A 115,343-nucleotide genomic window follows, 5' to 3' on the forward strand; every position below is an offset into this window, starting at 1 on the left:
ATATTCACGTTTTGGTGACAGATACATTTGCATTAAATAAGCGTGCACAAGTTCTGTTTAATAAATTTGGTTTTAAAAAAGTAGGCGAGACAGAAATTGATTATCCTCCTTTTAATAAAGGGGAACCCTTTTATGCCTATTATAAAAAATTAGAAGAATAGAGGTTATAATATGACTAAAATCGCATTTACTGGGGGAGGCACTGTTGGACATGTCTCAGTCAATTTAAGTTTAATACCCACTGCCTTAGAAGAAGGTTATGAAGCCTTTTACATTGGTTCAAAAAAAGGGATTGAACGCGAGATGATTGAATCTCAATTACCTGAAATCAAATATCATTCAATTTCTAGTGGTAAATTAAGACGTTATATTTCTTGGGACAATATAAAAGACGTATTCAAAGTACTAAAAGGTATATTAGATGCGAGAAAAGTATTAAAGAAAGAAAAACCTGATTTATTATTTTCAAAAGGTGGTTTTGTATCGGTCCCAGTAGTTATGGCTGCAAAATCTTTAAAAATTCCTACAATAATTCATGAATCAGATTTAACTCCTGGCTTAGCTAACAAGATTTCACTCAAATTTGCTAAGAAAATCTACACTACTTTTGAAGATACATTACAGTATCTTCCTAAAGATAAAGCAGATTTCGTTGGTGCAACAGTACGTGAAGATTTGAAAACTGGTGATAAAAACCGAGGTTATCAACTTACTAAATTTACTAAAAATAAAAAAGTATTGCTCGTTATGGGAGGCAGTCTAGGCAGTAAAAAATTAAATGAAATCATACGACAAAATTTAGATGCACTTAATGAAAACTATCAAGTTGTACATTTAACTGGTAAAGGATTGTTAGAAAAACAATATTCAAATAAAGAGGGGTATACTCAATTTGAATTTGTGAAAGATGATTTAACAGACTTATTAGCAATTACTGATACAGTTATTAGTCGTGCTGGCTCAAATGCGATTTATGAATTTTTAGCACTTAGAATTCCTATGCTATTAATTCCACTTGGTTTAGATCAGTCCCGTGGTGATCAAATTGATAACGCTAAGAATTTTGAATCTAAAGGTTTTGGTAAAACATTACCAGAAGATACGTTAACTGAAACACAATTAATAACACAGCTCAGTGAAATTGAAGCTAACCGTGAATCAATAGTTAAACAAATGCAAACATATAAAGAAAGCTATACGCGTCAAGATTTATTCAACAAAATTATTAATGACGCACTAAACTAATGGGAGGTCATATGCAATGAGTCGATGGAAACGAATATCATTACTAATCATTTTCACTTTAATATTTGGCATCATTGCATTTTTTCATGAATCTAGATTAGGAAAATGGATTGATAATGAAGTATATGAATTTATCTATTCTTCTGAAAGTTTTATTACGACTACTTTCTTCTTAGGCGTTACTAAGATTGGTGAAGTATGGGCGATGGTCTGTTTATCACTATTATTAATTGCTTATTTAATGCTAAAACGATTAAATATTGAAGCTTTATTTTTTACTATTGCAATGAGTTTATCTGGCACTTTAAACCCTTTGCTAAAAAACCTCTTTGATAGAGAACGTCCAACATTGCTAAGGCTCATCGATATTTCTGGGTTTAGTTTCCCAAGTGGTCATGCTATGGGCTCCGCCACATTCTTTGGCAGTACAATGTATATCGCTAATAGAGTACTACAAGGTAAATCTAGAGCATTTATGATAGGATTATCTGCATTATTTATCATCCTAATATCATCATCTCGTGTATACCTTGGTGTACACTATCCAACTGATATCATTGCTGGTGTAATTGGTGGCGCGTTCTGTGTCGTACTACCAACGCTTATTTTAAGACATAAACTACAAGTCTAGTGTTTATTGATAGTTATTAACAATAAGACAGGGAATGAGACAGAAATCTATCGTTTCTAACAAGTTTCTTGTCGTCGCACCCCACAGCACACCTGACTAAAAAATGAAATACAAGAGCCGAAGCGCTTGTATAATAACTACTTGTCTTCATAAACGAAGTAGTAGTACTTTAAAAGCTTGCTATAAGTACACTTTCAAATTAGTCAGCCACTGTCAATATAATGATTGAGGCTGAGACATGTATTTATGCCCGATCCTCTAAATAGCTGCCGAAAAGTTAGTGACTTTTCGGCAGCTATTTATTTATGATTCTGTAAAGATCTTGTCTTAATTTAATCGAAAAAAACAAGCCAAACGTCAATATTAACGTTTGGCTTGCCTAAATTCTTAGCAACTCGATATATAACTCAACTTGTTGCTTTTGTGTCAAAATTTATTATAAAAACCGATTTTACAAAGTAAAACCGGTCTTTATATTCACTTTGTCTCGCAACGTTAGTCTTTTACGGGCATATAAAAGGGGATATTTCTGAAAATGATCAATCCAATAAGATCGAAATTCGTGTGGGGGAAATGTCTTATGTTTGGAATTGATAATCATTTTCAATTACATTATACAACACTGAGAATTATTGTCAATTAGAATTGGGTATTTTTTATAATTTCTTATATATCAAAATTCAATATCCTTTAAAAGGTTAACATAGCGCTATATTATATGATTTATTAGTTTGAATATTTCTCGTATAAAAGCAACAAAAATTATACAATTATTAGTAATAACTTCCTACATGATGTATTTTCATTTAAAATATAATTTGAGGTGCAACTTATGACAAAAATATTAATAGTAGAAGATGAACAAAATCTTGCTCGCTTTATAGAACTTGAACTTGAACACGAAGATTACACTGTAGATATAGAATACGATGGACGTCCTGGTCTAGAAAAAGCATTATCCAATAATTACGACCTTATACTCTTGGATTTGATGCTACCAAATATCAATGGCTTAGAAATTTGTCGTCAAATTCGTCAAAAACAAACAACACCAATTATTATTATTACTGCAAAAAGTGATACATATGATAAAGTCGCAGGTTTAGATTATGGCGCTGACGATTATATTGTTAAACCATTTGATATAGAAGAATTACTAGCTAGAATACGTGCTATGCTTCGTAGACAGCCACAAAAGAATGTCATCGATATCAAAGGTATCATTATAGATAAGGATGCTTTTAAGGTCACTGTAGAGGGGGAATCATTAGATTTGACGAAAACAGAATATGATTTATTATATTTACTTGCTGTTAATAAAAATCATGTTTTACAAAGAGAACAAATTATTACTGATGTCTGGGGATATGATACTGAAGTTGAAACGAACGTTGTAGATGTTTATATTCGTTATTTAAGAAACAAACTCAAACCCTATGGTAAAGATAAATACATCGAAACAGTTCGTGGTGTTGGCTATGTGGTTAGACAATGAAGCAAAGAAAATTAAAAACAAAATGGATGATGATTACAACAACAATAACGTTTTCAACGATATTTATTTTTAGTTTAATTATTATATTCTTCTTGAGTAATAGTTTACGCCACAATGAATTTACTGAGGCAGAACGTAGTTCGTCAGATATTGTAAATCTTTTTGAAACTAAACAAATTGAAGATATAACACCCTTAGATTTAAATGCTTCTTTAGGCAACTTTCAGAAAGTGATACTATACAATGACGACGGCAACAAATTAATGGAAACTTCAAATGATAATACGATAGGCTACACGCCCAATTTTGCGACTAAAGATGCAAATCAAGCGTCCATTAAAAATCACCATAATACAGAATACTTGACTATAACGCAACGTATCGATTCTCAAAGTTTCAAAGGATATAGTGTCATTGTCCATTCATTAGAAGACTATAATACACTCGTAAACTCTTTATATTTTATTGCGCTTATTTTCGGCATCATTGCAACGTTTATCACTGCCATTGTTAGTTACTTTTTCTCATCACAAATTACAAAGCCATTAATATTGATGTCTAACAAAATGCAACAAATACGTAGAGATGGTTTCCAAGAAAAAGTAGAATTAAATACAAACTATGAAGAAACAGATAATTTAATCGTTACGTTTAACGAAATGATGTTCCAATTGGAAGAATCTTTTAATCAACAAAGACAATTCGTGGAAGACGCTTCTCACGAATTACGTACGCCATTGCAAATTATCCAAGGTCATTTAAATTTAATTCAACGTTGGGGAAAAAAAGATGCAGCAATACTCGAAGAATCTTTAGACATTTCCTTAGAAGAAATGATGAGGATTACAAAATTAGTAGAAGAACTTCTCTTACTCACAAAAGATAATAATAATAGTCGTGATGGAGAAATCGAAAATGTAGATATCAATCAGGAAATTACTTCTCGCATAAAATCATTAAAACAATTACATCAGGACTATAAATTTGAATTTGAAGCTTTTCCTAAACCACTTAATATTAAAATTAACCGTTATCAATTAGAGCAAATACTAATTATTTTCATTGATAACGCTATGAAATATGATCAACATAACAAACATATTCATATTCAAACCAATCTGAGAAATAAACAAATTTCTATTGAGATAACAGACCATGGTGTTGGTATTCCTAAAGAAGACATCGAATTTATCTTTGACCGTTTTTATAGAGTCGATAAATCACGATCTCGTAAATTAGGTGGAAATGGACTTGGTCTATCTATTGCTAAAAAAATAATTGAATTGAATCATGGCACCATTCAAGTTGAAAGTGAAATAGGTAAATATACAACTTTTAAAATCACTTTTTAACACGTATAATCTAGCATTTAAAAAGTTAAAATTTAGCAAAACCTACGTCACATTATTATATATATTACAAAAGTAACAGAATCTATTTCATTTAGGTTCTGTTTTTTCATATAAGTAGGCTATTGGTACTTTAATTTGCGCTTGTTTAATGCTATTATTGATTTGTAAGCGTTTCAACTATTTTGTGGAGGGTGTAATATGAGCAACGAAAGACAGGTTTCCGAGGCACCTGTAAATTTCGGGGCAAATCTTGGATATGTTTTAGATTTATATGACGTATATCTAAATGATCCGACTTCAGTCCCAGAAGATTTGCAAGTCCTATTTAGTACAATTAAAAACGGTGAAGCTAACATCGTAACAAATAAGGAAGGTCAAAGTAATGTGACTAAAGGTGATAGCACAATCAAACGTGTTATGCGCTTAATAGATAATATCCGCCAATATGGGCATTTATCAGCAGATATTTATCCCGTCAATAGACCTGTAAGAGAAAATGTTCCAAAGTTAAACTTTGAAGATTTTAATTTAGACAAAGAAACACTTGAATCTATTTCTGCAGGTATTGTATCAGAGCATTTCAAAGATATTTATGACAATGCTTATGAAGCTATTGTACGTATGGAAAAACGTTACAAAGGACCAATCGCCTTTGAGTACACGCATATCAACAATAATAGAGAACGTGTATGGTTAAAACGCAGAATTGAAACACCGTACAAAGCAACTTTAAATGACAATCAAAAAATCGAACTTTTTAAAAATTTAGCACATGTTGAAGGTTTTGAAAAATATCTACACAAAAACTTTGTAGGCGCAAAGCGCTTTTCAATTGAAGGTGTAGACACATTAGTCCCAATGTTACAGCAAACTTTAAAACTTGCGAGTGACGAGGGTATTCAAAACATTCAAATTGGTATGGCTCACCGTGGGAGATTAAACGTACTCACACATGTTTTAGAAAAGCCATATGAAATGATGATTTCTGAATTTATGCACACAGATCCAATGAAGTTTTTACCAGAAGACGGAAGCTTAAAATTAACTTCTGGATGGTCTGGCGATGTTAAATATCACCTTGGTGGCGTGAAAACAACGCGTTCATATGGTAGTGAACAACGTATTTCATTAGCTAATAACCCAAGTCATTTAGAAATCGTAGCGCCTGTTGTTTTAGGTAAAACACGTGCAACACAAGACAATACAGATAAACCTGGTGCAGTAACAACTGAATTCGAAAAATCAATGCCAATATTAATTCATGGTGATGCAGCTTATCCTGGTCAAGGTATCAATTTTGAAGCAATGAACTTAGGTAGTCTTGATGGTTATTCTACTGGCGGTACACTCCACGTTATTACAAATAACCGTATCGGCTTTACAACAGAACCTGAAGAAGGTCGTTCTACAACATATTCTTCAGATGTTGCAAAAGGATATGATGTGCCAATTATGCATGTTAATGCAGACAACGTTGAAGCAACAATTGAAGCAATTGAAATTGCTATGGCTTTCAGAAAAGAATTCCATAAAGATGTTGTTATTGATTTAGTTGGTTACCGTCGATATGGTCATAATGAAATGGATGAACCATCAATCACAAACCCACTACAATATCATGAAATACGTAAACATGACTCCGTTGAACTTTTATACGGAAGACAACTCGTTGATGAGAATATTATTACAGAAGATCAAATGAATAATATTATGGATGAAGTACAAAAATCATTACGAGCAGCTCATGACAAAATCGATAAAAATAATAAAATGGATAATCCAAATATGCAAAAACCAGACGATTTGGCAGAACCAATTCAAAGTCAAGATACAGAATTAAGTTTTGAACATCTAAAAGAAATTAATGATGCGATGCTTACGTATCCTTCAAATTTCAATGTATTGAAGAAACTTAATAAAGTATTGGAGAAACGTAGAGAGCCGTTTGAAAAAGAAGATGGATTAGTTGACTGGGCTCAAGCAGAACAATTAGCTTTTGCGACGATCACTCAAAACGGCAATCCAATACGCTTAACAGGTCAAGATAGTGAACGTGGTACTTTCAGTCATCGTCACGCAGTATTACATGACCCAGAGACTGGTGAGAAGTATACACCGTTACATCATGTACCTGATCAAAAAGCGACGTTTGAAGTACGAAATTCACCATTATCAGAAGCTGCGGTAGTTGGCTTTGAATATGGTTATAACGTTCAAAATAAATCATGTATGACAATTTGGGAAGCTCAATATGGTGATTTTTCAAATATGTCTCAAATGATTTTTGATAACTTCTTATTTAGTTCAAGAGCTAAATGGGGCGAACGTTCTGCTTTAACATTATTGTTACCTCATTCATTTGAAGGACAAGGACCAGAACATTCATCTGCACGTTTAGAAAGATTCTTGCAACTTGCAGGAGAAAATAATGCGACAATCGTTAATTTATCTAGTTCAAGTAATTATTTCCATTTATTACGTGCCCAAGCTGCTACATTAGGTACAGAATCTATGAGACCTTTAGTAGTAATGTCACCGAAAAGCTTATTACGTAATAAAACTGTAGCAGATCCTATTAGTAAATTTACTACGGGCAAATTTGAAGCGATTTTACCAGAAGAACATCAAAAAGACGCTGTAAGAAAAGTTATTTTAGCTTCAGGAAAAATGTTTATTGATTTAAAAGAGTATTTGGCTAAAAATCCAAATGATTCTATATTAGTTGTTGCAGTTGAAAGACTTTACCCATTCCCTGTAACAGAAATCGAAGCATTATTAAATGAATTGCCGAATTTAGAAAACGTAGCTTGGGTACAAGAAGAACCTAAGAACCAAGGTGCATGGTCATTTGTTTATCCATATCTAAAAGAATTAACTACAGATAAATACGATTTAAGTTATCATGGTCGTATACAACGTTCGGCACCAGCTGAAGGTGATGGTGAAATTCACAAACTCGTTCAAAATATGATACTCGAACAAAGTACAAAAATTAACTAGGGGAAGTCAAGCATGCCAGAGGTAAAAGTTCCAGAATTAGCAGAATCCATAACAGAAGGTACCATTGCAGAATGGTTAAAACAAGTAGGCGATAACGTAGATAAAGGTGAAGCTATCGTTGAACTAGAAACAGATAAAGTAAACGTTGAAGTTGTTTCAGAAGAAGCAGGTGTTCTTCAAGAATTACTTGCAAACGAAGGCGATACAGTTGAAGTAGGCCAGTCTATCGCTGTCGTTGGAGAAGGTAGCGGAAACAACGCTTCAGAAGCATCAGCTAAACAAGATGATGCTAAAGACGATTCATCATCAGAAAAAGCTCAACCACAACAATCTGAAACACAAAATGATAAATCAGAAGAAAAAGATCAAGACAATGGGCAACGTGTTAATGCAACACCGTCAGCACGTAAATATGCTCGTGAAAAAGGTATCGACTTATCTGAAGTAGCAGCGCAATCAAATGATGTTGTAAGAAAAGAACATGTTGATCAAAGTCAAAATCAAGCAAGCTCAAAACAAGAAGCACCAGCCGCTAAAGAAGAAGCGAAAAAACCAGCACAACAAAATCCATCAAAACCAGTAGTGAGAGAAAAAATGTCTCGTCGTAAGAAAACAGCTGCTAAGAAATTATTAGAAGTTTCTAATAATACAGCTATGTTAACTACGTTTAACGAAATTGATATGACTAACGTAATGAATTTACGTAAACGTAAAAAAGAACAATTCATCAAAGACCATGATGGTACTAAACTCGGATTCATGTCATTCTTTACAAAAGCAGCTGTTGCAGCGCTGAAAAAATTCCCAGGTGTGAATGCTGAGATAGACGGCGACGATATGATTACTAAACAATTCTATGATATCGGTGTGGCAGTATCTACTGACGATGGTTTACTTGTTCCTTTCGTTAGAGATTGTGACAAGAAAAACTTTGCTGAAATCGAAGAAGAAATTGGTAATTTAGCTAAAAAAGCACGCGATAAAAAACTCGGCCTAGACGATATGGTAAATGGTTCATTCACAATTACTAATGGCGGTATCTTTGGTTCAATGATGTCTACACCAATCATCAATGGTAGCCAAGCTGCTATTCTAGGTATGCACTCAATTATTACACGTCCAATTGCTGTCGATGCAGATACAATTGAAAACCGTCCAATGATGTACATTGCATTAAGCTATGATCACAGAATCATTGATGGTAAAGAAGCAGTAGGATTCTTAAAAATGATTAAAGATTTAATTGAAAACCCAGAAGATTTACTATTAGAATCTTAATCCAAAACACAAAATAGTTTATTAATCCCAATACAACGGCGCTAAGCGTCGTTGTATTTTTTTAAATTTTAATTACTTTAAAATCCAAATAAGGAGCGTGAACATGAAATCAAAATTCGACTTCGTATTCACGCCCCAAGCTAATCAAAAAATAAAGGCGATGATTAATATTATCAAGCCACACGTTAAACAAATATAACCGGAAGCCTTTGAGCGTTGTCTTAGAAGAAAAATACTAAAACTAATTATGGCAACACTTAAAATCAACGATGTTATTAAGTTTAACCATGAATTTAATAAAAATAGATAGTATTAGAAAACCGAGTTATGTCTTTGACTATACTTAACAGATATATGGAATTATAAAAATATGCTCATTTAAAAGGACATATACAACAACAATAACTCAAAAGGTATATTTAATCACAAAATAAGACATCAACTTAAAATCGCACTTAAATTACAATGTGAGCGATTAGTATGCAGTTACTTATATTTTTATTACAACCTGAAAACAGTTAAATATTTCTGCAAAGAAATTAATAATGCACAATCATATTAAATCGAACTGATGAATTATTTTCATTTGAGTAAAAATGGAAGATATTAGCGTTAAATTTAATAGATTCATCTTTGTGAACCGTATAGTTGTCTCCATCCAATTTAAGCGTTAGTGTACCTTCATAAACCGTTATGTACTCTATAGATCCAGAACCATGTGGCGAATCTTTCATAAGACCGTCAGGCTCTATAATAACCATATGACTCTCAAACTTTTTCTCAATATCAAACTTAAAAAATGGATATACTTTATATTTATTATCTTCTGAAGTTAATGGCTTCAACTCATTCGCAGATATCTTTCTAATATATTCAATATTTTCTTGTGTAAGTTCAGAGAATGAAACTTTTAAACCGTTGGCAATTTTCCATAATGTTGTAATCGATGGAATAGATTCTTTACGTTCAATTTGTCCAAGCATCGTTTTACTTACTTCAGTCAAAGTGGATAAATATTCTAATGAATAACCATTTTGTATTCTATACAACTTAAGGTTTTCAGCAATAATATCATTAATTTCTTTCATAGATTTTCCCGCCTTTATTTTTATAATCTAACGTAAGGAAACTTCATTTTAAATCATAAAACGTTATAACGTCATTATACACGTTATAACGTTTTATTAAAGAGGGAGGTAGTAAAGACATTGTATAAAAACTATAAACCTTATGATAGCAGTGTTAGTGTAACTATTTATTAATTTGAATATTCTGGGTTTTAAACACGTAAAACAGCAGATTTCATGTTTGAAATCTATAGTAGCTACGATATTTCTATTTATTCTGATGATCACAGTTCATTATTCTATTTCAATAACTAGCTTATTATATTTTACTTTTGACCATTCAAATAATGATTACTAACCGTTACACATTGCTAGAGTATAAACTTAATTTTTGTATCTTTAAAAGCATAGATGCATTTTTATCATGTTAAGTACTTTTTCATAATCGGTCTTTCCATTAAAAAAAGCCATCACTATAGACTCACTAGCTGAGACAATTTTAAAGTAATGGCATTTCTCTACTATATTAGCATTTAATTTTTGACGTGTTTTTGATAATAATCACGTGGGCTGCATCCATAAGACGTTTTGAATTTTCGATAAAAGTTAGAATAATCGCTAAAACCACATAAGTTGGCAACTTGTTGTGGACTTTCTCCATTTTTCAACATACGTTGCGCATTTTGTAATCGTTTCTGTAATAAATAGCGATAAGGTGGGTAACCTACAAGGCGAGTAAAATGTTGAGTAATTTTATAGCGACTAACATAGAATTTCTTTTCCAAATCTTCTAATGAAATAGGATCTGCATAATGTAACTCCATGTAATCTAATACTTGTCTTACTAACTCCGATTCCGGATCATCTAGCACTGATACCTGTTCATTAGCAATAGACACTCTATTTAAAAGTATAAAAAATTGAGTGAGCAATGCTTCTTCTGCTAATTTCTTCCCGAATTTCTGACTATTTTGTTCATTAATTAAACCCTGAAGCAAATAATATAGTTCTCTTTTTTGCGATTCTGACAATTGTAGTAAATTTTTAAAATTTGGTGATTTTGTGTCAAAGCATCCACTTAAATCACATTTATCTGTAGACAAATATTCTAATAAATGTGCATCAAACCTTAATCCAATACGTTCGGCATGCCCATCCATTTGTTCATTTAATTGATGAAACTCATATGGCGTAATGAGCAATAAAGAACCTACGTCTAACTGATATTTTCTACCTTCAATGGTATATAGCATATTACCTGATAGTGAGAAAAATATTTCATAATGGTCGTGATAATGTAATTCATTGCCAAAGTGACCATCACTTATCCTGTGCCATGCTGCATACTCTCCATCAAAAGGTAACGAGATAGAATCAAATTTAAACTTAATATCCCCATTATCTTTCATTAAATTACCTCCCACTCAAAAAACAATCTTTTTCCCTTTATTTACAATGTTGTTAATTTTCACTCAATATATAATTAAATTATAACACTAAAGCAATATTAAATTGAAAGGATGATTTATATGACTGAACCACAAATTGGAGTTCAAATGATGATGCTTAAAGATAAGGTAGCTGAAGATGGAATATACAACGTTTTAAATAAAGTAAATGAGCTTGGCTACCATGCTGTTGAAGTATCTCAAATAGAAATGACAGAACAGAACATTACTGAAATGCAACGTGCAATTAAAGATTTTGGCATGAATATCGCAGCAATGTCTTGCGGGGTTGAAGATATTTCTGAAGAACAAAAATACCCAGGTGATACATTACAAAATGATTTTGATAAAATTGTAGCAGATTGTAAAGCTGTAGATTGTACAATTTTACGTATTGGCATGCTTCCTATGAATTATATGGGTTCTAAAGAAAGTACGCTTAAATTTGCCGAAATCTGTGAGGAATATGCTAAACGCTTAAAAGAACATGGCATCGATCTATACTATCATGCGCATAACATAGAATTCGTTCGTTATAATGGAGAGCTCATGTTAGATTTAATGCGTGATAATACTGAACATTTAGGCTTTGAGTTAGATATACATTGGATTTGGCGCGCTGGTATAGACCCAGCTAAATTCATACCAACATACGCAAACCGTATTCGTGCCATTCACTTAAAAGATTACCGCATTGGAGAAATTGACTGGAACCAATACCCTGGAGAAGGCGTTGAGAAGGTATATTATATGCTACATATGATTACACAATTTGCTGAACTTGGTGAAGGTACTTTACCTTTACGAGATATCATAGAAGCTGGCCTTGAAAGTGGCAGTGAATATTTCTTTGTTGAGCAAGATAAATTGTACGGTGCCGATCCCTATGATTGCTTAATCACAAGTCGTGACCACTTAATTGATTTAGGTTATAAAACATGGTTCTAATTTAAATTAATCGTCTATTTACACCTTGATAGGTGCTTTTTAAAGCAAAATTATGTAAGCGATTGCAATTAACTATTTTATAAAAGTTAAGTTATATTTATTAAAAATGGAGGTATTTTTATAATGAAAAATATCGCAATATCAGGATTTTCTGATGAAATATCATCAGAATTAGATACTCAGTTAAAAACTGTCAGTGAATTAGGTATGCGCTATATCTCACTGCGCGGTGTTGATGGTGAAAATATTAGCAAATACTCAGTTGAAAGCATACAAAAAGATGTCTTACCAAGGTTGGAAAAATGGAACATTGGTGTTTCATCCATTGGATCTCCAATCGGTAAAATTTATATTAATGATGATGCCGCTTTTGAAGCACAATTAGAAATATTAAAAACATTATGCCAAATATCAAATGCTTTAGATTGTAAATACATTAGAATATTTAGTTTTTATATACCAAAAGAAGATAATTTTGATGATTATGAAAAAGAAGTCATTGCTAAATTAAAGCAATTTGCCAAAATTGCTGAACAATATAATGTGATATTACTTCATGAAAATGAAAAAGATATCTTTGGGGATATTGCTCGACGTTGCAATGTTATTTTAAATGAAGTCGGTTCAGAACATTTTAAGGCAATCTTTGATTTCGCAAATTTTGTTCAATGTGACGAGGATCCACAAGCATGTTATGAATTATTGACTCCACATATTGAATATATTCATATTAAAGATGCTGTTTATGAAGATAGCGTCAATGTCTTATGTGGCACGGGGGATGGTCAAATTGAATCGATACTTAAACAAGCAATCGACCGCGGCTACGAAGGTTTTTTAACACTAGAACCTCATCTCGTTGTGTTTGATTCACTTAAAGATTTAGAACTTGAACATTCCACAGAGACAATCCAAAACACAGTAGCTAAAGATGGTGCTGAAGGATATAAAATGCAATATGAAGCTTTACTTAAAATACTATCTAATATTGAACAAGAGGAGAATGCATAATGGAAAAAGTTCGTTTAGGAATTATTGGTTTAGGTGCACAAGGTGGTACTTATGCAGGTTTTATTCATAGCGGAGAAGTAGATAAACTAGAAATCGGTGCAATATGTGATATTGATCCAGAGAAAAAAGCGTTAAGTGCTGAAAAGTATCCTGATGTACCATTCTACGACAACTATATTGATATGTTAGAAAGTGGTGATGTAGATGCAGTCGTTACGACAGTGCCTCATTACCTCCATACAGAAATAGGCAAAGAAGCATTGTCTAGAGATATTCATGCACTTTTAGAAAAACCTGCAGATATCTATGCTGAAAAAGTTAAAGAAATTAGTGATTTAGCAGCTTCTAAACCGGAATTAACATTTGGTATTTTCTTTAATCAAAGAACTAACCCTTTATATCAAAAAGTTAAAGCATTAATTGATGATGGTGAAATTGGTCAAATTCGTCGTACAAATTGGATTATCACTACATGGTGGCGTCCACAAGCATATTATGATCAAAGTTCTTGGAGAGCAACTTGGGATGGAGAAGGTGGTGGTGTTTTAGTAAACCAAGCGCCACACCAAATCGATCTACTCCAGTGGTTATGTGGCTTACCTGAAAAAGTATTTTCAAATGTCAAATATGGTTACCAAAGAGAATTAAACGTCGATGATGATGTAACAACTATATTAGATTATGGCAACGGAGCAACAGGTGTATTCATTACATGTATACATGACATTATCGGAACAGACCGTTTAGAAATCACTGGCGATAAAGGTAAAATATTAGTAGAAGATAGTAAAAAAATTACACTGACTCGCCTAAAAGATTCTGAAACAGATATGAATCGTAATATGTCGTGGGAAGATGCTGCCAAAATTTTCACTGGCAATGGTTTTGACGATATCTATGATCAAGAAACATTTGAATTTGAAAGTGTGTGGGGTCAACAACACATCAGCGTATTAGAAAACTTTGCAGCTAATATTATCGATGATACACCATTGATTGCCCCAGGCAGTGACGGTATTAATGGTGTTAACTTCGTAAATGCCATTTACCTTTCAAGTTGGTTAGGCAAAGAGGTATCACTACCAGTAGATCCAACAGAATTTAAAAATGCATTACAAGAAAAAATTCAATCAGAACAATAAATTAACTCATAAAAGCATAAATAAACGGAGATGGTCATATGCTTAAAATTGGAATTGTTGGACTAGGTGATATCGCTCAAGTACATATTCAAGCGATTGATGATAATCCAGAAGCTCAATTAGTAGCAGTTTGTGATGAAAATGAATTATTTAAAAATAAAGTGCCTCATGCTCATTTTTATAAAGATTTAAATGAAATGTTAGATTCAGAAGCGTTAGATTGTGTTCATATTTGTTTACCTCACTATTTACACTTATCAGCGACAACGACTTGTGTCGAAAAAGGCGTTCATGTGCTTCAAGAAAAACCACTCGCAATTAATGCCAAAGAAGGACTTGAATTAGTGAAATTAGAACGTAAATACCCAGAAATAAAAATTGGTATTTGCTTTCAGAATCGCTATAACGACACCTTTCAAACACTACAACAAATCGTCGAAAGTGGTAAACATGGCAACATCATCGGCGTAAAAGGTCTCGTAACTTGGTTTAGACCTGAAGCTTATTATACAGAGAAACCTTGGCGCGGTAAGATGGACACTGCTGGTGGTGGCGTGTTAATCAATCAAGCCATTCACACACTTGATTTAATGCAATTACTTTGCGGCAAAATCTCGTCTATTAAAGGCAATGTCTCACAACTATTAGATTACGATATTGAAGTAGAGGATACCGCAGCAGCACATATAGAATTTGAAAATAAAGCAAATGGCATGTTTTTCGCTACAAATGCCAGTATTGGAAATTCTAGTGTTGAGCTTCAAGTCATCTTTGAAAATGAAAAATTCACAATTAAGGATAATATTCTGACACGCGTAAATGAAGACGGTTATAAAATACAAGTTATAGAAGATGCTAAAGCACCTAAAACAAAATCTTATTATGGACCAAGTCATGGTAAACTGATTAATCAATTTTATGACTGCATACATTACGATACGCAAAATTATGTACATGCTGATGATGCACTCGCATCCATAGCTATGATAGATGCAATTCAAATGTCTTCTGAATCAAATCATACCGTAACATTTGCCAGTGATTAAATTTTCACTACCTTAAAGATCTATTCAGCGCAAGGGACATAAATACAACATGTTATTTTATAAATGTAAATAATATATTTCACTGTAGTGGTCTGTATTAATTCAGCAATGTGGGAGCAGGGTAAGAAACCAAAATTTGATTTCTTACCTTGCTCCTTTTTATTCGAACATTTTTGATTTTAAAAGTACATGTTTGCTTGGAATATAGAATGATTGTTTTTTTATTTAAGCTTCATTACAATAAATATATAATAATATATCTTAATGAATGAAGGTGCCTTTTATGATCAATAATAGCAAAATCATATTAGATCTTGCTGTAACTTTAGATGGATTTATAGAAGGGGCCAATGGTGAAATTGATTGGTGCATCATGGATCCAGAAATGAATTTCAATGCATTTTTAAACCAAATAGACGCTATTATTTATGGTAGAAAAAGCTATGACTTATGGGGAACGTTCCAACCGCACGCAGATGATAATATCAATGGAGACCAGTTGATGTGGGACAATATTCATAGCAAAAGGAAATATGTATTTACACGTCAACATATTCCCGATCAAACAACAACTGAATTTATTAATAATCCTGACATTATCAAGTCAGTAGAACAAATCAAATTAGCCCATACAAAGGACATCTGGTTATATGGTGGGTCTAGTATTATCACCTCATTTATAGATAATAATTTAATTGATGAGTATCGTTTATCTATTCACCCTGTAGTGTTAGGTTCTGGAAAACCATTATTTGAAAATATGAGTCAGAGATTGAATTTGTCATTGCTAAAAACACATACTTATCAAAGTGGTGTCGTACAGCTCATTTATGGCAAAGGTAAATAATAAACTTTTATAGAAAAAGGAATGATTTTCAGTGCACATAGCGATTGAAGCTAAAAACGTATCAAAAATGCTTAACCAAAATCTAATCATTAATGATTTGTCCTTTAAAATCCCCAAAAATTCCATAACTTTAGTAAAAGGAATAAATGGAGTGGGTAAAAGCTTAACATTAAAACTTATTTCCAAATTACAGTTACCAAGTAACGGCAATATTTATACTGATTCTAAAATTAGCTATGCCCCGGATACATTTCCTAAAAACATTAAAGTAACAGTAAAACAATTTTTATTATTCATAATTAACTCAAATGATCAAATTAATAAAAAACAAGTACATACTATACTGCAAAATTATTTGGATTTATTTTATTTAACTGAATTTCAAGATTTGAAGTTGCATCGTTTATCTAAAGGAACATTACAAAAAGTTAATATTATACAGTGTCTATTAGCGGATGCTGACATTTTAATTTTCGACGAACCATTTTCAGGTCTAGATAATAAATCAGAAAAACGATTTATAAATCATTTAAAACAATTAGTTAAAACGAAAACAATTATTTTAACAGCGCATGATTACAATTTTGAAAATACTGTAGTCACTCATATACTCAATTTAGATGATTACACATTTAAATCCATCTCTAAGCAAGATACGCAGAAATTAATTATTGTGCAAAGCCATAAACAAAATCACAACAACTTAATTATGGCAAATAATGAAGATTCTATAGTTTCTACAATAAAAATTAGCGACAATAAGTTAGCGATACAAGTATATAAATCAAAATCTAACTTAGTTATACAAAATTTAATAGATTATAATTATGAAATTATAGAAGTAAAGGACTTATAATATGCTACTTACTTTTTTAAAATATGAAAATTTAAAGTTTTTAAAATCTTATATTTTTATACCACCTATTTTTATTTACTTATTATGTCTAATAAGCATCTATATCTATAAAGATGTCCCTGTATTATCTAGTTATGGTTCCACATCAATTGTACTATTTCTTATAATGACTTGGCTTACAATTATTAATTTCAAGCACGATACTATTAACGAACGCTATATTTTATATATCCAATTAAGATCTAAAAACAATTATTTAAAACTTAAAGTTTTATATCTTTTTCTAGTTAGCTGTTTATTAATACTACTTTCACTATCCTATCCATTATTAATCCATGTTTTTAATAAAGATGTTACATTAAATTTAATTTCCATAGGTTTAATCACACATATATTAATGGGTTTATTTGGGATATTATTAGGTTCTTTTGTAACAAATACAAAAATTGCTAGTAAAAACTTTAATTGGCTTCTTACAATACTTATCATAATTGTTACACTTACCAAGGATTTATTAATAGAACAATTTTCATTTTTGCAATGGATATTATGGACTCTTCCACCTATAAGCAGTATTTTATATCTATTAAATAAGGATTCCATTCATATATTTAACCTAGACTTTATAATGTTATGCATCCATTCTTTTATATATATAGTTATATTTTTTCAAATGATCAAATATTTTTTCAATAGGCAATAAGATAAGTAAATGTTGTTAATACAAAAAGGGTTTAGTTATACGAAAACAAGTAGACGCTTTACTATCATTAAAAATTAAATAGGAAGCCCAAATCTATCAGTTTTTCTAATAGATTTGGGCTTCCTAATAGAGCATGAGATAATTTTATCCCAAACCTTTTAAATTTTACTATGGCTTTATTATTCAAGTATAACAACTACATGTTATTTTAAATTTTAACTCCAATAATCTCGATTAAATTTACATGTCTTAAAAAATGTAAATTTATTAAGCTATATACACAAAAAGCTCAATAATAGCTAGAATTAAAAATACTAAGAAAACTACGCCATAGATATTATTTTTCTTAACACTTTTAGCATTAGCACTTTTTTGCTTTGCTTTATTATTTATATTTGAAAAGAAAGTAATTCCAGAATACACTGCTATAAGCACAGTGATACCAAATACAACCCATACTGTTAACATTTTAAAACCTCCTTCTAATTCAATAAATCTATTTTCAAATTTGTCATGAACAATAATAAATCACGATATAGATACATTTTAATACATTTTCTTAATTCGTCCAATGTATAATCGTTATAATTTTGTAAAACCATTATTCATCATACAAATAATACTTAAAGTAAGTTATAATTAGTTGAAAAGATATGAATAGAGGGGTTAATATAATGAATGGTCTTAGAAGTGTTACTACAGGGACAAATGATTTAGAAAAAACTAAAACTTTATTTAAAGATATACTCGGACTCAATGTGACAAACAAAGGGCAAGCGCTACGTTTTGGAGATGCTGAACTTAATTCTGGTACACGTATACATTTCGTAGAAATACCTAACTATATTAACAATAATAATCATATAGATAATATTGGTTTGCGCGTACCAAGTGATGAAGGTCTGGATGAGTATAAATCAGTATTAGATAATCAACACATTAACCATGGTGGAATTACAGATTTAAATGGTCATAAATATTTTGATTTTAAAGACCAAAATGATCAAACTTTTAATATTTACTCAAACGAACATAATACTGGAGCACCATTAGGTATGCCATCATTTGAAAGTACTGTAAATCCGTTACACCAAATCCAAGGTTTAGGACCTGTCATATTGAAAGTTAATGAACTCATATTAACGCAATCTATTTTAACTAAAGTTTTTGGACTCATACATTTTGCTGAATACGTACCAACAGACGATGCCGATTACAAAGTACAAGTATTTCGTATTGGAGACGGTGGGCTAGGTGGCGAGCTACATATCTATGCTGCAAAAGATGAAGTTAAAATGCCTGAACATGGTATAGTTGAACAAATTGAATTTGCTACTGAATCAAAAGCACATTTTCAAAATGCATTACAACAACTTGAAGTCATTGGGATTCCTTATCAAACATTAGATCAAGATGGTGAACGTTCTTTAAGAATTAGTGAAAAAAGCGGCATCACATTTATTTTAACTTTAGAAATAAAACAATAAAGAGAGGTTTTTATAATTATGTTACATGAAACTTGGAAAACAAATACACCTATTAAAAAAGTCGAAGTTGAACATGCGGAAGCGAAAAAATTCACGGTATCTGATATGCTAACAGTAGGAAAGCAATATAACGTTATTAATGAAACCGAAGAATATTATCAAATCATCGATAACTCTGGTCTAGTTGGCGGATATTATAAAGAGTATTTTAAAGAAGTATAATATTTTAAATATATCGTATTGAACCATGAAAGCAACGAACAATTACTCACAATAGATTGTGAGTTTATATATTTTCTTATTAAAAATAGACTAGGGCAAAATATGATAATGTATTCTTGTCCCAGTCTATTTTTAATGGTTTTTAACAATTATCAGACAAACATGTAAATGCCAAAGGAGACATTTAAAAATGACAAACGCACAATATATTAATAGAGATGAAACTGTTTTTAATGATGCCAAATCATTAATGCAATTAAATAAAAATATACTGTTAAAAGGACCAACAGGTTCTGGTAAAACGAAACTCGCTGAAACATTAAGTGAAACTTTAAATAGACCAATGCACCAAATTAACTGTTCCGTCGATTTAGATGCAGAAAGTTTATTAGGATTTAAAACAATACAAACAAATGAAAATGGATCACAGGAAATTGTCTTTATAGACGGACCTGTCATACAAGCTATGAAAGAAGGAAATATTCTTTATATCGATGAGATTAATATGGCGAAACCAGAAACGCTTCCAATACTAAATGGTGTATTAGACTATCGAAGAAAATTAACAAATCCATTTACCGGGGAAGTTGTAAGTGCGGCACCAGGTTTTAATGTTATTGCAGCAATAAACGTAGGATACATTGGTACATTACCTATGAATGAAGCATTAAAAAACCGTTTCGTTGTTATTGAAGTAGATTATATTGATGGTGATATTTTAAGTGACGTTATTAAAAATCAAAGTCAGTTAAAAGACGATGCTGTTATCCAAAACATTATAAAATTCAATGAAGATTTGAGAACAATGACAAAACAAGGTCAAATTTCTGAAGAAGCAGCAAGTATTCGAGCACTAATCGATTTGAGTGATTTAGCAACCATCATGCCAATAGAACGTGCGATACAACGTACGATTATAGATAAATTAGAAGATGAACGTGAACAACAAGCAATTAAAAACGCAGTAGAATTAAACTTTTAGTGAGGGATAACCATGAGTGATCGTTTTATAAAATTTAATGACGAACAGCTTGATGCAAAGCAAGTCATGATGCTACAAGATTTAGCTCGTCTTTTACTGAAAAATGAACAAGCACATGTTAAGATTCAAAAATTTCCATATTATGATCCTATCAACCATACGCTAATTACAAGTTCATTTTGGTCACATAGAAGCAAAGAAATAGAATCAACTGGATTAAAATCAGATGTATTACTTGCTACTTATGGCTATCAAATGATGGATGAAAAGATTGTTAATGAAGTCATTCATAATCGTGAGTTTCAACATCCTAAATTCTTCCAACAACTTTTCAAATTATTAGAAGACAAACGTGTATTAAATACCATAGTACAATTACGTCCATCTACAAAACCTATAATTCAAATGCGTAATGAAGTCAGATTGAACTATACTCAGACACAAATCAAAGTTTATAAAACTAAAACAACCTTTACAGACTTACTTTTTTTATATCTAGAAGCATCTTTTTTAACAGAAAACTTTTATGATGTACCACAAATACACCCTCAAATTGATGATGTTTTAAATCATATGTATCAATATTTACCTAATTTCTTCTATAATGAAACGTCTGAAGATAACATGTATTTAGCAGAACGTATCATGTATCAAATTGATGGTATTTTAAAAGAAGATATGTTGAATGAATATTATCATTTACCGAAAAAAGTTTATGAAGCAATACAAGAACTTAATTTTGAGGATTTAACGAGAACTGATGCAAGTAACTCAGATGGACAGTCTGATGAACAAAACGATGAAGAAGTTGTAAGTGAAGAAATGGAATCTAATAATCAAGATAGTGCGTCTGAAGGTGGCGCTTATTTAGAAATGGAATTGCATGAAGGTGAAAATAGTGATGTCATGGGAGATAATGACACCGCACGTGAAGGCGATGCGAGCGATGATATGACTGATATGCAAACAAAAAAGGGCAAAGGATCTACTGATAATGTTGAAGATGACGAAGGTGGTTCTGTCGGTCATAATCAAGCGTTCGCACTCAAAGGTATCAATCAAAATGTAGAGATTAAATGGAATATCCCAGACATTGAACCACAATATATCAATGATTATCATAACGTTGAATCTGAGGTTCAGTTTGAAACAAAAGATTTAATTCAAATTATTAAGAAAACAATTGATAGAGAATATCAAGATGAACGTCGTAATTTAACTAAAGGAAGATTACAGAAAAATCTACTTAATTGGTTTATTGATGATCAATATAAGTTATTTTATAAGAAACAAGATTTAAGTCAATCCTTTGATGCTACTTTTACATTGTTAGTTGATGCATCTGCAAGTATGCAAGATAAGATGGAAGAAACCATCAAGGGTGTTGTTCTATTCCATGAAACTTTAAAATCATTAAATGTTAAACATGAGATACTTGCATTTAACGAAGACGCGTTCGATGCTGATGATGCAAATCAACCTAATATTATTGACGAAATCATTTCATACGACCGCTCAACCTTAGAAAAAGATGGACCTAGAATTATGGCATTAGAGCCTCAAGATGATAATAGAGATGGCGTAGCAATTAGAATAGGGAGTGAACGATTAATGCGTCGTTCGCATAACCAACGCTTTCTAATTGTATTTTCAGATGGTGAACCTTCAGCATATAATTATAGTCAAGATGGTATTTTAGACACTTATGAAGCTGTTGAAACCGCTAGAAAAATGGGAATTGAAGTATTCAATGTATTTTTAAGTCAGGAACCTATTACAGAAGACATTGAACAAACGATTCATAATATTTATGGTCAGTATGCAATCTTTGTAGAAGGCGTAGAAAATTTGCCAAGTCATTTGTCACCATTATTGAAAAAACTTTTATTAAAATCATTTTAGCTAGACTAATTTTTATAAATAAATCGCTATATATTTAAATATTCTGAAATTTATATAGACGGCATCTAATTAAACGTGATAGAATAGGTAATATTATTTTATTGGATTAAAAGGAGAACGTCATATGAATAAAAATACATGGATTATAGGTTTCACATTGTTTGCAATGTTCTTTGGCGCTGGCAACCTTATATTCCCACCTAATTTAGGTTTAGATAGTGGGGAATATTTCTGGCCATCCATTTTAGCATTTGCATTAACTGGAATCGGATTACCGTTGTTAGGCGTTGTCGTGGGAGCGTTAGATAAACAAGGCTACATCGGTTCATTAAATAAAATTTCACCGAAGTTTTCAGTAGTATTCTTAGTAATTATATACTTAACAATAGGTCCGTTATTTGCAATTCCACGTACAGCATCAACATCATTTGAGATGACTGTTACACCGATTGCACAAACAAATAGTAGTTTAGCATTATTTATATTTACAGTTATTTATTTCTTAATTGTATTATATTTATGTATCAACCCTAGTAAAATGATTAATCGTATCGGCTCATTGTTAACACCATTACTACTTGTTACTATTTTAGCAATGATCATTAAAGGATTTGTAGATTTTGGTGGTAATGCTCCAAGTCAATCTGCCGAAGCGTTTACTTCTGGCTTTGCTGGATTTTCACAAGGTTTTACGAATGGTTACTTGACGATGGACGCTATTGCAGCAATTGCCTTTTCAATGATTGTAGTTAATGCTGTAAAAGCGACAGGCGTTGCAAACGCGAATAAGATATTCAAGCAAACATTGCTAGCTGGTCTAATCGCTGCAATTGCCTTAATGTTCATCTATATTTCTCTAGGTTTTATAGGGAATCACATGGATGTATCACAAGAAAAAATTGCTAGTTTAACAGCAAAAGATCAAAACATAGGCACATACTTATTAACTACAATGGCAGGTGTAGGTTTTGGAACTTTTGGTAAATATTTATTAGGCATTATTGTTGCACTTGCGTGTTTAACTACTGCATGTGGTTTAATCGTTTCAGTGTCAGAATATTTCCATAGAATTTTACCGAAAATTTCTTATAAAATGTATGTAATTGGTTTTACTCTAATTAGTTTTATATTAGCAAACCAAGGTCTAAATTCAGTAATTTCAATGTCTGTACCAGTACTTAGCATTGTATATCCAGTAGCAATCACTTCAGTATTGCTGATATTGATTGCACGTTTTGTACCAACTAAGCCAATTGCACAACAAATTCCAGTTGCGATTGTTTCTATTGTTTCAATATTAAGTGTAGTACACACACAAGGCTGGATAAAAATGAGCTTTATTGATAGCTTACCTTTAAAAGACTATTCATTAGAATGGTTCCCAATTGCTATAGTAACTACAATTATAGGTTATATTGTAGCTACCATGGTTAAAAATCAAAAGCCTATCGTTTACGAAAAAGATTAAAAAGTTCATTTAAGTAGATACTGCTCAATATTTAAATGCAACATTTTTGTAATGATCAACCCCTTCAAAGTAATCACTTTTTTAAGTGACTACTTTGAAGGGATTTTTTATGTGTAACACTTTTATTTTGGTGTTGGGAACCTTAATTTAATTCAAAAAATCATTTTTTAAGATGGTGAATTTTCCAAGTGCATGATTAATATATAATTATTTAATCTTAAAAATTATAACAATTTTGCAAAGTCCAATTGATTACTAAGAAGAAGTGGGCTATAATCTTAACTTCAAGTGTTTCGTCAGTGACGATAGTAAGTCTCTTGTCACTATCATAAATAGACTTACATATTTTTTATTAAAGATGGTAAATACACGTATTCATATTCACAAAAACACCATTTGCTATAGCGTGAGATTTCATTTTCATACTTATAATCTTGAATTCTAAAACAATATTCAATGATATTCGTAAGCATTTCAATAAGTATTGAAAAAGCTAACTATTTATTATAAAAGACTTAATATAAAGAAAAATAGAGAGAAACTAAAAAGAGGAGTAGAATAACATTAAATTTTCTTATTGGAAAGATAAACTAGATTGGCCAGTGTTTCTTATTAGCGGTGGCGTACTTGTATTATTTGTAATTATGTCATCACTATTTACTACAGCAACTTCGGATTTCGTGCAAAAAGGATTTGAACTTTCAATTTCATATTTTGGTGCATTTTGGCAAGTTTTATTGCTAGCAACATTTGCAGTAGGTGCTGTTTTAGCTTTTTCAAAGTATGGCCGTGTGAGACTCGGAAATGCTTCTAAACCTGAAATGAGTTACTTCAGATGGGCAGCAATTGTGATTACATCAGGATTAGGCGCAGGCGCTATATTTTGGGCTGCTGCTGAACCTATGTATTATTTTATTGATGTGCCACCAACTATGGATTCAAGTATCAAAGATAGTAGTACAGCAGCTATACCCGCAGCAATGGCCCAAAGTTTCACATCATGGGGCTTTACAGCATGGGCGGTTTACGGTGCTGTAAGTGGCATTATAATCATGTATGCACATTATAATAAAGGGATGAAAATGCGTCCAAGAACAATTTTATACCCAGTATTTGGTGAAAAGATTGAACATACAAAGACAGGCTCAATGATAGATGTCTTTTGTATTTTAGGAGCAGTAGCTGGAACAATTGGAACAATTGGATTTTTCGGTTTTCAATTTAGTTACTGGTTACATAGTATTTTTGGTATTCCAGATAACATTATTACTCAAGTCTTATCTGTTGCAGGACTTATGGTCATAGTATCTATATCTGCAACTACAGGAATAGATAAAGGTATACAGTTTCTTAGCAAACTAAATATATGGTTAGCAATATCGCTTGCCGTCTTTATATTATTAATAGGCCCTGGTGGCTTTATTATTGATACATTTATTTCTTCTTACGGAACATACATCACTAATTTCTTAGAAATCAGTACCTTTAGAGGTGATAATCAATGGGCTGGCGCATGGATGCTTTTCTTCTTTGGTTGGTTCATAGGCTATGGTCCTTTGATGGCTATGTTAGTTGCCCGTGTATCAAAAGGGCGTACAATTAGAGAAATCTTCATACTTGTTTCAGTCGTAGCAGCTGTGGTTTCTCACTTTTGGTTTTCTATTCTAGGTGGAAGTGGCTTGTTTTATGAATCTAAAAATAACGGTTCAATTAGCGATCCTTTATCTGAAAATGGTTTACCTGCAGCAGTTATCTCAATTGCTACACAATTACCTTTAGGCAACGTACTAGTTATAGCTTTACTCATTTTGACGCTTATATTTGTGATAACAACTGCCGATACAATGTCATATTCAATTTCTATGTCAGTTACCGGCGAGGGAGACCCACCTAAAATCATCAGATTATTCTGGGTTGCCATTATGGGTGTAATCTCAATTATTCTTATTAATATTGGCGAGGGCAGTATTAGCGCAATACAGTCCTTTATAATCGTAACGGCAGTACCTATATCGATTATAATGCTCCCTGTCGTTTGGACAGCACCGAAAATTGCTCACAAACTTGCTGTTGAACAAAATATAGTAACGACTCAATCTACAGACACAGTTGACGATACAGATAATTTAATTAAAAAATCAACAACTCAACATACAGAAGATAGTAAGCATTAAATAGGGAGATTAGAATAAAATCTCTAATCTCAAAATTAAAATACCATTCTATTGGTTTAATCTAATAGAATGGTATTTTTTAATGCATATAGAAAAAGTAGATGGGTATGGGGAAGAAATCTAATTTTGATTTTCTGGCCCAATTCCATCTACTTTTTTTGTTAATAAAAATCTTATTTATTATCTTTCATATCTAACAATTGATTTTGTAATTCTGATTCAAGTTGATTTAATTCTGTTTCTGCTTGCTTACGTTTAGTACGGCCTTGTTCTTGTATTTGAAGTGTCTGTTCAATTGTTTCGATAATATCATTTTGTGTTGTTTTTAGTGTCTCGATATCAACGACACCACGTTCATTTTCAGTAGCTGTTTCTAATGCATTTTGTTTTAATAATTCAGAGTTTTTTAATAGTAAGTCATTCGTAGTATCTGTAACGGCCTTTTGAGCAGATACAGCATTACGTTGTCTCATCAATGTTAACGCAATAGACATTTGGTTTTTCCATAACGGTATACTCGTTAAAATTGAACTTTGAATTTTTTCAGCAAGAGCTTGGTTTACATTTTGAATCATACGTATTTGAGGCGCTGTTTGAATTGCAATTTGTCTTGATAACTGCAAATCGTAAATACGTTTATCTAAACGATCTATAAATTGTTCCATATCAGATGCGGCTTGCACATCCATTTGATTACCTGTCGCTTTTGCTTGTGTTCTAAGTTTAGGCACTTCAGTCTGTTGTAGGGCATGCTGTTTCTTTTTAGCTGCTTCAATATATAAAGACAATTCTTCAAAATAATCTTTATTCATATTGTATAATTCATCTAACATGTCTATATCTTTTTTTAAGTTATTTTTATGCTTATCTAACTCAATAGAAATGCGATCAATCTGAGAACCTACAGACTGCATTTTCGAAAATATTTCATTAACAGATGCTTTCGTGCGTTTAAATATGCGTTTCAACTTAGATTGATTTTCTGGATTAAGTTCTTCTGGATTAACTGATTTTAATTTACTCATTAAACCATTCAGAGATTCACCGACAGGCCCAACATCTGTAGTGTTAACTTCATTTAAAATACGGTGTGAGAACTGCGACATATTTGATTGTGCTTGTGTACCATAATTCAGTAAACCATCATTATCCATTGGCTTTATTTGTTCACTCAACTTATCGATTTTTTGTTGTTCCTCTTGAGTATATTGTGTTTTATTATTGATTATTTCATTTTGATTAGCTGACTGTTCATCAATATATTTGTCCAATGGATGTGAACTTAAAAAATCTTGTTCTTTAGCCATTCAATTTCTCTCCATTCTTAATTCTATGTTATTTATTTCTTTTCTGTTCCATTTTGTTTAATTCCATCTCTATATCTAACTGGCTATAGTTTTCGTTATTAATTCTCTTCAAGTCAGCAACTAAAGTTCTTTTCACTTCGTCTAAAGTAATTCTTGTTTGTTCTAATTTTTGTTTTTCTTCTTTAGATTTTTTAGGTGACTTAGACAATCTTGTATATGCTTCAATTAAATTCAATGCATTATCAATATGTGAATAGAAGAAACCTTCTACTTTGAAAAATGAACCCGGTTGTTGTTTCACTGCAAAATAAATTGCACGAGAAATTCGGTATATTTCATTCACTTGTTTAAAATCTTTAATAGATCTCACATTTACAAATGTTTTCAAAATTCTTCTAATCTTATCTTGTGCATTATTTAACTGGCTATTTACAAAATGATAATCACGACGTGACAGACCAATTTCATTTAAATATTTTCTAGAAGTTAAACGTTGAGTAGGGAAGTAAATTGCCAAAAACGTTACCGCAGAAATAAGAAAATCAAATATAACATAAATATCTAGAGCAAAAACACTAGTAAACCATGCGATAACTGCTACTGGAAAAGCTATAATTGTCCCAAAAATACGTGAAATAGTATATCTCAAACTTCATCTTCCTTTATATAGTTTTAAAATCCTTTAATGTTTCATCAATATTTAATTCTTCTATAGTATAATCTTCAACATGCGAGGCAGGTGACGCACCGTCTATAACTGCATTTAAAAATGAAGTTAATGCTTTTTCATTTCCTTGCGCATAAATATCAACATAATTATCAATATTCTCAACTGTGCCCACAATATTATACTTTCTAGCTATCTTCTGTGTATAGTATCGGAAACCAACACCTTGCACCATTCCAAATACTTTAACATGTTTGCACTGCATATTATCACCTCTTATTAGTATTATACGAAATTTTAGGCCACAAAACTAATATTTACGTTTGAGCAACTGATGTATATAGGTCAAAAGTATGAGTCAGATAACTTGATTTTGTATATTATCTAGTTAAAATATTACTCATAGACAAATTGTGCGACTCTAATTAAATTATATAAAGTATATAACTAGTTTTATTCATATCTATTTATAAACGTGGGGGATTTTATTTAGAGTGAATGTATGAAGACATACATAAGTATAATCAACTTGTTCTATTAAGCTTAAAATTTTGAACATGATATTTAAATGTTTTGAAAATATTTTTGAGCTGACTATGAAAGGGTGAAAGAAAATGTGGACAGTTGCAAAAATTCGGGCTGATTATGAAGGCTGGTGGTTATTTAGTGACTGGACTGATCATATCGTAGAACAACATAATTTTGAGACATATAACGAGATGTTAAGCCAATACCAATCAATCATTTTAAAATTTAAAAAAGATTATGATAATTATTTAGTTGGTAAATATAATATTCATGCTTTTTATAATAATTGCGATTTAGGATTTTGTGAAGATTGCGATGAAGATTTACAAATATTCTATAGTTTTATTGTTTTATATAATAATGAAGTATATTATAAATTACCTATTGTTGAATAAACAGTTTATTCAGATTTGTATTGCAATTTTATTTAAATTGCTTTATACTGTTAGTCAAGCAATAGTTTTATTCCATATTGCAAAGAATATTGTACTAACAGACTTAAACTGTGAAATTGTATTTTTTGTAATATGCGAATAACGCATATTGAATGAATATTAGTCTTGGAGGTTTCACAGTTATGAAACAAGGTACAGTAAAATGGTTTAACGCCGAAAAAGGTTTTGGTTTTATCGAAGTTGAAGGAGAAAACGACGTGTTCGTACACTTCTCAGCAATTAACCAAGAAGGATACAAATCATTAGAAGAAGGTCAATCAGTTGAATTTGAAGTAGTTGAAGGCGACCGCGGTCCTCAAGCTGCAAACGTTGCTAAACTATAATATAGATTGCTATATTGACTTTATGTAAAAAAGAACCTTGTCAAAGGTTCTTTTTTTATATATAGAAAGCCTTACTCGATGAAATCGAGTTAGTCTTTCTTAATGCATGCGCAAGGCATGTAATCCGCTAATGCTTTTAAGATTACATTTTCAATATGTTAGGGCGCCTTAATGCATGCGACAAGCATGTAAACCTTTATTTCTGTCGATGAAATCGAGTTAGGCTTTCTTAATACATGTGCTTAACATGTAAATTTCTAATATTTTCCAAGATTACTTTTAAGGTTAGAGGTTCTTAATGTCTTCAATATACATACATTCATTCAATACAGGCATTTAAAGAGCTTTCAATTATAATCATGACCAAATTAATCCAGAACTTTATATTGTTTGTTTAAAACGCTTAAAACACCATTTTAAAAACATAAAAAAGGTTGTTAACATGCCCAGTAGGGAATAGCTAACAACCTTTTTTCTTATATAATCATTTATCTTGTATCATTAATGATTAATTGACGCAATGATTGACGTTTAATAACTTCTCTTGCCTTACCATCTTTTAAGAAAAATACGGACGGTTTCTGCATTTGGTTATAATTTGATGCCATTGAATAATGATAAGCACCAGTTGATAAAATAGCTAAATAATCGCCACGTTTAACTGTACTTGGCAATTGTGCATCTTTGATAATAATATCTCCAGATTCACATAATTTACCTGCCAGTGTTACAGTTTCATCCTTTGGATCATTTCGATTGACCAGTAGAGCTTCATACTTCGCATCATAGAGAGAGGTACGAATATGATCACTCATGCCACCATCGATAGACACATATTTATTTACATTAGGGATGTCTTTAATTGTACCTACTTCATATAAAGTAATACCTGCTTCACCAACAATTGAACGTCCAGGTTCAATACCAATTTCTGGAATAGGGTAATCAGCTTCTTGTGCTATCTTTTTAATTGCTTCAGTTATTTCTGCAATACCATCTTCGATAGGGAAGCTCACATCGCCTTCAACATACTTAATACTAAAGCCGCCACCTAAATTGATTAATTCTATTTGAATATCATTTTCTTTCAGCCATTGAACAACTAATTTAGTAGTTTCAATCATAGCTTCAGTACCTTCAATTTGAGAACCTACATGGAAGTGAACACCTTTAAGATTTAAGCGCTTAGCATCTTTAACTTTTTTGACACCTTCAATCGCCAAACCATGTTTGATAGACAAGCCAAATTTACTATCTTCTTGTCCAGTTTGAATAAACTCATGTGTATGTGCTTCAACTCCAGGATTTAACCTTAACACTACATTCACTTCTTCACTTGCATAACGGTTAATAAGATCAATTTCTTCTAAAGAGTCAATAACGATATAACCCACTTTACTTTCTAAGGCATATTGGATTTCACGTTTTGTCTTATTATTACCATGAAAATGTATGTGTTGCGCATCAAAACCAGCAGCTAGTGCTGTGTATAATTCACCTTCAGATACTACATCTAATTCGAGTCCTTCTTCTTCTACTAATTTAACCATTTGTAAACAAGTAAATGCTTTAGAAGCATATGAAATATTATAGTTTAATTCGCTCTTTTGAAAAGCTTCGTGAAAACGTCTCATTTGCGTTCTAATTTGCGTTTCATCATAAACAATTGTAGGCGTCCCAAAACTTTGTGCTATCGTTTTGAGGCTTGTACCTCCAATTGTAAGCTCTCCTTTATCATTGTATTCTACTACCATAATTTATCTATACTCCTTTATTAGTGAGTCATGATTCATCGCGCTTAATTGTTCAGAATTTGCGCCCACACCCTTAAATGTGAACTCATCTACGCGTATATCGTTATTATATAGTATCACTTCATCTTGTGCACGAACATTGCTATCTACTTCCACAAACATATGACTCATCATTAACGCACGTATAGGGTAGCGTTTACCGTTAATCAATGCTTCATGTTGTGCTCTTGATTTAAGTATACCATCGCCATAACCAACATCTACGACTGCTAATCTTGTTTCATCTTGCGTAGCTTCATAAGCAAAACTATACCCACAGTAATCTCCCTGATTAACTTCACGTACTTGAATGACATTACCTTTCACAGTTAATGATTGTTTAATTTCTGTTTCTTCTACATCACTATAGGGTCTTGAACCGTACAATGCAATGCCAACACGCGCATGTGTATGATGGGGGAAAACACCATCTTCTCGATAGTAACTCGCACTATTTTGCGCATGAATTAGATCAAACTGATAACCGTCAGTTAATAACGTATCTACAAGATCTAGCCATGCTTTTCGCTCAATTTCATAATCCGGAACATCAAATTCGTCTGCATATCCAAAGTGTGTCCATAGGCCAGTTATTATCATACGCTGTTCATTTCTATTTTGCGCATGATGTATAAGGACTTCTCTCATTTCTGCAATTGATTTTAATCCTGAACGATGTAATAAATTTTCATATTCTAAATGAACTTGAATATCATATAAATCTTCTACATGTTCATAATAGAAATCTAGAGAAGGTAAAGTCATCTGAATATGATAAGCACGTAATTTATCGAATTCATAAACTGCATTCATTAAAAATATCGTAGCATCGGGCGCAAGTTTACGAATTCGAATTGCTTCCCTTAAAGAAGTTGTACTAAAAGTTTGAATACCAACTTTTTTGAATTGTTGAACAGCAAATTCTAAACCGTAATGATAAGCATTATTTTTAACTACTGCCATGAGCTGGTTGCCTTGCGCTACATTTACTGCATTTTCATAAAATTTCTCTGTGTCTACTGACCAAATGGCTGTCATTGTACACGCACCTCGCTGTAGGATTTTAGAAGTTGTTCATAATAATCTGCAATACGTATGAGCATATATTCATTAAAATTTAAATGAGCAGTATGTAAGCCAGTCACATAACCCTTCGCTTCATCACGTACACCGACAAATACAAAATAACTCGGTGCAAGTTGACTATAAAAACTGAAATCTTCACCAAATAAATAAGGCGTAGGTTTATCTATAATTTCAAAATCTGCATTATCTAATCCATGTTCAACATGTTTACGTAGTAATGGATCATTATAAGTAGGCGGGTAACCTTCTTCAAACTTAACTTCACATTCTACATTAAATAATAAGCTTACACTTTCAGCAATTTTGGCCATTTGTTGTTTTACGATTTCTAAATCACGCACATCATATGTTCTGATTGTACCTTCTAAATAACCATGACTAGGGACAGTATTAATCGCTTCTCCAGCTTCAAAATAACCCATATGGACAATATTTCGTTTTAAACCGTTCAAATGATATTGTTGAATTTGTCCCACTTGGCTTAATACATGCTGTAATGCTTCTCCACAAGAATGTCCTTGTTCTTTATCCGCAACATGACTTGAAAGGCCATTTAAATAAAATCTATATTCCGTAGCACTTGCCGTTATTTCTTCATCTCGAATAACAACTTTGCCTTCATTTTCAAAGGGCATAACATGAATACCAAACACGGCTTCAATATCATAATTTTTAAAGGCACCAGCACGAATTAATCGATTTGCACCGCCACCTGTTTCTTCAGCAGGTTGAAATATAAAAACAATACTTTGCGGTAACGTTCCTTGGTCAGCCATCGCTTTACATCGCTTTACAAACAGCATTAACGCAGTAGTGTGCCCATCATGTCCGCAAGCATGCATCACATTATCTGTTAAACTTTTGTAAGCTACATCGTTTTCTTCAAAAATAGGTAATGCATCAATATCTGCACGATAAGCTATCGTATGCTCACCGTTCCCAGGTAGATAAGCAACTAATCCTGTATCAAGAGGGCGTTCATAACTGATTCCTAATTCATCTAAGAAAGCAGCAATATAGGTAGTAGTCTCATATTCATGTAGACTTAACTCTGGGTTTTGATGCAAATGACGTCTATGTGTTGTTACGAATTCTAATTCATTCACTTAAAATCAAATCCTTTTAGTTTTATTAATTAACTTCAGACTTTATTCTAAAGTCCTTTATTTATATGTATAAAAAAGCGAAAAATATAATATTAAAAAAATGAGGAGGTAAGACGGATTTATCAATGTATAATGGATAGCAACTTTTTAAAAGTTATAAACGCCATCATTAATTACATCTTGTCTCGCCTTAAACCTCCTACATTAATATTTATTGATGTTCGTACTAAGAAGTATAGTCCTTATTTATTTGGAACAATAACTAACTTAGTAAAAGTGGAAATTGCATGAAATTTAAGCTTTAGTCATTCAATTTTCTTAAAGCTGAAACAATTTCACGTTTTGAATCTTCAACTTCACTTGTCTGTTTAATCACTTTAGCAGGTGTACCTGCAACAACTGATCCAGCTGGCACGTCTTGCGTTACAATTGCACCTGCAGCCACAATAGAGCCTTTACCAACACGAACACCTTCAAGAATAACTGCATTCGCACCAATAAGTACATCATCTTCGATTACTACTGGTGAAGCACTAGGTGGTTCAATGACACCAGCTAATACTGAGCCTGCACCAACATGTACATTTTTACCAGTAGTTGCACGGCCGCCAAGTGTTGCATTCATATCTACCATTGTACCTTCACCAACTACAGCACCAATATTAATTGTTGCGCCCATCATAATCACTGCGCCATCTTCAATAATAGCTTGTTCACGAATGAAAGCGCCTGGTTCAATACGTGCATTTGTGTTAGTTAAATCTTTTAATGGAATAGCCGAATTACGACGATCCATTTCAACTTCTATTGTTTCAATGCTAGATTGATTCGCTTCGTAGAATGTTTTCCATTCATCCGCTTCACAGAAAACAACTTTTGAATCAGGTGAACCAAACACTTTGAAACTATCAGGGAAGGTTACATTTTCAAAATTCCCATTAATATAAACCTTTAAGGGTGTAGATTTCTTTGCATCACTAATATATTTAATAATTTCTTCTGCCGTTAAATGTTGTACCATAATTTAATACGCTCCTTAGTTTTTATAGGTTATCAAATGTATAATAGTCATTTGCCTTATTGATTAATTTTTCTGCTGCACCAATTGCACCATTTGCAAAAATATCTTTTGACTGTGCTCGATGCGTAATCTCTATTGTCTCATCAGTACCAGCAAATAGCACGTCATGTTCTCCTACAATCGTGCCACCCCGAATGGAATGGATACCGATTTCATCTTGTGTGCGTTTTTCAGTATGCTCATGTCTATCATAGACTGGTGTAGATTTTTCTCGCAAGTCATCAATCACATCATATAATTTTACTAATGTACCACTTGGCGCATCCACTTTTTTATTATGATGTGCTTCCGTAAGTTCAATGTCAAAATCTTGTAATAGGGGCACTGCCGCTTCTAAAATTTTTGTTAAAGCATGTACACCATAACTCATATTCGCACTGAAAAAGACTGGCATTTGATTACTTAACGCTTGAAGTTTATTGATTATTTCTTCTTTTTCACCAGTCGTTGCTATTACTAATGGTAAATTAAAGTCTTCATCCAATAATGGTAATAACAGTTCTGGGTTTGAGAAATCTATTGCAACATCTGCTTCTTTAGCATCTGCAATACGTTCAAATGTAGGGTACGGGTAATCCTTGGTAGCATCTCGTACAATAACACCAATTATTTCATGTCCTTTTGATTCAGCTAATCTTGCGACACGTTGATTCATCGCACCATAGCCTATTAATACTATCTTCATGCTTTGTCACCTGCTTTAAATTGTTCGTACGCATTTTCTAACGTTTTACGGTCTTCATCTTCTAAAGGTACAAGTGGTAAACGCACCTCATAATTTCCGAAACCTTCTACCGCTGTGAGTGCCTTCACTGGAATAGGGTTCACATCCACTGCTAATGCATCTAACAATGTTTGAATCGGTTGGAATTGTTTTTCAATATCTTCTCCATTTTGTTTTGCATCGTATAACGCTTGAAAAGATTTTGGGATCACGTTAGCAACTACTGAGATAACGCCATGTCCATCTTTATTAAAATAGTTAACTACATTGTCATCATTACCACTATAAAGCGCAAAGTCATTTAAGTTGATACGTTTTTTTACTTCTTCTAAATATTCAAAATCGTTGGTCGCATCTTTTAATGCAATAATATATTCATTCTTGCTTAATGTTTCAACTGTATCTGGTTCTATAGTCATATTTGTACGAGAAGGCACATTGTATAACACGACTGGTAATTTAATTGCATCTGCTATTTTCGTAAAATGAGCAATTAAACCACGTTGATTCGTCTTATTGTAGTAGGGTGTGATCAGCATAATTGCATCTGCACCCATTTCTTTAGCACGAACTGAAGCTTGAATTGATTTTTGTGTATTATTCGTACCTGTTCCAGCAATTACAGGAATGCGTCCATCTACATAATTTACGACTGCTTCTAGTATTTGATCTTTTTCGCCATCAGTTAATGCTGGATTTTCAGCTGTAGTACCATTTACAACAATCGATTTCACATCATTTTCAATTAAATATTTCAAATGTCTTCTAAGTGCATCATAATCTACTTCATTGTGTGTAAAAGGTGTTGTTAAAGCGACACCTACGCCTTCAAAAATATGTCCCATATTATTTTACTCCTTTCAAGCTCATAACTTGTTCAAGTATTTGCACTGCATTCAATGCCGCACCTTTCAATAAGTTGTCAGAAGTACACCATACGTGGAATGTATTATCTAATGTTTCATCACGGCGAATACGTCCTACAAAAATTTCATCTCTGTCAGTAGAATTAATCGCTAATGGATATACATTATTTTGTGGATCATCTTCAAGTACCACACGGTCATCATTTTCAAATAATTCTTGGATTGCACTCACTGTAGCTTCTTTTTCTAACGTTACACTCATGTGAACACTATGACTGTCTTGGACTGGCACACGTACACAAGTAGCTGTAACTTTTAATTCATCATCTTTTAAGATTTTACGTGTCTCGTCTATCATTTTTTGTTCTTCTTTTGTATACCCATCTTCAAGGAAAGTATCTATATGGGGTAACACATTATTATAAATAGGGTGTGGATATGCTTCAGGCGCTTTACCATTTGCTCCTTCTGCTAAATCTTGTTTACCTTTTACCCCAGAACCTGAAACCGCTTGGTATGTCGTATATGCAACACGTTTCAAGCCAAATTGTTCTTGTAATGGTTTAAGTGGTACGACTGATTGTATTGTTGAGCAATTTGGATTTGCAATAATTTTTCTATCTAATACAGGCTCGTTAACCTCTGGAACGATTAAGTCTACACCTTCAGTCATTCTCCATTGACTTGAATTATCAATGACAATTGCACCCGCTTGTTCAAAAATAGGGGAGAAGTGTTCACTTGTGCTACCGCCAGCACTCATTAATACATAATCAAATGATTCCTTAGCTGCGTCTTCCGTCAATTCTCTAACAGTGTAGTTTTTACCTTGAAATTCAATGTTTTCACCTGCTGAGCGAGCCGAAGAGAACAACACTAACTCATCAAATTCAACGCCTTTGCGATCTATTGTTTCTAACATTTTTCTTCCTACTAATCCTGTTGCGCCTGCCAATGCTAATTTTGTCATATACCATACACTCCATTTTTATTATTTTAATAAATATTAATTATAGTCCGAAAATTCAGATATCAAAAGCTTGATAAAGGGCTCGAACAGCTCGTTCGCCATTCTCAGCATCTATTACACATGAAATGCTTATTTCTGATGTTGTAGTTTGATAAAAAGAAATATCGTTTTCAATTAAAGTAATGAATGCTTTTGATGCTACACCAGAAATATCACGCATACCAGAGCCAATTAAAGAGATTTTAACGTATTCTTCATTAATCTTGAAGTCTAATGCATTAAATTGTTCTTTTAAAGTTTCTAATATAGTTGAAATCTGAAAAGCATCTGTATCTTTAATAGTAAAGGACATTTGTAATCCTTCCAAGTTAATAATCTGAGAAATCATATCAACATTTACTGAACCTTCTTCCAATTGAGTAAAAAGCTCAGTAAGTAATCTATTATCTGGTAAGGGATAACTAATTGTAACGTGCATCATATGTGTATCTAACGCCACACCTGTAACTGCTTTTTTTTCTAATAATTCTGCTTGTGACATAATCCATGTTCCTTTCACATTTGATAAAGTTCTTCCTAAATAAAGCGGAATATTATAGTTGTTTGCTAATTCGACGCTTCTTGTTTCTAACACACCTGCACCTAATGCGCTCATCTCCATCATTTCTTCATAAGAAACGTATTCAAGTCGTTTTGCTTCTTTATATAATCTTGGGTCAGTAGCATAGACACCATCGACATCGGTATAAATCTCACATGCCGTGTCGTTACTTGCTGCTAAGGCAACAGCAGTAGTATCTGAACCACCTCGACCTAACGTCGTCACTTCAAGCGATTCATTTATGCCTTGGAAACCAGCAACTACCAAAACATCATTTTCTGTAAATGCGATTTCGAATGTATCAGGATTAATTTCTGCTATTCGACTTTTTAAATGATGTCCAATTGTCTTAATACCCGCTTGATATCCGGTCATCGCTTTGGCGTTTACACCGATATCATTTAAAACCATAGATAAGTAAGAAACTGTCTGTTGTTCACCCGTAGTTAATAATAGTGCAAGTTCTTGATCTTTAGGGTTGGTAGTTAATGCAGAGACATTAGCCATAAGCTCATCTGTTGTCTTGCCCATGGCACTAACAACAACAATAAGCTGTTCACCTTGATCAACTCTTATTTTCAACATTTCCGCTATATTTTTTATTTTGGTAAAATCACTTACTGAAGAACCTCCAAATTTCAAAACACTTCTGTTCAATTCTATATCCTCCTCAATCAATAGGGGAGAATCACAGTATTAAAAAAAGAACAAGTTCGGGATGCGAACTTGTTCTATAATTTATATACAAGTGATGCACTCCATTATCTTACAATAATGACAGACTCTTAGCTCTTAACCATAAAGTCCAACGTGTTATAAGCTGCTATTATAACTATTTCGGCATCTCACCCTTTCAAAATTAGCTGCTAGCAGGCAGGTTCTTCTAATATTTACTAATGATTGATGCGCCTCATCAAAACCATATTTAATTTTTGTTTGTTTATGATTCATATTATACATATGCTTATATGTACTGTAAACCGCTTTTGTGAAGTTTTTTAAATTTACTGAAAAATACAACATTATATTTATACATTTTACGTTATAAGTGTAAATATAATTAAAATTGTTTAGTGACAATCATTTTCCGATATTTTCAATTTTAAAATTCTTCATATGTTGCAGGGTCTTGACCTTTTAATCTACCATCTTTTTGAGATAAGTTGTTTATCTTTTCTACGTCTTCAACTTCTAAGTTAAAATCAAAAACATTTAGATTCTGAATTTGTCTCGTTATAGAAGTAGATTTTGGAATTGGTACTACACCTAATTGAACGTGCCATCTTAATATAATTTGAGGTATTGTTTTATTATATTTTTCGGCAATTACAGCGATATCTTTATCTTTTATTACTTCAGATGCACGACCTAATGGACTCCATGCTTCTGTAATAATTCCTTTTTTATTATGATACTCAATCATATCTTGTTGATTAAAATACGGATGTAATTCAATCTGATTCACTGTTGGTAAGACACCAGTTTCTTTTTCTAATTTTTCTATATGTTCTGGTAAGAAATTACAAACACCAATAGATTTAATTAGTCCCGCTTTTTGAGCATCAATCATCGCTTGCCAAGCTTCAACATATTTATTGTGTCTTGGATTTGGCCAATGAATTAAATATAAATCAATATAATCGACATTTAATCGATAAATAGATTCTTGTATAGCTGTTAATGCTGCATCATAGTCTTGATAACGACCTGGTAATTTCGAAGTGACAATGATTTGATCTCTTGAAACATGACTTCTTTCAATTGCTTTACCCACTGTACCTTCATTTTCATAGTTATAGGCTGTATCTAAGATTCTGTATCCTTGATTTAACGCATTAACGATTGCATGTACGCCTTGCGCACCATTTAATTTATATGTACCGAAACCGATTTGTGGTAAAAGTTGTCCATCAATCATATTTAAATTTTCCATTGAAATAACTCCTCCGTTCATTTGAATTAATTATGATTATATAATTCAAAAATTCATTTTGAAAGTAATTAGCCCAAACAATGGGGCGTTTCATCCTAAATAAGATGAACAAAGTGGGGGACATCCTTAACTTAAGGTCTTCGTTTAGTGCTTTATTAATTTGTAAGTAGTTAGCTCAAATCACTACAATTTTAAATAACAATAAAATGATTCAACCAACCAATTTCATAGATTTAACTCATATAAAGATAAAAGAACATGAAAAAGACACCCCTAATACCTTTATAGTATTGGGGTGCCTATATTTTAAGAGGGGAGTAAGACAGGAATCTAATTGTTCTAACAAGATTACGTCGTCTCAGCCTCCGCTTATTTATTGCGTTATATTTAAATCAATAACACATGGTTATTATTTTAATACACCAGTTTCTTCTAAATAGGCTCTATAAGTCGTTTCTTTAGAAAGACCACCAGTTGGATTTAAATCAATGACACGGTTTGCAATCGTATTGATGAATTCAAAGTCATAAGATGTAAAGATAATAGAACCTTTGAATGATTTCAAGCCATCATTGACTGCAGTAATACTTTCTAAGTCTAAATGGTTTGTAGGTTCATCCAGTAGTAACACGTTAGAACTTGATAACATCATTTTACTTAGCATACAACGTACTTTCTCTCCACCAGATAAGACACTCGCTTTTTTCTTAACTTCTTCACCGCTAAATAGCATACGTCCTAGGAATCCACGTAAAAATGTCTCTGTTTGTTCATCTTCAGGTGCGTATTGACGTAACCAGTCAACTAAGTTTGTATCTACACCATCGAAGTAGAATGAGTTATCTTTAGGTAAGAAACTTTGAGAAGTTGTTACGCCCCATCTTACTGTACCTTCATCTGGTTCCATTTCACCAGCTAAGATTTTAAGTAATGTTGATTTAGCAAATTCACTATCACCAACTAATACAGCTTTATCGTTAGGATCCATAGAGAATGAAATATTATCTAATATCTTTACGCCGTCGATTGTTTTAGAAACATTGTCGACATGTAATAAATCATTACCAATTTCACGTTCAGGTGTGAATTTCACAAAAGGATAACGACGAGAAGAAGGTTGAATATCATCAATCTCGATTTTTTCTAATTGTTTCTTACGACTTGTTGCTTGTTTTGATTTAGAGGCGTTTGCAGAGAAACGTGCCACGAAATCTTGTAATTCTTTAACTTTTTCTTCTTTTTTTGTTTTGATCTTGAGCCATTTTCATAGCAAGTTGACTTGATTGGTACCAGAAATCATAGTTACCAACAAACAATTTAATTTTGCCATAATCTAAGTCAGCAATATGCGTACAAACATTATTTAAAAAGTGTCTATCATGAGACACAACAATAACTGTGTTTTCAAAATTAATTAAGAAATCTTCTAACCAGCTTATTGCAGGGATATCTAAACCATTGGTAGGCTCATCTAGTAATAATACGTCAGGTTTACCAAAAAGACTTTGTGCTAATAACACTTTAACTTTTTGATTGTTTTCTAATTCAGACATTGTTTTATCTTGTAGGTCTGCTTTGATACCTAGTCCAGAAAGTAGGGTACCCGCATCTGCTTCGGCATTCCAGCCGTCCATTTCAGCAAATTCGCCTTCTAGTTCTGCAGCTCTAATACCATCTTCATCACTGAAGTCTGGTTTCATATAGATTTCATCTTTTTCTTTCATTACTTCATATAAACGTTCGTGTCCTTTAACAACAACATCAATTACACGTTCATCTTCAAATGCAAAGTGATCCTGTTTTAAAACTGCTAAACGTTCGTCTTTCCCCATAGAAACATGACCAGTTTGAGCGTCTAATTCACCCGATAAAATCTTTAAGAACGTTGATTTACCTGCGCCATTAGCTCCTATTAATCCATAACAATTGCCATCTGTAAATTTAATATTTACATCTTCAAATAGCTTACGATCACCAAATCGCAAACTTACATCAGTAACTTGTAACATGCATTTACTCCTTTTCGTTATCCTTTTCGTTAATCTACCGGACAAATTATAACACACTTATCAACTTGTTTCGACCATTCTCGATGTAGTGATGCTAGTTTCTTCATAGCATGTTATAATAAGTAAGAATAAATCTGTATGTACGAAGGAGAAAAGTATGGCCCAAGATGAAAAAGATATTGTAGGTTCTATAGAATTTCTTGAAGTTGTTGGATTAGAAGGTTCAACATATAAGTTAAAAGGACCAAACGGAGAAGAAGTTAAACTCAATCAATCCGAAGTAAAAGATGAAGATGAATTAAATATAGGGGAAGAATATAGTTTCTTTATTTACCCAAATAGATCAGGTGCATTATTTGCTACACAAAATATGCCTGACGTAACGACTGATAAATACGACTTTGTAAAAGTATTAAAAGTTGATCGCGATGGTGCACATGTCGATGTAGGTTTACCAAGAGAAGTATTAATACCTTGGGAAGATTTACCAAAAGTTAAATCAGTTTGGCCAGTACAAGGTGATGAGTTATTCGTTACGTTACGTATTGATAGAGATAACAATATGTTCGCACGTTTAGCAACAGAAACAATAGTAGAACAAACATATAAGTCTGTTTTCGATAATGAATTGAAAAATAAAATCATCGAAGCAAGACCATATCGTTTATTACGCATAGGTAGTTTCTTACTATCAAAAGAGGGTTATAAAATATTCGTTCATGAAACAGAACGTAAAGAGGAACCACGTCTCGGTGAAAATGTAAAAGTCCGTATCATTGGTCAAAACGATAAAGGTGAATTGAACGGTTCATTTTTACCACTTGCACACGAAAGACTTGATGATGATGGTCAAAATATTTTTGACTTACTCGTAGAGTACGATGGGGAATTACCTTTCTCAGACAAATCGAGTCCCGAAGCTATTAAAGAAATTTTTAATATGAGTAAAGGTTCGTTCAAAAGAGCAATCGGGCACTTATATAAAAACAAAATTATCACGATAGACTCTGGTAAAATCGCTTTAACTAAAAAAGGTTGGGAAAGAATAGAAAAGTAATTCCTTCTATTATAAAGTGATGTTTTTATCTAAGTTGTTTTATAACAATAATAATAACAATTTATAAAATGAATTGGACTTCAAAATACAATTCTCAACAAAACAATCCTGAAATCACTATTTTTATATAGTGATTTCAGGATTGTTTCTTTTTTTATATTACAATTTCATAGTTATTTGTAATATATGCTTTGAACAAAACGTTGTATTATCAACATTTACAAGTCACTCCTATATTATTTCATACCATTTATAAACTTTGTAAATAGAAGCTCTCATAACTTAACGAAAGATTTACAATATCTATATTTGTATTTAATAAATTGTGTGTAATATAGGAACTGTAAGAAATACATATAACTTTTAAGGGTTATTTATTTATTAGGAGGATGTTTCAATGAAAAAATGGCAAGTATTTGGAACTACAGTAATTGGCTCTTCACTTTTATTAGGCGCTTGTGGCGGCGGAAATGCTGGTTCTGGTGGCGGCGAAGGCGAAGTTAAAGGCGACGGTTCATCAACAGTAGGTCCAATCATTGAAAAATTAAACGAAAAATTTGCTGAAGAAAATTCCGATGTTACAGTTTCATCTGGTACATCTGGTACTGGTGGCGGATTCGAAAAATTCATTTCAGGGAATACTGATTTTTCAAACGCATCTAGACCAATAAAAGATGAAGAGAAGAAAAAATTAGAAGATAAAGGTATTAAATATAATGAATTTGAAGTTGCAAAAGATGGCGTAACAATTGCAGTTAATAAAGAAAACGATTTTGTAAACGAATTAACTAAAGATCAATTGAAAGATATTTATTCTGGCGAAGCAAAATCATGGAAAGATGTTAATCCTGAATGGCCAGATAAAGAAATTAAATCATTTTCTCCAGACCAATCACATGGTACGTATGATTTCTTCACTGAAGAAGTTATGGATGACGGAGATATCAAAGCAGAGAAAAACGCTGATACAAACGTAATCGTTCAATCAGTTCAAAAAAATGAACAAGGTATTGGTTACTTCGGTTATAATTTCTTTGAAGAAAATAAAGATAAATTAAAAGCCGTTGAAATCAAAGATGATAGTGGTGAAGTTACTAAACCAACTAAAGAATCAATTCAAGATGGCTCATATGCTTTAAGTAGACCACTGTTCATTTATACAAACGAGAAAAAACTAAAAGAAAATGAAGGATTCCAAGATTTCATGAAATTTATCTTTGAAGACAAAGGTAAATCAGCTGAAGAAGCAGGATTTGTAGCTCTACCAGAAAAAGATTACCAAAAACAACTAGATGAATTAAAAGAGATTACTGGTAAAGAAAGCAAAGACAAAGAAGAAGATAAATAACACATAGCTGTAAATCTTAAAGGTCGGGATTCTGTATTAGAAAACAAAGTGGCGATGGGAATAACGTCCACTTTGTTTCTCTATTTCTAAACATCCCAACCTTTTTTTATAAATTTCGGAGTCTATATGAAGGAAGGAAATTTACATGGCGAATAAAAACCGCTCCGTAAGCGAAATGATAGAAAAAAACAATGCCAATAAAAAAGGTGCAAGTGATAAAATTGTTCCAATTATTTTAGGTACAATAGCAATTTTTTCTATATTAGCGACAATCGGTATTGTAGTCACATTATTAACAGAAACCATTACGTTTTTCACACGTATTCCTATTACAGAATTTCTCTTTTCGATGGAATGGACACCATTCTCATCTGATCCTAAATTTGGAATTTGGCCATTAATATTAGGTACGTTGAAGATAACTGTAATAGCTACAATCGTAGCAGTGCCATTAGGTCTGGGTGCAGCACTTTACTTAAGTGAATATGCTTCGCCACGTGCTAAAAGTATTATCAAACCAATATTAGAAATATTATCTGGTATTCCAACAATCGTATTCGGTTTCTTTGCTCTAACATTTGTTACACCGTTAATACGTGGAATCTTTCCAGACATAGGCAGTTTCAACTCTATTAGTCCAGGTCTTGTAGTTGGTGTAATGATTATTCCATTAATATCAAGTATGAGTGAAGATGCAATGTCATCGGTACCAAACAAAATGCGTGAAGGTGCACTAGGTTTAGGTGCTACAAAATTTGAAGTAGCAACTAAAGTTATTTTACCAGCTGCAACTTCAGGTATTATGGCCTCAATTGTATTAGCGATTTCACGTGCAATTGGCGAAACTATGATCGTATCTCTTGCTGCAGGTAGTACACCGAGTGCATCACTAGATATAACAGGCTCTATCCAAACAATGACAGGTTATATCGTTCAAGTAGCAACAGGTGATGCAACATTTGGTACTGATACTTACTATAGTATCTATGCGGTAGGATTCACTTTATTCTTATTCACATTAGCAATGAATTTGATTTCTCAATGGATTACGAAACGTTTCAGAGAGGAGTATTAATATGACTGAAACAAACAAAAATGTGCTCGTAGACCAACAAACAGTTGAAAAGAAACTCTCTGGAAGGTTAACGACAAATAAAGTTAATAAATGGGCTTTCTTTGCCTGTACAATGGTTGGTTTGCTTGTATTAGCGGCATTACTCATTGATACACTTATAAAAGGTGCTGGACACTTAACTCCATCATTTTTCACTAATTTCTCATCATCAACGCCTTCAATGGCAGGGATTAAAGGTGCTTTTATCGGTACTATATGGTTAATGGTTACTATTATCCCGATAACAATTACTTTAGGTGTTGGTACTGCAATATATTTAGAAGAATATGCTAAAGAAAATGCACTTACAAACTTTATTAAAGTGAGTATCTCAAACTTAGCTGGTGTACCTTCAGTCGTGTTTGGTTTACTCGGTCTTACAATTTTTGTAAGAGGTATGGGTATCGATTCAATTGCACTCGGCAACTCTGTTTTAGCGGCTGCATTAACAATGTCGTTACTTATCTTACCGGTAATCATTGTAGCTAGCCAAGAAGCAATCAGATCTGTACCTAGTTCTGTAAAGGAAGCTTCATACGGACTAGGTGCCAACAAATGGCAAACAATACGCCGTGTTGTGTTACCAGCGGCGATTCCTGGTATTTTGACAGGTTTCATCTTAGCACTATCTCGTGCATTAGGTGAGACAGCACCATTAATTTTAATTGGTATACCAACGATTTTATTACAGCTACCATCTACAATATTCGATCAATTCCAAGCGTTACCAATGTCAATTTATAGCTGGACAAAATTACCACAAGAAGAATTCCAAAACGTTGCATCGGCAGGAATTATCGTATTACTCGTTATATTACTATTAATGAATGCAATAGCGATATTCTTAAGAAATAAATATAGTAAAAAATACTAAACTTAAGATACAAGAAATACTATTTAAATAAGGCTAGTAAATGGGAATATGCTAGAATTTCAGTAAAATCTTAGCATCTAGTCTATAAAAAGGAGTTTTAATTATGAATAAACAAATTATAGATAATAACGATACGAACGATACATTAAAATCACATACTGACCGTAATGACTCACCAATAGCAACTATTGAGCCAAATCATTCAGAGAATAAAATTCCAGATAGCCAAAAGAAAATTGTCTATTCAACTAAAAATCTTGATTTATGGTATGGAGAAAATCATGCTTTAAAAAATATTAATTTAGATATTTTAGAAAATAATGTAACAGCAATTATTGGACCTTCAGGTTGTGGTAAGTCAACATATATTAAAGCATTAAATCGTATGGTTGAACTTGTGCCATCTGTTAAAACTGCTGGTAAAATAATGTATCGTGATAAAAATATTTTCGATAATAAATATTCAGTTGAAAAATTGAGAACAAATGTAGGTATGGTATTCCAACAACCAAATCCATTCCCTAAATCAATTTATGACAATATCACTTATGGTCCTAAAATCCATGGTATTAAAAACAAAAAAGTCTTAGATGAAATTGTTGAAAAATCTCTACGTGGCGCTGCAATTTGGGATGAATTAAAAGATGACTTAGACAAAAATGCTTATAGTTTATCTGGTGGACAACAACAACGTGTTTGTATTGCTCGTACGTTAGCTATTGAACCAGATGTTATATTGATGGATGAGCCAACATCAGCTTTAGATCCAATATCAACATTAAAAATTGAAGAACTTGTTCAAGAGCTTAAAGAACAATATTCAATCATTATTGTTACACATAATATGCAACAAGCTGCTCGTGTTTCTGATAAAACTGCTTTCTTCCTTAACGGCTATGTTAATGAATACGACGACACTGATAAGATCTTCTCCAATCCTGCAGATAAGCAAACTGAAGATTATATCTCAGGTCGCTTCGGTTAATCTATGGCAACAATTAGACATAAATATGAAGGCCAACTAGACGGACTTATTAAAGATCTACGTCGACTTGGTCTTTATGTATATCGTAATATAGAATTTGGACTAACGTCGTTAAGTGAAGAAGATCGTAATTATGCTAGACAAACAATAGCTAAGGATAAAGAAATCAATGAGCAAGAAACTGCAATTAATGAAAAAGTAGTCCTGCTTATCACTAAGCAACAGCCGATTGCTACTGATTTACGTTTAATGATGGCTGCTTTAAAAATTGCTACTGATTTTGAACGTATAGGCGACAATGCAGCAAGTATAGCGAAAATTAGATTACGTGCAAAAATTATTGACGAATATGTACTGACGAGACTTAACACTATGGGCAAACTTGCACTCTTAATGTTAAAAGACTTAGATGATGCAGTTAATGATAATGATATTACCTTAATAAAAGAAATCATTGATCGCGATAAAGATATTGATGATATCTATAAAAATATTGTAAACACAACTTATTTAATAGATAACGATCCTTTCGTTGCAGGTCAAGCACATTTAGCTGCAAGACATTTAGAACGTATTGGAGATCACATTTGCAATATAGCAGAAAACATTTATTTCTTTATTACAGGTGAACGTTATGAATCCTATAATAAATAAAAATGTTCCACATAATAAAAGCACAATGGCTTTACAAAGATAACTCGCTTTCAAATAAATGAAAGTAGATGATCTTCAAAATTGCCATTGTGCTTTTTAATTTTATAAAATACTATTTATTTTCAATTTCCTCAGTCAGTGTTTCTAATTCATCAACAAGTTTGCCAATATAGCCAATTGTTGATTTTAATGGTTGTTCAGTTCGGATATCAATACCTGCAATTTCAGCTAAATCTACTGGTGATTTACTACCTCCAGCTTTTAAGGTATCTAACCAAGCATCAACAGCTGGTTGTCCTTCATTTTGAATGCGTTGAGACATCACTGTACCAATCGTTAAGCCAGCTGAATACGTGTAAGAGTATAATCCCATATAATAGTGTGGTTGTCTCATCCAAGTTAGCTCTGTACCTTCCGTAAGTTTCACGCTGTCTCCAAAGAATTGACTATAGACATCAAGCATAATGTCATTAAGTACTGGTGCAGTCAATGATTCTCCTTGATCGACTTTATTGTAAACTTCACGTTGGAAAGCAGCTTCAAGTAAATGTGTAACCATATTATGGTAATATGTTCTTGAAATAATAGAACCTGTTACCCAACGTTTAAATTTAGCATCATTACTATTTTTAAATAAGTAGTTCGCCATAAGCATTTCATTCATAGTAGAAGGTGCTTCTACAAAGTACATCGAAGCTTCTGATTCTAAATAATTTTGATGCGCTTGTGCTAATGTAAAGTGGCCCGCATGACCTAATTCATGCGCTAACACGAAAGTTTCAGTCATTTTACCAGTCCATGATATAAAAACATATGAGTGTGAAGCATAGGGACTCGCACAATAAGCACCTGTTTCTTTACCTTTGTTTTGCGCAAAATCTATCCATCTCTCTTTATAAGCAGCTTCAACCATTTCTAAATAATCTTCACCAAGTACATTTAAAGCACCATAAATATATTGTTTAGAATCTTCAATTGAAATTTCTGGCTCGTAGTTTGGATCAATAGAAACCTTTAAATCTTCAAAATGCATTACATCTAAGCCATGGACACGTTTAACTAATTTCGCATATTTTTGCATAATAGGTGCTAAATCACTCATAATCACATCAATTTGTCTGTTAAACATGTCTCGCGTCACTTCTTGCTCTTGTAGTAAATAATCAATAACAGAATCATATCCTCTTAAATCTGCTTCGATTTTCTCTTGTTGCACTTGCATATTATATGTCGCTGCTGTCGTATGTTGGTACTTACTTAATGCATTACTAAAATGTTTGAAACTTATTCTTCTAAATGCTTCATTTGGGTTATCTTCATATTCATTCTCAAAAGTAGCATAATCTAAAGGATATGTTTGTTGATTATATTCAAATGGTTCAAATTCAATATCCAACATTTTTGTAGTTCCATAAAGTTCAAATGCGCTCTCAAAAGTAGGGGACAAACTTGCTAATACTTTTTCAACTTCTGGAGTTAATTGATGTGCCTTATTCGCTTTTAATTTCGTTAAAAAATGGGGATACTTTGATGTTTGAATAAGTTGTTCAAGTGTTTGATCAGATAGCTCTAATATTTCTGAAACTACAAATGAAAGTTCACTAGCGATTTTTCCATAAGATGTAGACAATTTTGCGCTTAATGTCTGTGCATGTTCATTAGCTGTATCAACACTCAATCTTAACTCAGCATAATTTGCCATTCTATCTAATTGAATTAATAGTTCAGAATATGCATCCAGTGCATCTTCAACAATATTCACTTCAATTAATTGCTCTGCATATTGTTGATTAAATGCCTTAGCTTGTTCCAATGTATCATTCAGTGTGTTATAAAATGCATCATCAGAACTAAATAAGTCAGTTACGTCCCATGTTTCTTCAATTGGAACATTATTTCTAAATGGTAGTGTTTCAGCCATATAATCTACTCCTCTACATTTATATTGTATTCATAATTAATTATACATGAATGACCCGCATAAATGATAACCGAAAGTTTATCTATATTAAAAGTGGGGAACAGTAAACCAAACTGTATTGACACGTATTTTATATTAATTTAATATAAAATTATACTGCTCAAGACTGAATGTATTTATATAGAAAATATAGTATGATATATATAATGTAAGTAAAGTATAAATATTAAATAAAAAGGAGTGGAATAAATGACTATTTTTGATATGCCTAATTTTTTATGGATTACTATAGTTGCTGTCATATTAGTAACAGTATTTTGCAATCTTGTCTTAAATAAATGGTTTACTGCACCAATCTTAACGTTAGTAGTATTAGCAATAGCTGCATTTTTAATACCAAATTTCCAAGATATTACATATGAACCTTTATTAGGTTTTGCTGCGTTTATGACGATATTAAGTTTAATTCTAAGCTTTGTAATATGGTACATGACACGTAACTGGAGACGTAAACGCCGCGAAAAGAAAGCTAGAAAAGAAATACGTAAACGTGGTGGCATCCCAAAAGATGAATTAGAAGATTATAAACAAAAATAAAAAATGAACTGTAGCTATAATTTAAGTTACAGTTCATTTTTTATTTACATCTTTAAATTTAAGGTGATGATTTAATAGCATGTTTAAGTAATTCAAGCGAAGTTTTAAAATGTGATTTAGTAAAATGTTATATCATAATTTAAACCACAGCATATACTATATATGAGGTTTAAACCAATATAGTAAAGTCGATAATTTGATAGCATCAGTAAAGTATAATAGTAACAAGCTAATCAAAGATATAAGCTATCGTAATACATGCATAATGAACAAGAAGAAATTACATCAAAGTACTTGAAAGAATGATTGCATTAACAAGCATATATAACATAATAGGTAGTGAATTAACAATTAGGGTATTTTCTATCAAATTATAATAACTTCCCATAATATATATTATGTAAACTAAAAAGTAAATTTTAAAACTTACATATCTATATAGCTATTTTACTAATTTATTATGTATTTAGCATTTATACTTATTAATCCTAGTTTAGCTTTTTCATAAATATACTACATTACATCATTAAATATTTACGCATCTCATTTAATGTCTTGTTATAATTGTCATATATTAACTCTTAAACTATCTACAATCAATTATATGGTAATATCATTCGTTACATAGATATATCTAAACATATTTAGCTTTAGCTGTGTGGATCTTAGAAACTTATTTTGCTTATTGCTATGCTTTATATAATGATCAAGCTCATAATGTTACGTGTATTCGGATGGATATAGACCAACAAACTCATATTTAAATGCCAAGAAATCGACTTCTCAGCGCCTTGTTTTTAATGACTTTATAATTTTAAGATTAAATAATACTTTTTGCTTTAATTTTGCTATTATTTTGGCTTATCCTTGGTTTTTATAGCAATCCTTAGAAAAAAGGTTTTTTATTTAAACCAAATACTTATAGGGTTACATAACATAAATATAGGCACCTATAAAAAACGTGTTCTTTTTTGTCATTTGGGTATATACTATTTAGATAATCATTTAGGAGTGAAATTTATGCAGGAACGTTCCCGAATCAAATGGTCGAGTTTAGTGATTGGCGTCATTTTTCTAATTATTGGCGTGTTTATTTTAAGTTTTCCTGAAGAAAACTTATTTGCTATTACATGGCTCATAGGTCTACTATTTATTATTAACGGTTTTTTAGAAATTTTCGTTCGTCGTGTAATGAAAAAAACAGATAAAAATGCCTCAACCATAGTACTTGTACTTGGTGTAATTAATATTATTTTAGGGTTATTGATTTTATTTAATATCGTTACAAGTACGACATTTATTGTTTATTTATTTGCTATTTGGTTTATTATTAATGCGTTATTTAATATGTTTACGGTAACGCCACTTGAAAAATCAAATAAAGGTTTTCATATTGTATCGGTTATTTTGAACATTATTACCGTTGTTTTCGGTATTATTTTACTGTTCAATCCACTTATGGCGGCAATTTTAGTTGCTATCTTCATGAGTGCGGTATTCTTTATTATTGGTATAACTTATATCATTAAAGCATTATCTTAATGATCCGTAACTTATAAATAATTAAATAGGGCGTATTTTGAAAAATCACGCTAGAAAGCGCACTACAAGTCGTCTTGTAGTGCGCTTCTCACATTTTCATAACAATTATATATATATTACTTTAAATATGTTATAAAAATAAATTTTACTATAAAATTATTATAATGTAAGGTTATTGCATTGCTGAAATCCTATGCTATACTAAAAATTGTGGAGAACAACAAGAATTAACATCTCAGACTAATCCACATTTAGTTCATTGTTATATTGGAATTGCCATCCTAGTATAACTAACTTCAGAACGAAAGAAAGCATACTGATTAGGGCTTACATACCAGAATGCTTTCTTTTTTTATGCTATTTTTTAACTTTTTTTCTAACATTATTCAACGTATTAAATAACCAATATTTTGTTTTCTTAATTGGTTTATAAAAATCGCCGATTAATTCTTCAATTTGCACATTAAATCCACGTTTAAAGCGATATACTCCGTAATCTTCACTATTTTCAGTGAAATCGCCTGATAAACCATAGAAATTGTAGCGACCATAACCATTGTCAAAACAATAGTTCAACATGTACCAATGCATCATATAAGGTCCCATATATTGATTATATTTTTCTGATGAACCACCAGAGAAGTAGTTTACTTCATATGCATTTGCAAAATAAACACCAGCAGCTAAATTTAATATAGCACCATCTGTTAATCTTAATTCACTTGCATGCATTAACTCTTTTTTATCATGCTCTATTTGTTTATCCAGTTCTGTAATTTTCTTCAACTGTTTATCTGTTTTATTTTCATTCTGCATGATTTGATCTCTACGTGATTCTTTATCATTAATACTCTCTTGTGTATTTTCAATATATTCATTTAAGTCTATATATGCTAAAGGTATTAAAGCTTTATCACCATAGTTATCAATAAAATTATAGAAATATTCATCTGTTTTAGATACGAAGCCAGCACGCTTTTCAGTTTCTCGATAAAGATCTAAGAAAAGACCGAATTCATCTCTATTTAACAACCTAACTTTAACACCAAAATTGATTGCTTTATTGATATTACGTTTTCTTTGGCTATCAAATTGTTTTTTTAGAGAAGCTGGTGTTTGTCCATCTAAGTTCAATACACCCATCCATCTTACTTGGCTAGATGTATCATATTCAGTCGTAAAGCCGTGATGTGTATACCCATGAGATTTAAATAAGTTGACTAATGCGTCATTCTTATCTGGTTCTGGCAATGGATTGATATCTTTATCGTATATTTTATAGATCCAGTACGGGTCCATTTTGACATATAAACAATTATGGTGTTGAAGATAATGATCTAATTCACGTAAATAGAAATCTACTAAACCTAAATCATTGTAATCCATAACTGGACCACGATTAGAATAATAAACATAGCTTCCCATTGTAGGAATTTTAGAGAAAAGACTAGCAGCAATAACCTGATTGTCGTCATCTTTTAAGCCTAATAGTACAACTTGAAATCCATCTTCTTCTCTTGTTGCAATATTTTCTTTTACTTGAAAGTAATGACTCTCTAATGCCGGGTTTTGTACAAAATTGTCATACTCTTTGACGGTTAACTCTGTAAATTTCATTCTAGCTTAGTTCCCTTCTATAATTTATATCTACTTCTTAATATCTTTTAGTTTTTTTAATGTCGTATAAATTTTGTACATTGGCTTATTAATAGGTTTTACAAAATCTCCAACGTATTCTACGACTTCGGCATTAAATCCTTTTTTGAATTTCACTACGCCTGCATCTTCCGCATCTTCTGTGAAATTACCACTGATACCGTAGAAGTTATATCTATCTATATTATTGTCAATAGCGTAATTAATCATCTTCCACTGTATCGCATAACTACCAGCAAAGTGTCTAAATTCATTTGAAGTACCACCTGCATAATAAACCACTTCATAGGGATTAATAATAAAGTAAGCTGCAGAAATTGGTAATTCATTACCGTGTTCAGCCTGTAATGATTGCGCTTCTTCTATTTTTTGTTGATTTGCAATAAGCTGTTGTTCTAAATTATCTCGTTTATTATAAGCCTTTTTATTTTCAGGTCGCTTTTCTATATCTTTAATCGCTTTGTTAATATCTTTACTTAAGACATCACGCTCTGCTTTTAATTCTTCGATATACTCATCGAAGTCCATATAAGCTAATGGAACCAAGATACGATTCTTATAATATCTCAATCTATTATAATAAAAGCTATCTTCCCTATCATCAAATTCTTTTGATTCAGATGTATCTTCCATAAACGAGCGGAAGATTGGTAATTCGTCTTCTTCTAAGAATCTTACTTTAACACCATTCTTCTGAACTTTTTTTGTATTACGTTTACGTAGACTATCCATACCGTTAAGTACATCTTTAGCTGTTTTACCTGCTAAATCTAATACTGAATGGTATCTAATTTGAAGAATTGGATCAAAGCCAGTTAAAAATCCTTGGTGTTTGTATCCTAATTGTTTCATTTTGTCGAAAAACCAGTCATGACCAGCATTTTCTAACACTTCTCCGTCATGGTTACGATATTGATAAGCTAAATAAGGATCAACTCTTAAATGTAAACCTTTATGTTTTTTAACATATTTAGTTAATTCATTAAAGAAGTAATGAACAAGTTCTTTATTTTCAAAATCTATAACAGGTCCTCTGTTTGTATAAAAATATTTATAAAACTTCATTACTGGTACTGCAGTAAGTAAACATGCTGCAATGACTTCGTTTTCATTGTTTTTAATACCAACTAAGTGCGTTTCTGTACTTTCTGCAATTTTCAATTCGTAGTTTCCTACCATTTGTGTGAAATGACTATTTGGCATATTATCTGTAAATGTACCGAACTCTTTAGCAGTTAAATTCGTAAATTTCATTTTGTATACTCCTATTTGTTTATAATTCTTTTTTATTTGAGTTTAAACTTCAATCTTGATTATTATACAATAACCATTTATAAAACTAAATCAATAGCATATATAAATTCATTATACATGAACTTTATGTATGACTTATTATATCACTACTTTTATTTTAACAAAGAATGAGCAATTAAACACATTTGCCCATAGTTATAACAACAAAAACTGGAAAACTTAATAAGTTTTCCAGTTTTCTTTATAGTTGGGAGTGGAACATGTATATCTGTCCCACTCCCTATCATACTATGTTCTAATTTAAAGCGTCTCGTAATGTTTCACCTATTACTACGCTTGATTGTGGATTTTGACCAGTAATAAATTGGTTATCTGTTTCTACGTGTTCAGTGAAGTTGTCTTGAGTTACAAATTGAGCACCTTGGTTTTCTAATTCTGACTGAGTTAAGAAAGGTACTTTGTCCTCAAAGCCCATTGCACGTTCCTCTTCATCTGTAAATGCAGTTAACGTCACACCCTTCACTAGGAAGTTACCTTTCTTATCTTTAGCACCGACAAAAGCACTCGGTCCGTGACATACAGATGCAATAATTTTATCATCTGCTTTAAAGTCAGCAAGTACTGAAGCTAACTTCTGATTATGCGCAAAATCAAATACAGTGCCGTGACCTCCTGGTAAATATACAGCGTCATATTGACTCACATCTATATCTTCTATACTTGATGCTGATTTCGTTTGCTCAACAAATGCTTTATATTTATTAAGCTCACCATTCTGTGTGGAATTGGGATCTAATGGGACTTCCCCGCCATTTATTGTAGCAATATCTACATTAATGTTTGCTGCTGTTAATATATTATAAGGTTCACTTGCTTCTTCTAACCATAATCCTGTTGGTGTACCATCTTCAAATTGGTTTACACTTGTTATGATAAACAAGACTTTTTTACTCAAATTATGTCACCTCTTTTAAAAAATAAGAGAATAGCTATATTTTATTCTATGAAATTGCATCACTTTAAATTACATGCTACATACTTCAAAAATGTATTCTCTCTTAGTAGCGTACCCATAATTCCAACGTATTACACACACAATGCTTTATTCACTTTTTTTATCGAGCGCACTTCTAATAGAATTAAAATAGCTGACTGTGTCTTCTTTTGGATCTCGTGCTAATCGTTTAACAATTTCACTCCCTATAACCACACCATCAGAAGCTTCTATGATATCTGATACATGTTTTGGTGTACGAATACCAAATCCTGCAACCACCGGCACATTGGACATTGATTTTATATGTTTAATTCTATCTTTAAGTTCAGGATGGAACTTACCATTTTCTCCTGTTGTCGCATTCATTGTTACTGTATAAATAAATCCTTCCGCATCTTGAGCGATTTGATTACTACGTTCTTCAGATGTCGTCATAGCAATGAGTGAAATAATATTCACTTTTCTGTCAGGATGACGTTCTTTTAATTGTTGCACAAGTTCATGTGGCAAATCAGGAATGATTAAACCGTAGACACCTGCTTTTTCACAAGCTTTAAAAAATGCATCTTCTCCATAAAAATTAATAATATTATAATAAGTCATTAATACATATTTACTTGATATTGAGTCACGATGTTCAGTAAGTTGATCTAAAATATACTGAATATTGACGCCTTCTTCTATAGCTTTGCTACCAGCGTCCATAATGACTGGTCCATCAGCCACTGGGTCTGAAAATGGCACACCTACTTCAACAATATCAGCGCCTGCATCACTGACGGTTTTAAGATTTTCAATAAAAGATTTATTACCCATAATATATGGAATGAATAGTTTACGCATTAGAATCACCGCCTTCTTTCATATAATTTCTAATCGTTTCCATATCTTTATCGCCACGTCCCGAAACTGTAACAACAAGAATTTCATCTTTGCCCATCGTTGGTGCTAACGTTTCTACATAGCTTAATGCGTGTGCACTTTCTATAGCTGGAATAATACCTTCAGCTTTTGTAAATCTAACTAAAGCATCCATCGCTTGTTTATCACTTGCAGTTGCAAACTTCACTCTACCTATATCGTGATAATACGAATGTTCTGGTCCAACACCAGGATAATCTAAACCTGCAGATATGGAATGTGCTTGTTGAATTTGACCATTTTCATCTTGAATGAGATACATTTTAGTACCGTGTAATACGCCTTCTTTACCTTTGTTAATCGCTAGTGCATGTCTATCTGTATCATAACCTTCACCTGCAGCTTCTACGCCATATAATTTCACATCATCTTGAACGAATGGATAGAATGTACCAATGGCATTAGATCCACCACCAACACAAGCTACAATTGCATCTGGTAAACGCCCTTCTTTTTCTTGAATTTGTGCTTTGATTTCTGTACCGATGATTTTTTGTAAATCTCTTACAATAGTTGGAAATGGATCTGGTCCTAAAGCTGAACCTAATAAATAATGCGTATCATCTACATGGCTTACCCAGTATTGTAATGCTTTATTAACAGCGTCTGATAACGTCCCTTGACCTTCAGTTACAGATTCAACTTTCGCACCTAATAATTCCATTCTAAATACGTTTAACGATTGTCTTTTAATATCTTCTTCACCCATAAATACTACCAATTCCATATCAAATAATGCAGCAACCGTCGCACTCGCAACACCATGTTGACCCGCGCCTGTTTCAGCAACAAGTTTATTTTTACCCATTCTTTTGGCTAATAGTGCTTGGCCTAATGCATTGTTTATTTTATGCGCACCAGTGTGATTTAAATCTTCACGTTTTAAATAAATTTTGGCGCCACCAAGGGCTTCTGTATATGAATCAGCATATGTCAATGGTGTTTCACGACCAACATAGTCTTTAAGGTAACCATCTAATTCTTCTTGAAATTTAGGGTCTGCTTTGGCTTCTTGATAAGCTTGTTTCAATTCTTGAATTGCTGGCATTAACGTTTCTGGTACGTATTGACCACCATAAGCACCGAAGAAACCAAATTCATCTGCTTCTGTTTGTATGTTTTTATTCATAATTAATTTGCTCCTTTTACGAGTTTAATAATTGCTGCCATTTTTTCCATATCTTTTTCATTATTTGTTTCTATGCCACTAGCGATATCATAGCCTTGATGTTCTAAATCTAAAGATGTTACAGCTTGTATATTGTCGTAATTCATACCGCCTGCGATTAAATAGTTAACATCGTTGAGTGTTTTTAACATTTCCCAATCATATACTTTACCTGTACCACCATAAGACTTCGATGGTGTATCAATAATAAACATATCTACATTATCTTTATAATAATCAATAGCTGTCGTTAATGTTTGTTGGTCTGTTGCGGGTAAGGCTTTGATAACTTTAATGTTCGGATTACTTTTTTTAATAAAATGTACAGTTTCTAACGGTTCATTACCATGGAGTTGAATTGTTGAAATCTGCGTCTGCGTTATCAAATTGGTAATCGTGTCATAATCTGGATTAACAACGATGACTACTTTTTCTTTATCGTCAGGTATAACTTCAGTCAATTGTTTAATGGTTGGAATATCAACATATCTTTTACTCTTTGGAAAATGAATAAACCCCATTGCATCAATATTTAAGTCTTTTGCTTTGTTTACATCGGCTAATGTGCGGAAGCCACAAAACTTTAACTTCATCGTTGTACCTTGTCTAATTTTAGACCTGGTAAGAATTGACTTAAGTCATCACATTTCATTAATGATTCACCAATTAATAAACCATCTATACCCGAATCAACGATATTTTGAACATCTTGCTCATCTTTGATACCACTTTCTGAAATATAGTAATAACCTGTTTTTTTATCTTCTAAAATCTCATTTGTATGCAAGACATCTGTAATGAAACGCTTTAAATCTCTATTATTCACGCCGATAATTTTCGGATCTAATTTATATGCACGTGCCAATTCTTCTTTATCATGAACTTCTACGAGCACTTCTAAATTTTGCGATGTAGCATATTGATATAGTTCTCTTAATTCTGGGTCAGTTAAAACGTTAACGATAAGTAATATTATCGAAGCGCCTGCTTTTTTAGCAACATCAATTTGAATAGGATCTACTACAAAATCTTTACACAATACTGGTAATGATGTTTCTGTTGTCAATGCTTGTAAACGTTCATAGCTACCACCAAAATAGTGTTCATCAGTTAATATAGAAACTGCATTCGCGCCATGCGCTTCATAATCTTTCACTTGTTGCGCTAAGTCTCTTGCTGGTAATCCATCAAGTGTTGGACTTTTAGATTTAATTTCAGCAATTACCCCAAGTTGATTTGAATCGTCTAATTGTGATTGGAATGTTTTTTTATGTGAAATATCCACTGCTTCTAGTGTTGATAACTTATCTTCATAATAGCCTTGCTCTAGTAAACCTCTTTTATATGTTACAATCTCATCCAATATAGTCATACGTTTTGCCTCCCATTTTATTATATTGCGCTAAAGCTTTACCACTTTCTATTAATGCTCGTGCTGCTTTCACACCAGCTTCTATTGTTTCAGTTTTTTCTGCTACATAGAGTGCGATGCCTGCGTTCAAGATAACAACATCTCTCTTAGCACTATGATCTGTTCCATTTAATATATGCTTCGTGATTTCTAAATTGTCTTGTGGTGTACCTCCAACAAGTGCTTCGTTTGGCGCATAATCTAAACCTACATTTTTTGCATTCAGCGTATATTGTTTAATTTCTTCATTTGCTGTTACTTCATAAATAATATTGTCGCCAGATAATGTAGCTTCATCCATGCCATTTGCACCGTATACAACGATTGCTTTTTTACGTCCTAAATCTGCTAAGGTTTGTGCAATTTTTTCTAATTTTGATGTTTCGTAAACACCCATGACTTGATAATCTAATTTAAAAGGATTAATGATTGGCCCAGTAATATTAAATATTGTTGGATTGCTGATACCTTTTCTGATAGGTTGAATATTTTTCATTATCGGATATGTTTCAGTAGCATTTAAAAAGACCAATCCATTGTCGTCTAATTGTTTTGGTGTATCTTCAACAGTGCTTGACTTAATAGCCATTGCATTTAACAAATCCGTGCTTCCAGATGATGAAGTGACACTTTTATTACCATGCTTAATGACGGGTACACTTGCACTAGCGATAACAAAAGATACAGTTGTTGAGATATTAAAACTATTTGATTTATCTCCACCTGTGCCACAAACACACATAGCATTAGGATAGTACGGTTGTTCACGATACATAGAATGGATTAAACTATTTGATATATAAGTTAACTCCTCTTGTGTAGTTTCTTTTTCAGAAAACGTTTCGAGTAACTCGATTTTTACGCTGTCTTCTAGATTTTTAGAAATAAGTAATTCTATAAATTCATTCATTTGTGTTTGGTTGAGTGGTTTATATTGTTTTAACTGTGTTTGTAGCTCCATCTTCTGTTACCTCCTTCATTATGTTTAAAAAGTTATTAATGATTTGTTTACCATGTGCCGTAGCAAATGACTCGGGGTGATATTGAATCCCATAATGTAACAATTGTGTGTGTTCAAATGACTGTATGCAATCTTCTGTTTGTGCCGTTATTGTTAATGTTTCAGGTAGCGTTTGAGGGTTACTCATCAATGAATGATACCGCATAATTTCTGAATATTCTGGAATATCAGTGTATAACAATGTTTCTTTTGTGATACGCATTTGGTCTTTTTTACCATGTTTTATATAATCACATTGGATAACATCGCCACCATGATAACAAGTCAAAGCTTGCGACCCTAAGCAAACGCCTAAAATCGGTTTATTTTTATAATGATCAATGATTTGCATTAAATCGTTTGTATCTAATGGATGGCCAGGACCTGGTGAAATGATTACTCCGTCAATATTCAGATTATATATAGATGGGTCATCCGGATATTTAACTATCACTTCTTCTTTCTGTGCAATCATATCTACTAAGTTATAAGTAAATGAATCATAATTATCAACTATAAGTATCATGGTGACACCTCCAATAAGCTTTTAGCTTTTAATTTTGTCTCTTCAAGTTCTTTTTCTGGTATTGAATCATAAACCACACCACACCCTGCTTCCACATTAATGTGCGTGTCATCAATCATCATTGTGCGAATCGCTAATGCGAAATCTAAGTCGTGATTACAATTAATATAACCAATACCGCCACTGTATACGCCACGTTTTTGTGGTTGTACTTCATAGATACGTTGAATCGCTCTTAGCTTAGGTGCGCCTGATACAGTACCTGTAGGTAATAAACTCGCAATCACTGTCATCGGTGAATAATTGTCTTTAAGCTTTCCAGTAACTTCACTAACGATATGCATCACATGTTCGTAACGTTCAATTGTCATTAATTTACCGATTATCGAAGTCCCTGTTTCACTTACACGATGGATATCATTTCTACCCAAATCAACAAGCATACTGTGTTCGCTTAATTCTTTTTCATCGTTTTTTAAACTTGCTTCGTTTGCTTGGTCCTCTGCTTCAGTAGCACCTCGTTTTATCGTTCCAGCAATTGGATTAGTCACTACTGTTTGTCCTTTTACTTTTACAAAGCTTTCCGGTGAACTACCAACGACAATCGGCTGATCCATATTCAAGTAATACATATATGGACTTGGATTTTGACGTTTTAAATTTTGATAAAGCTGATAAGACATGGCTTGTAATTGTTGACCAAAATGATGTTCGTAACTATAAACGATAGATGGTACAACTTGGAACATATCACCTTGTTGAATAAGTGACTTCATTTTACTAATTGTATTAATAAATTGTTCAGGTGCAATATTTGATTTGATCTCTTTTTCTGTAGCTATATGTTCAAGCTCAGAAGGATAAATCGTAATTTGTTTTAATTCTTCTACACGTTTTGCCACGCGTGCTTTTAATTGCTCGTCATTTTCTTTTGAAAATAAGTTTGTTGCAATAACGTATAAATGCTCTTTGTAATGATCAAATATATATGCATCTTCAACCATATGAAACTTAGCATCATGTTGTGGATGATCTTCAAGATTGATTTGTTTCAGTACTGGGAATTCATGTCTTACTAAATCAAAACTACATGACCCTACAAAACCAGAAATAAAAGGTAATAACGCTAATGCTTCGTCTTCAATTTCTGCTTTATATTGATCAATTAAATCTTTCATTTTTTTATAAGGTTGCTCATGTTCTATTCTGTTTTCTTCTGGTGTACATACAGTCATTGTTTCATTATCTAACGTGATTGAACCGTAAGTATCGAAAATCACTATAGAATAACGCCCCTTTAGTTTCGATTGTTCTGAACTCTCTAATACGATTTTATTTTCTCTCAATCTTGCTAACGCTTCTGGTGTTACTTCTGCATTTAATCTTTGATATTGCACTTTCATTTTATTTTCCTCCTCATAAAAAAATCAGCATCCTTAAACATTGTTAAGGACGCTGACGCGCGGTACCACCTAAATTAGTAGATATATACTTGCTTTGATCTACTCTCTCATTGATTTATTCATTTGTTATCCAACAAAACCCAATTTCAGTATATGTAGGTGTTAGTTTCCATCAACCACTAACTTTCTGCTTGTTACCTTTACATCACTTACTTCATTTTGCTTTCTTATTTTTTGGTATATAAAAAACACCACACTAACGCATATCTGTAAGGACGCGTTACCGTGGTGCCACCTTAGTTAACAAATTATTTGTTCACTTTAAATATTATAATTTTTAATTACATCTAAAAGCCCAATTCACATTATATGTAGTGCTAATTTCCATCAACCATTAGCTTTCTGCTTGCTACATGTCATATATGCTACGTTATCTTTCAAATGGCAACCTAAGTTGCGAAAAGTAATTACCTAGTATGCTACAAGGATATTTTTAATTTGTCAACATTTGAATTTATATTAATTATTATTTTACTTTAAGCGATGATTATTGTTGAAATCATTTTGGTTATACTTTTTGAAGTTGGTTTTGAATACATAACCCCAATGACTAGCATTAAAATAGGCATAATAATAATGACATATATCGCCTCACTACCAAAAAAGTTAGTGAAAAATGCTAAAGCAAAAATAATGAATAATATTAAAAACAAAAGGTTTAAGATTACTGTTTTTTTCATTCTGTATCTCCTTTTCATAAAACAAAAGTTACATTCAAGCTTATTTTTAGCATAGATTATCATCTTTGTACATGGAATCCGCTGAATTTCCATTACTATTTTATGATATTTTATATGAAAATCAATTATTTATTATCTATGAATACGATGCTTAATAAACAAAAATAGAATAGAATATATTTTTAATATTATAAATGATATAATATTAGTGTCGTCTATCTCTCAGGTGTCAATATGACGTAGAGAGGAGGTGCATATTAATGATCGAAGCTCTTGTTCATACCACTGTCACAGTAATTAGTGGTTGCATCGTTACCTTATTTGCGTATTGGTTACGTAATCGTAATGACAAGTAAAAGGCGACATTAACCACACCAAAAAAACCCCCTAGCTATTAGTGGTAGCGAGGGGGTTGGTGCATTCAATGCACGAAACTCTTGTTAAATATATTATAACATCATATATAGGGGCATTGCAAAATTAAATAGATAATCTAGGGTTCAATATATTTATGATTGAATCGGTGCTAAACAATAAGCATGTAACAATGCTTGTGTCGCTTTTAGTGAATTAATATGCGTACGTTCTAGTGCATGTGATGATTCGATACCTGCACCGAATAAGCCATGTTTTATATCTGCACCTGCTTTTAATGCTGCTGAAGCATCAGAACCATAATATGGATAAATATCAACTTTGTATGGGATTTTATTTGTTTTACATAGATTTACGAGTTGTTCACGTAATGCCTTATGATATGGACCTGATGCGTCTTTAGCGCAGATAGAAACCGTATATTCATCTGAAGCTTGACCGTCCCCTAAAGCACCCATATCGAATGCAATAAATTCAACAATATTTGATGAGATTGAAGCATTGGCACCGTATCCTATTTCTTCATTATTAGAAATGTAAAATTGTATCGTATGCGGTAATTTGAGATTTTCTTTTTTAACTGTTTTTAAAAACTCTATAATCATGGCAACACTTGCTTTGTCATCTAAATGACGTGATTTTATAAAACCCGAAGATGTGATTTGTGTTCTAGGATCAAAACTTATAAAATCACCTACCTCGATACCTAATTGTTCTGTATCTGCTTTTGTATTTACCTTTTCATCTAGTCTTACTTCCATATGGTCTATGTTTCTAGGCTCATTATCATTATTACGATATACATGTACGCTTGTTTCATGTAGACATATTGTCCCTGTGTAAGTTTGTCCTGCAGAAGTTTCAATTTCGCAATATTCCCCTTCTATTGCGTTATAACTAAAGCCACCAATTAAATCTAATGCTAAGCGACCGTCTTCCTTAATTTCTTTTACCATCGCACCTAATGTATCCACATGGGCTGTAATACATTTATGGTCTTGATTATTCTCGCCTTCTACAGTAATAATCAACGCGCCTTTGTTAGTAATATGAGTCGTATAACCTAACTTTTCAACTTCATCTTTAACGTATTTAACTGCCTTTTCTGCATGCCCTGAAGGACTATTAATATTCGTTAATGCTTGAATTGTCGTAAAAATGGATTCCGTCATACTATACCCTCCTTATATGTATATCTTTAGTTTAACTGTTATTTTCTAAAATTGGTAAGATTCTGAATAGAAATTCCTATTTGATAACAGTAATGCTAAACGCAAAAACTTTATCCTTTTATACAAATAGTATAAAAAAACTTTAAAATTGATTTACAGCATATGGAATTTATTATAAAAATATTGTAACAAATTACATCTCATAATAAGGTGGATGAATTATATTGAAAAAATTAATTTTAAATATAATTATGTGGGCTTTGTTTATAAGAAGCATAGTAACTTTGATAAATTGGTTTAATGGGAACAGTGACGTAAATATTATAATTATATTTGTCTATTTAGCTATTCTAACTTGGGTAATCATTTATCTCGGTTATAGCTTGGTTAAAAATCACCTTTATAAGAATATTAAAAAATGAGTCTTAATTCATAAAAGACTCATTTGCTTTTAATATGAAACTTTATTGCGATCAAGATCCAGTAAAAAAATCATACTTTGTACATTAAAACACAAATAACTTATATTTTTATTACAATTTAATAACCTCTACTGCAGTCTACTTGATTGGATAATGTTTCATCTCTTTCTATATGCTCTAATGTGTTATAGAAGCATGAAATAGCATCATCTAAATCTGTTAATGCTGAAATATGTGGCGTTATCGTAACATCTTCCCTGTGCCATAACTCTGATGATTTGGGTAATGGTTCTGACTCAAAGACATCTAATACTGCATGTCTGACTTTTTCAGAATCTAGTGCCTTTATAAGATGATTTGTATCAACACCCTGTCCTCTACCAACATTTATAAAATAAGCATTGTTTAAATAACTAAAGATTTGTTCATTAAATAGTTTTTCAGTTTGTTGTGTTAACGGTAAGGTACTAATAATATAATCCGATTGTTCAATCAATGGTTTGGATGTTTCTAACGTATTTACTTGTTTAAAGTACCTTTTGTTTTCTCCACTACTTGAAACACCGTATACAGTTGTGCCAAATGACGATAAAACTTTTGCTATTACTTTTCCAGTTTCACCAGTGCCGAATATCGTTATCGTTTGATCTTTCAAGGCAGCGGGTGTTTCGCATGACCAGATCTTATCTTTTTGTTGGGATTGGAATAATTTGTGATGTTGCAAATCTTTTAATATATAACTCAAACAATATTCACTCATTTTTTCTCCAAAGTCACTCACAGTTCTAGTTAATACCGTATTTGATGTCTTCCAGCCATCTATTGCTAAAAAATTATTTACACCGGCATTAAACGCATGGACCCAACTTACCTTAGCAGGATGAAATACTTTACTAGGCGCAAAGCCTACATAAGCATCTGCCCACTCCATATCACCTTCTGAAATCATATCAATCGATTGAAAACGCAAATGATACTTTTCTAAATGCATCAAATATTGCTGAAAAGCAGATTCATATTGACCAGCAATCAAAATATTTTGTATATTCAATTTCACCACTCCTATATAATTTAAATACTTTTTATTTTGTTTTTATTCTTTCATACATAAATCTTTATTGAATTATCTCATACCTTTTCATCATACAAAGTATATATCAATTCATTAAATTATAACTTGCTTAGTAAGTTAAATCTTCATTTCAGAATTTATGCATATTGCGAAATAACATTTGCTGCTTTACAATGTTACTATTCTGAAAATTTTGATAGAGGTGATTCGCACAATGAAACAAATACTTTTCGTTGGCTTAGGTCTTATTGGCGGAAGTCTAGCGAGTAATTTAAGATATTATCATGATGATATAGAAATCACAGCTTATGATGCAGATACCTCTCAATTAGATAAAGCTTTATCTATAGGTATTATTGATTTTCAATCGACAGATTATAAATCGAGCGTTGAAAGTGCAGATATCATCATTTACGCAACACCGGTACAACAAACGATAAAATACTTACAAGAATTACCAAACTATCATATGAAAAAGAATGTGATTATTACAGATACTGGCAGTACAAAGTCAACCATCCAACAATATGAACAACTTCTTTTATCTCACGATATCCATCTGATTGGTGGACACCCTATGGTGGGTAGTCATAAGTCAGGTGTGTTAAATGCTAAAAAACATTTATTTGAAAATGCATTTTATATACTCGTTCATGATGAATCAGCTAATGATATGGCTTTTGAAGAAATCCAAAGTTTATTAAAAACTACAGATGCGAAGTTTATTTCTATAACTCCAAAAGAGCATGATTTCGTGACAGGTGTCGTAAGCCATGTCCCCCACATTATTGCTTCGAGCTTGGTACATTTAAATGCCAAACATGCTGATGAATCTAGCCTTGTAAAAACACTTGCAGCTGGTGGCTTTAGGGATATCACAAGAATTGCGAGTGGTAGCCCTGTTATGTGGCGAGACATTACGATTGAAAATAAAAACACAATCTTAACTATTTTAAACGAATGGAAAACACAAATGGAAGATGTTATTGCTCTCATTGAGCGTGATAGCTCTGATGACTTATATGATTTTTATAACGATGCTAAAATATATCGTGATGAACTTCCCCTTAAATCACAAGGCGCGCTATCTATTGAGTATGATCTATATGTGGATATTCCGGATAAATCGGGTATGATAAGCAAAGTTACAAATATCTTGAGTTTACATAATATTTCTATAAGCAACCTAAGAATTTTAGAAGTGCGTGAAGATATTTATGGTGCATTACGTATTAGTTTTAAAAACCCAGAAGATCGCAAGAAAGGTGCTGAAGCACTGAGCGATTTTGATACTTATATAGCCTGATTTAATTAATAAGCCAAACGCTAATAAAGACGTTTGGCTTATTTTTATATTTAACATTATTAATTCCTAACTATTATTTAATAATGATAGTGATTTGAGCTGAATCTTGCGAAAAAAGCACGAGCCGAAGACTATAGGCTGATGCTGTGATCGAGAATATCGCGTACAAATCAATGCTTTACGTCGAATAATTTTATCAACAGGTTTAAACACTTCATTATCTAATATGCTAAGCATTTTTTACATCTTATGACCTGCCATGAGTCCTAGACGGCCGTGTTTTGTACCCGCATCAGTATAAGATACAGCTTTAGATACGATGCCTCGACCAAATTTCTGATGTAAGGCATCAATGGTTTTTGCTAATTTTTCATTTCTTTTTCTTTCATATTCATCTATAAACAAGTTTAACTGTCTGTCTTTTTCATCTATAAATTTCGTTAATGAAACACTTACAGTTCTAAATAACATAGTATGATCACATAATTTATCTGCGAAATGTTCAACGACTTTATAAATTTGCTCTTCCAAATTCGTCGGATCCGGTAAGGTGTATTGTTTATTAACGCTACCTTCATCACTATAACCAAATGAAAAATGAATTGTTTTTGCTAATTGATTTCTTGCCCTAACACGACTAGCAACATCTTCAATCAACTCACGCATGACAACCTTAGCTTCTTCATAATGATAATCGCGCATCAGTATTTGACTCTTACAAATCGACGGATTCATTACTTCATATTTATCTCTTACTCTACTTTGGTCTATGCCATTCGCATGTAAATGTAAATCAACGCCTACAATCCCTAAATCTCTCTTTAAATATTGATAAGGATAATTGGCTAAATCACCTATAGTAAAAATACCTCGTTTATTCAATTTTGCTTCTGTTTTCCTACTAATTCCCCAAAATTCACTTAACGGCTGAATAGGCCAAAGTTTATTCGGGACATCTTGGTAACGCCACTCTGCAATTAAACTAGAAGAATGTTTCGCTTCTACGTCCATTGCGATTTTACTTAAAAGCATATTTGAGCCAACACCAATAGAACAGTTAATTCCTGTTTCTTCTTCGATCTCACATTGCAATTTTTCACAAAAAGAATGAATCGTAGTACTAAAACGGTGATAGCTATCCGTAACATCCATAAAAAACTCATCAATACTATATTGATGTAGATCTTCTGGCGCTACATAACGTAATGCAATTTTTGATATTGCTACGGACACTTCCAAATATTTTCTCATACTCGGATTAATAATATATATGTCGCTTCTATGTGGTATTTCGAACAGTCTTGACCCAGTTTTAATACCTAGTGCTTTTAAAGGTCCTGTAGCAGCTAAAACAACTGATCCTTGTCTCTTCGTATCGGCAACAACGGCTAATTTCTCCTTCAATGGATCTAATCCTTTTTGAATACAAGACACACTTGCAAAAAAACTCTTTTGGTCTATACACAATACATCTCTTTCTTCCACTAGATTATAATCATACATATCAAATACCTCCCTCAATTAATTCTATTATATACGAACAAGTGTTCTCATTCAATACTAATAAGAACAATTGTTCTGTTTTAATTGTTTTTAGAATTTTGAGAATTTTCATGATATAATAAGTTCAAACTGTTATAGGAGGAAATACATATGCCAATCGTTAATGTAAAATTATTAGAAGGTCGTTCAGATGATCAACTTAAAGATTTAGTCTCTGAGGTAACACAAGCTGTAGAAAAAACTACAGGCGCTAATAAAGAAGCAATACAAGTTGTTATTGAAGAAATGAAAGCATCACACTATGGTGTTGCTGGCGTTAGAAAATCCGACCAATAAATTATCTATGCTAAATTTATACTTATAGACAACCTCAAACAAAAATTTTAATGACAAAACAAAAGGTAGGCAATCATAAAAATGACTGTCTACCTTTTGTTTTGTCATTACCACATATGGTAACTTCCTTATATTATTCGTTTAAAAACTTCTGAACTTCTTCTTTATTTTTCGCTTTATCGATTTCTAATGCACTACCATCACCAAATGTTTGAATATCTTGGTAACTTCCTTCGACAGGTAACGTTAGAGAATCAACATTTTTATCGCCTCGAATACCAAAGTTTAAACCTGCTTGCATAATTGCAGAGTCTGGCATGTTCGTATTCAAGTAACCTCTTAAAATACCAGCAACACGTGGCAATTTAGGAAGTGTATCGATACTTGCAAGTTCTCCTTTAAGTGCTTGCATCACTTGTTGTTGTCTACGGACACGACCAAAGTCCCCTTCAGCATCATGTCTAAATCTAGCATAACCTAAAAGCTCTTTACCATTTAATCGATGGTGACCTTCTTTCAGTGATACACCTATATTTTTCGACATATCTTTTTCAACATCTATAGGTACACCGTTAGGTTCTAGTTCATCAATCATTTTTTCAAAACCAGTAAAGTCTAAAATAGCGTAATACTCAGGATCTACACCTAAGTTTTTCTTCAGCGTTTTTCTCATTAATTCTGGACCGCCTATAGAATATGCAGAGTTAATCTTATGTTGCCCATTTCCAGGAATATCCGCATAGATATCACGCATGACAGACATCATTTTCAACTTTTTATGCACAAAATCATATTGAGCAATCATGATAGAGTCTGTTCTGGAGATACCGCCTTGCTCCTTATCTGCACCTAACACCATGACTGTAATCTTACCATCATTTTTTTGAGCACCATTAAATTTATGCTCTTTCAGTGTTTTACCATGGTCTTTAGCATAATCAATACCTGAATTATAACCATGAATTGCATAACCAATCACTATCGCCAATAGGATAATGATAATTAAAATAATGAAGGGAAGCTTTCTAATCCGCTTCTTTTTCACCCTTCGTAAAGGGGCTTGTGTTGTTTCTTCGTTCGCATCTGATGTACTTCTTTTTTTGTCCTTATTCATTAGTATCAACCTTATATCTTCAAAATTGCACTTCTATGTACTATAATTAACATATATTAAAGTTATATAAAAAGAGTATAAAAATCAAGTAATATCTTAATATATGGTACTAAGGTCTAATACAGAAAGGATGTTAAGCATGAATATAAACAAAGCATACTTCGCCGGAGGTTGCTTTTGGTGTATGGTCAAGCCTTTTGACACGTATGAAGGTATTGAACAAGTAACCTCTGGTTATATGGGAGGTACAGTTGATAACCCGTCATATGAACAAGTCAAGACTGGCAACACTGGGCATTATGAAACCGTCGAAATCGAATATGATGTCGCATTGTTTTCATATAATAAATTATTAGAAATTTTCTTTTCTGTAATAGATCCAACTGATGACGGCGGACAATTCCAAGATAGAGGTTCACAGTATAAGACAGCTATTTTTTATTCTAATGACAATCAAAAGGAAGTAGCTGAAACGTATATCGAAAAATTAAAACACACGATTAATAGAGACAAAGCAATTGCAACTCAAATCTTGCCCGCTTCTAAATTTTATAAAGCTGAAGCAGAACATCAAGAATTTTATAAAAAAAATCCAGAGCGTTATGCCGAAGAACAAGATGAACGTCAAAATTATAAGCATTAACAAATCAATCATAAAAGCCGGAGCATATCTTCTATGCATCCGGCTTTCTTATACTATATGATCGTACTCACTTATTAATATGCTATAGCGTTTCAAGCTATTTTTAGCTACTACTCTTGTTTTTTCATTTCTAATGGAATCTTATTCTTCTTCTCTATTTCCTTACCATTGTGTAAATCTATTACTGTTTTCAAACTTTCTTCACCCATCAAATCAGGTTGTTGCGCGACCGTAGCATATAACTTACCTTTGTCTACTGATTTAATTGCATCTTCATTACCATCGAAACCAATAACTTTAATATCTTTGCTGCCAACCGCTTCTATTGCGCCTAATGCCATTTCATCATTTTGTGCAAAGATGGCTTTAATATCTGGATGTGCTTGAATAATATTTTGAGTTACGTTCAATCCTTCTGTTCTATTAAATTTCGCACTTTGTTTGGATACCACATCAAGTGAGTCATCTGCTACGTTATGGAACCCTTTACCACGTTCTCTTGTAGCACTTGCCCAGGTATACCTTCTAACTCTGCAACTTTAGTACCTTTTCCAAATTTATCAACGATGAGGTTTGCAGCCATTTCCCCACCTTTAACGTTATCTGACGCAATAAATGAAGCGACTTCCCCTTTAGCAACTTCTCTATCTAAGGTTACTACTGGTATATTCTGATCATTCGCTATTTGTATACTACCAGAAATTGCATCTGAGTCTGTAGGATTCACAATAAGATAATCTACATTTTGCTGTATTAAATCATCAATATCGTTTGCTTGTTTTGCTGCATCATCTTGCGCATCTGCAAACTTCACTTTAACACCTTGTTTTTTTGCCTCGTCTTCAATACCATCTTTAATTTTCACAAAAAATGGGTTGTTTAACGTGGATATACTTACACCGACGACAATATCAGATTTTTTCTTATCTGACTTACCACCATCATTATTTTCCAAAGGAGACTCAAGTGAACATCCTGTTAAAAATAATAAAATAGCAATTGCACTGATTAATATTTTTTTCATCTTGTTAACCTCCCACACTATTTATTCTTTCTATCAATTAATACAGCTATGATAATCACTACACCTTTAACAACCTGTTGATAGAATGATGAAACTCCTAATAAGTTCAAACCATTGTTTAACACACCGATAATAAGTACACCGATTAATGTACCGAGTATGCGTCCCTTACCACCCGTAAGTGATGTACCACCCAGTACAACGGCTGCAATCGCATCTAGCTCATATGACATCCCTGCTGTTGGTTGAGCAGAGTTTAAACGTGATGTTAATATTGCACCTGCCATTGCCGACATTAAGCCAGCTAAGCTATAAATCATGATTTTTAATTTATTTACTTTAATACCAGAAATAAATGCTGCCTTCTCATTACCTCCCATAGCATAAGTTTGTCTACCAAATACTGTTTTATGTAGCAAAATATATAAAATGATAAACGTAACAAACATTGTGACTGCCGGAACAGGTATGCCTAAAAAGTAACCACGACCAAATAATTGGAATGCATAGCTCCCATTTAAGTTTGTAATCGGGTTACCATCCGTAATTACGAGTGTTAAGCCCCTAAAGACGGTCATAGTAGCCAACGTTGCGATAAATGGTGCCATCTTACCTAAAGTAATTAACAAACCATTAACTGCCCCTAAAACTGCACCAAAGATACATCCAAGTAATAGGGCAATTATTGAATCTACACCTGATACCATTAAAATTGCTACCATTGCACTTGATAACGCCAATGTAGAACCGACCGACAAATCAATACCGCCCGTTAAAATAACAAATGTCATACCAAATGCAATGAGTCCATTAATCGATACTTGTCTCAGTAAATTAAATAAGTTGGATGGTTCTAAAAATGCACTGTTTAATGCACTAATGATAATAACTAATAAGATTAACCCAATAAATGGAATTATTTTTTCTAAATATGAAATTGATAATTTAGACTGTGTCATGTACTTCCCCTCCAGTAGCTAATGTCATAATACGTTCTTCTGTTAATGATGCTTTCTCTAACACGCCTGCAATATTTCCTTCATGCACAACGGCCACTCTATCACTCATACCTATGATTTCAGGTAATTCTGATGAAATCATAATGATAGACATGCCTCGTTCGGTCAATTCATTCATCAATTGATAAATCTCTCTTTTCGCACCTACATCAATACCACGCGTAGGCTCGTCTAATATGAGAACATGTGGCGCAGTCGCTATCCATTTGGCAATCACAACTTTTTGCTGGTTACCACCTGATAAATCCACACAAGCATCATTTTTCTTACCTTTAATATTCAAGCGTTGAATCATTTGTTCTGCATATTGCTCCATAGAACTTCGTGTTAAAAAGCCGGATTTCGAAAAACTTTTCAACGCTGGTAATGAGATATTTTCTAATATTGAATCTTGCAGCACCAAACCTTCTTCTTTTCTGTTCTCTGTGATAAATGCTAAGCCTTGTTTGATAGATTGATTAGGATTATTTATCTGTAATTGTTTATTATTGAGCGTTACTTGCATATGCCCTTTATCTAAACCGAACAATACACGCATAATTTCAGAACGTCCTGCACCCATCAATCCGCTAAAACCTAAAATTTCACCTTTATGTAGATTAAAGTGAATATCATTCAATTTATGTTCAGTTGAACTGAGGTTTTTAACAGAAAGAACAACTTCCTCATCTTGTGTGTAATGTCTATCTGGGTATTGATTATCTAAGTCTCTACCAATCATTGCCTTAACAATCTTCGCATTTGTTGTATCTGCAGTTGCAGAAGTTAAAATAGAACGTCCGTCTCGCATTACTGTAATACGATCTGAAATACTGAAAATTTCTTCCATTCTATGAGAGATATAGACAAATGACACGCCTTCACTTTTTAGTTTTCGAATTTGTTCAAATAAAATATCAATCTCGTTATTTGTTAATGCTGCAGTAGGCTCATCCATAATAATGACTTTTGAATCTTGCATTAAAGCTTTACTAATTTCTAACATCTGTTGCATACCTACAGATAAAGCACCCGCTTCTTTATTTAAGTCAATATTAATATTCAACTTTTTGAAAATAGCATTCGCCTGTTTTTTCATCGCTTTATTATCAACAATACCTAAGAACTTTGTTTCCTCTTTACCGAGAAATAAATTTTCTAATACCGTTAAATTAGGCCATATATTTAACTCTTGTTGTATGAACGACACACCATTAAGTTCCGCGTCTTTGGTATTTTTAAATTGAATCGCTTCACCGTTTTCTTCCACAGACCCACTATCCGACTTATATACACCAGTGAGTATTTTCATCAATGTACTTTTTCCAGCACCATTTTCTCCCATTAAGGCATGTATCTCACCATCACCGATTTCAAAATCCACGCCTCTTAATACGTCATTTTGCCCAAATGATTTATATATTTGTTCCATCTTTATCATCTTATTCACCCCTTAAAATAAAACACCGCTTGTTAGTACGACATTAGCAAATGGTTTAGCTTCGCCTGTGCGAATGATGGCTTTAACTGTTTTACTTTGGACTTTGAATTGCTCATGTGATGTCGTTTGAATTTCAATATTTTCATCTGATAATGTCTGGTATAATGTCGTGTTTTGCGTTATCATTTCTTCAGCTAATGTCATTTGCTCGATTTCCATATGTTTTTTTATAAGATTAAACACTTCTATAAAAGAAGGCTTTCCAAATTCCAATGCTAGATCAATCTTTTTCACACCTTCTGGAACTGGAAGTCCACAATCTGCAATGATAATTTGATCTGTATGCCCTAAATCACTTAACAATTTTGAAATTTCACTATTTAATATACCTGTCTTATACATTCAATCACTCCTAAAATTTTATGTAACCCGTTACATGTTGCGCATTAAAATCTCGTACTTTCCCTTCGCCTCACTGTAATTGCTACTTGATCAACGTGATGTTCGTCTCCCTCCTCATATAAATTGAGTAGTTTCGATACAGCAAGCTCACCTATACGGTATGCCGATTGGTCTATTGTTGTAATTTGAGGAAATGTCATTTTTGCAAATGGTATGTCATCATAGCCAACAAGTTGTATCTCATTCGGCACTTTAAATCCATGTTGTTGAATAACACCTAATATTTTAATCGCAATTAAATCATTACTACATATAATGCTATCGATATGATTTTGCCGTATTTGTTTAATAAATTGTGCTTCGTCATCTATTTGGTCTTCTTCACAACGGCAATATGACACATTATGTTGGTTGAGTACTGTTTCTACACCATTCACGCGTGAATGGAATGCACGTACATTTAAATCAGAATGCACGATTAATACATGCTGTGCCTGTCCTTCAATGATTAATTGAGCTTGGAGTTGGCCACCTTCAAAATGATTTGTTGAAATCCCTTTATTGCCATCATGAATGCGATCAACAAATACAAATGGAATACCATATGAATGAAGTGTATTTTCAATTACATTTTCATTTAGTGCTGTTGAAATCATACCCGTACAATTGTGTGCTACAAATGTAGAAAGATAATTTTTCGCTTTATCAATATCGTTATCGCTATTACCTATCAATACTTGGTAACCGTGTGCTAAAGCGACATCTTCTACTCCACGAGCAATAAGTGTGAAAAACGGATTACTAATATCTGGAAGCAATAATCCTATCATTTTAGATTTTCGCTTATACAGCGTACGTGCCGCTTCATTCGGTTGATAATTCAGCTCGCTAATCGCACTTTCAATTTGTGCTCTTGTTTGTGCTTTTACGTAACCATTATTATTGATTGCTCTAGAGACAGTTGCTACTGAGCATCCTGCCAATTGAGCTACTTCTTTTATAGTTGCCAATGCAATCACCTCAATTTGTGTAACCGCTTTCATATTACCACACCTTTTTATAATTTAATAGAACAATCATATGTTCTATTTATTAGATTAATTTTCTGTAGAGATATTTGCAGTTTTTTTAAATAAAAAACGGTATTCTTTTAACTTTAGAATACCGCTCTTACATATCAATGCCTTTATCAAATTATATGTAATGTCGTTCAATACTAAGACTATTGATCTAGTTATATTAAATAGCAAAATTACCACATTGTACTTTTTAACGATTACCGGTTACTTGATCAATACTTTCTATCCCCTTAATTTCACCATTTTGACCTACATAAACTTTTACCGAAAATTTATTATTAGGATTATCATCATAAATCATTGTATTTTTTTCGTAGTTTATTGTTCTTGTACCATGTACTTGTCTAAATTGTTGGACATTCACGTCTTCCGGTATGATAAAGAAGCGGCTCACTTTATGATTCGTGTAGTGAACCCCAATGTTACCGTATTTAACAACTTTCACACCGGCCATATCAATTGTTTGCTCACTTTTACCAAATTCAGCTTCTATTTTATCTTTGTGCATGCCCTTTGATACTTTATGATAACCATGTCTTGTATCATGATTCATGAAATCTGTGCTAAATTGCTGCGCTAACACATCTATTTTCGGCGGATGACCGTTACTTTTTTCTTTATTGTGCTCGTTACTCTGAGAAACTTGTTTTGTCCCTTTATAATTAGAATTAAGAGATTGGTATAAAAACGTGCCAGCAACAATTAATGCAATGACTAATAAGGCTAAGATAATACTAATTATGATTTTCTTCATTTTAATACGCCCCAATATTTTTAATTTATTTTATATCTTACTACAAATGATGAACTGATTGAATCTATTTTTAATATTAAATAATTATAATGCAATCTTATTTTTAGCGAGCGTTCCACTCTTAGTGAGTAGTAATAATACAATTAAATTTTAAAAGGAAATTATGTAGATAAAATGTCATTTTTTATTTGAATAATCTTACTTCCCATCATTGAAAGCGTTTTCTGATGATGATATATTATAATTATACCTTAACAAAGGGGTAACGAGAAATTCATATATAGTTAGAGTCAAATGATATTTAGAACAGTTCTACCAGTTAGTTTATTTAAAGTAGTTAATAACTTCTCCAGATATTAACTACAGAAACCATTAAACACTTTTAAACTCCTTAAAAAAGCAACCAACACATAAACGTGTGTTGGTTGCTTTTATATTTATTACTTCTTATTTATGCTTTCTAATTACACGCATCACTTTTAACATACTAAGCCATAATGAATGATGTTTTCTATAAACTAAAAATCTCGGTTCCCAAATAGGATTAAATTTCTCTTTGTATCTTCTGAGACCTTGAAATCTATACAAACCATTAAAATGCTCAAACACTCTACCTGCGATTCTCTCTCCATAAAATGAGAACGGCACTTGCCCTACATTAGATAATGTAGCCATACCCATGTTAAAGTGCTCATAATTATGCGCCTTTGCCCATAACAACATATTCAAATATAAACCATCCATTAAAGGTAACTTACTATCTGGCTTCCAACGAATTAAATCTACAGAAAGTGTTGCTTTGTAATACGTAGGCATAAAGGTACAAAATGCGATGATAGCTTCATTTTTATCTTTAATGACTGCTATAGGTGCTTGCGATAAATAATGCTCATTAAAGCTACCTACAGAAAAATGCATTTCATTTCTTTCTGCTAGCCAATCGTCACTAATGTTTTTCAACTCCGCAAGTAATTCGGGTGAAAACGATGGTTCTAAAACTTCAAAAGTTAGATTAAAATCATCAAACTTATTTAATGTTGCACGTAAGCCACGTTTCTTTTTACCTGATGTAGTAAATGTAGTTAAATCTATAACCGCTTCTTCACCTAACTTGAAAAATTGATTGCCAAAATCATGGTAAAGTGACATATATTTATCACTTACTTGATAAAAAATCACATCGTATCCTAAGTATTGCGCTTCACGGTAAAACGTCTCTAATAATTCATGAAATGATTCTGGATTGCCTACTGGGTCACCTAATACAATATATGCACTGTATTTATAACGATACATAATAAAGGCATCTTCTTTTTCATTGATAAAATAATACTTATCTCCACTGTATATTAAATGGCTTAAATAGTTACCGCCATATTGCGCTATGATTGCTTCGCACATTGCAATATTATTACTTCTATTCTTTACTCTATAACGATACTCAAACCACCAGACGATTACACCCACAATAATAGCAACGAGTAAAATCGTAAACCAGAAATAATACCTTAATATTGAACTGTCCATTTCCAAATGATAAATATCTAATGTATAGAATGTACCATCTATAACAATATGATTAGTATACAAAATAAGTGAACCTACAGCGACACTTAACCATAACCTTGTATATCTAAATGGTCTTTTAATTGTATTCGAACGTCTATAAAATACCAATAGTAGGACAAACATAACTGCAAGCCAACTCAGTAGTATAAAAGAAGCATAAGTATAGGCTGTAACAATAAATATTAAACTAATCGAAATCATTGAAAATAAAATAGCACGTTTAGATAGATGATATACACCAATTATATTTAATAATAAAAGTAAACATGCCGATGTATGCACTGATACGATAATGTAATAAATATAATGATTAGGATCATATAAACCATCATATATAATCGTCATGTTATTTAAAAAAGATATTAAGCTTGTATACATCAGTAATACCGCAATTGCAAACGACGGTACTCTTGCAATAATATCTTTTTGATACGATGCTACAAGTGATGTCATATCTTTCACTGGTAACATAAGCTTTGAATCTTCCCAATAGCGTTTTGCAGTACTCTTGAATTCAAATGTAGAAAGAATCAGCGCGATTAACACTGGGAATAAATAATAAGCAAAACGATAGAGTAATAATGCTAAAACAATTTCTTCTTCCGGTACATTTAAGCTTTTCAAACCTAATAAGACGACTAAATCAAATGTTCCAAATCCACCAGGGATAAAACTAATCAAACCTGATAATGACGCAATAATAAAAATACCAATAAATGTCGTAAATGGTATGTGGATGCCTACAATGACTAAAGCCATATATAATACAAATGAAGCTATCATCCATTCAACACCAGAAACAACTGTGCAATAAACACCAAGTAATTTATGTGATTGTTTAACTGGTTTTATATAAGTTATTATAATAAATATTGGTAAAAATAGCGCCACAATATACAATAACCAACGAATCCACGGAAAAGGACTAAATATATGCGTCACGTCAAATACTTGAATCACTACAAGGATAGACAGTAAACTAAGTCCTGTTAACATTGATATTAAAACAATAGAGATTGTATGCACTAACGCCTTTTTATCATCGGTTGCATTCTTGTACAATAAGAAACGTACACTTGCACCAATAAAACCTCCAAATCCTACGACAGCATTAAGTGCATTTACAATATAACCAATACGAATGGTTTTCAATAAAGAGAGTTTCAACTTTAACGTTTTTACTAAGAGGACATCATAAAGTGATAATACAATAATAGATAAACCACCACTTAAGAATAAAGCCACTAACCATACTCTATTAATATCCCCAAATGATTTTACTGTTTCTTTAAGATTAATATGTGAGAGTTCTTTATATAATGTGAAAACAACAAAAATAAATAATGTAACTGCAAATACTATTTTTAATATAGAAAATAATTTAATTCTTAATTCCTTAGACATATTTTCACTTCTCTTTTCAGTGTTTCTATTGTGTCATAAAAAATATAGCACAACACTAAAATATAATAAATAAATTTTTAATGATATCTATATAACATAATTGTTAGGTGGCTTTCATTTAAATCATTTATACGATGCACACTAGACTAAAATAATACTAAAACTTGTTTTCGTATAAAAAAAGAGCGTGAATAAGAAATCAAAAACTGATTTCCTATCCCCACTCTATAAGACTGACTATAACATGTAATACAGGAACTTGAAAAAAACTTTATTTAGGTATCAGATAGCTACTGTGCAATCTAATTGAAGATACGTTAATATTAACGAATTTCTTCTTCTGATGAAGTTTGATACTCACCTGCATCTTGACCATAATATTTATTATATCTACGTTTATACATAGAATATAAGTGTGAAATAAGCACTTTCAAAATAGCGTAAGCTGGTATACCTAAAATAACACCAACTACACCGAGTATGTTACCCGCACTTAACAAGATGAAAATAATTGTTAGTGGATGTATTTTCAGTGTTTTACCCATTACATTCGGTGAAATAAAGTGCCCTTCAATAAATTGTACAGCCGTCCACACGACAATTAATTTCAATAACATAATTGGCGAAGTAATTAATGCAATGATAATTGCAGGTGAAATAGCAATCGTAGGACCAATATAAGGTACTACACTCGTTACAGCTGCAATAGATGCTAAGATTAAACTATAATCTAATCCGATAATACTATAACCAATAAATAATAGAATTCCAATACAGAACGAAACAACAATTTGTCCTTGGATATAAGAACCTACTTGAACACTCATTTTGTCTAATAAATCATGAAAATCTTTTCTGAATTTTGGTGGCATTAATTTTGTAGAAAAATCTTTAAAACGATAACCATCTTTTAACATAAAGAATAATACAAATGGTGTTGTTGCAATTACTACACCAACATTGACTAATGCTTCAGCAAAATTCTTAACTTTAGATCCAAAACCATTAAAATAATCAGAAACCATACTTGGTAATTTTTTGGCTAAAGTATCAAGTTGATCTTGAATCTGCGTATAGAAATTAGATATCACAGAAAATTTAGTAAGACTATCAATAAATTGATTCACTTTATCGACATAGTATGGGAAATTATTACCAAAACTTTTGAATTGAGACCCAATCACTGGGATAAGTAGATTAATTGCCAATGATATTACACCAACGATGAGTAGGAATAAAATGATAACGCCCCAAACTCTTGGAATATTATATCGTTCCATTAAATTAACTACCGGGTTAAATAAATAATAGAGAATAATTGAAACAATGATAGGTGCTGCAAGCGTATTAAATACGATAATAAATGGTTTGAAAATGTAAGAAACTTGATCAAATATAAAAATTGAGAAACCTACTAATATTAAAATCAACAAACCAAAAAGTAAATCTTTACCGCCTAAAAACTTCATGAAGCGGGTTTCTGGAAAACTCAGTTTCAATTTATCTTTTCCACTCTTTTTTTCTTGCTTTATATTTTCTTCATTCGACATATACTCACCATACCTTAATTTGATTCTAAATTATAATTTCACATTAAAATGATACAAAATGTAGTACAAAACTACGAACGTAAAATATGTTAATGTGTTGTCGATTTATTTGCTAATATTAATATTAACACATTCGTCATCTTCCAAACATATATTTTACCACATTATATATTGTAAGAATCTTTTCGAGAAATTATACACATAAATAAAAGACAACATTACTTTCATTATTTTTGTACTACTACATCTTTTAATAAAAAAGAACAAACCAAACATGATGATTTGCTTGGTTTGCCTAGACGTTAATAGATTCTACAATAATGCGAAAGCACTAAATTATTAATTTAAAGTAGGTTCATTTTCACGAACTGGTTCTTCGGTAATAACTTTATTTTTATTAGTCTTCTTTTTGGGAATCGGAACGATATAATTGCCATAAGGTAATTTGCCAATTAAGTATACTAATAATACTGATAGTGCAACTGCTGCAATAAAGACGCTCACCAATTTACTTTGTGGTGCTATGTTCTCTACAATTGGTAATCTTTTCACAAACTGTATGGCAACATAATGGACTAAGTAAATCCCCATTGAATAGTTACCAATTACAGTTAACGTATTTAATACAACTTTATTTTTCTTAACATGCTCATACATGTAATTAAGAAAAACGATAAAGAAAGGAATATAAATGATGTTCGAAATTGTGATTGAACTATTGAGATTTTCTAAATCAATACTGATAAGTAAATCTATAAATAATATTGCAATAATTATAGAAAGCAGCGTCTTATACTTAAATATCAATTCTTTTATTTCATTATAATATTTAGCATATACAATACCTAGCATAAAGAATGAAATCCAATTCAAAATAAACAGTTTATCATTAACAAAGCGTTCGACGCCTCCGCCACCCAATGAAATTGGCTGAATGATGATCCAAACAACGTTGACAATGGTCGCTAAAATGAAAACCGATATGATTGGCCAACCTTTTTTAAATTTATGCACAAATGGAAAAAGAAAATAAAATTGAATGACAGTCAAAATAAAGTATAAATGAAAATTAGCTTTACCATAAACGAAATAGTTAATTAACTTACCGTCGTCCTCAAGGTTATGTAAAAAATATTCTCTATATAACAAATAAAAAATCGTCCAAATTATGTAAGGGATAAAGATTTTACTAAATCTAGATTTCATAAAGTAATTTAAACTAAATCCTCTATTAATAACTGATATAGTCAATAAAAAAGCACTAATAACAGCAAATATAGGCGTCCCTAATCTAGCCATTTGATTGATATATCCTAAAGCGTCAGAAGTAAATTCGCCTGTTGAAGCTGAATAACCAATACTATTGACTGTATGAATTGCTACAACTAACATAGCCGCTACTGCTCTTATAATAGGCACTTCATCATAATACTTCACGTAACTGTAGCCCCCTACTCATAATTAACCTGAAGACTAAGTCTATAATGTTCATCATAAGCTGTAAACCTTGTTGGCGCTGAAATTTTAAATCTTAATACATTATTATATGTTATTTAATATTGTCTAAATACTCTTTACATTTCAACCTTTTTAAAAAGTAAAATTACTTTTTATCTAAATTATAAATTAAAATAACAAAATTCTTTAATTTAGTTTGTGAGTTTTAAAAATAACACCTAGTCATTTGAAATGACTAGGTGTTATTAGCAGTATTAACTGGGTCATATAATAAGTTTAATACATAAGTTTATATCATTGTTCGATTTCGTAATTAATTAAATTATGTTTGATCTGACGGCTTATCAACCATAAAATGATAAACATGTAATGTTAAATAAATGACCTCTGCCTCATATACAGTAACATTCAGTTCTTGTTGCAACATTTTCATTATTTTCAAGGCGATATTAAAACACAAAGGATACTGCGTTTTTAATAATTCTTCAAACGCACTTGTTTTTTGTAATACTTCTCCTTTATTTAATCTTCTTATTAAAAATTGAATGTGTCTAATAAACCGTTGATATTGAACTGTTTCTTTATCTATTGTATGTTTCAAATCATGCTCTAAAATAAAGATACTTTTATTAATTAATTCATTTATCTTTTCCATCTCACGTATGGACATTGTATCAGTATTAGAAGCAATATGTAATGCGATAAAACCAATCTCATCTTCTGGAAAATTCACTTCTAAAACATGGTTTAATCGTTCAATTACTTTTTCTGCTATTTCATATGCCTCACCATATAATTGCTTTGTTTCCATTACGAATGGATTATTAATTAATTGGTTTTGTTTCATACGCTTATAAGCAAAAATAATGTGATCTGTTAACGATACAACCAATTTTTGATTATCTATTTTCATTACCGAATTGGTAATAATATTTACTGCGTCGATCACGGCTTGTATCAAGTTATCATCAGCTAATTCAACCAATGTTTTATAATGATCTTGTTGTGATTTTTGATCTAATATATATAATTTTTCAATGGATTGGTTTTCATGTAATGTCATTCCAATCTTTTTATTAAAACCAATGCCTTTTGCAATTAATACATATTCTTGCATTTCATTAGTACAAATAATTACATTGTTATTTAAAACCTTTGTAATAAGGTAAGAACTCATGTCACTCATCCTTCTTATTATGTCAATAAGCATTATATAGTGAAAAATAGAAAAATGAAAGTAGTAAAGCGCTTTTCTATTAATTTTATAGTATTATTACATAAAAAAACTATGTATTTTCATTTTATAGAAAATACATAGTTACTCACTTTATATCATTATTTCTTTTTCATGCCCCAGCTTTCAATGCCAAATAAATTAATTTCTAATTCTTCTGGTTTAAAGATAGGTTTTTTGCCTGCTTTACGTTGACGTTGGTAATCATTCATAACTGCAAACGCAATATTAGATAATCCTATAATTGCCACTAAGTTGACGATCGCCATTAAGCCCATAAATACATCGGCTGTACCCCAAACGGTTTCCGTTTTAATTACTGCACCCACGAATACAAGTACAACAACTAAACATCTAAAAATAAATAATAATGTTTTGTTTTTTGATAAAAATTCAATATTCGATTGTCCATAGTAATAGTTTCCTACCACAGATGAAAAGGCAAATAATGATATTGCTACTGTTAAGAAAATACCACCAGCACTACCTAAATGTTCATTAAGTGCAGATTGTGTTACTGCAACGCCTTGAGCTGCATTTTCACCAAATTCTAATCCTGTATACAATAAAATCATAATCGCAGTTGCTGTACAAACAAGCATTGTATCAAAGAATACACCTAACGATTGAATTAAACCTTGTTTTACAGGGTGAGGAACGGCTGCTGTTGCGGCAGCATTAGGCGCAGAACCCATACCTGCTTCATTGGAGAACAAACCACGTTTAATACCTTGTAAAATTGCTGCACCAACTGCACCACCAGTCGCCTGTTCAAATCCAAAGGCGCTCGTAACAATCGTAGTAATCATCGGAATAATTTGATCATAATTGATAATCAGAATAACAAATACGAGACCAATATATATGACTGCCATAAATGGTACGATGACTGATGATATTTTAGCAATACTACGGACACCACCAAAAATAATAATACCTGTTAGTACTGCTAAAATAATACCTGTTACAACAGGGCTTATGCTATATTGTGTTTTTAATGATTCAGCGATTGTATTAGATTGCACAGTATTAAACACAAATGCAAATGTCACTGTAATTAATATGGCAAATAAAATACCTAGCCATTTTTGATTTAAACCTTTAGTTATGTAATAAGCTGGTCCCCCACGGAAACCCCCATCTTCATCAGGCACTTTATATACCTGCGCTAAAGTAGCTTCTATAAAAGCACTTGCCGCACCAATCAAAGCGATAACCCACATCCAGAACACAGCGCCTGGTCCACCTAAAACAATTGCAGTAGCCACACCTGCGATATTACCAGTACCGACACGAGATCCCGCGCTTATTGCAAAAGCTTGGAATGGTGAGATACCTTTCTTACCACTATCTAGTGTTTCGGGTTTTTCGCCAATGGCACGAAACATTTCTGGAATCCATCTTAATTGAACAAATTTAGAACTAATAGTAAAGTATAAACCTGCTGTTATTAGTAGCCCAATTAGGTATTGCGACCAGATTAAATCATTCCCGACTTGAACAAAAGTTTTGAACCAATCTGGAATTAAACTATCAAAATTACTCAATTTAATCCCTCTCATCTATATAATTTGAATTTTATAGCAAAATCAAGAGATTTATAGTTATTTCATGTACATATTAATAATCAAAATGCATATGTGCACATGAAAGTGAGCGAAAGTTTAACAGTGTTAAGCTAAAAGCCTTGCACTATCATGTCTTGCTCCACTATAAATCTCTTGGTTTTATTTTTTATTGCACCTAAAAGGTATTTTATCACTATATAGTTGTATTTACTAACAGTTTTTTCAATTTATATTATTTAACAACTAAACTTTCTACTTCGCCAAAGTCATTAATATCTACTATAAAACTACCGTTCGTATATTGTTCTGATAAATGAATATCTTTAATATCGCCAGTTTCTTGTTGTTTATTTGAATAGATTGTATATTGCTTTTGTCCTGGTTGGACAACTTCGGCAGCTACAATACGATGTGGTGCTTTCTTAAGTTCCTTCAACAATGTAAGTCCACGTTGTGCACGTTTTGCTGTTTGCAATACTTTAAATCCTATACGTTTTAATGAACCTCTTTGCGTAGCCATTAGAATTGAATCCTTTTCAGAAATCAATTGTGTAAGCACTGCATAATCCTCATCTTTTAAGTTAATAGATTTAACGCCAGCTGCTCTTAAACCAGTATCAGAAAGTTCATCACTACTATATGTTAATGACATACCTTTATGTGTAAGTACTGTAATCAGTTGTGGCTCTTCTATGCGCATGACATTAATAATTTCATCATCCGTTTTTAACTTCATTGATACTAATGGTTTATTAAAGCGTGAAGTTTTGAACATAGAAACATTACTTTTCTTAATCATGCCATCACGTGTAGCAAGAACATAAAATGCTTCAGGTTTAAAGTCACGTTCACAAAAGACATCTATAACATGTTCACCTTCATCAATAGGTACGATTTGCGATACGTGTTGACCTAAATCTTTCCATTTGATCTCTGATAATTTATGCACTGGAATATACAAGTAACGTCCTTTATTAGTAAATACAAGTGCTGTATCTAAAGTATTAACTTCTTGATATTTCAACAACTCGTCGCCTTCTTTGACACCAACTTCTTCAGCGCCACTTGCGTTAAAACTACGTAAAGAAGTACGTTTGATATAACCATGTTTTGTGACACTCATGATTACAGTTTCACTTGGTATCATAACTTCTTTGTCAATTTTGATTTCTGTAATTTCCGCTTCAATTGAAGACAAACGTTTTTGTTTATAGCGATTTCTTATTTCAGTTAACTCTTCTTTAATAACATTTAATAAGGCATCATGATTATCTAAGATATTTCTTAAAGCTTCGATAGTCTTTTTCAATTCATCATGTTCATTTTGAAGTTCAACAATATCTGTATTTGTAAGTCGATACAATTGCAACGTCACAATTGCTTCAGCCTGAGCATCACTAAAATCATATTCCGCTACTAAATTATTTTTAGCATCTTTTTTGTTTTTAGAACTTCTAATGAGTTTTATGACCTCATCCAAAATAGAGAGTGCCTTCATTAAACCTTCTACAATATGCATTCTACTTTCAGCATGGTTTAATTCATAGCGCGTACGTTTCGTTACAACATCAATTTGGTGATTGATATAGCTGTCAATAAATTGACGTATACCCATAAGTATAGGACGTCCATCACTAATCGCAACCATATTAAAGTTATATGCAACTTGTAAATCAGTATTTTTGTATAAGAAGTTCGCTACCGCTTCACTATTTACGTCTTTCTTCAATTCAATTGCTATACGTAAACCAGTTCGGTCTGTTTCATCACGTACTTCAACAATACCGTCTACTTTTTTATCTGCACGTAACTCATCCATTTTTTTAACTAGTGAACTTTTATTCACTTCATATGGTACTTCGGTAACGATAAGCTCTTTTCTGCCATTTCTTAGTTCTTCTAATTCTACTTTAGAACGGACAATAATTTTACCTTTACCTGTTTCATAAGCTTTCTTGATACCGTCAATACCTTGGATAATACCACCAGTAGGAAAATCTGGTCCTTTAATATATTTCATCAACTGGCTCACTGTAATATCAGGATTGTCAATATATTTAAGCGTTGCTTGTATTACTTCTGCCAAGTTATGCGGTGGTATATCTGTTGCATAACCTGCAGATATACCGGTACTACCATTAATCAATAAATGAGGTAACCTTGCTGGTAATACCATAGGCTCCATTGTTGTGTCATCATAGTTCGGCATAAATGGCACTGTTTCTTTATTAATATCTCTTAATAATTCTTCTGAGATACGACTTAATTTAGCTTCCGTATAACGCATAGCTGCAGCCGGATCATTATCAATACTACCATTGTTCCCTTGCATTTCGATTAATACATGGCGTAATTTCCATTCTTGACTCAGTCGAACCATTGCGTCGTATACAGAGGAATCACCATGTGGATGATATTGTCCAATGACATCACCGACAGTTTTAGCACTTTTACGGAAATTTCTATCATACGTATTTCCACTTGAATACATTGCATATAAAATACGTCTTTGAACAGGTTTGAGCCCATCACGAACGTCTGGCAATGCACGTTCTTGAATGATGTATTTACTGTACCTACCGAATCGATCGCCAATAACATCTTCTAGCGATAAATCTTGAATTATTTCACTCAATTTATTTCCTCCTCATCGGGGTTTTCCTGTTCTAGAATTTGAATTTCATTATTATCCAAAATACTTTGTTCTTGTTGTAAGCCAAATTCAACATTTTTTTCAATCCATTCACGTCGTGGTGCTACTTTATCACCCATTAACGTTGTAACACGTTTAGAAGAACGCAATTCATCTTCAATTTGTACTCTAATTAATGTTCGCGTTTCAGGATTCATTGTTGTTTCCCACAATTGATCAGCGTTCATTTCACCCAGACCTTTATAACGTTGTAATGTAAAGCCTTTACCTAATTTATCTTGTAATTGCTCTAATTCTTCGTCAGTCCAAGCATACTCAATTTTTCTCGAAGCACCTTTACCTTTTTCTAATTTATATAAAGGAGGTAGCGCAATAAATACTCTTCCAGCTTCTACTAAAGGTTTCATATACTTAAAGAAGAATGTTAATAACAATACTTGGATATGTGCGCCATCGGTATCAGCATCTGTCATGATAATGATTCGATTATAATTGCTATCTTCAATCTTAAATTCATTACCGACACCTGCACCAATTGTATGGATAATTGTGTTGATTTCTTCATTTTTGAATATATCATCAAGTTTAGCTTTCTCTGTGTTTATTACTTTACCTCTTAGCGGTAATATAGCTTGATACTTACGATCTCTTCCTAATTTAGCAGAACCACCTGCTGAGTCACCCTCTACTAGGTATATTTCTTTCTTCTCAGTATTTTTACTTTGTGCAGGTGTTAACTTCCCTGAAAGCAATGTATCTTTACGTTTGTTTTTCTTGCCTGAGCGTGCATCTTCTCTTGCTTTACGTGCTGCTTCTCTCGCTTGTTGAGCTTTCAGTGCTTTTTTCACTAGAGATTTAGATAATTGCCCTTTTTCTTCTAAATAATACGGCAATTTGTCAGACACAACAGAATCAACTGCACTTCTAGCTTCTGGAGTACCCAATTTAGACTTGGTTTGGCCCTCGAATTGAAGTAATTCTTCCGGAATACGTAATGATATAATTGCTGTAAGTCCTTCTCTTATATCATTACCATCTAGATTCTTGTCTTTCTCTTTTAATTCGTTAATACGTCGTGCATAGTCATTAAACACACGAGTCATAGCTGATTTAAATCCAACTTCATGCGTGCCGCCATCTTTAGTACGTACATTATTAACGAAACTCAAGATACCTTCTGAATATTGATCGTTGTATTGAAATGCTACTTCTACTTCAATTTTATTCGCTTCACCTGAAAAATTAGCGACTTCGTGTAATACTTCTTTGCCTTCATTAACATAACTCACAAATTCTTTAATGCCATCTTCATAGTGGTAAACATCTTCACGTTCTTTACCAGCTCTTAAATCTCTAAGCGTGATTTTTAGGCTTTTAAGTAAAAAAGCCGACTCTTGCAATCTTTCACTTAACATATCGTAATTAAATGAAGTTGCTGCTTTGAAAATTTCAGGATCCGGTTTAAACGTTACTTTCGTCCCTGTTCTTTTTGTTTTACCGTGTTTTTCAAGTCCTGATGATGGTTTACCGCCATTTTTAAAACTTTGGGTATATATCGTACCATCTCTATAGATTTCAACCTCTAACCATTCACTTAGCGCATTGACAACTGATGCACCTACGCCGTGTAAACCACCTGAAGTCTTATATCCCCCTTGTCCAAACTTACCGCCTGCGTGAAGTACCGTGAAAATGACTTGAACTGTAGGCTTCCCTGATGTGTGGATACCTGTGGGCATGCCTCGTCCATTATCTTCTATAGTAATACTTTCATCTTTATTGATAGTTACTATAATTTCACTACCAAAACCGTTTAATACTTCATCGACGGAATTATCGACAACTTCATACACTAGATGATGTAATCCACGTTTATCGGTAGAACCAATATACATACCAGGTCTTTTTCTTACGGCCTCTAACCCCTCAAGAACCTGAATGGAATCATCCGAATAGTTATTTTGTTTATTCATTGCCAATCGTTTCGCCCTCCTACAAACATACGTTCGTTTTTAAAACTATACATTAGTTATTCTTATATAAATCTGGATAAATTGCAAGCACCAAATCAATTTTCAAAAAATAATTCATTTCTATATGAAAATTTTTATTCGTCTTATTATGGTCTTATATGGTAAAATAATTTTAATGTCATTAAAGGATGTGGATTATATATGATGATGATTATAATCATGTTGATACTAAGTTACCTCATTGGTGCATTTCCAAGTGGCTATGTAATAGGGAAATTATTTTATAAAAAAGATATCAGACAATTTGGTAGTGGCAACACTGGCGCGACAAATAGCTTTAGAGTATTAGGTAAACCAGCAGGATTCCTAGTTACTTTCTTAGACATATTTAAAGGTTTCATTGTTGTCTTCTTCCCACTATGGTTACCTGTCAGTGCAGAAGGTCCTATTAGTTCATTTTTCACAAATGGATTAATCGTTGGTGCTTTCGCAATTTTAGGTCATGTATATCCAGTTTACCTTGGATTCAAAGGCGGTAAAGCCGTTGCTACAAGTGCTGGCGTTATACTCGGTATGAATCCTATCTTATTAATTATATTAGCAGCTATTTTCTTTATAATATTGAAGTTAACAAAATATGTTTCGCTTTCAAGTATTATTGCGTCAATCTGTTGTCTTATTGGTGCTGTACTCATTCGAGACATCATCTTGGTTATCGTTAGCATCGGTGTGGTTGTATTACTAATCATTAGACACCGTTCTAATATTGTAAGAATATTCAAAGGTGAAGAACCTAAAATAAAATGGATGTAACTATTACACAAGTCACTATGTAAACAATCAAGTAATTAAAAAAAGCTAGAGGACATCATTGTCTCCAGCTTTTTATTTTTAGCTTAAGACCCCTAACATCCACATACGAAGAAGTAATTTCTCCGATCACTTTAAAACATCATTACTTCTATTATACTACTAATGTAGCGCTTTAACATAGATTTTCGCTATTTCACATATGTCTAAATTGTTTTTAAATAATTTTCTAATAATTTATGCTATAATATCTTTAGTATTACTCAAAACGGGTAATGTATATAATACTAATTTTTAGATTAGTGACTAACTATCATAAGTTAAGCACTTGTGAACCGAAAGGAGACTTTTATTATGGAAATAGAACTTTCAAATAATGCAGTGTCTTGGTTTAAAGAGGAACTTGAATTACCCGAAGGTGACAAAGTCTTACAATTTTTCGTTCGTTATGGTGGAGAATTCCAGTTAAAACAAGGATTTAGCCCTGCCTTTAGCGTAGACAAAAAAGATGAAGTTGAAATTGGTTACGAAAACAATTACGAAGGTTTAGACGTTGTAATCGCTGAAAAAGATTTATGGTATTTCAAAGATGATAATTTATTCATCGATATAAATGATAGCGTTGACGAGATTTCATATACTACAAAATAATATATAGTTAAATTATTTTGAACTTAAGTTAATGTACAATAGTGTTGATTATTATCTTTCTTCTATATAATATTGCTTACACAATTGTATTGAAACTATTATATTCAAATGATTTACTATTAGTATAATTAAGCAAGGTTTCGAGATAAAGCATTAAAGTTAAATAAGAAAAAGGATGATTTCTATTAAATACTATAGAAATCATCCTTTTTTATTTGTCTTGTCATGTATCATTTCATTAATACTTAACCCAAAACATTATTAAGTTTAACACCTCATACAAGCTCTAACGTTTCGCCTGCTTTATTTCTTTGATCAATATCAAGATAAGCTGTGTGCCACTCTGGGAAATACTTGTCTAGTCTAATAGGCTTAAAGTCTTCTTTTTTAATACAGGTTAAAGTAGTAGACCCTGTAGTCGCTAGCTCGCCTACTTCATTAAAAACTTCATAACGATAGACATATCTCAACCTAGAATATTTATCTACCCAAGTCTTAATTGTTACCTTTTCTGGATAAGTGATAGATTTAATATATTTAATGTCTATATCTGTTACAGGTGAGATAATACCCGCATCTTCCATGTCTTTATAACTGAAGCCTAATTTAGAGATATAATCTGTACGTGCGACTTCGAACCAAGTAGGATAATTACCATGATAAATCACTCCCATTTGGTCAGTCTCTTGATAACGTGATTCTATTTTTGTCATACTGTAAATCATTTTACGTCCTCTTTTCAAATACACATAGTCAATTATTACACATTAAATATTCACATAAAAAAGGGAGCAGGACAGAAATCAACGTTTGATCTCATTTTCCCACCCCCACAAGACTGATTAGATAAAGAAATACAAGTGCTTAAGCTCTTGAATAAGAACTTAAAACAAGTGAATTTATATATCAGACAGTTACTGTGTAATCTTTAAGTTATTAATTACTAGCTAATTTTTTTCTTAGTACAAGTTGTAAGATACCACCATGACGGTAATAATCCATTTCCACATTGGAATCAAAACGTGCAACTGCTTCAAATTCAATGACTTTACCATTTTCTTTTTTAGCTTGCACTTTAACTAAATCATGAGGTTTAACATTTTCATCAATATCAACTGAAATAACTTCAGTTCCATCGATGCCTAAACTTTCTGAAGACTCTCCGTCTTTAAATTGTAAAGGTAATACACCCATCATAACTAAGTTTGAACGGTGAATACGTTCGTAACTTTGAGCAATAACTGTTTTAACACCTAATAGATTTGTACCTTTAGCTGCCCAGTCACGTGAAGAACCCATGCCGTAGTCATTACCTGCTAATACTACTAAACCAGTGCCATCTTCTTTATATTTCATTGCTGCATCGTATATTGGCATTTGTTCACCTGTTGGCCAATATGTTGTGAACCCGCCTTCTGTACCTGGAGCCAATTCGTTTTTAATACGAATATTAGCAAAAGTACCACGGACCATAACTTCATGGTTACCACGACGTGAACCATATGAGTTAAATTGACGAATTGGAACATCGTGATCCAATAAGTATTTACCTGCTGGTGTGTCTTTACCAATAGCACCTGCTGGCGAAATATGATCAGTTGTTACTGAATCTCCAAATTTACCCATAACACGTAAGTTCTTAAGTGATTCAATTGTTCCTGGCTCTTTAGATAAGCCTTGGAAGAATGAAGGGTTTTGAATGTAAGTAGATTCAGAATCGAAATCATATAATGGTTTATCTGTAACATCGATTTCGTTCCACATTTCATTATTGTTGAATACCGTTGCATATTCTTCTTTGAACAATTCAGGTGTAACGACATTATCTACAGTATCAGAAACTTCTTTAATTGTAGGCCAAATGTCTTTTAGATATACATCTTCGCCATCTTTGCCTTTCCCTAGAGGTTCATTTTGTAAATCGATATTTACTGTACCTGCTAAAGCATAAGCAACAACTAATTGTGGTGAAGCTAAGTAGTTACCTTTAACTAAAGGATGGATACGTCCTTCAAAGTTACGGTTACCTGATAATACAGATGTAACTAATAAATCTTCTTCTGCTATAGCTTTTTCAATTTCTTCTAGTAATGGGCCAGAGTTACCAATACAAGTTGTACAACCATAACCTACAAGATTGAATCCAAGTTTATCAAGATAATCATTTAATCCTGAATCATTTAAATAACCTGTTACAACTTTTGAACCAGGCGCTAATGAAGTTTTAACGTATTCTGGAACTTCTAAACCTTTTTCAACTGCTTTTTTAGCAACAAGTCCAGCACCTAACATTACATATGGGTTAGAAGTGTTTGTACATGATGTAATCGCAGCAATAGCTAAGTCACCAGTTTTCATTGTTGTACTTGAACCGTCTTTAAATTCAATATCAACAGTTTTATCAAATTCGCTTTCATCAAATCCGTGACCTTGGTTACCTGCTGGTGCAGTAACTGATTTTTGGAATTCAGATTTCATATCACTTAAGGCAATTAAATCTTGAGGACGTTTTGGTCCTGCTAATGAAGCTTCAACAGTTGATAAATCTAATTCAACAACTTTAGTATATTCTGGTTCGTCTTCTTCTACGGTGAAGAACATGCTGTTTTCTTGTAAATATTTTTTCACAAGTTGGATTTGATCCTCAGAACGACCTGTTAAGCGCATATATTTTAATGCTTCTTCATCGACTGGGAAGAAACCACAAGTCGCACCATATTCTGGAGCCATGTTTGCGATTGTTGCACGGTCTGCTAATGGTAAATGTTGTACACCTGGACCAAAGAATTCCACAAACTTGCCAACTACGCCTTGTTTACGTAACTCTTGAGTCACTCGTAAAGCTAAATCTGTAGCTGTTGCACCTTGTGGTAATGCGTTAGATAATCTAACACCAATTACTTCAGGAATTGGGAAGTATGAAGGTTGACCAAGCATTCCGGCTTCAGCTTCGATACCACCTACGCCCCAACCTAATACACCAAGACCATTAATCATTGTCGTATGTGAGTCCGTACCAACTAATGTGTCAGGAAATGCTACTGTTTCACCATCTACTTCACGAGCATGAACAACATTTGCTAAATACTCTAAGTTAACTTGGTGAACGATACCAGTTGCTGGTGGCACTGCACTGTAGTTGTTAAATGCTTTAGTAGCCCAATTTAAAAATTGATAACGTTCGTAGTTTCTTTCAAACTCTAATTTCATATTACGTTCTAATGCATCTGGGTTTGCATAACTATCAACTTGAACCGAGTGGTCAATAACTAAATCTACTGGTACTTCTGGATTGATTTTATCCAAATCTCCACCTACATCATTCATTGCTTTACGTAATGATGCTAAGTCTACAACAGCAGGAACCCCTGTGAAATCTTGTAGAATAACACGTGAAGGTTTAAATGGTACTTCGCCTTCTGTGCCTTTAGTGAAATCAGATAATGCTTTGATGTGTTCATCAGTGATTACAAAACCATCTTCTTGTCTTAAAACAGACTCTAGTAATACTCTTATTGAGTACGGTAATTTTGATACTTTCGTTAAACCTTGTTCTTCTAACGTGTTTAAATCATAAAACGTATATGATTTTCCGTTAAGCTCAAACGATTTTTTCGCTTGTTGTTTGATATTAGAAGCCATAAAAATCCCCCTTGAAATTTATATTGATTATATGCCGTTATCTGAATTGTATAATTAAATGCAACTTAAAACAACTACATAAGACTAGAAACCTATATAATTTAGATTTGATTTTTCAATCAGTATGTATAAGTATAACTTATCACGCTATGATTGTGTAATAAGTTAATGTTATCAATTGAGAATCATTATCAGCTATATTTAATTTTATATACATTTCTTTTTACTATTTTACATAGTTCTATTTACTTATATTTTTTATTTATATTAAATGCTTTAACATTAGCCGCTCATACTCAATACTTAATCTTTTTGCGCACAAAAAAACTGGGGATCCATTAGGATTCCCCAGTTAGTTCACATTATTTTTCGTTTTTTTCATTGTCTCTTAATGGTTTACGTCTTTCAATAATGTCATCTTCATAATCGTCTTCTTGATGTTGTACATAATCTTGCAATCTATGTTTGTTAGGTGCCAATGTTAAGCCTAAGAACTTACGCTCTTTGTTCGCATCTTTGTAGAATGAAACCATCATCATTATAACTACAAAGGAGAACGGTAAGGCACTTATAATGGCGGCACTCTGAATCGCATTCAGGGCTTGTGCGCCATCACCACCACCAGCAAATAATAATACGAAAGCAATTAATGACTGTGCGATACCCCAAGTGACTTTAACGTAATTCGAAGGATTTAATGAACCATATGTTGTTTGCATTCCTAATACAAATGTCGCTGAGTCAGCTGATGTAATAAAGAATGAAGCAATTAATACCAATGCAATTATTGATAATATAATGCCCATAGGTATTTCGTTAAATACAGCAAAGAGTTGTGTTTCTACAGTCATGTCGAATATTTCAGGATTTTTCTTACCAGTTTCAATACCTAGTACACCAAATACACTGAACCAAACGAAACTTACTAATGCAGGTACTAAGAGCACACCAGCGATAAATTCGCGGATAGAACGTCCTTTAGATACACGTGCAATAAATATACCTACGAATGGACTCCAGCTTAACCACCAGCCCCAATAGTAAAGTGTCCAACTAGACATCCATTCATTTTTTTGAGGGTTTAAAGCTGCTGTATCAAATGAATTAAATAAGAATGTGTTCAATAGACTACCTGTTGAACTTGTCATCATATTTAAAATTAATACTGTTGGCCCAATAATTAGTACAGCTACCATCAATATTAAACCTAAACTAATATTTAGGTTACTTAAATATTGGATACCTTTACTTAATCCAGACCAAGCACTCATAAGGAATAATATTGTTACAACTAATATGATAAGTCCTTGTATCCATATATTAGTTGGGACGCCAAATAAGTAATTCAAACCACCATTGATTTGTAATGCACCCATACCAAGTGATACGGCCACACCTACAACAGTAGCAAATACTGCTAATACATCAATCATTGTCCCGATAGGACCTTCTACTTTATCGCCTAAGATAGGACGTAAAGTTCTAGAAATAAGTCCTGGTTCACCTTTTCTAAATTGAGCATACGCAAGCGCTAATGCTACTACGCCATAAATTGCCCATGCGTGGAATCCCCAGTGGAAGAATGTTGCGCGTAAACCTTCAGTATACGCTTCAGTTGTTTTTGGATCTGCAGTTGGTGGGGCAGCAAAGTTAGCCATTGGTTCAGCCGCACCATAGAATACAAGTCCAATCCCCATACCAGCACTAAATAACATTGCAAACCATGAAATCGTATTAAACTCTGGCTTGTCATTTGGTTTACCTAGTTTCAGTTTACCAATAGGACTAAATATTAGGAAAACACAGAAGAAAACAATGAGCGTTGTAAGTATTAAATAATACCATCCAAGTTTGTCCGTTATCCATAGTTTGATTGTATTCGTAACAGTGTCAAACTGTTCTGGTAGAAATGCACCAATAAGTACTACAATCGCTACGATAATCGCACTATAGATAAAAACTGGAGATATCTTCTTACCGCTAGGTTGGTTGTTAGAAGAATTCATAAATAATAACTCCCTTTCTCATCTTATTTAATTTTTAAAAAACCTAAATAGAAAAATTACAATAATTTCTATTTTTATCTTTCGCCACGTCTTAGAATAACAAACCCCCGAGTTAATATCAAATTTAGTTAAAAAAACTATTCTCTTTATTTGAAACTTATTGTATAATAAAATTTATATTTAATTAAGAGGTGTTATATAATGTTAAAGGAATTTAAAGAATTTGCATTAAAAGGTAATGTCTTAGATTTAGCAGTAGCTGTAGTTATGGGTGCAGCTTTCAACAAAATTGTTACAGCACTAGTTGCATACATTATCATGCCTCTAATTGGTTTGATTTTCGGAACTGTTGACTTTGCAAAAAGTTGGACGTTTATGGGTATCGAATATGGTATGTTCGTACAATCAATCATAGATTTCATTATCATCGCTTTTGCATTGTTCATATTTGTTAAAATTGCAAATACATTAATGAAACCTGAAGAAGACGAAGTCGAAGAAAACACTGTATTACTAACAGAAATTCGCGATTTACTACGTGAAAAAAATTAATCAAACTAGCCTTAGACATTTGATGTTTATTGCTTTTAAATACCAACAAAATCTATCGATTCCGTTGGTATTTTTTATGCCTATTTTTGCGTATAATCTTAAAACTGTAAACATAATTTAGCTTTTTATTATAAAATAAGTGTTTCAATAAAAAATGATATAAACAAACCAACCAATTGTTATATAATCAATCGGTTGGTTTGTTTAATTATTGCCTTTTAAATTGTGTTGTACTTTGATATTGCTCTGTACTAACTTCAAGTATTAACGGTATTCTTTGCTTAAGTTCACTTACGTGAGAAATAATACCTACCATTCTCCCTGTAGATTTCAAACTCAGTAATGTATCTAACGCTGTTTCTAATGTTTCTTGATCTAATGTTCCGAAACCTTCATCTACAAACATTGAATCTAAAGCAATTCCTCCAGATTCTTGTTGAACTACTTCACTAAGTCCTAATGCTAAGGCTAATGATGCTTGGAAAGTTTCTCCACCAGATAATGATGAAATATGTCGAGATTGATTCGAATGCGAATCAAAGACGTCTATTTCAAGTCCACTGTAACCCTGTGATATTTGTTCTCTTCTTGTTAATTGATAGCGTTGCCCTGTCATCAATGCTAAACGTTGATTGGCTTGAGCAAGAATTCGTTCCAAGTAGTAAATTAATACATAGTTTTCTAAAGTTAACTTTTGATCATTTTTACCTGACAAGATTTCCGCTAATTGAAACACTTCTTGCTGTGCTTTCAATTCCTTTTCTAATTTTTCTATAATTGTATTAATTTCATTGATTTTCTTCTGATTAAAATCAATCTTATATTCATGTTGGCTTAATTCCGTAGCTATCTCGTCTAATACTTGTTGCTTTTGTTGATGAATTTCTTTTAAATGTTGGCTATCTTGGATTTTTTTATTTTTAGTTTCCTCACTGAGTTGCGAAATAACTAATTCCAAAGATTGTTTCTCTTTATTGTAAGTATTAATCTCCGCTTCAATTTTATCTTTATCTGCTATTTTAACTATCGTTGCTTTCACCTGCTCAAATTTTGTGAAGCCAATTCTACCCATTTCCTCATCTATCTTCAGATTCATATTTTCCAATTCATTTTTTAATTCTTTTAGGCTTGATTCTAAATATGCTTTACTATTTTCTTCAATAGACAGTTGTTGGTTACTATTTAGAATATTTTGTTCTAATTTATAACAAACATCGTCATATTCTTTTATCTTTTCTAAATTACTTTCATAAACTTTCACAAACTTAGCAACATTATCAAATTCGGTGTTATATTCGAAGTCATTTATAGCAATGTCATTTTCTCTTAAAGTATGTTGCTTATTTTTCATATCTAATTCAAGCGTATGATAACTTTGTTCGTTTTTTTGTAATTGCTCTTTTAATTGATTAATCTCTTCATTTTCTTTTTCTAAGTTCTCTTTTTCAACATATTTATGATCAATACGCTTTTCAAGTTCATGATAATTCGTATTATTAAGCTCTTCTTGAGAAAATTTTTCTATTTGTTCATTCAAATAGTTCAATTCACTTTCACATTTTATCTTTTTCTCTTTTATATTTTTATGTTGTTCTTCTATTGCAGTTAACGCTTGATGTCTTTCCGTAAGTTCATCAAAGTCTAAATGTTGCTCGATTGAATGTACTTCATTTCCACAAACTGGACATATATCACCTGAATTTAATGCTGATTGAACTTTTGCAATAATATCCTTTTTATTGTTTAAATCTATATTTGTTTTGTCTATTTTAGAATATTTGTCATCTAATTGTTGAAGCTGCAAGTGAAATTTTTCTATATCTCTTAACTTCTGTTTTTTTCTGTTTTGTAAGCTTTCAAATTCAATTTTTTTGAGTTCATTCTGTTTTAACTCTTTGATTTCATTATTTAAATTGAAAATTTGTGAATTAAGCAATTCGACTTTTTTATAATCACTCTTACGATGGTTTAACTTCTTAGCGAGATCATCCAGTAGTTGCTTTTGTGTTTTAACCTTTTCTTCAAGTGTTTCGTAAGCTTTATTTATTGTTTCACGTTGATGATATGCCTCTTGATATTTACTTGCTTTATCATAAAACAACTTACATTTTTCTACATACTTTCTAAAACCTTCTAATATATCCGAAGTCTGTAAATGTTTTTCGAGTTGTTTTTTATTTTCATGTGCCTTATCTTTGAGAGTATTAATCGAGTTTTGTTTTTCTTCTATATCTTTTATTGATTTTTCTTTTTTTAAAGATAGCGTTTCTTTAGACTCTAGCAAATTGGCTAACGGTCTTACTTCATAAATTTCATTTAATAGTTTTATTTTCTTCTTGATTTCGTCATCGTTTAAAAGTAACTGTTCATATTGCTGTTGTTTCTCTTCAAGCTGAGTTAATGCTTCTTCAAGTTTTAAATTATGATTTAAATTATTTTCTGCCGAAGTCACTTCAGCTTTATATTTACTCTTTTTTTCTTTTATTTCCTGTTGTATTTTTCGTGCTTTTTCTTTAAATTCAGGTAATACTTCCATAATTCGATTTGTTTGTCTAGCATTGATTGTTTTATATTCAGTTAATATTTCATCATCAAATGTTTCAATGTCATGCCAATTATTTTCTAATATATTGAATTTCTTTTCAATTTGTTCTCTAACTTCTTTTACATCGTTACTCAAGTGTTTCTGTATTTCTTCAAAACGCTGACTATTAAAAAGTGTTCTTAAAATTTCTTGCTTCTCTGAGCTTTTAGATAGTAAAAATCGCTTAAATTCGCCTTGAGGTAATATGAAAAGTTGTCTGAATTGCTCAGCGTTTACGCCTAATAAATCTCTGATAAATTGATTACCCGTATTTATTTTACTCTCTCTGAGATTATACTCATCGTCTTCGTATTGGTATATGGCTAACTGGCCTAGTGTTTTATTTTTATTACCTTCTTTAATAAATGCGCCTTGTCTCACAATTTTAAAAATATGATCTCTTAGCTTAAATTCAAATTCTACAGTCATAGGAGTCTTGCTATCTGCAAAATGACTCCTTAAATCACTCTCTTTTCTATCTTTAGTAGACGCTTCACCAAAAAGCGCATACACAATTGCGTCAAAAACCATTGTCTTACCTGATCCAGTTTTACCACTGATTAAAAAAAGTTGATTATCTTTTACGTTATTAAAATCTATCACTTCTTTTAAGAAAGGTCCGAAATTATTTAAATTTAATGTTAAAGGTCTCATTTATTCAGACCCTCCTTCTAGTAAATCATTTAACACCTTAGCTACAGTTTTACTTTGAGTTTGTGTTAGTTCTTCATCAGTAATATTTTTATAGAATTTATCAATTATCGTTTCATCATCTAATTTTTGAATTTCATAGTTATCTTGATGAATATGTGCGCTAAAATCAAAAGTCTGGTTTGTAAGTGCTAATGTATTAGGATAAATTTGTTTTAAATGTACCATTGGATCACTGACATGAGACATATGCTTTAATTTGAAATGTAAATAATTATCTTTACCCTTTACCTTTAATTTTTCTTGTATCGCATCTTCGTAATCGCCTTCTATAACTTCTAATTGTCTTAAAGGCGCAATCGGTATGAACTTCTCTTTGATTGTATCTTCCTTAATTTCAATGATTCTATATCCTTTAGGTTGATTCACTTCAGAAAAAGAATACTGAAGTATTGACCCACTATAGCTTATAAAATCAGAATCTATGCTAAACGGATGGTGTAGATGACCCAGCATAACTCTATCAAACTGTTGAAACGAGTCAGCTTCAACAGATTCGACTGTCCCTATAGATAAAGGTCTCTCTGATTCTGAACGCACACCACCTTGTACAGTTAAGTGACCGATAAGAATATTGGTATTATTCTTATTTATATTATTACTCATATATTCAATAGATTTACTTAAAGCTTGTTGATAAGTTTCTATCGTATTATCTTTTAAAAAGTGTTGAGTTTCATTAATTGTTGCAAACGGTAGCGTATAAAAATCTACATTTCCAATTGAAATAGGTATATTTATGTCTTCAAGTTTTGTACGTATATATAAATTTGACTTTTCAAACCACTTGGAACCATAGTTCAATCGTTCTTTACTATCATGATTACCGCTTATCATAATAATCGGAATGCCCATCTCTAGATTCAAAGTATCAATTGTACTTTCTAATAATTGGATGGCATCTTTATTCGGATAACTCGTATCATATAAATCACCCGCAATTACTATGACATCCGGTTGTTCATTGTCCATCGCTTCTATAAAACGATTTAAAATATATGCTTGGTCTTCTAATAATGATTTACCATTTAAAATTCTGCCTAAATGCCAATCGGCTGTATGTATTACTTTCATTTTTACACCTCTAATAGAACGTTTGTTCGTATTTATATAATATAATATCTTTACCACTAAGACAAGTATAAACATAATGGTATTAAACTGTTTTTCCTTTTCTTCAACTACTGCTAATAAAACAATTGAGGCTGAGACATGTATGTATGCCCCAGCCTCCCCAAACTATTGAATTAATGTGCTTTTAAGCTTCTTATATTTATATAACATTGCTAAGCGCCAAGGAACAATCATTGAAAAACCAAGTAAGAAAAACATGCCACCAATTTCTCCTGGATCTATTTTATTGCTAATAAATATTTTAAGTAATGTACGTATTAACAGTAGTGAAATAAGAATGATAGGAAAAGCTTTAGAGCGCTTCATATATATTTCACTGCCCTGAGTTTCAAATTTAGATGTCCATATTAAAATTGTAGAAAACGCTATACCTAAAATAATACATTCTACAATTTCAAGACCAGTTAATCTAAAATATGGAACAACATACATTAAAGCACCTGTTGCCATAAAAAATGGCGGTAATATAATTTTCTTTTCATTAACTGGAAAATTTTGCGCTTTCATTCGCACAAAGATAGCACCTAGTCCCATTATAAAAGCGAAAATTATAGAAATTACTAAATATAACACACTTACACCTTCTTTAAATTTCTATAAGATGATATTTACTTTCGATAGTATATCACTTAACAAAATATTAATCAGTATTTTTAATTCGTTTTCACCTATTTTATCGTTTCTAACATTACATAGTATATATTAGCATTTTTAAATTAAGTAAATAACAACTATCAATATCTTTTCCTTCTATAAATTATAAATTTCCTATACTAACATATATGCGAAGAATATAAATTTATACTATTGTTCCTTTTTTATTCTTGGGAAAAGTGAAGTGCTATGACTAAAGCTTTGTGAACCTAAAAAATCTAAAACATACACCATAAAAAATGCCAACAAAGTCGTTAAGACTTTGTCGACAATGTGAATGAACCTTGGTAAAGGTTTATTCTATCATTTTTGCTCTATTACACATGCGAATTAACACATGCTGATAATGCATCATTTAGTGTATATCTAAGATAATTCATATCATGAGTTTGCATTGCATTATGATATTTCTTAAAAGCTTCATCGTTCGGAAAGTTAATGTGCATATTAGCTAGACGATCTAATACTTCTCTGTCTTCCATGTCATAAGCATCCTTCACTTATCGATACCTCCCTTATATATATACAATTATAACAAAAATCATATCACAATCAAATATTTTCTGAATATTTGAAATATAATACTTACATTTTATTCATTGAATACTCTAGAGTTTGCGACTTAAAACCTTTTATAATACTATCCTTCACTTTGAAAAATATTTAATATGTCTAAGTATTTAATACATTAACCTTATTGCTAAAAAATAAAGGTTCAAACCAATTCACTTATTGGCTCGAACCTTTTATAGAACATTATTTTGTTTTTTTCATTTGATCTTGTTGATTTTTGTTCATCATCGTCATCATTTGATTTATTTTCTTTTGAGATGGTTTTTGACCCATTTGCATCATCATCATACGTAGCATCTCTTCGTTAATTGGTGGGTTCTTTTTAAGATAATCCATCATATATTTTCTTGCAAGGAAAAATCCACCGACTAGTCCTAGAATTAGTGCTAACACGATTAATAAAATTGCTAACCAAGTTGCCATTGTTTCACCCACTTTCCTATCCTAATGAATTTTACTAAAATTGGTGCTCCTTTTCAAGAGCAACTCAATTAATATATTTTTTCAACCTTATGTATTATATCAATTACAAAATCAATTTGTAAATATAAGCTATGCTTTATATCTAATAATAAAAATTGGTATGAGAACTTTCGCTCTCATACCAACAATTTAAATAATTAATTATATTAATTAGAATGTTTGTATTTGATTCAATACGTTTTCTTTAGTGAAACCATATTTTTCAATTACTAAATCACCAGGCGCACTTGCACCAAATCCATCAATTGCGATGACTTTGCCTTGCGTGCCGACATATTTATGCCAACCAAGTGGTGAAGCCATTTCAATAGCTACACGTTTTGTAATTGATGATGGTAGTACTGATTCTTTATACTCAGCAGATTGTTGATCGAATGCATTCCAGTTAGGCATTGATACAACACGAACGCCTTTACCTTGTGCTTCTAAATCTTTTGCTGCATCTACAGCAAGATTAACTTCTGATCCAGTTGCTAATAATAAGAATTCTGCTTCTTTATCAGATTCAAATACTACATAAGCACCTTTACGTACGCCCTCTTCAACTGTCTCTTTTGGTAAGTCCATTGTTGTAAGGTTTTGACGTGTTAATACTAATGATGTCGGTGTACTTTCTGATTCTAGTGCTACTTCCCAAGCTACACGTGTTTCGTTACCATCTGCAGGACGAATCACATTCATATTAGGAATCGCACGTAAACCAGCTAATTGTTCGATTGGTTCATGTGTTGGACCATCTTCACCAACAGCAATTGAATCATGCGTAAAGATGAATGTTGAATTTAAGCCCATGATTGATGATAAACGAAGAGCTGGTTTTAAATAGTCACTGAATACAAAGAATGTTGCACCGTATGGATGTAATCCTCCATGTGCAGCCATACCATTTACTGCAGCTCCCATTGCGAATTCACGCACACCAAACCAAATGTTTTTGCCTTCTGGTGTATCTTTGTCAAAATCAGCTGCATCCTTCACATTTGATTTGTTAGAACCAGCTAAGTCAGCTGACCCACCAAAGAATGAAGGTACTGTTTTACTTAATGCTTGGATTACTTCACCTGAATCAGCACGAGAAGCACCGCTATGACCAGCTTCAAAGTGTGGCAATTCATCTTTATAATTTACTGGTAATTTACCACTAATAGCTAGTTTGAATTCTTCAGCTAAATCTGAGTACTTACTGCTATATTCTTCAACAAGCTTATTCCATGCTTCTTCTTTTTCGTTAGCACGTTTTAGCATACTTTGTTGGAAAATTTCATATACTTCTTCAGGCACATTGAAACGTTTTTCAGGGTCTAGACCATAATTTTCGAAAGCTAATTTTCTTTCGTCTTCACCTAATGGTGCACCGTGCACGCCATGAGAAGCTTGTTTGTTTGGTGCACCATAACCAATAATTGTTTTAACTTCGATTATTGTAGGTACATCATTAGACTTCGCTTCTTCAATTGCTTTATCAATTGCTTCGATATCATTACCGTCTTCAACTAAAATATGTTTCCAACCGTATGCTTCGAAACGACCTTTTACATCTTCAGAGAATGCTTTATCTAAATCACCATCTAAAGAAATATCATTAGAATCATATAAAACAATAAGCTTATCTAATTGACTATGACCTGCTAATGAAGCAGCTTCATGTGAAATACCTTCCATTAAGTCACCATCAGAAGCAAGTACATAAGTATAATGATCTACAACTTGTGCATCATCTTTATTAAACTTGCCAGCTAAGTGTTTTTCTGCCATTGCCATACCAACTGACATAGCGAAACCTTGTCCAAGTGGACCTGTTGTTACTTCAATGCCATCCGTATGTCTAAATTCAGGATGACCAGGCGTTTTAGAATCCCATTGTCTAAATTGTTTAAGTTCTTCTAATTCTAAACTACCTGAAACATGTAATAAACTGTATAATAACGCAGAACCATGTCCCGCAGATAATACAAAGCGATCTCTATCAAAGAAATCTTTTGATTGGGGGTTAAAGTTTAAATGACGCGTCCATAATGTATAGGCCATAGGAGCAGCGCCCATTGGTAATCCAGGGTGACCTGAGTTTGCTTTTTCAATAGCGTCGATACTTAACGCTCTAATCGTATCTATCGCTAATTGATCTTTTTCTATATTCATCTAATATGACTTCCTTTCTTCTAGCAAGATTCAATATCATTATACATTACTTTTCTTCTATTTAACAAAAAATTGATTTAGTTTTTATCTTCTTTATCTTTAGAATCTAATATTTTTTTCACTTTCTTAGGTGTAACATCATTTCCTTCTGAATCAATAACTCTCGTACTTTCAATTTGTTGTTTGAACTTGCCTCTAAATTCATCTAAATAAGCTTTGCGCAACTTAGATTGTTCTTTAGCTTCAGTTTGAGTTAGTCCTTGTTCCTTTTTCTTCTTTGCTAATTCATTAATACGTTCTAAATCTACGCCACCCTTGTTAGCCATAGTAAACCTCCGTAATTTATAATCTAGAAAAAATATAACAAAAAAGTGAGCGAAACTAAATCGTTTCGCTCACTTTATCCCTATTTACTATTAACATGCTTGCTTTCCCAAATCACTTCTATTTAGATCGTTATTTAACTGCTGCTATAACCGGTTGGTGTTCGTGTTCGCTATTACCTTCAGTTTTCACGTTATATTGTTCGCTTTGTACCGGTTCACTCGTTAATTGATGATCGGTCATTTCGTACGTCTGTTCTGATTCTGCGTTGTTATGCGCACTTATAATAAATAATGCGCTTAATAACATCGTAACAAATAACACTGTTATATATGCTTTTATTTGGTGTTTATATATTTTTATCATTAATAGTCACTCCTAGAACGTTTGTTTGTATTTATACCTTACCAGAACACGTGTTCCGAGTCAACAATAAACGAACAAACGTTTGTAATATATATATATGCATGCTATAATAAAAACAAATTAATCTAGGGAGTGCCTACTATGAGAGAGTTAACAAAGCGACAAAGTGAAATTTTCGAATATATAAAACAAACAGTTCATTCAAAAGGATATCCGCCAAGTGTAAGAGAGATTGGTGAAGCCGTTGGATTAGCATCAAGTTCTACAGTTCACGGTCATTTATCAAGGTTAGAAGAAAAGGGTTATATAAAAAGGGATCCTACTAAACCTCGGGCAATTGAAATTGTATCAGAACAATTAGGTGATACTTTAAATATGGAAGAAACTATCCACGTTCCTGTAATCGGTAAAGTAACAGCTGGCATACCTATTACTGCTGTAGAGAACGTTGAGGAGTATTTCCCATTACCCGAACACTTCACTTCAACTCATAATAGTGATATTTTCATTCTCAATGTAGTTGGTGACAGTATGGTTGAAGCAGGTATCTTAGATGGCGATAAAGTAATCGTTAGAAGCCAGACAATCGCTGAAAATGGTGATATTATCGTTGCTATGACTGAAGATAATGAAGCTACTGTTAAACGATTCTATAAAGAAAAGTCACGTTATCGCTTGCAACCTGAGAATAGTACAATGGACCCTATCTATTTAGAACATGTAACTGTATTAGGTAAAGTTGTAGGACTATTTAGAGAAATGTAATTATAAATTTAACCCTTTAAAAACACTCTCACAAAAATAAGAGGTTGAGCTATGAGCTCAACCTCTTATTTTTTGTCTTTTTTATCTAAGACTTCTTTTACTTTTTCAAGTATATCTTCTGTTTTATCTTTTTTATTTGTTGTCATAACTTATTCATCCTCACAAATAGTAAGATACCCTCTTATAACAATCAATAAACACTATCCACTGTAATTTTCAGTCCAATAAGGTTGTCTTTCCTCATTAAAGTCCACACCTACACCTAATGTTTTGAATTCTTTTTTTAGTATGTTCTTTCTATGTCCTAATGAATTCATTAAACCTTGGTGTGCATAAATGCTACTTGTTTGACCATAAGCTAGATTTTCACCTGCTGCATTAAAATCATGACCGTCTGCTTCTAATCTGTCGAACGGTGATTCGCCTGATAAATTATCATGATTAAAATAGTCATGCTCTGCCATATCTATACTATGTTTTCTCGCAGTATCAGAAATACTAGCCGAATAATTTAACGATGCTAAATCACGTTGGACTCTCTCAGCGTTTACTAAATCAAAGTTTTGTAATTCAAAACTTTGTGCCAATCCTTCTGATGGTGCAGCATATTGTTGTTGTAAGCGGTTTTCCATTTTTTCGCTAACTTGTAGAAGTGCAGTTAAGTTATTGTTTTCATGTTTGTCATAAAAAGCTGTTGTATAAATTTGATCATCATGAAAATTGTCAAATTCATCATCTTGCACATCAAATTTTACATGACCTTTTTCTTTTTCAGTAATAGGTTCACCTAATCTATCTCTAACGACTTCTTTCGGTGTTCCATATTTAATTTTTGATTTTGATGAAATTACATTCTGATTACTATAAAGTGCGTTTACTTTATCATCAATGTAACTCACCATCACAAATGATCTATAATCACCAGAATAGTAAGTATGCCAATTTGTGCCATACTCATTAGAAGTCACACGTTGTGCGTCTCCTAACTTTTTGTCAACTTCATCCTTAGTCATATTCATTTGAATATTATTTACAGCAAATTCTTGTTCACTTGGCACTTTTAGCGCATCATCAGATGTAGATTGTTCTGATGTCCAACCGTCCACTTTTGATTTAAACTGTTGTTGTAATGATGTCAGAGGTGTAGTTTCTTGGATTGGAACGACTAATACTATTATTAAAAAAACAACTATATATAATAAAATTTTTCTGATTTTATACACCCACTATAAAACTAATCTCTATCACCATTAAAAATAGAGTTTCTAACGATTACATAATCCACTTTTCTTAATGATTTCAAATCTTTGCCACCTGAATACGAAATTGAACTTTGTAAATCTTGTTGCATTTCTATTAGAGTATTAAGTAAAGAACCTTTGTGTTCAACAAACATTTTTTTACCTTCAACATTTTTGTGTTCGCCTTTTTGGAATTCAGAAGCACTACCAAAATATTCTTTATACATTTTACCATCTAATTCAACAGTTTCGCCAGGAGATTCTTCATGAGCTGCAAATAATGAGCCCACCATTACCATTGATGCCCCAAAGCGAATTGATTTAGCGATATCTCCATGCGTTCTGATACCACCATCAGCAATGATTGGTTTGCGTGCTGCTTTACTACAATGGTTGAGTGCCGATAACTGCCAGCCGCCAGTACCAAAACCAGTTTTAATTTTAGTAATACAAACTCGACCAGGCCCTATACCTACTTTCGTTGCATCCGCGCCTGCATTTTCAAGTTCACGAACGCCTTCAGGTGTACCCACATTACCAGCAATTACAAATGTCTCTGGAATATGTGCTTTTATATGTTTAATCATATTAATGACTGAATCTGAATGACCATGTGCAATATCAATTGTAATATAGTCAGGGATTATATTTTCTGCTGCCAATTTTTCAACAAAACCGAATTCACGTTCTTTTACTCCTACAGAAATAGAAGCGAACCAACCTTTATCTTGCATCTTTTTAGTAAAAGGAATACGAGCTTCTTCATCAAATCTATGCATAATATAAAAATAATTATTTTCCGCAAACCATTCTGCTAATTCTTCATTCATAACTGTTTGCATATTTGCTGGTACTACAGGCAACTTAAAGTTTCTTGAACCAAATTTGACAGTTGTATCACATTCAGAGCGACTATCAACAATACATTTATTTGGTATCAATTGGATATCTTCATAATCAAAAATTTTCATAATTTAACAAACCCCTAACATTTTTAATAAAACAATAATACAATCGTAAGATTTTCATGATGATTTCAAATATTGTACAAGGAAAATACATATATTTACAGCAAATTCCGAACAATAACTTTTTGATTTATCTTAACCAATTGATAATATACATTGTTTTACTACAAATGTAAACGAACTTGGGTCGTATTTACCAACTTGATTTTTTAACCCCTGGAATTTGTCCTTTATGCGCATATTCACGAAAAGCAATTCTAGACATTCCAAATTTTCTATAAACACCTCTGGGTCTTCCAGTAACCTTACAACGACGTGTCAATCTTGTCGGTGATGCATCTCTCGGTAATTTTCTTAAAGCTTCATAATCTCCTTTAGCTTTTAATTCTTGACGTAATTCATAATACTGAGCGACTAAGCGTTCTCTTTTTTGTTCTTTTGCTATTTTTGATTTTTTTGCCATAATGTATCTCTCCTTTTAAATCGTAATCATTTCGTTTTAAATCATAACACATCCTTTTCATTAATCAAACAGAAAGTTCCATATTCAAATTTTTATTGCAATTTTTTGAATGACATCATTTGTTTCTTCATTATTAGATATTTATATTTATAGAAAAGTAATTGAAATTGCATAATTTATATGGTAGAATTTTAAAGCGTAATCATTCCTGTTAAGAAAGAGGTGTTAACTTTGCGCGTAAATATTACATTGGCTTGTACTGAGTCTGGCGAGCGTAACTATATTACTACTAAAAATAAACGTAATAATCCTGAGCGTATAGAACTTAAAAAGTTCTGCCCAAGATTAAATAAATATACGTTACATCGTGAAACAAAATAATATGATGTTAGACCTTATCTTTTGAATACGACATATTTAAAAGTAATACTGAACTTAAATTATTTGTTAAGTTCCAGAGATAAAGGTGTTTCCATAATGGAGACATCTAAGAACTTAGATAAACCAATTGCTATAAAAGCATTTGGTTTATTTTTTTAAGTATTTTTATTGAAAGTATCTTTTTGTCTATTCTATTATTTAAGGCTTTTCATAATAAAGAGGCCTTCATTTTAATTTAAAACTTTAAATTTCATTAGATTATCACAAGTAAATAAGCCCTTTTGCTACGTATTTTATAATTTTCAAATCTTATTTTTCATTAATAAGTGTTAATTAACATTTTACAACTTAATTGTCACTTTTAAATTTTTGCACAGTCTTCTAATCAACCGTGAAACATCTTATAATAGTATAACCATCTATTATTGGAGGAGAATTTTATGGAAAATCGCCACATGTCAGACGAGCAGAAAAGTCATATCATTAATTCAATAACGACAAAAACGAAAAACAAAAGTATTTGTAATTGTGAACATCCTAAAATCGAAATTTTAAATGGTCATTATTTCGCACCCCTATTAACAGCTTCATTAGGAAATGATGCAACTCCATTAATTGCACTGATGTGCAATAATTGTGGTAAACTTCATTTTTATTCACAAAACTTTTTAGGTATTAAAACGAGATAACATAAAAAGGTAGCTTCCATTATATTGGAAGCTACCTTTAATTATAAATTCTGCTTTAAAGTTTTAAAAATCTTAAAAGTTAATACCCATCATATTAACTTAGTCTGCTGCTTCTATGTCTACATCATTGATATCAATGCCTAATGCATTTGCCACACCTTTACCATATTCACTGTCAGCTTTGTAACAATGACGGATATGACGATGTTGAACTTCTAATGTAGTACCTTGCATTTCGTTTGCAGTATTTACAAATATACGCTCTTGTTGCTCTTTAGATTGTAATCTAAATAAGCGACCTGGTTGTTCGAAGTAATTGTCATCATCTTGTCTATAATCATATTCATATGCTTCGCCTTCAATTGGTAATCCAGGTTTTTTAAATTGTGGTTGATCCTCAAAAGAACCATCACTATTTGGATAATAGTGTGTGCCACCGCCTTGATTATTATCTAAAATTCTCATTTGACCATCTCTACTGAATGGACAAATATTTTCAACACCTACACCTTTAGGTTGGTTTACTGGAATTTGCCAATGGTTAGCACCTAAACGATATCTTTGTGTATCACCATATGAGAATAAACGACCTTGTAACATTTTATCCGGTGAAAAATCTAATCCTGGAACAATGTTTGTTGGCGCAAATGCAGCTTGTTCAACATCTTGGAAGTAATTATCAGGGTTACGGTTAAGTTCCCATTCACCAACTTCAATTAGTGGGTAATCACCTTTATACCAGACTTTAGTTAAATCAAACGGATTATCTTTATGATTTCTTGCTTGTTCTTCAGTCATCACTTGAATATATAATTTCCATTTTGGATAATCTTTATTTTCAATTGCTTCGAATAAATCACGTTGTGATGATTCTCTATCGTTAGCAATAACACTTGCTGCTTCCTCAGGTTGTAAGTTTTCAATGCCTTGTTGAGTTCTGTGATGGAATTTCACCCATACACGTTCACCCTTGTCATTGTACATTGAATAAGTATGAGAACCAAAACCGTGCATATTTCTAAAACCTTTTGGAATCCCTCGATCTGACATCAAAATTGTTACTTGATGCAATGCTTCAGGTAACGAAGTCCAAAAATCCCAATTGTTTTGTGAACTACGCATATTCGTTCTTGGATCACGTTTTACTGCGTGATTAAGACTCGCAAATAATTTAGGATCTCTAAAGAAGAATACTGGTGTGTTATTACCTACTAAATCCCAGTTACCTTCATCCGTATAAAATTTCAAAGCAAATCCACGGATATCACGTTCAGCGTCTGCTGCCCCACGTTCCCCAGCTACTGTAGAAAAACGTGCAAACATTTCTGTTTGTTTTCCAACTTCTGAAAAAATACTTGCAGAAGTATACTTTGTAATATCATTTGTAACTGTGAACGTACCAAATGCGCCAGAACCTTTCGCATGCATGCGTCGTTCAGGAATAACTTCTCTATCAAAATGAGCCATTTGCTCTAAAAAGTACCAATCTTGCATTAATAATGGCCCTCTAGGTCCTGCCGTCATACTATTTTCTCTGTCCGAGACTGGCGCACCAAAAAGACTTGTCAATTTTTTATCATTACTCATAAAAATTCCCCCTCGATTTTCTAAATAATAATAATTATTATCTAGCACTTATTTTAATGTAATATAACTTTAAAAGCAACAAAGTCTCATTGAAATATGTGAAAGTTTTCTAAATATTTAAATATTTTATGAATTTTAAGTCACAAAAGGCATTGCTTGTATCACTTAAAAGCATTAAAATGGATTGTATATATAAAATTCAATAGATTATAGGAGATTTTTTATGGCACAAAATAATATGAATCGTGGTCTTAACTCTCGACATATTTCAATGATAGCAATTGGTGGCGCCATCGGTACCGGGTTATTTGTAGCAACTGGGAATGTTATATCTCAAGCTGGTCCAGGCGGCGCAATATTGGCTTACTTGATTATTGGCGTAATGCTATATTTCTTAATGTCGTCTATCGGTGAATTAGCCACGTTTTATCCTGTTTCGGGATCATTCAGTTCATACTCTACCCGTTTCGTGGATAGTTCATTAGGCTTTACGATGGGTTGGTTATATTGGGCAATATGGTTACTCGTAACGAGTGTTGATATTATTATATCTGCAAGCGTACTTTATTATTGGGATGTATTTCAATTCTTTTCACCAATGACGTGGAGTATTATCTTTTTATGCTTACTCTTTTTACTGAACATTTTTTCAGTTAAAGCTTTTGGTGAAACAGAATTTTGGTTATCTCTAATCAAAGTAATAACAATTGTTGTATTCATCGTAATTGGTGTATTAACTATTGTTGGTATCTTAGGCGGTAAAACATATGGCTTAAGCAATTTCACAAGCGGAGAAGCACCGTTTGTGGGTGGATTTTCAGGCTTTTTAGGCGTATTACTGGTCGCAGGTTTCTCTGTTGGTGGTACTGAAGTTGTTGCTGTAACAGCTGGAGAATCATCGAATCCACATCGATCAATGCCTAAAGCAATTAAACAAGTATTTTGGAGAATTTTATTATTCTATGTATTATCAATAGCTGTCATATCAGCAATTATTCCTTATACTGATCCAATGTTATTGAACCAAAGTGAATCAGTAGCACAAAGTCCATTTACAATTGTATTTGACCGTGTAGGTATTGCATTTGCAGCATCGGTAATTAATGCTGTAATTTTAACTGCATTATTATCTGCAGCGAATTCTGGTATCTATACAACGAGTCGTATGCTATTCTCAATGGCTGAAGATAAGCAGGCACCAAGATTCTTAGGTAAATTAAATAAAACTACAAAATTACCGATGGCTGCACTTTTCACTACTTTTATCATTGTATTAGCAATAATTATTATCGCTCAATTTAAATCAGACATTATTTTCACATTACTTAATATCATTGGTTCTTTAGTCATTGTAATTTGGGGATCCAGTATTTTAGCACAAATAAGATTACGGTCAGCAATTAAAAAACAAAATAAAAATCCTGATGATGTACTTCCTTATAAAGCACCATTTTATCCATTAGGACCAATCATTGTAATTCTTTCCTTACTATTCTTATTTGTCGGAAATTCATTTGGCGCTGTTATGGCTGGTGATTTTGGAGCATTATTCCGAAATATTTTCCCTATGATTATTTTAGCAATTATTTACTTTGCACATAAGTATTTCAAAAAAACTAAAATTGTTAAACTAGAAGAATTGGATTTAAAGAGCCACGATTATAGTTAACATTTCAGCATTGATACACAGAAGCAATTATTTGTTTCTTGGATCAATGCTTTTTCTTTTATAATAAATAGCGTTTATTTAATTCAATACGATTTCAAATCTATAAAGCATTGATATTTTCAGTTGAAGGGAAATATAGTATAATAGTTTATAATAATAAACGTAACTTAGAGGTGGAAACTATGATTGGACAAACGAATTTATTTGACGATATTTTAGAAACTGAGGAACGCTTCGTTATTGTTGTGCAATCACTTGAAGATAGACATAACCGCTTAATAAAACGCACATTAAGGGAGTATAGTAGTTTAGACCATTCACAAATGGAAAGTCTTTTTAACCATCTTAAAGATTTATTTCTCGAGGAAGATTTCGAAGAAAATCAATCTGCATTTTCTATTACAGTCTACACAAATTTAGATTATGCAGCCGATCAAGTATACGCACATGTTAAACGACATCGTGGTAAAAATGAATGGACACATACAGCAAAATAAATACGAAAACATACTTAATGCTCTATTCATAAAACAAATCACCAATTCAACGGCTTAATATGCCGATGAATTGGTGATTTTTAAATATCACGAATATAAACTGGACTTAAATCCAAGCCTATTTCTATTTTATTATTTTTTGTAAAGTGTGTGGAATACCATTATCAATATTACTTAAAGTAATTTCATCAGCTACAGCTTTCACAGCATCATTTGCATTGTCCATGGCTACTGCATAGCCTACAACTTCAAGCATTGATATATCGTTAGAACTATCACCAAATGCGATAACTTGCGCTATATCTATATCCAATTTCTCACATAGAGCAATAATTGCATTTCCTTTAGAGACGTCTTTAGTCATGAATTCTAAAAAATAAGGTTTGCTCGTTGTAACATCAACAGCTTCATTGAAACTACCATCTAATTCAGTGTTAATAGCTGAAACCTTAGAAACATAATCTACACCCATAATCTTAGGCA

General features: G+C 32.3%; 100 protein-coding genes, 2 pseudogenes and 1 riboswitch (2 of these 103 only partly in view). Of the genes and pseudogenes, 41 read left to right on the forward strand and 61 right to left on the reverse strand.

Annotated elements, in window-relative coordinates; all coding sequences use genetic code 11:
- The 7 genes from AOB58_RS02655 to sucB all read left to right on the forward strand — a co-directional run.
- Nucleotides 1-161, forward strand: partial view of a GNAT family N-acetyltransferase gene (locus tag AOB58_RS02655; RefSeq protein ID WP_064782922.1) — the end only. It extends 349 nt beyond the left edge of the window; the window shows 161 of its 510 coding nt (coding positions 350-510); the start codon falls outside the window, past its left edge; the stop codon is at nucleotides 159-161.
- A gap of 10 nt (nucleotides 162-171) precedes the next feature.
- A complete protein-coding gene (locus AOB58_RS02660; protein ID WP_021339183.1) occupies nucleotides 172-1,245 on the forward strand; it encodes an undecaprenyldiphospho-muramoylpentapeptide beta-N-acetylglucosaminyltransferase in 1,074 nt (357 codons plus the stop codon).
- Between the two features lie 16 nt (nucleotides 1,246-1,261).
- On the forward strand, nucleotides 1,262-1,876 hold the full coding sequence (locus AOB58_RS02665) for a phosphatase PAP2 family protein (protein ID WP_064782923.1): 615 nt from the start codon (nucleotides 1,262-1,264) through the stop codon (nucleotides 1,874-1,876).
- Between the two features lie 832 nt (nucleotides 1,877-2,708).
- Nucleotides 2,709-3,371: a response regulator transcription factor gene (locus tag AOB58_RS02670; RefSeq protein ID WP_002507613.1), complete on the forward strand. Its 663-nt coding sequence runs from the start codon at nucleotides 2,709-2,711 to the stop codon at nucleotides 3,369-3,371.
- Nucleotides 3,368-4,723, forward strand: a complete 1,356-nt coding sequence (locus AOB58_RS02675) for a HAMP domain-containing sensor histidine kinase (protein ID WP_021339182.1) — start codon at nucleotides 3,368-3,370, stop codon at nucleotides 4,721-4,723. Before AOB58_RS02670 ends, AOB58_RS02675 begins: the two co-directional genes overlap by 4 nt.
- A gap of 198 nt (nucleotides 4,724-4,921) precedes the next feature.
- Complete coding sequence (locus tag AOB58_RS02680; protein ID WP_064782924.1) at nucleotides 4,922-7,723, forward strand: 2-oxoglutarate dehydrogenase E1 component; 2,802 nt, start codon at nucleotides 4,922-4,924, stop codon at nucleotides 7,721-7,723.
- Between the two features lie 12 nt (nucleotides 7,724-7,735).
- Nucleotides 7,736-9,001 (forward strand): dihydrolipoyllysine-residue succinyltransferase, encoded by a 1,266-nt coding sequence (gene sucB / locus AOB58_RS02685; RefSeq protein WP_064782925.1) that lies wholly within the window; start codon nucleotides 7,736-7,738, stop codon nucleotides 8,999-9,001.
- 539 nt (nucleotides 9,002-9,540) lie between these two features.
- Here the strand turns inward: sucB and AOB58_RS02690 are convergent.
- Together AOB58_RS02690 and AOB58_RS02695 are read right to left on the reverse strand one after the other, a co-directional pair.
- Nucleotides 9,541-10,089 carry a helix-turn-helix domain-containing protein gene (locus AOB58_RS02690; RefSeq protein ID WP_064782926.1) on the reverse strand — a complete coding sequence of 183 codons (549 nt, stop codon included), beginning with the start codon at nucleotides 10,087-10,089 and terminating at the stop codon, nucleotides 9,541-9,543.
- A 512-nt stretch (nucleotides 10,090-10,601) separates the two neighbouring features.
- Nucleotides 10,602-11,477, reverse strand: coding sequence for an AraC family transcriptional regulator (locus tag AOB58_RS02695; RefSeq protein ID WP_064782927.1), 876 nt, complete (start codon nucleotides 11,475-11,477; stop codon nucleotides 10,602-10,604).
- 120 nt (nucleotides 11,478-11,597) lie between these two features.
- Between AOB58_RS02695 and AOB58_RS02700 the strand changes: the two genes are divergently transcribed.
- The 6 genes from AOB58_RS02700 to AOB58_RS02725 all read left to right on the forward strand — a co-directional run bounded on the left by AOB58_RS02700 (nucleotide 11,598) and on the right by AOB58_RS02725 (nucleotide 17,366).
- Nucleotides 11,598-12,464 (forward strand): sugar phosphate isomerase/epimerase family protein, encoded by an 867-nt coding sequence (locus AOB58_RS02700; RefSeq protein ID WP_064782928.1) that lies wholly within the window; start codon nucleotides 11,598-11,600, stop codon nucleotides 12,462-12,464.
- A 123-nt stretch (nucleotides 12,465-12,587) separates the two neighbouring features.
- A complete protein-coding gene (locus tag AOB58_RS02705; protein ID WP_021339176.1) occupies nucleotides 12,588-13,475 on the forward strand; it encodes a sugar phosphate isomerase/epimerase family protein in 888 nt (295 codons plus the stop codon).
- Complete coding sequence (locus tag AOB58_RS02710) at nucleotides 13,475-14,617, forward strand: Gfo/Idh/MocA family protein (protein ID WP_064782929.1); 1,143 nt, start codon at nucleotides 13,475-13,477, stop codon at nucleotides 14,615-14,617. Before AOB58_RS02705 ends, AOB58_RS02710 begins: the two co-directional genes overlap by 1 nt.
- A 38-nt stretch (nucleotides 14,618-14,655) precedes the next feature.
- On the forward strand, nucleotides 14,656-15,663 hold the full coding sequence (locus AOB58_RS02715; protein WP_064782930.1) for a Gfo/Idh/MocA family protein: 1,008 nt from the start codon (nucleotides 14,656-14,658) through the stop codon (nucleotides 15,661-15,663).
- Between the two features lie 283 nt (nucleotides 15,664-15,946).
- Nucleotides 15,947-16,510, forward strand: coding sequence for a dihydrofolate reductase family protein (locus AOB58_RS02720; protein WP_021339173.1), 564 nt, complete (start codon nucleotides 15,947-15,949; stop codon nucleotides 16,508-16,510).
- Nucleotides 16,511-16,661: 151 nt separating this feature from the next.
- Nucleotides 16,662-17,366, forward strand: coding sequence for an ATP-binding cassette domain-containing protein (locus tag AOB58_RS02725; protein ID WP_236593603.1), 705 nt, complete (start codon nucleotides 16,662-16,664; stop codon nucleotides 17,364-17,366).
- Nucleotides 17,367-18,336: 970 nt separating this feature from the next.
- Here AOB58_RS02725 and AOB58_RS02735 read toward each other — a convergent pair.
- On the reverse strand, nucleotides 18,337-18,537 hold the full coding sequence (locus AOB58_RS02735) for a hypothetical protein (RefSeq protein ID WP_064782933.1): 201 nt from the start codon (nucleotides 18,535-18,537) through the stop codon (nucleotides 18,337-18,339).
- A 206-nt stretch (nucleotides 18,538-18,743) separates the two neighbouring features.
- Here AOB58_RS02735 and AOB58_RS02740 point away from each other — a divergent pair, with 206 nt between their 5' ends.
- From AOB58_RS02740 to AOB58_RS02765, 6 genes are all read left to right on the forward strand, one after another.
- The gene (locus tag AOB58_RS02740; RefSeq protein ID WP_064782934.1) at nucleotides 18,744-19,556 is read left to right on the forward strand and encodes a VOC family protein; all 813 of its coding nucleotides are present in this window, start codon (nucleotides 18,744-18,746) and stop codon (nucleotides 19,554-19,556) included.
- 18 nt (nucleotides 19,557-19,574) lie between these two features.
- Nucleotides 19,575-19,778, forward strand: coding sequence for a DUF6501 family protein (locus tag AOB58_RS02745; protein WP_021339169.1), 204 nt, complete (start codon nucleotides 19,575-19,577; stop codon nucleotides 19,776-19,778).
- Nucleotides 19,779-19,968: 190 nt separating this feature from the next.
- Nucleotides 19,969-20,760 carry an ATP-binding protein gene (locus AOB58_RS02750; protein ID WP_064782935.1) on the forward strand — a complete coding sequence of 264 codons (792 nt, stop codon included), beginning with the start codon at nucleotides 19,969-19,971 and terminating at the stop codon, nucleotides 20,758-20,760.
- Between the two features lie 12 nt (nucleotides 20,761-20,772).
- A complete protein-coding gene (locus AOB58_RS02755) occupies nucleotides 20,773-22,662 on the forward strand; it encodes a vWA domain-containing protein (protein WP_064782936.1) in 1,890 nt (629 codons plus the stop codon).
- Nucleotides 22,663-22,786: 124 nt separating this feature from the next.
- A complete protein-coding gene (brnQ3, locus tag AOB58_RS02760; protein ID WP_064782937.1) occupies nucleotides 22,787-24,130 on the forward strand; it encodes a branched-chain amino acid-like transporter carrier protein BrnQ3 in 1,344 nt (447 codons plus the stop codon).
- Between the two features lie 644 nt (nucleotides 24,131-24,774).
- Complete coding sequence (locus tag AOB58_RS02765; RefSeq protein ID WP_237283176.1) at nucleotides 24,775-26,304, forward strand: BCCT family transporter; 1,530 nt, start codon at nucleotides 24,775-24,777, stop codon at nucleotides 26,302-26,304.
- A gap of 173 nt (nucleotides 26,305-26,477) precedes the next feature.
- Here the strand turns inward: AOB58_RS02765 and AOB58_RS02770 are convergent, their stop codons facing one another.
- The 3 genes from AOB58_RS02770 to AOB58_RS02780 are packed head-to-tail and all read right to left on the reverse strand — an operon-like array spanning nucleotide 26,478 to nucleotide 28,543.
- Nucleotides 26,478-27,611: a toxic anion resistance protein gene (locus AOB58_RS02770; protein WP_064782939.1), complete on the reverse strand. Its 1,134-nt coding sequence runs from the start codon at nucleotides 27,609-27,611 to the stop codon at nucleotides 26,478-26,480.
- Between the two features lie 28 nt (nucleotides 27,612-27,639).
- Nucleotides 27,640-28,260, reverse strand: coding sequence for a 5-bromo-4-chloroindolyl phosphate hydrolysis family protein (locus tag AOB58_RS02775; protein WP_064782940.1), 621 nt, complete (start codon nucleotides 28,258-28,260; stop codon nucleotides 27,640-27,642).
- 13 nt (nucleotides 28,261-28,273) lie between these two features.
- Nucleotides 28,274-28,543 carry an acylphosphatase gene (locus tag AOB58_RS02780; protein WP_021339163.1) on the reverse strand — a complete coding sequence of 90 codons (270 nt, stop codon included), beginning with the start codon at nucleotides 28,541-28,543 and terminating at the stop codon, nucleotides 28,274-28,276.
- Between the two features lie 349 nt (nucleotides 28,544-28,892).
- Here AOB58_RS02780 and msaA point away from each other — a divergent pair, with 349 nt between their 5' ends.
- Both msaA and cspA read left to right on the forward strand, forming a co-directional pair.
- Nucleotides 28,893-29,201: a regulatory protein MsaA gene (msaA, locus tag AOB58_RS02785; protein ID WP_064782941.1), complete on the forward strand. Its 309-nt coding sequence runs from the start codon at nucleotides 28,893-28,895 to the stop codon at nucleotides 29,199-29,201.
- 182 nt (nucleotides 29,202-29,383) lie between these two features.
- Nucleotides 29,384-29,584 (forward strand): cold shock protein CspA, encoded by a 201-nt coding sequence (gene cspA, locus AOB58_RS02790; RefSeq protein WP_002507639.1) that lies wholly within the window; start codon nucleotides 29,384-29,386, stop codon nucleotides 29,582-29,584.
- Nucleotides 29,585-30,072: 488 nt separating this feature from the next.
- Here cspA and lysA read toward each other — a convergent pair whose 3' ends face one another.
- The 10 genes and pseudogenes from lysA to AOB58_RS02840 form a co-directional block, all read right to left on the reverse strand.
- Complete coding sequence (lysA, locus tag AOB58_RS02795) at nucleotides 30,073-31,338, reverse strand: diaminopimelate decarboxylase (RefSeq protein ID WP_021339161.1); 1,266 nt, start codon at nucleotides 31,336-31,338, stop codon at nucleotides 30,073-30,075.
- A 3-nt stretch (nucleotides 31,339-31,341) separates the two neighbouring features.
- Nucleotides 31,342-32,415, reverse strand: a complete 1,074-nt coding sequence (locus AOB58_RS02800; RefSeq protein WP_021339160.1) for an alanine racemase — start codon at nucleotides 32,413-32,415, stop codon at nucleotides 31,342-31,344.
- On the reverse strand, nucleotides 32,412-33,569 hold the full coding sequence (locus AOB58_RS02805; protein WP_064782942.1) for a M20 metallopeptidase family protein: 1,158 nt from the start codon (nucleotides 33,567-33,569) through the stop codon (nucleotides 32,412-32,414). Before AOB58_RS02805 ends, AOB58_RS02800 begins: the two co-directional genes overlap by 4 nt.
- Nucleotides 33,570-33,870: 301 nt before the next feature.
- Nucleotides 33,871-34,590: a 2,3,4,5-tetrahydropyridine-2,6-dicarboxylate N-acetyltransferase gene (dapD, locus tag AOB58_RS02810; protein WP_002507643.1), complete on the reverse strand. Its 720-nt coding sequence runs from the start codon at nucleotides 34,588-34,590 to the stop codon at nucleotides 33,871-33,873.
- Nucleotides 34,591-34,612: 22 nt separating this feature from the next.
- Nucleotides 34,613-35,335, reverse strand: a complete 723-nt coding sequence (gene dapB / locus AOB58_RS02815) for a 4-hydroxy-tetrahydrodipicolinate reductase (RefSeq protein WP_021339158.1) — start codon at nucleotides 35,333-35,335, stop codon at nucleotides 34,613-34,615.
- Nucleotides 35,332-36,219 carry a 4-hydroxy-tetrahydrodipicolinate synthase gene (gene dapA, locus AOB58_RS02820; RefSeq protein ID WP_064782943.1) on the reverse strand — a complete coding sequence of 296 codons (888 nt, stop codon included), beginning with the start codon at nucleotides 36,217-36,219 and terminating at the stop codon, nucleotides 35,332-35,334. Before dapA ends, dapB begins: the two co-directional genes overlap by 4 nt.
- A gap of 1 nt (nucleotide 36,220) precedes the next feature.
- The gene (locus AOB58_RS02825) at nucleotides 36,221-37,210 is read right to left on the reverse strand and encodes an aspartate-semialdehyde dehydrogenase (RefSeq protein ID WP_021339156.1); all 990 of its coding nucleotides are present in this window, start codon (nucleotides 37,208-37,210) and stop codon (nucleotides 36,221-36,223) included.
- Nucleotides 37,211-37,265: 55 nt separating this feature from the next.
- Complete coding sequence (locus tag AOB58_RS02830) at nucleotides 37,266-38,468, reverse strand: aspartate kinase (protein WP_002507647.1); 1,203 nt, start codon at nucleotides 38,466-38,468, stop codon at nucleotides 37,266-37,268.
- An 86-nt stretch (nucleotides 38,469-38,554) separates the two neighbouring features.
- A riboswitch (Lysine riboswitch) is annotated at nucleotides 38,555-38,733 on the reverse strand.
- 180 nt (nucleotides 38,734-38,913) lie between these two features.
- Complete coding sequence (locus AOB58_RS02835) at nucleotides 38,914-39,744, reverse strand: aldo/keto reductase (protein ID WP_064782944.1); 831 nt, start codon at nucleotides 39,742-39,744, stop codon at nucleotides 38,914-38,916.
- A 409-nt stretch (nucleotides 39,745-40,153) separates the two neighbouring features.
- Nucleotides 40,154-41,753: pseudogene (locus tag AOB58_RS02840) on the reverse strand (ABC-F family ATP-binding cassette domain-containing protein).
- A 157-nt stretch (nucleotides 41,754-41,910) separates the two neighbouring features.
- Between AOB58_RS02840 and cvfB the strand changes: the two are divergent.
- From cvfB to phoU, 6 genes are all read left to right on the forward strand, one after another.
- Nucleotides 41,911-42,810 carry an RNA-binding virulence regulatory protein CvfB gene (cvfB, locus tag AOB58_RS02845; RefSeq protein WP_021339152.1) on the forward strand — a complete coding sequence of 300 codons (900 nt, stop codon included), beginning with the start codon at nucleotides 41,911-41,913 and terminating at the stop codon, nucleotides 42,808-42,810.
- A 397-nt stretch (nucleotides 42,811-43,207) separates the two neighbouring features.
- Nucleotides 43,208-44,158, forward strand: coding sequence for a PstS family phosphate ABC transporter substrate-binding protein (locus tag AOB58_RS02850; RefSeq protein WP_064782945.1), 951 nt, complete (start codon nucleotides 43,208-43,210; stop codon nucleotides 44,156-44,158).
- A gap of 145 nt (nucleotides 44,159-44,303) precedes the next feature.
- Nucleotides 44,304-45,233, forward strand: coding sequence for a phosphate ABC transporter permease subunit PstC (gene pstC, locus AOB58_RS02855; protein WP_002507652.1), 930 nt, complete (start codon nucleotides 44,304-44,306; stop codon nucleotides 45,231-45,233).
- Nucleotide 45,234: 1 nt separating this feature from the next.
- Nucleotides 45,235-46,146: a phosphate ABC transporter permease PstA gene (gene pstA / locus AOB58_RS02860; RefSeq protein ID WP_002507653.1), complete on the forward strand. Its 912-nt coding sequence runs from the start codon at nucleotides 45,235-45,237 to the stop codon at nucleotides 46,144-46,146.
- 103 nt (nucleotides 46,147-46,249) lie between these two features.
- On the forward strand, nucleotides 46,250-47,131 hold the full coding sequence (gene pstB, locus AOB58_RS02865; protein ID WP_021339150.1) for a phosphate ABC transporter ATP-binding protein PstB: 882 nt from the start codon (nucleotides 46,250-46,252) through the stop codon (nucleotides 47,129-47,131).
- Nucleotides 47,132-47,134: 3 nt separating this feature from the next.
- Nucleotides 47,135-47,785, forward strand: a complete 651-nt coding sequence (phoU, locus tag AOB58_RS02870; RefSeq protein WP_002507655.1) for a phosphate signaling complex protein PhoU — start codon at nucleotides 47,135-47,137, stop codon at nucleotides 47,783-47,785.
- Nucleotides 47,786-47,897: 112 nt separating this feature from the next.
- On the opposite strand, the gene pepF is transcribed toward phoU, so the two are convergent.
- Entirely contained in the window at nucleotides 47,898-49,706 is a 1,809-nt protein-coding gene (gene pepF / locus AOB58_RS02875) for an oligoendopeptidase F (protein WP_021339149.1), read from the reverse strand.
- A gap of 249 nt (nucleotides 49,707-49,955) precedes the next feature.
- Here pepF and AOB58_RS02880 point away from each other — a divergent pair, with 249 nt between their 5' ends.
- Both AOB58_RS02880 and AOB58_RS02885 read left to right on the forward strand, forming a co-directional pair.
- Nucleotides 49,956-50,303, forward strand: coding sequence for a DUF2651 family protein (locus tag AOB58_RS02880; RefSeq protein ID WP_021339148.1), 348 nt, complete (start codon nucleotides 49,956-49,958; stop codon nucleotides 50,301-50,303).
- A gap of 1,020 nt (nucleotides 50,304-51,323) precedes the next feature.
- Nucleotides 51,324-51,845 carry an HdeD family acid-resistance protein gene (locus tag AOB58_RS02885; RefSeq protein ID WP_021338822.1) on the forward strand — a complete coding sequence of 174 codons (522 nt, stop codon included), beginning with the start codon at nucleotides 51,324-51,326 and terminating at the stop codon, nucleotides 51,843-51,845.
- Nucleotides 51,846-52,202: 357 nt separating this feature from the next.
- On the opposite strand, the gene AOB58_RS02890 is transcribed toward AOB58_RS02885, so the two are convergent.
- The 11 genes from AOB58_RS02890 to AOB58_RS02940 all read right to left on the reverse strand — a co-directional run bounded on the left by AOB58_RS02890 (nucleotide 52,203) and on the right by AOB58_RS02940 (nucleotide 62,921).
- Entirely contained in the window at nucleotides 52,203-53,462 is a 1,260-nt protein-coding gene (locus AOB58_RS02890) for an aminoacyltransferase (RefSeq protein ID WP_002507659.1), read from the reverse strand.
- 30 nt (nucleotides 53,463-53,492) lie between these two features.
- On the reverse strand, nucleotides 53,493-54,755 hold the full coding sequence (locus tag AOB58_RS02895; protein ID WP_002507660.1) for an aminoacyltransferase: 1,263 nt from the start codon (nucleotides 54,753-54,755) through the stop codon (nucleotides 53,493-53,495).
- 295 nt (nucleotides 54,756-55,050) lie between these two features.
- Nucleotides 55,051-55,710 carry a type 1 glutamine amidotransferase domain-containing protein gene (locus tag AOB58_RS02900; RefSeq protein ID WP_021338821.1) on the reverse strand — a complete coding sequence of 220 codons (660 nt, stop codon included), beginning with the start codon at nucleotides 55,708-55,710 and terminating at the stop codon, nucleotides 55,051-55,053.
- Between the two features lie 147 nt (nucleotides 55,711-55,857).
- Entirely contained in the window at nucleotides 55,858-56,595 is a 738-nt protein-coding gene (gene trpA / locus AOB58_RS02905; protein ID WP_021338820.1) for a tryptophan synthase subunit alpha, read from the reverse strand.
- Nucleotides 56,588-57,802, reverse strand: coding sequence for a tryptophan synthase subunit beta (gene trpB / locus AOB58_RS02910; protein ID WP_021338819.1), 1,215 nt, complete (start codon nucleotides 57,800-57,802; stop codon nucleotides 56,588-56,590). The genes trpA and trpB overlap by 8 nt, the downstream gene beginning before the upstream one ends.
- A 2-nt stretch (nucleotides 57,803-57,804) precedes the next feature.
- Nucleotides 57,805-58,434, reverse strand: coding sequence for a phosphoribosylanthranilate isomerase (locus AOB58_RS02915; protein WP_021338818.1), 630 nt, complete (start codon nucleotides 58,432-58,434; stop codon nucleotides 57,805-57,807).
- Nucleotides 58,431-59,213, reverse strand: a complete 783-nt coding sequence (gene trpC / locus AOB58_RS02920) for an indole-3-glycerol phosphate synthase TrpC (protein ID WP_002507665.1) — start codon at nucleotides 59,211-59,213, stop codon at nucleotides 58,431-58,433. The genes AOB58_RS02915 and trpC overlap by 4 nt, the downstream gene beginning before the upstream one ends.
- Nucleotides 59,197-60,213: an anthranilate phosphoribosyltransferase gene (trpD, locus tag AOB58_RS02925; protein WP_021338817.1), complete on the reverse strand. Its 1,017-nt coding sequence runs from the start codon at nucleotides 60,211-60,213 to the stop codon at nucleotides 59,197-59,199. The genes trpC and trpD overlap by 17 nt, the downstream gene beginning before the upstream one ends.
- Nucleotides 60,182-60,778, reverse strand: coding sequence for an anthranilate synthase component II (locus AOB58_RS02930; protein ID WP_021338816.1), 597 nt, complete (start codon nucleotides 60,776-60,778; stop codon nucleotides 60,182-60,184). The genes trpD and AOB58_RS02930 overlap by 32 nt, the downstream gene beginning before the upstream one ends.
- Nucleotides 60,775-62,181, reverse strand: a complete 1,407-nt coding sequence (locus tag AOB58_RS02935; protein ID WP_021338815.1) for an anthranilate synthase component I — start codon at nucleotides 62,179-62,181, stop codon at nucleotides 60,775-60,777. Before AOB58_RS02935 ends, AOB58_RS02930 begins: the two co-directional genes overlap by 4 nt.
- A 536-nt stretch (nucleotides 62,182-62,717) precedes the next feature.
- Nucleotides 62,718-62,921: a hypothetical protein gene (locus tag AOB58_RS02940; RefSeq protein ID WP_237283167.1), complete on the reverse strand. Its 204-nt coding sequence runs from the start codon at nucleotides 62,919-62,921 to the stop codon at nucleotides 62,718-62,720.
- Between the two features lie 260 nt (nucleotides 62,922-63,181).
- Between AOB58_RS02940 and AOB58_RS13525 the strand changes: the two genes are divergently transcribed.
- Complete coding sequence (locus tag AOB58_RS13525) at nucleotides 63,182-63,277, forward strand: type I toxin-antitoxin system Fst family toxin (RefSeq protein ID WP_002512389.1); 96 nt, start codon at nucleotides 63,182-63,184, stop codon at nucleotides 63,275-63,277.
- A gap of 153 nt (nucleotides 63,278-63,430) precedes the next feature.
- On the opposite strand, the gene AOB58_RS02945 is transcribed toward AOB58_RS13525, so the two are convergent.
- A complete protein-coding gene (locus AOB58_RS02945; RefSeq protein WP_021338813.1) occupies nucleotides 63,431-64,468 on the reverse strand; it encodes a M42 family metallopeptidase in 1,038 nt (345 codons plus the stop codon).
- A gap of 540 nt (nucleotides 64,469-65,008) precedes the next feature.
- Nucleotides 65,009-65,941, reverse strand: a complete 933-nt coding sequence (locus AOB58_RS02955) for a D-2-hydroxyacid dehydrogenase (RefSeq protein WP_046465294.1) — start codon at nucleotides 65,939-65,941, stop codon at nucleotides 65,009-65,011.
- A 235-nt stretch (nucleotides 65,942-66,176) separates the two neighbouring features.
- On the opposite strand from AOB58_RS02955, the gene AOB58_RS02960 reads away from it, so the two are divergent.
- On the forward strand, nucleotides 66,177-67,268 hold the full coding sequence (locus tag AOB58_RS02960) for a prephenate dehydrogenase (protein WP_021338810.1): 1,092 nt from the start codon (nucleotides 66,177-66,179) through the stop codon (nucleotides 67,266-67,268).
- Between the two features lie 240 nt (nucleotides 67,269-67,508).
- On the opposite strand, the gene AOB58_RS02965 is transcribed toward AOB58_RS02960, so the two are convergent.
- Nucleotides 67,509-68,771, reverse strand: coding sequence for a Y-family DNA polymerase (locus AOB58_RS02965; RefSeq protein WP_021338809.1), 1,263 nt, complete (start codon nucleotides 68,769-68,771; stop codon nucleotides 67,509-67,511).
- Nucleotides 68,772-68,921: 150 nt separating this feature from the next.
- Between AOB58_RS02965 and AOB58_RS02970 the strand changes: the two genes are divergently transcribed.
- A complete protein-coding gene (locus AOB58_RS02970; protein ID WP_002507674.1) occupies nucleotides 68,922-69,107 on the forward strand; it encodes a 2-hydroxymuconate tautomerase in 186 nt (61 codons plus the stop codon).
- Nucleotides 69,108-69,240: 133 nt separating this feature from the next.
- Here AOB58_RS02970 and AOB58_RS02975 read toward each other — a convergent pair whose 3' ends face one another.
- Nucleotides 69,241-70,221, reverse strand: coding sequence for an LCP family protein (locus AOB58_RS02975; protein ID WP_002507675.1), 981 nt, complete (start codon nucleotides 70,219-70,221; stop codon nucleotides 69,241-69,243).
- 139 nt (nucleotides 70,222-70,360) lie between these two features.
- Here AOB58_RS02975 and msrA point away from each other — a divergent pair, with 139 nt between their 5' ends.
- A complete protein-coding gene (gene msrA / locus AOB58_RS02980) occupies nucleotides 70,361-70,864 on the forward strand; it encodes a peptide-methionine (S)-S-oxide reductase MsrA (protein ID WP_031265910.1) in 504 nt (167 codons plus the stop codon).
- A gap of 110 nt (nucleotides 70,865-70,974) precedes the next feature.
- Here msrA and AOB58_RS02985 read toward each other — a convergent pair.
- The 13 genes and pseudogenes from AOB58_RS02985 to parE all read right to left on the reverse strand — a co-directional run bounded on the left by AOB58_RS02985 (nucleotide 70,975) and on the right by parE (nucleotide 89,971).
- Nucleotides 70,975-71,888: pseudogene (locus AOB58_RS02985) on the reverse strand (substrate-binding domain-containing protein).
- Nucleotides 71,889-71,905: 17 nt separating this feature from the next.
- Complete coding sequence (locus AOB58_RS02990; protein ID WP_002507678.1) at nucleotides 71,906-72,847, reverse strand: ABC transporter permease; 942 nt, start codon at nucleotides 72,845-72,847, stop codon at nucleotides 71,906-71,908.
- Nucleotides 72,834-74,327 carry a sugar ABC transporter ATP-binding protein gene (locus AOB58_RS02995; protein WP_046465293.1) on the reverse strand — a complete coding sequence of 498 codons (1,494 nt, stop codon included), beginning with the start codon at nucleotides 74,325-74,327 and terminating at the stop codon, nucleotides 72,834-72,836. Before AOB58_RS02995 ends, AOB58_RS02990 begins: the two co-directional genes overlap by 14 nt.
- A 12-nt stretch (nucleotides 74,328-74,339) precedes the next feature.
- Nucleotides 74,340-74,729, reverse strand: coding sequence for a D-ribose pyranase (gene rbsD, locus AOB58_RS03000; RefSeq protein ID WP_021338805.1), 390 nt, complete (start codon nucleotides 74,727-74,729; stop codon nucleotides 74,340-74,342).
- Between the two features lie 44 nt (nucleotides 74,730-74,773).
- Nucleotides 74,774-75,772, reverse strand: a complete 999-nt coding sequence (locus tag AOB58_RS03005; RefSeq protein ID WP_021338804.1) for a LacI family DNA-binding transcriptional regulator — start codon at nucleotides 75,770-75,772, stop codon at nucleotides 74,774-74,776.
- Nucleotides 75,773-75,998: 226 nt separating this feature from the next.
- Entirely contained in the window at nucleotides 75,999-76,562 is a 564-nt protein-coding gene (locus AOB58_RS03010) for a hypothetical protein (RefSeq protein ID WP_021338803.1), read from the reverse strand.
- A gap of 447 nt (nucleotides 76,563-77,009) precedes the next feature.
- Nucleotides 77,010-79,535, reverse strand: a complete 2,526-nt coding sequence (mprF, locus tag AOB58_RS03015; RefSeq protein WP_021338802.1) for a bifunctional lysylphosphatidylglycerol flippase/synthetase MprF — start codon at nucleotides 79,533-79,535, stop codon at nucleotides 77,010-77,012.
- A 323-nt stretch (nucleotides 79,536-79,858) separates the two neighbouring features.
- On the reverse strand, nucleotides 79,859-81,085 hold the full coding sequence (locus tag AOB58_RS03020; RefSeq protein WP_064782946.1) for an AI-2E family transporter: 1,227 nt from the start codon (nucleotides 81,083-81,085) through the stop codon (nucleotides 79,859-79,861).
- Nucleotides 81,086-81,424: 339 nt separating this feature from the next.
- A complete protein-coding gene (locus tag AOB58_RS03025; protein WP_021338801.1) occupies nucleotides 81,425-82,522 on the reverse strand; it encodes an acyltransferase family protein in 1,098 nt (365 codons plus the stop codon).
- A gap of 343 nt (nucleotides 82,523-82,865) precedes the next feature.
- The gene (glcT, locus tag AOB58_RS03030) at nucleotides 82,866-83,720 is read right to left on the reverse strand and encodes a glucose PTS transporter transcription antiterminator GlcT (protein ID WP_021338800.1); all 855 of its coding nucleotides are present in this window, start codon (nucleotides 83,718-83,720) and stop codon (nucleotides 82,866-82,868) included.
- Nucleotides 83,721-83,878: 158 nt separating this feature from the next.
- Nucleotides 83,879-85,324 (reverse strand): glutamine transporter AlsT, encoded by a 1,446-nt coding sequence (locus AOB58_RS03035; RefSeq protein WP_002507688.1) that lies wholly within the window; start codon nucleotides 85,322-85,324, stop codon nucleotides 83,879-83,881.
- Nucleotides 85,325-85,577: 253 nt separating this feature from the next.
- Nucleotides 85,578-87,980 (reverse strand): DNA topoisomerase IV subunit A, encoded by a 2,403-nt coding sequence (gene parC / locus AOB58_RS03040; protein ID WP_021338799.1) that lies wholly within the window; start codon nucleotides 87,978-87,980, stop codon nucleotides 85,578-85,580.
- A complete protein-coding gene (gene parE / locus AOB58_RS03045; protein WP_031265907.1) occupies nucleotides 87,977-89,971 on the reverse strand; it encodes a DNA topoisomerase IV subunit B in 1,995 nt (664 codons plus the stop codon). Before parE ends, parC begins: the two co-directional genes overlap by 4 nt.
- A gap of 204 nt (nucleotides 89,972-90,175) precedes the next feature.
- Between parE and plsY the strand changes: the two genes are divergently transcribed.
- The gene (gene plsY, locus AOB58_RS03050; RefSeq protein ID WP_031265905.1) at nucleotides 90,176-90,784 is read left to right on the forward strand and encodes a glycerol-3-phosphate 1-O-acyltransferase PlsY; all 609 of its coding nucleotides are present in this window, start codon (nucleotides 90,176-90,178) and stop codon (nucleotides 90,782-90,784) included.
- Between the two features lie 351 nt (nucleotides 90,785-91,135).
- The gene (locus AOB58_RS03055; RefSeq protein WP_002507692.1) at nucleotides 91,136-91,432 is read left to right on the forward strand and encodes a HesB/YadR/YfhF family protein; all 297 of its coding nucleotides are present in this window, start codon (nucleotides 91,136-91,138) and stop codon (nucleotides 91,430-91,432) included.
- Between the two features lie 275 nt (nucleotides 91,433-91,707).
- Here the strand turns inward: AOB58_RS03055 and menI are convergent, their stop codons facing one another.
- The 3 genes from menI to AOB58_RS03070 all read right to left on the reverse strand — a co-directional run bounded on the left by menI (nucleotide 91,708) and on the right by AOB58_RS03070 (nucleotide 97,080).
- Entirely contained in the window at nucleotides 91,708-92,157 is a 450-nt protein-coding gene (menI, locus tag AOB58_RS03060) for a 1,4-dihydroxy-2-naphthoyl-CoA hydrolase MenI (RefSeq protein ID WP_064782947.1), read from the reverse strand.
- A gap of 211 nt (nucleotides 92,158-92,368) precedes the next feature.
- Entirely contained in the window at nucleotides 92,369-95,074 is a 2,706-nt protein-coding gene (gene acnA, locus AOB58_RS03065) for an aconitate hydratase AcnA (RefSeq protein ID WP_021338797.1), read from the reverse strand.
- A 362-nt stretch (nucleotides 95,075-95,436) separates the two neighbouring features.
- On the reverse strand, nucleotides 95,437-97,080 hold the full coding sequence (locus AOB58_RS03070) for a glycine betaine uptake BCCT transporter (protein ID WP_021338796.1): 1,644 nt from the start codon (nucleotides 97,078-97,080) through the stop codon (nucleotides 95,437-95,439).
- Nucleotides 97,081-97,281: 201 nt separating this feature from the next.
- Between AOB58_RS03070 and mscL the strand changes: the two genes are divergently transcribed.
- A complete protein-coding gene (mscL, locus tag AOB58_RS03075; protein WP_002507696.1) occupies nucleotides 97,282-97,632 on the forward strand; it encodes a large conductance mechanosensitive channel protein MscL in 351 nt (116 codons plus the stop codon).
- Nucleotides 97,633-97,840: 208 nt separating this feature from the next.
- Here mscL and sbcC read toward each other — a convergent pair whose 3' ends face one another.
- From sbcC to sosA, 8 genes are all read right to left on the reverse strand, one after another.
- Nucleotides 97,841-100,870, reverse strand: a complete 3,030-nt coding sequence (gene sbcC, locus AOB58_RS03080) for an exonuclease subunit SbcC (RefSeq protein ID WP_064782948.1) — start codon at nucleotides 100,868-100,870, stop codon at nucleotides 97,841-97,843.
- Nucleotides 100,871-102,001, reverse strand: coding sequence for an exonuclease subunit SbcD (gene sbcD, locus AOB58_RS03085; protein ID WP_002512381.1), 1,131 nt, complete (start codon nucleotides 101,999-102,001; stop codon nucleotides 100,871-100,873). It abuts the gene before it with no gap.
- Between the two features lie 165 nt (nucleotides 102,002-102,166).
- Complete coding sequence (locus AOB58_RS03090; RefSeq protein WP_002507699.1) at nucleotides 102,167-102,634, reverse strand: CcdC family protein; 468 nt, start codon at nucleotides 102,632-102,634, stop codon at nucleotides 102,167-102,169.
- A 398-nt stretch (nucleotides 102,635-103,032) separates the two neighbouring features.
- Nucleotides 103,033-103,215 carry a hypothetical protein gene (locus AOB58_RS03095; RefSeq protein ID WP_002507700.1) on the reverse strand — a complete coding sequence of 61 codons (183 nt, stop codon included), beginning with the start codon at nucleotides 103,213-103,215 and terminating at the stop codon, nucleotides 103,033-103,035.
- 256 nt (nucleotides 103,216-103,471) lie between these two features.
- Nucleotides 103,472-103,711: a YneF family protein gene (locus AOB58_RS03100; RefSeq protein ID WP_021338794.1), complete on the reverse strand. Its 240-nt coding sequence runs from the start codon at nucleotides 103,709-103,711 to the stop codon at nucleotides 103,472-103,474.
- Nucleotides 103,712-103,921: 210 nt separating this feature from the next.
- Nucleotides 103,922-105,910 carry a transketolase gene (gene tkt, locus AOB58_RS03105; protein ID WP_021338793.1) on the reverse strand — a complete coding sequence of 663 codons (1,989 nt, stop codon included), beginning with the start codon at nucleotides 105,908-105,910 and terminating at the stop codon, nucleotides 103,922-103,924.
- Between the two features lie 77 nt (nucleotides 105,911-105,987).
- A complete protein-coding gene (locus tag AOB58_RS03110) occupies nucleotides 105,988-106,236 on the reverse strand; it encodes a DUF896 domain-containing protein (protein ID WP_002507767.1) in 249 nt (82 codons plus the stop codon).
- Between the two features lie 130 nt (nucleotides 106,237-106,366).
- Nucleotides 106,367-106,600, reverse strand: a complete 234-nt coding sequence (gene sosA / locus AOB58_RS03115) for a DNA damage-induced cell division inhibitor SosA (protein WP_002507768.1) — start codon at nucleotides 106,598-106,600, stop codon at nucleotides 106,367-106,369.
- Between the two features lie 141 nt (nucleotides 106,601-106,741).
- Here sosA and lexA point away from each other — a divergent pair, with 141 nt between their 5' ends.
- The gene (gene lexA / locus AOB58_RS03120; RefSeq protein WP_021338792.1) at nucleotides 106,742-107,365 is read left to right on the forward strand and encodes a transcriptional repressor LexA; all 624 of its coding nucleotides are present in this window, start codon (nucleotides 106,742-106,744) and stop codon (nucleotides 107,363-107,365) included.
- Between the two features lie 200 nt (nucleotides 107,366-107,565).
- Here lexA and AOB58_RS03125 read toward each other — a convergent pair whose 3' ends face one another.
- The 3 genes from AOB58_RS03125 to rpsN form a co-directional block, all read right to left on the reverse strand.
- Nucleotides 107,566-108,588, reverse strand: coding sequence for a CAP domain-containing protein (locus tag AOB58_RS03125; protein ID WP_002507770.1), 1,023 nt, complete (start codon nucleotides 108,586-108,588; stop codon nucleotides 107,566-107,568).
- A gap of 11 nt (nucleotides 108,589-108,599) precedes the next feature.
- Nucleotides 108,600-109,577 (reverse strand): GMP reductase, encoded by a 978-nt coding sequence (gene guaC, locus AOB58_RS03130; protein WP_002507771.1) that lies wholly within the window; start codon nucleotides 109,575-109,577, stop codon nucleotides 108,600-108,602.
- A gap of 190 nt (nucleotides 109,578-109,767) precedes the next feature.
- The gene (gene rpsN / locus AOB58_RS03135) at nucleotides 109,768-110,037 is read right to left on the reverse strand and encodes a 30S ribosomal protein S14 (RefSeq protein ID WP_021338790.1); all 270 of its coding nucleotides are present in this window, start codon (nucleotides 110,035-110,037) and stop codon (nucleotides 109,768-109,770) included.
- A 231-nt stretch (nucleotides 110,038-110,268) separates the two neighbouring features.
- Between rpsN and rpmG the strand changes: the two genes are divergently transcribed.
- Complete coding sequence (gene rpmG / locus AOB58_RS03140; RefSeq protein WP_002507773.1) at nucleotides 110,269-110,418, forward strand: 50S ribosomal protein L33; 150 nt, start codon at nucleotides 110,269-110,271, stop codon at nucleotides 110,416-110,418.
- A gap of 440 nt (nucleotides 110,419-110,858) precedes the next feature.
- Nucleotides 110,859-111,107 carry a hypothetical protein gene (locus tag AOB58_RS03145; RefSeq protein WP_002507774.1) on the forward strand — a complete coding sequence of 83 codons (249 nt, stop codon included), beginning with the start codon at nucleotides 110,859-110,861 and terminating at the stop codon, nucleotides 111,105-111,107.
- Between the two features lie 99 nt (nucleotides 111,108-111,206).
- On the opposite strand, the gene AOB58_RS03150 is transcribed toward AOB58_RS03145, so the two are convergent.
- Nucleotides 111,207-112,694, reverse strand: coding sequence for a catalase (locus tag AOB58_RS03150; protein WP_021338789.1), 1,488 nt, complete (start codon nucleotides 112,692-112,694; stop codon nucleotides 111,207-111,209).
- A 223-nt stretch (nucleotides 112,695-112,917) separates the two neighbouring features.
- On the opposite strand from AOB58_RS03150, the gene AOB58_RS03155 reads away from it, so the two are divergent.
- On the forward strand, nucleotides 112,918-114,363 hold the full coding sequence (locus AOB58_RS03155; protein ID WP_021338788.1) for an amino acid permease: 1,446 nt from the start codon (nucleotides 112,918-112,920) through the stop codon (nucleotides 114,361-114,363).
- A gap of 182 nt (nucleotides 114,364-114,545) precedes the next feature.
- Complete coding sequence (locus tag AOB58_RS03160) at nucleotides 114,546-114,860, forward strand: hypothetical protein (protein WP_002507777.1); 315 nt, start codon at nucleotides 114,546-114,548, stop codon at nucleotides 114,858-114,860.
- 124 nt (nucleotides 114,861-114,984) lie between these two features.
- On the opposite strand, the gene AOB58_RS03165 is transcribed toward AOB58_RS03160, so the two are convergent.
- Nucleotides 114,985-115,343 carry the 3' portion of a Cof-type HAD-IIB family hydrolase gene (locus AOB58_RS03165; RefSeq protein ID WP_064782949.1) on the reverse strand. It continues 448 nt past the right edge of the window, so only the last 359 of its 807 coding nucleotides appear in the window; its start codon lies beyond the right edge, outside the window; its stop codon occupies nucleotides 114,985-114,987.

The sequence above is a fragment of the Staphylococcus sp. AntiMn-1 genome, from assembly GCF_001663395.1.
GTDB classification, from domain to species: Bacteria; Bacillota; Bacilli; order Staphylococcales; family Staphylococcaceae; genus Staphylococcus; species Staphylococcus equorum.

Excerpts from the sequence above, each read along its gene's own strand:
- trpA (WP_021338820.1), bottom strand. The coding sequence starts at position 56,595 with ATGCGTAAACTATTCATTCCATATATTATGGGTAATAAATCTTTTATT.
- tkt (WP_021338793.1), bottom strand. The coding sequence starts at position 105,910 with ATGAATATAGAAAAAGATCAATTAGCGATAGATACGATTAGAGCGTTA.
- AOB58_RS03145 (WP_002507774.1), top strand. The coding sequence starts at position 110,859 with ATGGAAAATCGCCACATGTCAGACGAGCAGAAAAGTCATATCATTAAT.
- rbsD (WP_021338805.1), bottom strand. The coding sequence starts at position 74,729 with ATGTATAAGACAGGTATATTAAATAGTGAAATTTCAAAATTGTTAAGT.
- AOB58_RS03005 (WP_021338804.1), bottom strand. The coding sequence starts at position 75,772 with ATGAAAGCGGTTACACAAATTGAGGTGATTGCATTGGCAACTATAAAA.
- AOB58_RS02670 (WP_002507613.1), top strand. The coding sequence starts at position 2,709 with ATGACAAAAATATTAATAGTAGAAGATGAACAAAATCTTGCTCGCTTT.
- AOB58_RS02965 (WP_021338809.1), bottom strand. The coding sequence starts at position 68,771 with ATGTATGATTATAATCTAGTGGAAGAAAGAGATGTATTGTGTATAGAC.
- rpsN (WP_021338790.1), bottom strand. The coding sequence starts at position 110,037 with ATGGCAAAAAAATCAAAAATAGCAAAAGAACAAAAAAGAGAACGCTTA.
- AOB58_RS03160 (WP_002507777.1), top strand. The coding sequence starts at position 114,546 with ATGATTGGACAAACGAATTTATTTGACGATATTTTAGAAACTGAGGAA.
- AOB58_RS02935 (WP_021338815.1), bottom strand. The coding sequence starts at position 62,181 with ATGAAAGTGCAATATCAAAGATTAAATGCAGAAGTAACACCAGAAGCG.
- AOB58_RS02970 (WP_002507674.1), top strand. The coding sequence starts at position 68,922 with ATGCCAATCGTTAATGTAAAATTATTAGAAGGTCGTTCAGATGATCAA.
- cvfB (WP_021339152.1), top strand. The coding sequence starts at position 41,911 with ATGGCCCAAGATGAAAAAGATATTGTAGGTTCTATAGAATTTCTTGAA.
- AOB58_RS02800 (WP_021339160.1), bottom strand. The coding sequence starts at position 32,415 with ATGACAGCCATTTGGTCAGTAGACACAGAGAAATTTTATGAAAATGCA.
- dapB (WP_021339158.1), bottom strand. The coding sequence starts at position 35,335 with ATGAAGATAGTATTAATAGGCTATGGTGCGATGAATCAACGTGTCGCA.
- AOB58_RS02660 (WP_021339183.1), top strand. The coding sequence starts at position 172 with ATGACTAAAATCGCATTTACTGGGGGAGGCACTGTTGGACATGTCTCA.
- sosA (WP_002507768.1), bottom strand. The coding sequence starts at position 106,600 with ATGATAAAAATATATAAACACCAAATAAAAGCATATATAACAGTGTTA.
- sucB (WP_064782925.1), top strand. The coding sequence starts at position 7,736 with ATGCCAGAGGTAAAAGTTCCAGAATTAGCAGAATCCATAACAGAAGGT.
- AOB58_RS02995 (WP_046465293.1), bottom strand. The coding sequence starts at position 74,327 with ATGATAAAGATGGAACAAATATATAAATCATTTGGGCAAAATGACGTA.
- AOB58_RS02680 (WP_064782924.1), top strand. The coding sequence starts at position 4,922 with ATGAGCAACGAAAGACAGGTTTCCGAGGCACCTGTAAATTTCGGGGCA.
- AOB58_RS02750 (WP_064782935.1), top strand. The coding sequence starts at position 19,969 with ATGACAAACGCACAATATATTAATAGAGATGAAACTGTTTTTAATGAT.
- AOB58_RS02825 (WP_021339156.1), bottom strand. The coding sequence starts at position 37,210 with ATGACAAAATTAGCATTGGCAGGCGCAACAGGATTAGTAGGAAGAAAA.
- AOB58_RS02720 (WP_021339173.1), top strand. The coding sequence starts at position 15,947 with ATGATCAATAATAGCAAAATCATATTAGATCTTGCTGTAACTTTAGAT.
- AOB58_RS02675 (WP_021339182.1), top strand. The coding sequence starts at position 3,368 with ATGAAGCAAAGAAAATTAAAAACAAAATGGATGATGATTACAACAACA.
- pstB (WP_021339150.1), top strand. The coding sequence starts at position 46,250 with ATGAATAAACAAATTATAGATAATAACGATACGAACGATACATTAAAA.
- dapD (WP_002507643.1), bottom strand. The coding sequence starts at position 34,590 with ATGGTACAACATTTAACGGCAGAAGAAATTATTAAATATATTAGTGAT.
- trpD (WP_021338817.1), bottom strand. The coding sequence starts at position 60,213 with ATGGAGCTACAAACACAGTTAAAACAATATAAACCACTCAACCAAACA.
- AOB58_RS03055 (WP_002507692.1), top strand. The coding sequence starts at position 91,136 with ATGGAAATAGAACTTTCAAATAATGCAGTGTCTTGGTTTAAAGAGGAA.
- guaC (WP_002507771.1), bottom strand. The coding sequence starts at position 109,577 with ATGAAAATTTTTGATTATGAAGATATCCAATTGATACCAAATAAATGT.
- lexA (WP_021338792.1), top strand. The coding sequence starts at position 106,742 with ATGAGAGAGTTAACAAAGCGACAAAGTGAAATTTTCGAATATATAAAA.
- AOB58_RS02715 (WP_064782930.1), top strand. The coding sequence starts at position 14,656 with ATGCTTAAAATTGGAATTGTTGGACTAGGTGATATCGCTCAAGTACAT.
- AOB58_RS02990 (WP_002507678.1), bottom strand. The coding sequence starts at position 72,847 with ATGACACAGTCTAAATTATCAATTTCATATTTAGAAAAAATAATTCCA.
- AOB58_RS02765 (WP_237283176.1), top strand. The coding sequence starts at position 24,775 with ATGTCATCACTATTTACTACAGCAACTTCGGATTTCGTGCAAAAAGGA.
- pepF (WP_021339149.1), bottom strand. The coding sequence starts at position 49,706 with ATGGCTGAAACACTACCATTTAGAAATAATGTTCCAATTGAAGAAACA.
- AOB58_RS02710 (WP_064782929.1), top strand. The coding sequence starts at position 13,475 with ATGGAAAAAGTTCGTTTAGGAATTATTGGTTTAGGTGCACAAGGTGGT.
- AOB58_RS02960 (WP_021338810.1), top strand. The coding sequence starts at position 66,177 with ATGAAACAAATACTTTTCGTTGGCTTAGGTCTTATTGGCGGAAGTCTA.
- AOB58_RS03155 (WP_021338788.1), top strand. The coding sequence starts at position 112,918 with ATGGCACAAAATAATATGAATCGTGGTCTTAACTCTCGACATATTTCA.
- AOB58_RS02770 (WP_064782939.1), bottom strand. The coding sequence starts at position 27,611 with ATGGCTAAAGAACAAGATTTTTTAAGTTCACATCCATTGGACAAATAT.
- AOB58_RS02930 (WP_021338816.1), bottom strand. The coding sequence starts at position 60,778 with ATGATACTTATAGTTGATAATTATGATTCATTTACTTATAACTTAGTA.
- AOB58_RS02705 (WP_021339176.1), top strand. The coding sequence starts at position 12,588 with ATGAAAAATATCGCAATATCAGGATTTTCTGATGAAATATCATCAGAA.
- dapA (WP_064782943.1), bottom strand. The coding sequence starts at position 36,219 with ATGGGACATATTTTTGAAGGCGTAGGTGTCGCTTTAACAACACCTTTT.
- trpB (WP_021338819.1), bottom strand. The coding sequence starts at position 57,802 with ATGAATAAAAACATACAAACAGAAGCAGATGAATTTGGTTTCTTCGGT.
- brnQ3 (WP_064782937.1), top strand. The coding sequence starts at position 22,787 with ATGAATAAAAATACATGGATTATAGGTTTCACATTGTTTGCAATGTTC.
- sbcD (WP_002512381.1), bottom strand. The coding sequence starts at position 102,001 with ATGAAAGTAATACATACAGCCGATTGGCATTTAGGCAGAATTTTAAAT.
- msrA (WP_031265910.1), top strand. The coding sequence starts at position 70,361 with ATGAATATAAACAAAGCATACTTCGCCGGAGGTTGCTTTTGGTGTATG.
- mprF (WP_021338802.1), bottom strand. The coding sequence starts at position 79,535 with ATGTCTAAGGAATTAAGAATTAAATTATTTTCTATATTAAAAATAGTA.
- AOB58_RS02700 (WP_064782928.1), top strand. The coding sequence starts at position 11,598 with ATGACTGAACCACAAATTGGAGTTCAAATGATGATGCTTAAAGATAAG.
- AOB58_RS02835 (WP_064782944.1), bottom strand. The coding sequence starts at position 39,744 with ATGGAAAATTTAAATATGATTGATGGACAACTTTTACCACAAATCGGT.
- AOB58_RS03020 (WP_064782946.1), bottom strand. The coding sequence starts at position 81,085 with ATGTCGAATGAAGAAAATATAAAGCAAGAAAAAAAGAGTGGAAAAGAT.
- AOB58_RS02880 (WP_021339148.1), top strand. The coding sequence starts at position 49,956 with ATGACTATTTTTGATATGCCTAATTTTTTATGGATTACTATAGTTGCT.
- sbcC (WP_064782948.1), bottom strand. The coding sequence starts at position 100,870 with ATGAGACCTTTAACATTAAATTTAAATAATTTCGGACCTTTCTTAAAA.
- acnA (WP_021338797.1), bottom strand. The coding sequence starts at position 95,074 with ATGGCTTCTAATATCAAACAACAAGCGAAAAAATCGTTTGAGCTTAAC.
- AOB58_RS03150 (WP_021338789.1), bottom strand. The coding sequence starts at position 112,694 with ATGAGTAATGATAAAAAATTGACAAGTCTTTTTGGTGCGCCAGTCTCG.
- AOB58_RS02740 (WP_064782934.1), top strand. The coding sequence starts at position 18,744 with ATGAATGGTCTTAGAAGTGTTACTACAGGGACAAATGATTTAGAAAAA.
- pstA (WP_002507653.1), top strand. The coding sequence starts at position 45,235 with ATGACTGAAACAAACAAAAATGTGCTCGTAGACCAACAAACAGTTGAA.
- AOB58_RS02895 (WP_002507660.1), bottom strand. The coding sequence starts at position 54,755 with ATGAAATTTACGAATTTAACTGCTAAAGAGTTCGGTACATTTACAGAT.
- AOB58_RS02780 (WP_021339163.1), bottom strand. The coding sequence starts at position 28,543 with ATGCAGTGCAAACATGTTAAAGTATTTGGAATGGTGCAAGGTGTTGGT.
- AOB58_RS02690 (WP_064782926.1), bottom strand. The coding sequence starts at position 10,089 with ATGAAAGAAATTAATGATATTATTGCTGAAAACCTTAAGTTGTATAGA.
- AOB58_RS02665 (WP_064782923.1), top strand. The coding sequence starts at position 1,262 with ATGAGTCGATGGAAACGAATATCATTACTAATCATTTTCACTTTAATA.
- lysA (WP_021339161.1), bottom strand. The coding sequence starts at position 31,338 with ATGGTAGTAGAATACAATGATAAAGGAGAGCTTACAATTGGAGGTACA.
- AOB58_RS02695 (WP_064782927.1), bottom strand. The coding sequence starts at position 11,477 with ATGAAAGATAATGGGGATATTAAGTTTAAATTTGATTCTATCTCGTTA.
- msaA (WP_064782941.1), top strand. The coding sequence starts at position 28,893 with ATGTGGACAGTTGCAAAAATTCGGGCTGATTATGAAGGCTGGTGGTTA.
- AOB58_RS02745 (WP_021339169.1), top strand. The coding sequence starts at position 19,575 with ATGTTACATGAAACTTGGAAAACAAATACACCTATTAAAAAAGTCGAA.
- AOB58_RS02755 (WP_064782936.1), top strand. The coding sequence starts at position 20,773 with ATGAGTGATCGTTTTATAAAATTTAATGACGAACAGCTTGATGCAAAG.
- AOB58_RS03110 (WP_002507767.1), bottom strand. The coding sequence starts at position 106,236 with ATGGCTAACAAGGGTGGCGTAGATTTAGAACGTATTAATGAATTAGCA.
- pstC (WP_002507652.1), top strand. The coding sequence starts at position 44,304 with ATGGCGAATAAAAACCGCTCCGTAAGCGAAATGATAGAAAAAAACAAT.
- parE (WP_031265907.1), bottom strand. The coding sequence starts at position 89,971 with ATGAATAAACAAAATAACTATTCGGATGATTCCATTCAGGTTCTTGAG.
- AOB58_RS02915 (WP_021338818.1), bottom strand. The coding sequence starts at position 58,434 with ATGAAGTTAAAGTTTTGTGGCTTCCGCACATTAGCCGATGTAAACAAA.
- glcT (WP_021338800.1), bottom strand. The coding sequence starts at position 83,720 with ATGAGTTCTTACCTTATTACAAAGGTTTTAAATAACAATGTAATTATT.
- AOB58_RS02890 (WP_002507659.1), bottom strand. The coding sequence starts at position 53,462 with ATGAAATTTACAGAGTTAACCGTCAAAGAGTATGACAATTTTGTACAA.
- phoU (WP_002507655.1), top strand. The coding sequence starts at position 47,135 with ATGGCAACAATTAGACATAAATATGAAGGCCAACTAGACGGACTTATT.
- AOB58_RS03070 (WP_021338796.1), bottom strand. The coding sequence starts at position 97,080 with ATGAATTCTTCTAACAACCAACCTAGCGGTAAGAAGATATCTCCAGTT.
- AOB58_RS02735 (WP_064782933.1), bottom strand. The coding sequence starts at position 18,537 with ATGTTAACAGTATGGGTTGTATTTGGTATCACTGTGCTTATAGCAGTG.
- AOB58_RS03100 (WP_021338794.1), bottom strand. The coding sequence starts at position 103,711 with ATGGCAACTTGGTTAGCAATTTTATTAATCGTGTTAGCACTAATTCTA.
- AOB58_RS02885 (WP_021338822.1), top strand. The coding sequence starts at position 51,324 with ATGCAGGAACGTTCCCGAATCAAATGGTCGAGTTTAGTGATTGGCGTC.
- AOB58_RS03010 (WP_021338803.1), bottom strand. The coding sequence starts at position 76,562 with ATGAAGAAAATCATAATTAGTATTATCTTAGCCTTATTAGTCATTGCA.
- cspA (WP_002507639.1), top strand. The coding sequence starts at position 29,384 with ATGAAACAAGGTACAGTAAAATGGTTTAACGCCGAAAAAGGTTTTGGT.
- plsY (WP_031265905.1), top strand. The coding sequence starts at position 90,176 with ATGATGATTATAATCATGTTGATACTAAGTTACCTCATTGGTGCATTT.
- AOB58_RS13525 (WP_002512389.1), top strand. The coding sequence starts at position 63,182 with ATGATCGAAGCTCTTGTTCATACCACTGTCACAGTAATTAGTGGTTGC.
- mscL (WP_002507696.1), top strand. The coding sequence starts at position 97,282 with ATGTTAAAGGAATTTAAAGAATTTGCATTAAAAGGTAATGTCTTAGAT.
- AOB58_RS02975 (WP_002507675.1), bottom strand. The coding sequence starts at position 70,221 with ATGAATAAGGACAAAAAAAGAAGTACATCAGATGCGAACGAAGAAACA.
- menI (WP_064782947.1), bottom strand. The coding sequence starts at position 92,157 with ATGATTTACAGTATGACAAAAATAGAATCACGTTATCAAGAGACTGAC.
- trpC (WP_002507665.1), bottom strand. The coding sequence starts at position 59,213 with ATGACTATATTGGATGAGATTGTAACATATAAAAGAGGTTTACTAGAG.
- AOB58_RS02850 (WP_064782945.1), top strand. The coding sequence starts at position 43,208 with ATGAAAAAATGGCAAGTATTTGGAACTACAGTAATTGGCTCTTCACTT.
- AOB58_RS02940 (WP_237283167.1), bottom strand. The coding sequence starts at position 62,921 with ATGAAAAAAACAGTAATCTTAAACCTTTTGTTTTTAATATTATTCATT.
- AOB58_RS02945 (WP_021338813.1), bottom strand. The coding sequence starts at position 64,468 with ATGACGGAATCCATTTTTACGACAATTCAAGCATTAACGAATATTAAT.